General features: G+C 70.7%; 109 protein-coding genes, 1 tRNA gene and 1 riboswitch (1 of these 111 running past the window's edge). Of the genes, 47 read left to right on the top strand and 63 right to left on the bottom strand.

Going from position 1 to position 112,637, the window contains the following annotated elements; translation table 11 throughout:
• Positions 1-27: 27 nt before the first annotated feature.
• A complete protein-coding gene (locus NZH93_RS18085; protein WP_259624285.1) occupies positions 28-2,421 on the bottom strand; it encodes a hypothetical protein in 2,394 nt (797 codons plus the stop codon).
• Positions 2,422-2,530: 109 nt separating this feature from the next.
• On the opposite strand from NZH93_RS18085, the gene budC reads away from it, so the two are divergent.
• Positions 2,531-3,292, top strand: coding sequence for a meso-2,3-butanediol dehydrogenase (gene budC / locus NZH93_RS18090; protein ID WP_259624286.1), 762 nt, complete (start codon positions 2,531-2,533; stop codon positions 3,290-3,292).
• Here budC and NZH93_RS18095 read toward each other — a convergent pair.
• Positions 3,289-3,735, bottom strand: coding sequence for a MarR family winged helix-turn-helix transcriptional regulator (locus tag NZH93_RS18095; RefSeq protein ID WP_259624287.1), 447 nt, complete (start codon positions 3,733-3,735; stop codon positions 3,289-3,291). The genes budC and NZH93_RS18095 overlap by 4 nt on opposite strands.
• A gap of 100 nt (positions 3,736-3,835) precedes the next feature.
• Here NZH93_RS18095 and NZH93_RS18100 point away from each other — a divergent pair, with 100 nt between their 5' ends.
• Positions 3,836-4,819 (top strand): endonuclease/exonuclease/phosphatase family protein, encoded by a 984-nt coding sequence (locus tag NZH93_RS18100; protein WP_259624288.1) that lies wholly within the window; start codon positions 3,836-3,838, stop codon positions 4,817-4,819.
• Here the strand turns inward: NZH93_RS18100 and NZH93_RS18105 are convergent.
• From NZH93_RS18105 to NZH93_RS18115, 3 genes are read right to left on the bottom strand one after another with little or no spacing between them, the layout of a single operon-like run.
• On the bottom strand, positions 4,791-5,591 hold the full coding sequence (locus tag NZH93_RS18105; protein WP_259624289.1) for an SIR2 family NAD-dependent protein deacylase: 801 nt from the start codon (positions 5,589-5,591) through the stop codon (positions 4,791-4,793). The two genes, NZH93_RS18100 and NZH93_RS18105, sit on opposite strands and share 29 nt — an antisense overlap.
• Complete coding sequence (locus tag NZH93_RS18110) at positions 5,584-5,898, bottom strand: antibiotic biosynthesis monooxygenase family protein (RefSeq protein ID WP_259624290.1); 315 nt, start codon at positions 5,896-5,898, stop codon at positions 5,584-5,586. The genes NZH93_RS18105 and NZH93_RS18110 overlap by 8 nt, the downstream gene beginning before the upstream one ends.
• Before the next feature lie 10 nt (positions 5,899-5,908).
• On the bottom strand, positions 5,909-7,387 hold the full coding sequence (locus tag NZH93_RS18115; protein WP_259624291.1) for a M1 family metallopeptidase: 1,479 nt from the start codon (positions 7,385-7,387) through the stop codon (positions 5,909-5,911).
• A 17-nt stretch (positions 7,388-7,404) separates the two neighbouring features.
• Here NZH93_RS18115 and NZH93_RS18120 point away from each other — a divergent pair, with 17 nt between their 5' ends.
• On the top strand, positions 7,405-8,136 hold the full coding sequence (locus NZH93_RS18120; RefSeq protein ID WP_259624292.1) for an alpha/beta fold hydrolase: 732 nt from the start codon (positions 7,405-7,407) through the stop codon (positions 8,134-8,136).
• Here the strand turns inward: NZH93_RS18120 and NZH93_RS18125 are convergent.
• The 5 genes from NZH93_RS18125 to NZH93_RS18145 form a co-directional block, all read right to left on the bottom strand.
• Positions 8,129-8,635 (bottom strand): 2'-5' RNA ligase family protein, encoded by a 507-nt coding sequence (locus NZH93_RS18125; RefSeq protein WP_259624293.1) that lies wholly within the window; start codon positions 8,633-8,635, stop codon positions 8,129-8,131. The genes NZH93_RS18120 and NZH93_RS18125 overlap by 8 nt on opposite strands.
• Positions 8,635-9,507: an HhH-GPD family protein gene (locus NZH93_RS18130; protein WP_259624294.1), complete on the bottom strand. Its 873-nt coding sequence runs from the start codon at positions 9,505-9,507 to the stop codon at positions 8,635-8,637. The genes NZH93_RS18125 and NZH93_RS18130 overlap by 1 nt, the downstream gene beginning before the upstream one ends.
• Positions 9,504-10,094, bottom strand: coding sequence for a DUF998 domain-containing protein (locus NZH93_RS18135; RefSeq protein WP_259624295.1), 591 nt, complete (start codon positions 10,092-10,094; stop codon positions 9,504-9,506). The genes NZH93_RS18130 and NZH93_RS18135 overlap by 4 nt, the downstream gene beginning before the upstream one ends.
• Positions 10,095-10,106: 12 nt before the next feature.
• Complete coding sequence (locus tag NZH93_RS18140) at positions 10,107-10,913, bottom strand: CPBP family intramembrane glutamic endopeptidase (RefSeq protein WP_259624296.1); 807 nt, start codon at positions 10,911-10,913, stop codon at positions 10,107-10,109.
• 102 nt (positions 10,914-11,015) lie between these two features.
• The gene (locus NZH93_RS18145) at positions 11,016-11,912 is read right to left on the bottom strand and encodes an alpha/beta hydrolase (protein WP_259624297.1); all 897 of its coding nucleotides are present in this window, start codon (positions 11,910-11,912) and stop codon (positions 11,016-11,018) included.
• Between the two features lie 77 nt (positions 11,913-11,989).
• Here NZH93_RS18145 and NZH93_RS18150 point away from each other — a divergent pair, with 77 nt between their 5' ends.
• Positions 11,990-12,526: a helix-turn-helix domain-containing protein gene (locus NZH93_RS18150; RefSeq protein WP_259624298.1), complete on the top strand. Its 537-nt coding sequence runs from the start codon at positions 11,990-11,992 to the stop codon at positions 12,524-12,526.
• Positions 12,527-12,934: 408 nt separating this feature from the next.
• Here NZH93_RS18150 and NZH93_RS18155 read toward each other — a convergent pair whose 3' ends face one another.
• The gene (locus NZH93_RS18155; RefSeq protein WP_259624299.1) at positions 12,935-13,426 is read right to left on the bottom strand and encodes a beta-class carbonic anhydrase; all 492 of its coding nucleotides are present in this window, start codon (positions 13,424-13,426) and stop codon (positions 12,935-12,937) included.
• A gap of 147 nt (positions 13,427-13,573) precedes the next feature.
• Here NZH93_RS18155 and NZH93_RS18160 point away from each other — a divergent pair, with 147 nt between their 5' ends.
• Entirely contained in the window at positions 13,574-14,239 is a 666-nt protein-coding gene (locus NZH93_RS18160) for a hypothetical protein (protein ID WP_259624300.1), read from the top strand.
• 15 nt (positions 14,240-14,254) lie between these two features.
• Here the strand turns inward: NZH93_RS18160 and NZH93_RS18165 are convergent, their stop codons facing one another.
• On the bottom strand, positions 14,255-15,358 hold the full coding sequence (locus NZH93_RS18165) for a LacI family DNA-binding transcriptional regulator (RefSeq protein WP_259624301.1): 1,104 nt from the start codon (positions 15,356-15,358) through the stop codon (positions 14,255-14,257).
• A gap of 118 nt (positions 15,359-15,476) precedes the next feature.
• The gene (locus tag NZH93_RS18170; RefSeq protein WP_259624302.1) at positions 15,477-16,526 is read right to left on the bottom strand and encodes a LacI family DNA-binding transcriptional regulator; all 1,050 of its coding nucleotides are present in this window, start codon (positions 16,524-16,526) and stop codon (positions 15,477-15,479) included.
• Between the two features lie 255 nt (positions 16,527-16,781).
• Between NZH93_RS18170 and NZH93_RS18175 the strand changes: the two genes are divergently transcribed.
• The 5 genes from NZH93_RS18175 (at position 16,782) to NZH93_RS18195 (ending at position 22,180) form a co-directional block, all read left to right on the top strand.
• Positions 16,782-18,026: an extracellular solute-binding protein gene (locus tag NZH93_RS18175; RefSeq protein WP_259624303.1), complete on the top strand. Its 1,245-nt coding sequence runs from the start codon at positions 16,782-16,784 to the stop codon at positions 18,024-18,026.
• A gap of 57 nt (positions 18,027-18,083) precedes the next feature.
• Positions 18,084-19,004 (top strand): carbohydrate ABC transporter permease, encoded by a 921-nt coding sequence (locus NZH93_RS18180; protein WP_259624304.1) that lies wholly within the window; start codon positions 18,084-18,086, stop codon positions 19,002-19,004.
• Positions 19,004-19,900, top strand: a complete 897-nt coding sequence (locus NZH93_RS18185; protein ID WP_259624305.1) for a sugar ABC transporter permease — start codon at positions 19,004-19,006, stop codon at positions 19,898-19,900. Before NZH93_RS18180 ends, NZH93_RS18185 begins: the two co-directional genes overlap by 1 nt.
• A gap of 116 nt (positions 19,901-20,016) precedes the next feature.
• Positions 20,017-21,123, top strand: a complete 1,107-nt coding sequence (locus tag NZH93_RS18190) for an ABC transporter ATP-binding protein (protein WP_259624306.1) — start codon at positions 20,017-20,019, stop codon at positions 21,121-21,123.
• A gap of 151 nt (positions 21,124-21,274) precedes the next feature.
• Positions 21,275-22,180 carry a metal ABC transporter solute-binding protein, Zn/Mn family gene (locus NZH93_RS18195; RefSeq protein WP_259624307.1) on the top strand — a complete coding sequence of 302 codons (906 nt, stop codon included), beginning with the start codon at positions 21,275-21,277 and terminating at the stop codon, positions 22,178-22,180.
• Between the two features lie 2 nt (positions 22,181-22,182).
• On the opposite strand, the gene NZH93_RS18200 is transcribed toward NZH93_RS18195, so the two are convergent.
• Positions 22,183-23,073, bottom strand: a complete 891-nt coding sequence (locus NZH93_RS18200; RefSeq protein WP_259624308.1) for an RNA-guided endonuclease InsQ/TnpB family protein — start codon at positions 23,071-23,073, stop codon at positions 22,183-22,185.
• 18 nt (positions 23,074-23,091) lie between these two features.
• Positions 23,092-23,187 carry a helix-turn-helix domain-containing protein gene (locus NZH93_RS51255; protein ID WP_372506676.1) on the bottom strand — a complete coding sequence of 32 codons (96 nt, stop codon included), beginning with the start codon at positions 23,185-23,187 and terminating at the stop codon, positions 23,092-23,094.
• 101 nt (positions 23,188-23,288) lie between these two features.
• On the opposite strand from NZH93_RS51255, the gene NZH93_RS18205 reads away from it, so the two are divergent.
• Complete coding sequence (locus NZH93_RS18205; protein ID WP_259624309.1) at positions 23,289-24,155, top strand: metal ABC transporter ATP-binding protein; 867 nt, start codon at positions 23,289-23,291, stop codon at positions 24,153-24,155.
• Complete coding sequence (locus NZH93_RS18210; protein WP_259624310.1) at positions 24,155-25,018, top strand: metal ABC transporter permease; 864 nt, start codon at positions 24,155-24,157, stop codon at positions 25,016-25,018. The genes NZH93_RS18205 and NZH93_RS18210 overlap by 1 nt, the downstream gene beginning before the upstream one ends.
• A 9-nt stretch (positions 25,019-25,027) precedes the next feature.
• Here NZH93_RS18210 and NZH93_RS18215 read toward each other — a convergent pair whose 3' ends face one another.
• From NZH93_RS18215 to NZH93_RS18260, 10 genes are all read right to left on the bottom strand, one after another.
• Positions 25,028-26,539 (bottom strand): GGDEF domain-containing protein, encoded by a 1,512-nt coding sequence (locus tag NZH93_RS18215; protein ID WP_259624311.1) that lies wholly within the window; start codon positions 26,537-26,539, stop codon positions 25,028-25,030.
• A gap of 237 nt (positions 26,540-26,776) precedes the next feature.
• Positions 26,777-28,012, bottom strand: coding sequence for an MFS transporter (locus NZH93_RS18220; protein WP_259624312.1), 1,236 nt, complete (start codon positions 28,010-28,012; stop codon positions 26,777-26,779).
• Between the two features lie 338 nt (positions 28,013-28,350).
• Entirely contained in the window at positions 28,351-29,787 is a 1,437-nt protein-coding gene (locus tag NZH93_RS18225) for an MBOAT family O-acyltransferase (RefSeq protein ID WP_259624313.1), read from the bottom strand.
• Between the two features lie 355 nt (positions 29,788-30,142).
• Positions 30,143-31,114 carry a 23S rRNA (guanosine(2251)-2'-O)-methyltransferase RlmB gene (gene rlmB / locus NZH93_RS18230; protein WP_259624314.1) on the bottom strand — a complete coding sequence of 324 codons (972 nt, stop codon included), beginning with the start codon at positions 31,112-31,114 and terminating at the stop codon, positions 30,143-30,145.
• 4 nt (positions 31,115-31,118) lie between these two features.
• Positions 31,119-32,513 carry a cysteine--tRNA ligase gene (cysS, locus tag NZH93_RS18235; RefSeq protein WP_259624315.1) on the bottom strand — a complete coding sequence of 465 codons (1,395 nt, stop codon included), beginning with the start codon at positions 32,511-32,513 and terminating at the stop codon, positions 31,119-31,121.
• Positions 32,514-32,559: 46 nt separating this feature from the next.
• Positions 32,560-33,207: an HAD family hydrolase gene (locus tag NZH93_RS18240; RefSeq protein ID WP_259624316.1), complete on the bottom strand. Its 648-nt coding sequence runs from the start codon at positions 33,205-33,207 to the stop codon at positions 32,560-32,562.
• A gap of 64 nt (positions 33,208-33,271) precedes the next feature.
• Entirely contained in the window at positions 33,272-33,661 is a 390-nt protein-coding gene (locus NZH93_RS18245; protein ID WP_372506677.1) for a PPOX class F420-dependent oxidoreductase, read from the bottom strand.
• Positions 33,658-34,122, bottom strand: coding sequence for a 2-C-methyl-D-erythritol 2,4-cyclodiphosphate synthase (gene ispF / locus NZH93_RS18250; protein ID WP_259624317.1), 465 nt, complete (start codon positions 34,120-34,122; stop codon positions 33,658-33,660). The genes NZH93_RS18245 and ispF overlap by 4 nt, the downstream gene beginning before the upstream one ends.
• Positions 34,119-34,811: a 2-C-methyl-D-erythritol 4-phosphate cytidylyltransferase gene (ispD, locus tag NZH93_RS18255; RefSeq protein WP_259624318.1), complete on the bottom strand. Its 693-nt coding sequence runs from the start codon at positions 34,809-34,811 to the stop codon at positions 34,119-34,121. The genes ispF and ispD overlap by 4 nt, the downstream gene beginning before the upstream one ends.
• 28 nt (positions 34,812-34,839) lie before the next feature.
• A complete protein-coding gene (locus NZH93_RS18260; protein ID WP_012782996.1) occupies positions 34,840-35,328 on the bottom strand; it encodes a CarD family transcriptional regulator in 489 nt (162 codons plus the stop codon).
• Between the two features lie 295 nt (positions 35,329-35,623).
• Between NZH93_RS18260 and NZH93_RS18265 the strand changes: the two genes are divergently transcribed.
• Both NZH93_RS18265 and radA read left to right on the top strand, forming a co-directional pair.
• Positions 35,624-36,364 (top strand): copper chaperone PCu(A)C domain-containing protein, encoded by a 741-nt coding sequence (locus NZH93_RS18265; RefSeq protein ID WP_259624319.1) that lies wholly within the window; start codon positions 35,624-35,626, stop codon positions 36,362-36,364.
• 190 nt (positions 36,365-36,554) lie between these two features.
• A complete protein-coding gene (gene radA, locus NZH93_RS18270; RefSeq protein WP_259624320.1) occupies positions 36,555-37,928 on the top strand; it encodes a DNA repair protein RadA in 1,374 nt (457 codons plus the stop codon).
• 6 nt (positions 37,929-37,934) lie between these two features.
• Here the strand turns inward: radA and NZH93_RS18275 are convergent, their stop codons facing one another.
• From NZH93_RS18275 to NZH93_RS18290, 4 genes are all read right to left on the bottom strand, one after another.
• Positions 37,935-38,066: a hypothetical protein gene (locus tag NZH93_RS18275; RefSeq protein WP_259624321.1), complete on the bottom strand. Its 132-nt coding sequence runs from the start codon at positions 38,064-38,066 to the stop codon at positions 37,935-37,937.
• 127 nt (positions 38,067-38,193) lie between these two features.
• Positions 38,194-40,725 (bottom strand): trehalose-phosphatase, encoded by a 2,532-nt coding sequence (otsB, locus tag NZH93_RS18280; protein WP_259624322.1) that lies wholly within the window; start codon positions 40,723-40,725, stop codon positions 38,194-38,196.
• A gap of 51 nt (positions 40,726-40,776) precedes the next feature.
• Positions 40,777-42,213 carry an alpha,alpha-trehalose-phosphate synthase (UDP-forming) gene (locus NZH93_RS18285; protein ID WP_259624323.1) on the bottom strand — a complete coding sequence of 479 codons (1,437 nt, stop codon included), beginning with the start codon at positions 42,211-42,213 and terminating at the stop codon, positions 40,777-40,779.
• A gap of 83 nt (positions 42,214-42,296) precedes the next feature.
• Positions 42,297-43,700: a threonine/serine exporter family protein gene (locus NZH93_RS18290; RefSeq protein ID WP_372506678.1), complete on the bottom strand. Its 1,404-nt coding sequence runs from the start codon at positions 43,698-43,700 to the stop codon at positions 42,297-42,299.
• 306 nt (positions 43,701-44,006) lie between these two features.
• Here NZH93_RS18290 and NZH93_RS18295 point away from each other — a divergent pair.
• The 3 genes from NZH93_RS18295 to mgrA all read left to right on the top strand — a co-directional run bounded on the left by NZH93_RS18295 (position 44,007) and on the right by mgrA (position 46,162).
• Positions 44,007-44,082 (top strand) — tRNA-Thr (locus NZH93_RS18295).
• A gap of 314 nt (positions 44,083-44,396) precedes the next feature.
• Positions 44,397-45,056, top strand: coding sequence for a 5' nucleotidase, NT5C type (locus tag NZH93_RS18300; RefSeq protein ID WP_259624324.1), 660 nt, complete (start codon positions 44,397-44,399; stop codon positions 45,054-45,056).
• Between the two features lie 80 nt (positions 45,057-45,136).
• The gene (gene mgrA / locus NZH93_RS18305; protein WP_259624325.1) at positions 45,137-46,162 is read left to right on the top strand and encodes an L-glyceraldehyde 3-phosphate reductase; all 1,026 of its coding nucleotides are present in this window, start codon (positions 45,137-45,139) and stop codon (positions 46,160-46,162) included.
• Here mgrA and NZH93_RS18310 read toward each other — a convergent pair.
• On the bottom strand, positions 46,148-47,539 hold the full coding sequence (locus NZH93_RS18310) for a sensor histidine kinase (RefSeq protein ID WP_259624326.1): 1,392 nt from the start codon (positions 47,537-47,539) through the stop codon (positions 46,148-46,150). The two genes, mgrA and NZH93_RS18310, sit on opposite strands and share 15 nt — an antisense overlap.
• Positions 47,536-48,234: a response regulator transcription factor gene (locus tag NZH93_RS18315; protein ID WP_259624327.1), complete on the bottom strand. Its 699-nt coding sequence runs from the start codon at positions 48,232-48,234 to the stop codon at positions 47,536-47,538. The genes NZH93_RS18310 and NZH93_RS18315 overlap by 4 nt, the downstream gene beginning before the upstream one ends.
• 148 nt (positions 48,235-48,382) lie before the next feature.
• Between NZH93_RS18315 and NZH93_RS18320 the strand changes: the two genes are divergently transcribed.
• Genes NZH93_RS18320 through NZH93_RS18330 form a run of 3 tightly spaced genes read left to right on the top strand, consistent with a single transcriptional unit; the run spans position 48,383 to position 51,011 of the window.
• Entirely contained in the window at positions 48,383-49,747 is a 1,365-nt protein-coding gene (locus NZH93_RS18320) for a ferredoxin reductase family protein (protein ID WP_259624328.1), read from the top strand.
• 11 nt (positions 49,748-49,758) lie between these two features.
• Positions 49,759-50,256 carry an FMN-binding protein gene (locus NZH93_RS18325; protein ID WP_259624329.1) on the top strand — a complete coding sequence of 166 codons (498 nt, stop codon included), beginning with the start codon at positions 49,759-49,761 and terminating at the stop codon, positions 50,254-50,256.
• 2 nt (positions 50,257-50,258) lie between these two features.
• On the top strand, positions 50,259-51,011 hold the full coding sequence (locus NZH93_RS18330; protein WP_259624330.1) for an FAD:protein FMN transferase: 753 nt from the start codon (positions 50,259-50,261) through the stop codon (positions 51,009-51,011).
• Here NZH93_RS18330 and NZH93_RS18335 read toward each other — a convergent pair.
• The 3 genes from NZH93_RS18335 to NZH93_RS18345 form a co-directional block, all read right to left on the bottom strand.
• Positions 51,004-51,582, bottom strand: coding sequence for a TetR/AcrR family transcriptional regulator (locus NZH93_RS18335; protein ID WP_259624331.1), 579 nt, complete (start codon positions 51,580-51,582; stop codon positions 51,004-51,006). The two genes, NZH93_RS18330 and NZH93_RS18335, sit on opposite strands and share 8 nt — an antisense overlap.
• Positions 51,583-51,638: 56 nt before the next feature.
• Complete coding sequence (locus tag NZH93_RS18340; RefSeq protein ID WP_259624332.1) at positions 51,639-52,244, bottom strand: TetR/AcrR family transcriptional regulator C-terminal domain-containing protein; 606 nt, start codon at positions 52,242-52,244, stop codon at positions 51,639-51,641.
• A 262-nt stretch (positions 52,245-52,506) separates the two neighbouring features.
• Complete coding sequence (locus NZH93_RS18345) at positions 52,507-53,526, bottom strand: ADP-ribosylglycohydrolase family protein (RefSeq protein ID WP_259624333.1); 1,020 nt, start codon at positions 53,524-53,526, stop codon at positions 52,507-52,509.
• A 193-nt stretch (positions 53,527-53,719) separates the two neighbouring features.
• On the opposite strand from NZH93_RS18345, the gene NZH93_RS18350 reads away from it, so the two are divergent.
• Entirely contained in the window at positions 53,720-56,527 is a 2,808-nt protein-coding gene (locus NZH93_RS18350; protein WP_259624334.1) for an AfsR/SARP family transcriptional regulator, read from the top strand.
• A 185-nt stretch (positions 56,528-56,712) separates the two neighbouring features.
• Here the strand turns inward: NZH93_RS18350 and NZH93_RS18355 are convergent, their stop codons facing one another.
• Positions 56,713-57,480 carry an SGNH/GDSL hydrolase family protein gene (locus tag NZH93_RS18355; RefSeq protein WP_259624335.1) on the bottom strand — a complete coding sequence of 256 codons (768 nt, stop codon included), beginning with the start codon at positions 57,478-57,480 and terminating at the stop codon, positions 56,713-56,715.
• Positions 57,481-57,765: 285 nt separating this feature from the next.
• Between NZH93_RS18355 and NZH93_RS18360 the strand changes: the two genes are divergently transcribed.
• Positions 57,766-58,191: a hypothetical protein gene (locus tag NZH93_RS18360; RefSeq protein ID WP_259624336.1), complete on the top strand. Its 426-nt coding sequence runs from the start codon at positions 57,766-57,768 to the stop codon at positions 58,189-58,191.
• A gap of 229 nt (positions 58,192-58,420) precedes the next feature.
• On the opposite strand, the gene NZH93_RS18365 is transcribed toward NZH93_RS18360, so the two are convergent.
• The 6 genes from NZH93_RS18365 to NZH93_RS18390 are packed head-to-tail and all read right to left on the bottom strand — an operon-like array spanning position 58,421 to position 65,238.
• Complete coding sequence (locus tag NZH93_RS18365) at positions 58,421-59,434, bottom strand: N-acetylglucosamine kinase (protein ID WP_259624337.1); 1,014 nt, start codon at positions 59,432-59,434, stop codon at positions 58,421-58,423.
• 31 nt (positions 59,435-59,465) lie between these two features.
• Positions 59,466-60,740: a 6-phospho-beta-glucosidase gene (locus NZH93_RS18370; RefSeq protein ID WP_259624338.1), complete on the bottom strand. Its 1,275-nt coding sequence runs from the start codon at positions 60,738-60,740 to the stop codon at positions 59,466-59,468.
• On the bottom strand, positions 60,737-61,630 hold the full coding sequence (locus NZH93_RS18375; RefSeq protein WP_259624339.1) for a carbohydrate ABC transporter permease: 894 nt from the start codon (positions 61,628-61,630) through the stop codon (positions 60,737-60,739). The genes NZH93_RS18370 and NZH93_RS18375 overlap by 4 nt, the downstream gene beginning before the upstream one ends.
• Positions 61,630-62,628, bottom strand: a complete 999-nt coding sequence (locus NZH93_RS18380) for a carbohydrate ABC transporter permease (protein WP_372506680.1) — start codon at positions 62,626-62,628, stop codon at positions 61,630-61,632. Before NZH93_RS18380 ends, NZH93_RS18375 begins: the two co-directional genes overlap by 1 nt.
• A gap of 10 nt (positions 62,629-62,638) precedes the next feature.
• Complete coding sequence (locus tag NZH93_RS18385; RefSeq protein WP_259624340.1) at positions 62,639-63,979, bottom strand: ABC transporter substrate-binding protein; 1,341 nt, start codon at positions 63,977-63,979, stop codon at positions 62,639-62,641.
• A 17-nt stretch (positions 63,980-63,996) separates the two neighbouring features.
• Positions 63,997-65,238: an ROK family transcriptional regulator gene (locus tag NZH93_RS18390; protein ID WP_259624341.1), complete on the bottom strand. Its 1,242-nt coding sequence runs from the start codon at positions 65,236-65,238 to the stop codon at positions 63,997-63,999.
• A 135-nt stretch (positions 65,239-65,373) separates the two neighbouring features.
• On the opposite strand from NZH93_RS18390, the gene NZH93_RS18395 reads away from it, so the two are divergent.
• On the top strand, positions 65,374-66,012 hold the full coding sequence (locus tag NZH93_RS18395) for a DUF3159 domain-containing protein (protein WP_259624342.1): 639 nt from the start codon (positions 65,374-65,376) through the stop codon (positions 66,010-66,012).
• A gap of 19 nt (positions 66,013-66,031) precedes the next feature.
• On the opposite strand, the gene NZH93_RS18400 is transcribed toward NZH93_RS18395, so the two are convergent.
• Together NZH93_RS18400 and NZH93_RS18405 are read right to left on the bottom strand one after the other, a co-directional pair.
• Positions 66,032-66,973, bottom strand: coding sequence for an N-acetylglucosamine kinase (locus tag NZH93_RS18400; RefSeq protein ID WP_259624343.1), 942 nt, complete (start codon positions 66,971-66,973; stop codon positions 66,032-66,034).
• A 74-nt stretch (positions 66,974-67,047) separates the two neighbouring features.
• On the bottom strand, positions 67,048-70,377 hold the full coding sequence (locus NZH93_RS18405; protein WP_259624344.1) for a S8 family serine peptidase: 3,330 nt from the start codon (positions 70,375-70,377) through the stop codon (positions 67,048-67,050).
• Between the two features lie 219 nt (positions 70,378-70,596).
• Between NZH93_RS18405 and NZH93_RS18410 the strand changes: the two genes are divergently transcribed.
• From NZH93_RS18410 to NZH93_RS18435, 6 genes are all read left to right on the top strand, one after another.
• Positions 70,597-71,448 carry a fumarylacetoacetate hydrolase family protein gene (locus NZH93_RS18410; RefSeq protein WP_259624345.1) on the top strand — a complete coding sequence of 284 codons (852 nt, stop codon included), beginning with the start codon at positions 70,597-70,599 and terminating at the stop codon, positions 71,446-71,448.
• A gap of 2 nt (positions 71,449-71,450) precedes the next feature.
• Positions 71,451-72,758, top strand: a complete 1,308-nt coding sequence (locus NZH93_RS18415; protein WP_259624346.1) for an enolase C-terminal domain-like protein — start codon at positions 71,451-71,453, stop codon at positions 72,756-72,758.
• A gap of 1 nt (position 72,759) precedes the next feature.
• Positions 72,760-73,512: an SDR family NAD(P)-dependent oxidoreductase gene (locus NZH93_RS18420; RefSeq protein ID WP_259624347.1), complete on the top strand. Its 753-nt coding sequence runs from the start codon at positions 72,760-72,762 to the stop codon at positions 73,510-73,512.
• Between the two features lie 10 nt (positions 73,513-73,522).
• On the top strand, positions 73,523-74,482 hold the full coding sequence (locus tag NZH93_RS18425) for an aldo/keto reductase (RefSeq protein WP_259624348.1): 960 nt from the start codon (positions 73,523-73,525) through the stop codon (positions 74,480-74,482).
• Positions 74,482-75,324, top strand: coding sequence for an amidohydrolase family protein (locus NZH93_RS18430; RefSeq protein ID WP_372506706.1), 843 nt, complete (start codon positions 74,482-74,484; stop codon positions 75,322-75,324). Before NZH93_RS18425 ends, NZH93_RS18430 begins: the two co-directional genes overlap by 1 nt.
• A gap of 87 nt (positions 75,325-75,411) precedes the next feature.
• On the top strand, positions 75,412-75,981 hold the full coding sequence (locus NZH93_RS18435; protein WP_259624350.1) for an L-2-amino-thiazoline-4-carboxylic acid hydrolase: 570 nt from the start codon (positions 75,412-75,414) through the stop codon (positions 75,979-75,981).
• Positions 75,982-76,021: 40 nt separating this feature from the next.
• Here the strand turns inward: NZH93_RS18435 and NZH93_RS18440 are convergent, their stop codons facing one another.
• Positions 76,022-76,696: a FadR/GntR family transcriptional regulator gene (locus NZH93_RS18440; protein WP_259624351.1), complete on the bottom strand. Its 675-nt coding sequence runs from the start codon at positions 76,694-76,696 to the stop codon at positions 76,022-76,024.
• Between the two features lie 186 nt (positions 76,697-76,882).
• Between NZH93_RS18440 and nagA the strand changes: the two genes are divergently transcribed.
• On the top strand, positions 76,883-78,085 hold the full coding sequence (nagA, locus tag NZH93_RS18445; protein ID WP_259624352.1) for an N-acetylglucosamine-6-phosphate deacetylase: 1,203 nt from the start codon (positions 76,883-76,885) through the stop codon (positions 78,083-78,085).
• A 292-nt stretch (positions 78,086-78,377) separates the two neighbouring features.
• Here the strand turns inward: nagA and NZH93_RS18450 are convergent, their stop codons facing one another.
• Genes NZH93_RS18450 through NZH93_RS18470 form a run of 5 tightly spaced genes read right to left on the bottom strand, consistent with a single transcriptional unit; the run spans position 78,378 to position 83,976 of the window.
• On the bottom strand, positions 78,378-79,421 hold the full coding sequence (locus tag NZH93_RS18450; protein ID WP_259624353.1) for an SIS domain-containing protein: 1,044 nt from the start codon (positions 79,419-79,421) through the stop codon (positions 78,378-78,380).
• A gap of 13 nt (positions 79,422-79,434) precedes the next feature.
• Complete coding sequence (locus tag NZH93_RS18455) at positions 79,435-80,868, bottom strand: glycoside hydrolase family 3 protein (protein WP_259624354.1); 1,434 nt, start codon at positions 80,866-80,868, stop codon at positions 79,435-79,437.
• A gap of 4 nt (positions 80,869-80,872) precedes the next feature.
• Complete coding sequence (locus tag NZH93_RS18460; protein WP_259624355.1) at positions 80,873-81,694, bottom strand: carbohydrate ABC transporter permease; 822 nt, start codon at positions 81,692-81,694, stop codon at positions 80,873-80,875.
• Complete coding sequence (locus NZH93_RS18465; RefSeq protein ID WP_259624356.1) at positions 81,691-82,680, bottom strand: carbohydrate ABC transporter permease; 990 nt, start codon at positions 82,678-82,680, stop codon at positions 81,691-81,693. Before NZH93_RS18465 ends, NZH93_RS18460 begins: the two co-directional genes overlap by 4 nt.
• Positions 82,681-82,689: 9 nt before the next feature.
• On the bottom strand, positions 82,690-83,976 hold the full coding sequence (locus NZH93_RS18470; protein WP_259624357.1) for a sugar ABC transporter substrate-binding protein: 1,287 nt from the start codon (positions 83,974-83,976) through the stop codon (positions 82,690-82,692).
• A gap of 229 nt (positions 83,977-84,205) precedes the next feature.
• Between NZH93_RS18470 and NZH93_RS18475 the strand changes: the two genes are divergently transcribed.
• From NZH93_RS18475 to NZH93_RS18485, 3 genes are all read left to right on the top strand, one after another.
• Positions 84,206-84,964: a GntR family transcriptional regulator gene (locus NZH93_RS18475; RefSeq protein WP_106185379.1), complete on the top strand. Its 759-nt coding sequence runs from the start codon at positions 84,206-84,208 to the stop codon at positions 84,962-84,964.
• Positions 84,965-85,047: 83 nt separating this feature from the next.
• Complete coding sequence (locus NZH93_RS18480) at positions 85,048-85,179, top strand: hypothetical protein (RefSeq protein ID WP_259624358.1); 132 nt, start codon at positions 85,048-85,050, stop codon at positions 85,177-85,179.
• A 244-nt stretch (positions 85,180-85,423) separates the two neighbouring features.
• A complete protein-coding gene (locus NZH93_RS18485; protein WP_259624359.1) occupies positions 85,424-86,914 on the top strand; it encodes an MFS transporter in 1,491 nt (496 codons plus the stop codon).
• A 183-nt stretch (positions 86,915-87,097) separates the two neighbouring features.
• Here NZH93_RS18485 and NZH93_RS18490 read toward each other — a convergent pair whose 3' ends face one another.
• A complete protein-coding gene (locus NZH93_RS18490) occupies positions 87,098-88,054 on the bottom strand; it encodes a threonine ammonia-lyase (RefSeq protein WP_259624360.1) in 957 nt (318 codons plus the stop codon).
• A 101-nt stretch (positions 88,055-88,155) separates the two neighbouring features.
• Between NZH93_RS18490 and NZH93_RS18495 the strand changes: the two genes are divergently transcribed.
• Together NZH93_RS18495 and NZH93_RS18500 are read left to right on the top strand one after the other, a co-directional pair.
• Positions 88,156-88,926 (top strand): hypothetical protein, encoded by a 771-nt coding sequence (locus NZH93_RS18495; protein ID WP_259624361.1) that lies wholly within the window; start codon positions 88,156-88,158, stop codon positions 88,924-88,926.
• Between the two features lie 441 nt (positions 88,927-89,367).
• Positions 89,368-90,531, top strand: coding sequence for a S1 family peptidase (locus tag NZH93_RS18500; RefSeq protein WP_259624362.1), 1,164 nt, complete (start codon positions 89,368-89,370; stop codon positions 90,529-90,531).
• Between the two features lie 115 nt (positions 90,532-90,646).
• Here NZH93_RS18500 and thiE read toward each other — a convergent pair whose 3' ends face one another.
• On the bottom strand, positions 90,647-91,291 hold the full coding sequence (gene thiE, locus NZH93_RS18505) for a thiamine phosphate synthase (RefSeq protein ID WP_259624363.1): 645 nt from the start codon (positions 91,289-91,291) through the stop codon (positions 90,647-90,649).
• A 44-nt stretch (positions 91,292-91,335) separates the two neighbouring features.
• A riboswitch (TPP riboswitch) is annotated at positions 91,336-91,447 on the top strand.
• On the opposite strand from thiE, the gene thiO reads away from it, so the two are divergent.
• The 4 genes from thiO (at position 91,433) to NZH93_RS18525 (ending at position 93,940) form a co-directional block, all read left to right on the top strand.
• On the top strand, positions 91,433-92,455 hold the full coding sequence (gene thiO, locus NZH93_RS18510; protein WP_372506686.1) for a glycine oxidase ThiO: 1,023 nt from the start codon (positions 91,433-91,435) through the stop codon (positions 92,453-92,455). It overlaps the preceding riboswitch by 15 nt.
• Positions 92,452-92,652 (top strand): sulfur carrier protein ThiS, encoded by a 201-nt coding sequence (thiS, locus tag NZH93_RS18515; RefSeq protein WP_259624365.1) that lies wholly within the window; start codon positions 92,452-92,454, stop codon positions 92,650-92,652. The genes thiO and thiS overlap by 4 nt, the downstream gene beginning before the upstream one ends.
• 1 nt (position 92,653) lies before the next feature.
• Positions 92,654-93,415 carry a thiazole synthase gene (locus NZH93_RS18520; protein ID WP_308214211.1) on the top strand — a complete coding sequence of 254 codons (762 nt, stop codon included), beginning with the start codon at positions 92,654-92,656 and terminating at the stop codon, positions 93,413-93,415.
• An 81-nt stretch (positions 93,416-93,496) separates the two neighbouring features.
• Positions 93,497-93,940 carry a MarR family winged helix-turn-helix transcriptional regulator gene (locus NZH93_RS18525; RefSeq protein ID WP_259624366.1) on the top strand — a complete coding sequence of 148 codons (444 nt, stop codon included), beginning with the start codon at positions 93,497-93,499 and terminating at the stop codon, positions 93,938-93,940.
• On the opposite strand, the gene NZH93_RS18530 is transcribed toward NZH93_RS18525, so the two are convergent.
• Positions 93,937-94,488: a VanZ family protein gene (locus NZH93_RS18530; protein ID WP_259624367.1), complete on the bottom strand. Its 552-nt coding sequence runs from the start codon at positions 94,486-94,488 to the stop codon at positions 93,937-93,939. The genes NZH93_RS18525 and NZH93_RS18530 overlap by 4 nt on opposite strands.
• A gap of 35 nt (positions 94,489-94,523) precedes the next feature.
• The gene (locus tag NZH93_RS18535; RefSeq protein WP_259624368.1) at positions 94,524-94,928 is read right to left on the bottom strand and encodes a DUF1707 SHOCT-like domain-containing protein; all 405 of its coding nucleotides are present in this window, start codon (positions 94,926-94,928) and stop codon (positions 94,524-94,526) included.
• Between the two features lie 51 nt (positions 94,929-94,979).
• Here NZH93_RS18535 and NZH93_RS18540 point away from each other — a divergent pair, with 51 nt between their 5' ends.
• On the top strand, positions 94,980-95,567 hold the full coding sequence (locus tag NZH93_RS18540; protein WP_259624369.1) for a TetR/AcrR family transcriptional regulator: 588 nt from the start codon (positions 94,980-94,982) through the stop codon (positions 95,565-95,567).
• Here NZH93_RS18540 and thiD read toward each other — a convergent pair.
• Both thiD and thiC read right to left on the bottom strand, forming a co-directional pair.
• Positions 95,538-96,353: a bifunctional hydroxymethylpyrimidine kinase/phosphomethylpyrimidine kinase gene (thiD, locus tag NZH93_RS18545; protein WP_259624370.1), complete on the bottom strand. Its 816-nt coding sequence runs from the start codon at positions 96,351-96,353 to the stop codon at positions 95,538-95,540. The genes NZH93_RS18540 and thiD overlap by 30 nt on opposite strands.
• Positions 96,354-96,399: 46 nt before the next feature.
• Positions 96,400-98,055 (bottom strand): phosphomethylpyrimidine synthase ThiC, encoded by a 1,656-nt coding sequence (gene thiC, locus NZH93_RS18550; protein WP_259624371.1) that lies wholly within the window; start codon positions 98,053-98,055, stop codon positions 96,400-96,402.
• Positions 98,056-98,270: 215 nt separating this feature from the next.
• Here thiC and NZH93_RS18555 point away from each other — a divergent pair, with 215 nt between their 5' ends.
• On the top strand, positions 98,271-99,002 hold the full coding sequence (locus NZH93_RS18555; RefSeq protein WP_259624372.1) for a hypothetical protein: 732 nt from the start codon (positions 98,271-98,273) through the stop codon (positions 99,000-99,002).
• Here the strand turns inward: NZH93_RS18555 and NZH93_RS18560 are convergent.
• Both NZH93_RS18560 and NZH93_RS18565 read right to left on the bottom strand, forming a co-directional pair.
• Positions 98,989-99,594 carry a LysE family translocator gene (locus NZH93_RS18560; RefSeq protein ID WP_259624373.1) on the bottom strand — a complete coding sequence of 202 codons (606 nt, stop codon included), beginning with the start codon at positions 99,592-99,594 and terminating at the stop codon, positions 98,989-98,991. The two genes, NZH93_RS18555 and NZH93_RS18560, sit on opposite strands and share 14 nt — an antisense overlap.
• Positions 99,595-100,004: 410 nt before the next feature.
• Positions 100,005-100,589 (bottom strand): peptide deformylase, encoded by a 585-nt coding sequence (locus NZH93_RS18565; protein ID WP_259624374.1) that lies wholly within the window; start codon positions 100,587-100,589, stop codon positions 100,005-100,007.
• A gap of 148 nt (positions 100,590-100,737) precedes the next feature.
• On the opposite strand from NZH93_RS18565, the gene NZH93_RS18570 reads away from it, so the two are divergent.
• Both NZH93_RS18570 and NZH93_RS18575 read left to right on the top strand, forming a co-directional pair.
• On the top strand, positions 100,738-101,049 hold the full coding sequence (locus NZH93_RS18570; protein ID WP_259624375.1) for a DUF3263 domain-containing protein: 312 nt from the start codon (positions 100,738-100,740) through the stop codon (positions 101,047-101,049).
• Positions 101,046-101,678 carry a LytR C-terminal domain-containing protein gene (locus NZH93_RS18575; RefSeq protein ID WP_259624376.1) on the top strand — a complete coding sequence of 211 codons (633 nt, stop codon included), beginning with the start codon at positions 101,046-101,048 and terminating at the stop codon, positions 101,676-101,678. The genes NZH93_RS18570 and NZH93_RS18575 overlap by 4 nt, the downstream gene beginning before the upstream one ends.
• Before the next feature lie 4 nt (positions 101,679-101,682).
• Here the strand turns inward: NZH93_RS18575 and NZH93_RS18580 are convergent, their stop codons facing one another.
• The 4 genes from NZH93_RS18580 to moeA all read right to left on the bottom strand — a co-directional run bounded on the left by NZH93_RS18580 (position 101,683) and on the right by moeA (position 107,323).
• Positions 101,683-103,911, bottom strand: a complete 2,229-nt coding sequence (locus NZH93_RS18580) for an AAA family ATPase (protein WP_259624377.1) — start codon at positions 103,909-103,911, stop codon at positions 101,683-101,685.
• A 207-nt stretch (positions 103,912-104,118) separates the two neighbouring features.
• On the bottom strand, positions 104,119-105,105 hold the full coding sequence (gene pssA, locus NZH93_RS18585; RefSeq protein WP_259624378.1) for a CDP-diacylglycerol--serine O-phosphatidyltransferase: 987 nt from the start codon (positions 105,103-105,105) through the stop codon (positions 104,119-104,121).
• Positions 105,106-105,108: 3 nt separating this feature from the next.
• Complete coding sequence (locus NZH93_RS18590; protein WP_259624379.1) at positions 105,109-105,819, bottom strand: phosphatidylserine decarboxylase; 711 nt, start codon at positions 105,817-105,819, stop codon at positions 105,109-105,111.
• A 295-nt stretch (positions 105,820-106,114) separates the two neighbouring features.
• Positions 106,115-107,323 carry a molybdopterin molybdotransferase MoeA gene (gene moeA, locus NZH93_RS18595; RefSeq protein WP_259624380.1) on the bottom strand — a complete coding sequence of 403 codons (1,209 nt, stop codon included), beginning with the start codon at positions 107,321-107,323 and terminating at the stop codon, positions 106,115-106,117.
• Positions 107,324-107,381: 58 nt separating this feature from the next.
• Here moeA and NZH93_RS18600 point away from each other — a divergent pair, with 58 nt between their 5' ends.
• The 4 genes from NZH93_RS18600 (at position 107,382) to groL (ending at position 111,522) form a co-directional block, all read left to right on the top strand.
• On the top strand, positions 107,382-108,041 hold the full coding sequence (locus tag NZH93_RS18600; RefSeq protein WP_259624598.1) for an AIM24 family protein: 660 nt from the start codon (positions 107,382-107,384) through the stop codon (positions 108,039-108,041).
• A gap of 81 nt (positions 108,042-108,122) precedes the next feature.
• Positions 108,123-108,329: a cold-shock protein gene (locus NZH93_RS18605; protein WP_106185402.1), complete on the top strand. Its 207-nt coding sequence runs from the start codon at positions 108,123-108,125 to the stop codon at positions 108,327-108,329.
• A gap of 30 nt (positions 108,330-108,359) precedes the next feature.
• A complete protein-coding gene (locus NZH93_RS18610) occupies positions 108,360-109,685 on the top strand; it encodes a serine/threonine protein kinase (protein WP_259624381.1) in 1,326 nt (441 codons plus the stop codon).
• Positions 109,686-109,902: 217 nt separating this feature from the next.
• On the top strand, positions 109,903-111,522 hold the full coding sequence (gene groL / locus NZH93_RS18615; RefSeq protein ID WP_259624382.1) for a chaperonin GroEL: 1,620 nt from the start codon (positions 109,903-109,905) through the stop codon (positions 111,520-111,522).
• Between the two features lie 458 nt (positions 111,523-111,980).
• Here the strand turns inward: groL and NZH93_RS18620 are convergent, their stop codons facing one another.
• Both NZH93_RS18620 and NZH93_RS18625 read right to left on the bottom strand, forming a co-directional pair.
• Positions 111,981-112,466, bottom strand: a complete 486-nt coding sequence (locus NZH93_RS18620) for a carboxypeptidase regulatory-like domain-containing protein (RefSeq protein ID WP_259624383.1) — start codon at positions 112,464-112,466, stop codon at positions 111,981-111,983.
• Positions 112,463-112,637, bottom strand: partial view of an RNA polymerase sigma factor gene (locus NZH93_RS18625; protein WP_259624384.1) — the 3' end only. Its footprint extends 431 nt past the window's final position; 175 of the gene's 606 nt are visible here — the last part of the coding sequence; its start codon lies off the right edge, out of view; it ends in the stop codon at positions 112,463-112,465. The genes NZH93_RS18620 and NZH93_RS18625 overlap by 4 nt, the downstream gene beginning before the upstream one ends.

The raw sequence follows: 112,637 nt of genomic DNA on the forward strand, positions 1-112,637 counted from the left end.
AGCCACGGCTGGGGGCGCTTCGTGCGTTCAGGCCTCGGCGACCGTGCCGTCGGGGGTGAGCCCGAACCGCACGAGCCGCTCGCCGTCGGGCAGGCCGCCGCGGTGCGCGAGCCGCACCAGCCACTCCCCGCTGTACCGGTCACCCGCGGCGGTCCGCTCGCGCAGTTCGGCGAACCGCCGCCTCCCGGCGAGGACGTCGGCCAGTTCGATCGCCACCAGGTCGTCCTGCGCCGCGAACCGCCTCAGGACGTCCACCGCCTCGTCGGGCGGGAGCAGGTCGGTGAGCAGGAGTTGGGCGTGCGGGTTCCCGCGCTCGGCCGCTTCGCGCAGCTTGGCGGTGTTGCCCACCTCGGCCAGCCGCTGCGGGATCCACCAGTAGGCCCACGCGGGGACCGTCCCCACGAGTGCCACCGCCTCCTCCCAGCGGGATCGCGCCACCAGGAAGTCCGCGAGCAGGTTTCGGTCGGTGTCGTGGACGGTGAGCAGCCGCAGAGCTCGCTCCTCCTGCCCGAGCGAGACCAGGCCGTCCACCAGCGCCTTGAGCTCCAGCGGGTGCTGGTCCTCGACGAACTGCACGACGGTCTCGACCTGACCCCGCTCGATCAGCAGGGTGACCAGGTCGGCGTCCAGCCGGTGCCTGGACCGGCGGAGTGCGGTGAGCCCCTCCAGCGCGTCGTCGAGCCTGCCGTGCCGGAGGTCGTCGGCGACCAGGTGGGCGACGGCCTCGACGCAGTTCGTGGCCGCGAGTCGACGCAGCCCGGTGATGTTGCCCGCGGCGGCCAACCGGTCGGCGAGCCACCGCGGCACCCAGGTGACGCTGCCCTCCCGCACGATCGCGAGGGCCTCGTCCCACCGGCCCCGGTCGGCCAGCGCGGTGGCGAGCGCGGCGCACGACTCCGGGGCGCGCCGCCCCACGTCCAGCGCCTCGTCCAGCAGATCGAGGTCCACGAGGTGCTCCACCAGCAGCGGACCGACCCGCGCGGGACGCTGTTCCCGCCGGACCAGCGCCTCCAGCAGGGCCCGGTACTCGGTGGTCCGGCCCTCCGCGCCGATCTCCTCCACGGTGTCCAGCAGGCGCTCCCACGGCCCGTGCGGTCCGCGCGACCGGCCGAGCACCAGCAGCACCGCCTCGGTCCTGCCGTGGCGCACCAGCATCGCCAGCAGCCGCGACCAGTGCGGGTCCGCCAGGTCGACGCCCTCGCGCAGCGGGTCGGCGTACCGGTAGAGCAGGCGGTCGTACGCGCTCGTCGCCAGGCGGGCCCGGTCGTCGTGCTCCTCGGCGTGGTCGACCAGCGCCTGCCAGAGCGACGCCGGAGCGGGGGTCGAGCGGCGGGCGGCCCGGCCCTGCTGGTCGACGTAGTCGTGCAGGTCGTAGCCCTCGGCCGGGCCAGGGCCGGGACTCACCCGCTTGGGGATCAGCGCGGTGATGCCGTGCGAGTCACCCCTCGCGGCCCGGTCCAGCCCGCGCCCGAACCAGTCCTCCGGCACGTCTACCTGGTCCTCGGCGGCCAGGTACCCCTCGGCGGCGTCGGCGAGCAGGGCCCCGGTGAGCAGGCCCTGGTAGCCGAGCCTGCGCGCGTCCAGCGCGGCCGACAGGATCGCCGTCGCGTAGCGGTCGTCGGCGCTGTCGGGGTGCCGGTACCGCTCGACGAGCGCGGGTCCGCCCGCGATGGTCTGGATGACCCGGCGGCTGGGACCCGAGGTCGTCACCGCGGTGACCAGGCGCGGGTCGGCCCGCTCGTCGGCCATGAGCGTCGCCACGTCGCGGCCGTCGAAGCGGTCGGCTACCCGGATCCGCACGACCCGGTGCACCAGCAGGCTCCTGGCGTGCTCGTGGCCCGCGGTGAACTCGGACCAGAACTGCGGCCACAGCGTTCCGAGCACCACCACCGGACCCGGCCGCTCCAGCAGGGCGCGCAGGGTGCTGACCGCCTGGACACCGCTCAGGTGGTGCTGGGTCTCGTTCAGCCACAGCACCGTGCCCGCGCGCAGCCGCCCGGCGGTGCTGACCAGGTCGTCGGCCGTGCGCGGGTAGACCAGGGGCCAGTCGCGCAGCACCTCGTGCCGCCGCACGGCCTCGTAGAGCGCACGGGTCTTGCCGGTGGACGACTCGCCGGTCAGCACGACCATGGTGGTGCGGTCGAGGGTCGCCAGGTGTGCGTCCAGCTCGTCGTCGTGGCCGCGCCGCAGGTAGGCGGGCAGCGCGGGGAGCCCGGTGGTGGCGACCGTGATCGCCCGGTGGACGTCCAGGTCGAACGGGTCCCACAGCCCGATGGGCCGGGCGGTGCCGGGACGACCGGGACCCGCGGTGCCGTGGAAGTGCACGCCGCCGGTGACGGTCCCCGCCTGCACGACGTTCGAGGCCTCGCCGGACAGGTCGTTGTGCACGCGGGGCTGCTCGCTGCTTCCGTCCGGAGGCACGGGATCACCCTACGCCGCCGGGGCCTCACGGAGAGGGACGTCGACGAGGAAGTAATATGCATGCGCACGCAGATAGTTTACCGGTGTGGACCGCACGAGGGAGACAGCGATGGGTAGCAGGTTCGACGGCAAGGTTGTCATCGTGACCGGCGGCGGATCGGGGATCGGGGCCGCCGCCGCACGGCGGTTCGCGGCCGAAGGCGCCCGCGTGGTGGTGGCGGGCCGGACCAGCGCGACGCTCGACGCCGTCGCGGGCAGCCCCGGCGACATCGGCACCAGGGTCGTCGACGTGTCGGACGAGGCGGCCGTGACGGAGCTGGTGGAGGACGTGGCGAGCACCTACGGGCGGCTGGACGTGCTGGTCAACAACGCGGGCGCGGCGGCGCTCTCCACCGTCGAGGAGACGACGACGGAGCTGTGGCGGCACATCACGGGCACCAACCTGGACTCGGTGTTCTTCGCCTCGCGGGCCGCGGTGAAGCACCTCCGGGTGACGCGCGGGAACATCGTCAACGTCTCGTCGGTGGCGGGCATCGGCGGCGACTACTCCGCCGTCGCCTACAACGCCGCCAAGGGCGCGGTGTCGAACATGACCCGCGCGATGGCGCTCGACCACGGGCGGGACGGGATCCGGGTGAACGCGGTGTGCCCGAGCCTGACCGTGACCGCGATGACGGAGGCGTTCCGGGCCACCGAGGGCGTGTCCGAGGCGTTCGCCAGGGCGATCCCGATGGGGCGCGCGGCGGAAGCCGAGGAGGTCGGGGACGTGGTCGTGTTCCTGGCCAGCGACGACGCGCGGTTCGTGACGGGCGTCAACCTGCCGGTCGACGGCGGGCTGACGGCGTCGGACGGGCAGCCGGAGCTGTTCTAGTCGCCGACGATCTTCCGCAGCGTCCGCGTGAGCACCTCGTAGTCGGCTTCGTCGACGTGGTCGAGCACGGTGCGGCGGACGTTGTCGACCTGGTGCGGCCAGGCCGCCTCGATCCTGGTCAGGCCCGCGTCGGTGATCGTGAGCCGGTAGCCGCGGGCGTCGTCGGGGTCCTGGTGGCGGGCGACCTCGCCGCGCCGCACGAGGCCGTCGGCCAGCCTGCTGACCCGGCTGGCCGACAGGCCGACGCGGGCCGCCAGCTCGTTGATCCGCAGGCCGTCCGGGCGGGCGTCGCCGAGGCTCGACAGAGCCGTGTACTCGGGTGCGGTGATGTTGGCCTTGGTCTGGAGCTCGACGTCGATCACCCGCGGCAGGACGTTCAGGATCCGGGCGAACGCGCGCCACAGCTCTTCTTCGGGCGGGGTGAGGGCGCGCGGGGTGTCCACGGCCCGCATTTTAGCTGCCTGTGCAGGCACACATGTCGGTTGACCTGCGCGTCCACCCAACCCGGACCGGTGGGCGGAGCGGCTCGGGCAGACTGGTCCCGTGGTCGACACCGAAGTGCGCAGGCGGCGGCGGGTGGGCGGCGGTGCGCTGTCGACGTTCATCGTGCTGCTGACCGTCGTCTTCCTCGGCGCGGCGGGGCTGCGGCTGCTCGGGATCGACGGCACCCGGTACATGGTCGCGGCGACCGCGCTGACGCCGTACACGACCGCGGCCGGTGTGCTGCTGGGCTGCCTCGCGCTGCTGCTGCGGCGCTGGGCGGCGGGCACGGTGGTGCTGCTGGTGGCCGTCGTGCTGGTCGCGGCCGTGGCGCCCAGGGCGTTCCCCGACTCGCGGCCGAACGGGGTGGGCACCGAGGTCCGGCTGATGTCGGTGAACATGCTCTTCGGGCAGGCCGACGCCGTCGACATCGTGACCGCCGTGCGGGAGAACGACGTCGACGTGCTGAGCCTCCAGGAGCTCTCGCCGGAAGCGGTCGTGGCCCTGGACCGGGCCGGGCTCCGGGGTCTGCTGCCGCACCGGGTGTTCCAGGACGAGGCGGACGGGCTGGGGTCCGGGATCGCCTCGCGCCACCCGCTGACCGCCAAGACCCTGACGCCGCCGTCCACGATGCGGCAGCCGGGCGCGGTCGTCGACCTGCCGGGCAGGCAGGACATCGAGGTCGTCGCCGTGCACACGAGCCCGCCGGTCGAGCTCGCCGGACCGGACGCGTGGCAGCGCGAGATGGCCGGGCTGCCGAAGCGGGACCTCAACGGGCCGCCGCGCGTGCTGGCGGGCGACTTCAACGCCACCCTGGACCACGTCACCCTCCGCAGGCTGCTCTCCAACGGCTACGTGGACGCGGCCGACGAGGTAGGCGCCGGGCTGGAGCCGACGTGGCCCGCGGGCCGGTTGTGGCCGCCGCCGGTGACCATCGACCACGTGCTGGTCGACAGCCGCTGCCCGGTCGACACCTACGCCGTGCTGGCCATCGCGGGCACCGACCACCGCGCGGTGGTCACGAAGTTCGTCGTGCCAGCTCTGTGAGCGCCTCGGCGGCCCCCATCGGCAGCGACACCCCGCGCCCGTGCCGCACCTCGGGCTCGCGCGGGTTGATCCGGATCAGCGCCCCGGTGGCCGCGCTGGCCAGCTCGGCCTGACGCCGCACGGTCGGGACGGCGCTGCCCGCGCCGATCTCCACGACCACCAGCGACTTCCCGCGCAGACCGCGCCGCCACGCCGTCAGCTCGTCCAACGCCCGCTGGCTCCGCGTGCCGACCCAGGAGTAGTCGTCGAACATCAGGATGTTCGGCCGCGCCAGCCCACCGCAGTTGCGGCAGCTCGGCAACGGGTCCAGCGCGCGCATGGTCTCGGAGTCGACCACCACGGACACGCCGTCGGCGGGCCAGACGTCGTCCGTGCACGGCTCCACGCACTGGAGGTGGTGGATCGACCCGTGCACCTCGGCGACGTCGATGAACCCGGCCCGCTGGAACTGCCCGTCCACGTTGGACGTGAACACCCGCTGCTCGGCGCCCCACCCGCGCAGCAGGTCGAACCCGACGTGCGGGACGGTGTCGCGGTACAGGTGCATCCGGTGCCCGTAGAAGCCCCAGGCCAGGCCGGGGTCGTCGGCGAAGTGCACCGGGTCGGCCAGTTCCACGAAGCTCAGGCCGAGCCGCTCGTACGGCGGGTACGCCTGCCAGAACCCGCGGTCACCGCGGAAGTCCGGCAGACCGGAGTCGACGCCCATGCCCGCGCCGGCGCAGACGAGGACCGCGTCGGCACGGGCGAGCAGCTCGGCTGCCTGGTCAAGCATCCTTTTTGGGCGTGGAGCCGAGCACGACCTCGAACTCGAGCAGGTCGGCACCGCTGGCCACCGGCTTCGCCCGCTCGCCCGCGTGGGCCTCGCGCGCGCCGCCGTTCTTCCAGTTCTCGAAGTCCTCGTCCGTCTCCCACTTGGTGTAGACGAAGTACCGGTCGTCACCCGCGACGGGCCGGAGGAGTTCGAAGCCGAGGAAACCGGGGGAGGAGTCCACCGTGCCCAGCCGGGCGGCGAACCGCTTCTCCAGCTCGGGGCCCGCGCCCTCGGGAACCTTGATCGCGTTGATCTTCACGACTGCCATGGTTCCCAGCCTATCGGCGCAGCGCGCCCGGCAGCAGGTACTCGTCGGAGGGACGCTGGTCACCCCGGAACCAGGCCGCGAAGAACCCGTCGAGGTCCTGGCCCGCGATCTTCTCCACGTGCTCCTCGAACTGCGGCCACGACGCGTTGCCGTCCTTGTGCTGGGACGTCCAGCCCTTGAGCACCTGGTCGAACGCCGGGTCGCCGATCTGCCTGCGCAACGCGTGCAGCGCCAGGATGCCCTTGTCGTACACGCCGCGGAACTCGTTGCCGCGCCCCATGTCGTAGAGCTTGCGGCTCCAGTAGTTGGTGCTGTCCTTGCGCTTCTCGACCTCGGCGCGGAAGCGGTCGTCGAGGTTCGCGCCCTCCTTGGCCTCGGCCCACAGCCATTGCGAGTAGCTGGCGAAGCACTCGTTCAGGCAGATGTCCGCCCAGTTCTCCAACGACACCGAGTCGCCGAACCACTGGTGCGCGTTCTCGTGCACCACGGTCTCCAGGTCGGCCCACTGCGCGTAGATCGGCCGCGTCTGCGTCTCCAGCGAGAACCCGATGTTGTCGGCCAGGTAGATGCCGCCCGCCTCGTCGAACGGGTACGGCCCGAACTTCTCCGACAGGAACGCCAGGATCTCCGGCAGCCGGTTCTGCTGCGCCCTCTTGCCCTCCGCGCCGGGCGCGTACGCGTTGACCACCTTCGTGCCGTCCACCAACTGCGACCGGTCGAATTGCCACTTGTCGATCGCCACGGTCGCCAGGTACGTCGCCAGCGGCGTGTCCTCGGTCCACTTGAACGTCGTCCAGCCGTTCGCGGTGGACGAGCCGTCCTCACGGCCGTTGGAGACGACCGACCAGCCGTTCGGCACCCGTGCGGAGAGGGAGAACTTCGCCTTGTCCTTGGGGGTGTCGTTCGCCGGGAACCACGAGGTCGCGGAGTGCGGCTCGCCCGCCGCGAACGCCCCGCCGGACGCGGAGATCTGCCACCCGCTCGTGCCCAGCGCCTTATCGTCGAACATCTGCGGCTCACCGGCGTACGTCACGACCGCGGTGAACGGCTGGTTCGCGCGCAGCTCCGAGGCGGGCGTGATCACCAGTTCGTGGTCGCCCTCCTGGGTGAACTTCGCCGCCTGGTCGCCCACCCGCACCTCGCTGACCTTCAGCGCGTGCAGGTCCAGGTTGAACCTGGTGAGGTCGGAGGTGGCCTTCGCGGTGATGGTGGCCTCGCCCTCCAGCAGCTTCGTCGCCGGGTCGTAGCTGATCGCGACGTCGTACCGGTCCACGTCGTACCCCGTGTTGCCGTCCGTCGCGTAGTACGGGTCGCCCGCGCCGTCACCGCCCTGGCCCGCGAGCGCTCCCGCCGAGGACGGAGGCGCTGACGTCGTCGACCCGGCGGACCCACCGGTCTTCTCCGGGATCCTGGCGACCACCACACCGGCGACCACCAGCACGACGGCGACGATCAGCAGGTACGGGCGTGCCTTGGAGCTGATAGCCATGCCGCAATGATGCACGCATGGGCACCATCGAGTTCGGCGGATCGGGTCAAGGCATCCTCCTCCTGCACGGCCTGATGAGCCGCGCCACCACCTGGTGGACGGTCGCGCAGTGGCTCACCCGCTACGGCCGGGTGGTCGCGGTGGACGCCCGCGGTCACGGCCGGAACGCGCGCGGCGGCCCGTGGCGCACCGAGGACTTCGTCGCCGACGCCGCCGAGGCGGTGGTGGAGCTGGGACTCGGGCCCGCCGTCGTGATCGGCCACTCGATGGGCGGCCTGCACGCGCTCGGGCTGGCCGCCACCCACCCGGAACTGGTGCGCTCGATCGTCGTGGAGGACGTCGTGCCGGACAACACCGGCAAGTCCGTCGACGACTGGAAGTGGTACTTCGACGCCTGGCCCGTCCCGTTCCGCTCGCTCGCCCACGTCCGCTCGGTGGTCGACGTGCCGAGGGTGGAGGAGTTCTTCGAGGAGCGCGACGACGGCTACCACCTGTTGGCCCGCCTGGAGGACCTGTACGAGATCGCCGCCGAGTGGGGTGTCCGCGACTACTGGCACTACGTGGACGCGGTCCGCTGCCCGCTGCTGGCGATCGAGGCCGGGAAGGGGGGCATGCGGCCCGGTCAGATGGCCGAGATGGCCCGCAGGGCCGGTGGGCGGCACCTGCTCGTGCCCGAGTCCGGTCACGTCGTCCACGACGAGGCGCCGCACGTGTTCCGCGGCGCCGTGGAGGCGTTCCTGGCTAGGTGAGGTCGTCGACCTCGCCGGTCGCCGTGTCGACCACGCACACCCGCGCCACCTTGGCGCGGATCGGCCGCACCGGGTACAGCGCGGCGAACCCGGCCACCATCTGCTCGTCCGTCACGCCCAGCGCCAGCGTGCAGTGCGGCACCCAGTGGCCCGGCAGGTAGTACGCCGACGGGTTCTTCACCTTGCGCGCCAGCACGTCGTGGATCGCCGAGTGCACGGCCAGCAGTTCGCCGTCCACGACGGCGGCGAGCATCAGGACGTTCTCGCTGGTCGCGAACGACGACAGGTTCTCCAGCGGCAGTCCGGGGAGCCAGAGCCTGCCCAGTTCCTCGCGCAGCGCGGCCCGCGCCTTGGCGGGGATCGACGTCGCCACCGCGTAGGTCAGGTGCGGCGGGAACTTCTCGTCCGTCGGCACGCCGACGGCCCGCAGCCGCCGCCACAGCTCCCGCACGGCCGCGTCCGCCTCGTCGTCGAAGAAGGCGACCACGCCCTGCGCCATCAGCGGTGCTCGCCGGGAAGCGCGAACAGCCCGCCCGCTGTCTGCTCGACCAGCCCGTCCACCAGCAGCGAGTGCAGGCACTTGTCGCGCTGCCCGGCGTCGGACCACACCACGTCGAGCTTCGCCTTCGGCACGGCCTCGCTGGTGCCGCGCAGCACGTCCAGCAGCAGGCCGCGCACCTGTCGATCGGTGCCCGCGAACTTCTGCGCCACCTTCACCGGTCCCGCGTACGCCGGTCGGCCGGCGATCTGCCAGGCGCACTCGCCGAACACCGGGCAGTCCGCGCACTTCGGCGCCCGCGCCGTGCAGATCAACGCCCCGAGCTCCATCAGCGCGGCCGAGTACACCGCCGCGCCCTCCTCCGGCAGCAGCGCGTCGACGTCCGCGAGGTCCCGCGTCGTCGACGGCGGCCCCGCGTCCGCGGCCCCGTGCACCGCCCGCGCGACGACCCGCCGCACGTTGGTGTCGACCACGGGAACCTTCTGCCCGTAAGCGAAAGCCGCCACTGCACGAGCCGTGTACGCGCCGATGCCCGGCAACCCGAGCAGGGTGTCCACATCGGACGGGACCACGTCGTCGTGCTCGGCCTCGATCACCGCTGCGGCCGCGTGCAGCCGCAGCGCCCGCCGCGGGTACCCGAGCTTCCCCCACGCCCGCACGACCTCGCCCTGCGAGGCGGCGGCCATCGCGGACGGCACCGGCCACCGCTCCAGCCACTCGCGCCAGATCGGCTCCACGCGGGCGACGGGCGTCTGCTGCAACATGATCTCGCTGACCAGCACACCCCACGCCGTGCACTCCGGCCGCCGCCATGGCAGGTCGCGGGCGGTTTCGGCGAACCAGTCGAGGACCAACTCCGTATCCAGGCTCATAACGCCGGTGATTCTCCCAGGCGCCGACCGGACGGCTCCCGGCGGTTCACCAGGAGCAGCACGCCGAAGGCGATCTCCCACAGCGTGATCGAGTAGACGCTCCCGCGCTCCCACAGCCCGTGGAACTCGCTCCGACCGATCAGCGGCGCGCACAGCAGCCCCAGCACCGGCAGGACGCCCAGCCACCGGAACCGCCCGTGGGACGCGGCGAACGCGGCGGCGTTGCCACCCACGATCGCCAACACCGCCCCGACGAGGTGCAGACCGGAGCCGGACGAGCTGGGGAACGCGGCGACCAGCACGTTGCCGACGGCGTGGGCGACGGTGAACGCGGCGACCAGGTACCGCCGCGGCCCGCCGACGTGCGCCGCGACCACCAGCCCGACCACCAGGAACCCGAGGCCCTGCAAGACGAACGCGGTGTTCATCACCGCCGCCGACGGCGAACCCGCCGCACCGAGGTCGCTGATGTAGTCGACGGCGTACCGGTACGACGGGGTCGTCCACGCGGCCGCGGCGACCGCTTCGAGCACGAGGTACTGGACCCCGGTCACCAGCGCGACGAGACCCGCCCACCTGGGGTTCATCGCTCCAGCATGTCAGCGACGCCGGGTAGTGGCCCGATGGAGGACGAACACGACGACGACCTGCACCGCCAGGACGAACGCCTGCGTGACGGGCGACTTCACGGTCAGCACCGCGACGGTCGCGTTGACCCCGAAGTGCACCGCGACCGCCGCGACCACCCCAGCCCGCTCGTAGGCGTATCCGGTCAGCAGCGCCATCGGCAGCACGGTGAGCGTGAACATCAGCCCGCTCCAGGTGAACAGCCCCAGCTCGGACTGCACGGTGCCGCTGATGAAGAACAACGGCAGGTGCCACACCGCCCAGACGGCACCCAGCAGCAGCCCGGCCCGGACCCGGCCCATCGTCGCGAGCAGCCTCGGGTAGGCCGTGCCACGCCACCCCGGCTCCTCGGCCAGCGGCCCGCCGATCACCATGCCGATCAGGAACGGCGCGGGCCCGCCGAGGGCCGCGATCAACTTCTGCCCCTCGGTGAGGCTCACCGCCGGACCACCCAGCAGGTCGGCGAGCAGCGCGGCCCCCACCACGCTGCCCGAGGCCAGCACCAGCAGGGGCAGCACCCACAGCATCCGCGCGCCCAACCGGAACCGCACGGTGTGCTCGGGCACGGGCTCGCGCCGACGGCCGCGACGCACCCGCACGACGATCGCCCCGAACACCGGGCCGAACCCGCCGAGCAGGTAGGGAATGGCGGTGGGGGAGCTGGTCGGCGATCCGCCGAGCGCCATCGCGAGGAACCAGAAGGCCCAGGTGGTCACGAACGTGACGGTCCAGAAGACGGCGAGGTCGCTCTTCTGCCGAACGGGGGTAGCGGTGGTCATGACTTCTTCCCTTTCACGGGGAGCAGGGGTTGCGCGGGCGCGCCGAGGAGAGCCGGTGATCAGTCGAACGACGACCGGCTTGGTGCAGTCAGGGGTTTTTCGCTACGCGCCGAGCTTGCGGGCGAGCCAGTCCGTCACCTGCGCGAGCAGGTCGGCGTCGACGGGCCTGCGGAGCTGCGCGGGGTAGGAACGAACGGACGAACGGCCTTGATCGCGGCGCAGCAGGTGGGTCAGGTCCGGGATCCGGTGCACCTCCACCTCACCGGGCACCAGTTCGCGGATCCGGTCGAGGTCGGCCGGGTCCACCTGGACGTCCTTGCCGCCGGTGATCGCCAGTACGGGCACGCGCACGTTCGCCAGGTCCGACCGCGAGTCGTGCACGAGCATCTCCCGCATCCACCGCGCGTTCAGCTTCGTCCCGACGACCCGCACCACATCACCACCGGACGCCTTGATCCGCGCCAACTGCCGATTCCCGATCCCCCGCAGCACGGACCGTACGGGCGCGGGCAACCCACCCGTGACAGTCCTGGCCTGCCACCGCAACGCGTCCTCCCCGGTACGCGCGAACCCGGCCAACAACACCACCGCCGCCACCTCGGGCCGCGAACCGAGCGCCATCGCGTGAACGGCCCCTTCACTGTGCCCAACCACCCCAACGGCCTCAGCCCGAACGTCGTCCCGACCAGCCAACGCCCGCAACGCGGCAACAGCGTCCCGCCGGTTGTCGACGAACCCGGTGGACAGCCAGTCCCCAGCCGTAGCACCAACCCCACGCCGGTCGTACCGCAACACAGCAATCCCCACCGCGGCCAACGCAGCCGCCACAGCAGGCCCGAACCCCATCCGCAACCGCCCGGCGTTGGCATCCCGATCAAGCCGCCCAGACCCGTGCAACAGCAAGACGGCCGGATGCGGCCCAACACCCACGGGCAACGTCAGCGTCCCCGCCAACAGCACCCCGTCATCAGCGGCGATCGCCACATCGACCTCCCGCATGAGCCAACTCCCATCGTTCTCAGTCTTGCGATCATTCTCGTATGTGAGAACGTTATCGTATGTGAGAACATTCGTCCATGGCTACCGCGGATCTCCTCCTGCATCCCGTGCGGATGCGCATCCTGCAAGCGCTGTTCGACGCCGACCCGCTGACGACGGCGCAGTTGCGGGAACGCTTGCCGGACATCGCCCCAGCCACGATGTACCGCCACATCGCCGTACTGGCGGAAGGCGGAGTGCTGGAGGTGGTGGAGGAGAAGAGGGTCCGGGGGACCGTGGAGCGCAGCTACCGCGTGCGCAAGGAGGAGGCCGTCGTAGACCCCGCCGCCAGGGCCACGATGACGCGGGACGACCACAGGAGGTCGTTCACCACGTTCGCGGCATCACTGATGGGCGACTTCGACCGGTACTTCGCACATGGGGACGCCGACCCGAACGTCGACGGGGTCGTCTACCGCCAGGCAGCGGTATGGCTGACGGACGAGGAATTCGCGGAAATGGTACAGGAAATCGAACACGCCGTCGTATCCCGAATGGACCATGACAGGGACGGCCGCACCCGACGGGTAGTAAGCCTGGTCGTCGTACCGGACAACCCCCCGCAAAAAGCGTGATCCAAAAATACCGACCACCTACGAAACCGGACGCCGCCTACGCAACGTGGCCGATTTTACTTGGGGGATTTGCCCCTTAAACTTGCGTCGGACGGCGGCTTCACCTTCCCGCCGTTTTGGTCCGACGAAGGGGCAAATCTAGGGGCCCCAAGTCAAATCGGCCACCCCCACGCTGGATCTCCGGTACGGCACCCAACCACGCTGTGACCTACGGGTATGTCTTCAAGGGGCTCCCCCGCCACCCCGCTCGCGCAATTATTTCAATGTCCCGTTTGCTTTGTCAAGGCGGGAAAGATGCCTTGACAAAGCAAACGGGACACGAAGGGCGCTGGGGATGGGGCCGGCGGGGGAGGTCTGTGCCGGGGTCAGTTACGCGGTCCACTCCCGCGCCGTAGTCATCCAGCCCCGTTAGACGACTTCAGTCAAAACCCCACTACGCACATCATAAACAAACCCCCGCACGTTCTCCTTAAAAGGCAAGAACGCACTATGCCGCAACCGATTCATAGACCCACGCACGCTATCCTTGACCTCCCGAAACGCCTCCACAGCCCAAGTGGGCCGCATTCCGGAGTCAGTCTCCAGCTCGTCCTTGAACCCGTCCTCGGTCACCAGTTCCAACCCGCAGTTCGTGTGGTGCACCAGGAGCACCTCCCTGGTCCCCAGCTTTCGCTGCGACAGCGCCAACGACCGGATCATGTCGTCCGTCACGACGCCGCCCGCGTTGCGCAGCACGTGTGCCTCGCCCTGCTTCAGCCCGAAGATCTCGAAGACCCGGATGCGCGAGTCCATGCAGGTCAGGATCGCTACCTGCATCGAGGGTTTGGGTGTGGAGCGGTCACCTGGCACGACGTTGCCCAGCTCGTCGTTCCGGCGCAGCAACTCGTCGATCGCGGTCACGGCACACCTCCTGTCCTGGTCTGTCCCAGATCTATTGCAACGGTTCCCGCTCCGGGTGCCAAGGGCTTTCGGTGAACGTCACCTTTCACCGCATCGAGTTACGTCCGCGTCCCGCCTGCGGAGGTGTCCCCCGGTTACGGTCGGTTGGTGATCGAGCCCACAGGGCCGCGGCCGGCCTCGGTGTACTGGCGTCGTCGAGCGATAGCGCTCGGCGTGTCCCTCGTCGTCCTGCTGCTCACGATCTGGCTGGTGGCGAGTCTCGTCGGGCGTTCGGACGCGCAGCCGGAACAGCAGGCCGCCGTGTCCACGCCGCCGTCGACCCCGCCGTCCACCGCGGCGCCGAGCAGTTCCGCCACGGCTCCGCCGTCGGTGGCGGCGGTGGCCGCGACGTCGTCGGCACCCACGGCACCGCCGGGGCCGCCCGCGCCTTGCGACGACGCGTCGATCAACGTCGTCGCGGAGGTCGGGAAGGCGAGCTACGAGAGCGGGCAGCAGCCCGAGTTCAAGTTCCACGTGGTGAACGTCGGGCCGCTGCCGTGCACGAAGGACATCGGGCGTTCGACGCGCGAGCTGATCGTGACCAGCGCGGACGGGGCGACGCAGTTGTGGTCGGGGAACCACTGCTTCGCGACCGAGGGCAACGAGGTCCGGGTGATGCAGCCGCGCGAGAACTTCACGTTCGGCCTGAACTGGGCGGGCAGCACCTCGGACGAGGGCTGCCGCACCCACAGCAGGGTCGGGCCTGGTGACTACCTGCTGATCGCGAAGGTCGCGGGCAAGGCCAGCAACCCCGTGGTGTTCAGGTTGAACTGATCACGACTTGACTGATCACGGCCCGAACCAGCGCTCCTCGGCGATCGTCCGGGGAGCCGCCGCGGTCGTACCGGTGATGAGTTCCGTGCTGAGGTTCACCGAGCGGGGGCGGGTGCGCTCGCCGACGTCGAGCAGGAGCTTGCCCGCGGCGCGGCCCTTCTCCAGCACCGGCTGCCGGACCGTGGTGAGGCCCGCGCGCTCGGCCTCCTGGATGCCGTCGAACCCGGTGATCGTCAGGTCCTCCGGTACGCGCAGACCGCGGCGCTTGGCCTCGTTCATCGCGCCGAGAGCCAGTATGTCGGAGGTGCAGATCAGCGCGGTGATGCTCGGGTCGCGGTCGAGGACCTGGGCGGCGGCGGCCTCGCCGGACGCGGTGTTGTGGTCGAACCGCTCGACGACGGGCACCTTCGACCAGTCGACGCCCGCTTCGCTGAACGCCATCGCGAGACCCGCGAGGCGGGCGCGCTGGACGTGGAAGTGGGCGGCGTGCTGGCGGTCGACGGACACGTAGCCGTCGTTGCGGTCGCGCGCCAGGCGCATGCAGACGACGCCGACGCGGCGGTGGCCCATCGCGATCAGGTGCTGCGCGAGCTCGTACATGGCCGACCGGTCGTCGATGCCGACCCGGTCGACGTTGCCGATGTCCGGCTGGTCGCAGACGACCGTCGGCACCGGCCGTTCGAGGACCGCCGCGAGGTGCGGGTCGTCGTCCGGCACGGAGTAGACGACGAAGCCGTCCACGCCCGCGCGGTGCACCGCCGCCACGTCCTCGCGCTCCGGGCTCGCCGGGATCAGCATCAGACCGGTCCCCGCGTCCTCGCACGCCAGCGCGAGGCCCTCCAGGAAGCCGAGAGCCGCCGGGTCGCGGAACGCGTACGAGAGGTTCTCGGTGAGCAGGAGCCCGACCGCGCCCGCTTTCCGGGTTCGCAGTGACCGGGCCACGGGGTCCGGGCCCGGATATCCGAGTCGCCTAGCTGTCTCCAACACCCGTCGACGCAGCTCTGGCGAGAGCTGGTCGGGCCGGTTGTACGCGTTGGACACCGTTGTCCGGGAAACGCCCAGCTCAGCGGCCAAGGAGGCCAGCGTCGCAGGACGTCGCACATGCATCGACCGCGCCATGGAGTGACCGTAACGGTTCAGAACCAATTACAGAAGCAAGTCGGGACGCGCGTCACCAGGTTACTGCGTATGCGCAGGTGGGACCGTCTTGCGTGGAGAGAATTTGGTCCAGACCAATTTAGTGGCGCCGAGGAGGGGCCGTCGACTCCCTCACCACCAGCTTAGGGCGGAAGACCCGCGTGTAATTGCCCGATCCGCGCCTCCGCCTGTCCGGATCGAGCCTGTTCACCAGTTCGTCGACGGCGGCGCCCGCCATCTCCTCGATCGGCTGCGCCAGCGTTGTCAGCGCCGGGGAGCAGTACGACGCCAGCGGGATGTCGTCGAACCCGACGATCGACAGGTCGTCCGGCACCGAAAGCCCACGTAGACGGGCCTCCCGCAGCACGCCGAGCGCCATGTGGTCCGACGAGCAGATCACCGCGGTCGGCCGGACGGTGTCCAGCAGGGCGGCCACGGCCGACGCGCCGCCGTGCGGCGCGAACGGGCCGTGCGCGACGAACTCCGACTCCGCGGGCAGCGAGTGCTCCTCCAGCGCGGCGGCCCAGCCCGCGCGCTTCAGCCGTGACGGCAGCGACCGCGACGGGCCCGACACGAAGCCGATCCGCCGGTGCCCCAGCTCGATCAGGTGCTTGGTCGCCGCGTACCCGGCCAGTTGCTCGTCCACGGTCACGTCCGGCACGTCCAGCGACGGCGTGGCCCCGTTGAGGAACACCATGTGCACGCCGTCGGCCAGCAGTTTGGCGTAGTAGCTCGGTTGCGGCGCCCGGCCGAGCGGCACCTCGACGTTCGTGATCTCCGGCGACACGAACACCATGCCCTCGACGCCCCTGGCCAGCAGCATCCGGACGTACTCCTCCTCGCCCATCGCGGCCGTGCCGGTGCCGCGGGTGTTGCACAGCAGCGACGAGTAGCCGAGCCGGGCCGCGCGCGTCTCCAGGGCCTCGGCGAACGCCGGGAACACCGGGTTCGACAGTTCGGGCACGAGCAGGCCGATCACGCCGGTCCGCTGGAGCGCGCCGAGCCCGCGCGGGGTGTACGGCATCTCGGTGAGCACGGCGAGCACCCGTTGCCTGGTCTCCTCGTTGACGCCCGCCCGGCGGTTCAGCACCCGGCTGACCGTCGAGATGCTCACCCCCGCCGCCCTGGCGATCTCCGACAGACCCGACACGCGTGCCTCCTTCTTCCGGCGCCAAGACTGCTCGCGGTAGCAAGTTCTTGCAACCGAAACACCCGAACGGTCGCGGATTAACACACATGGCGTCGTCCGTTAAGGCACAACTACGGGGAAACCCTTGACCAGCGGGGGTTCGCGGGTATGAAATCCGCGTCAACCTTGATGCAAATCCTTGCAACATCCTCGTCGTCGACTCGTCGGTGAGGCAAGCAGGAGGGAACGACAGCAACGATGCGACGGACAACCCTCGTGACAGCCACGGCCGCCTGTCTCACCGGCGCTCTGGTCCTCACCGCCTGCGGCGGTGGCGGCTCGACGGACGCGGGTTCTGACACCGGCGAGGTCACGTTCTGGGACACCAGCGGTCCCAACGAGAGCCCGGTGTTCACCAAGATCGCGGAGGAGTGCGCGACCAAGGGCGGGTACAAGGTCAAGACCGAGACGGTCGCCTTCGACGCGGCGCTCAACAACTACAAGACCGCCGCCCAGGGCGGTCAGGGCCCGGACGTGTTCCGCGCCGAGGTCGCGTGGGTGCCGCAGCTCGCGAAGAACTCGCTGGTCGTCGACCTCACGGACACGGACCTCGCCAAGGACACCGGCGACTTCCTGGAAACCCCGCTGGGGTCCACCAAGTTTGAGGGCAAGTCCTACGGCGTCCCCCAGGTCACCGACTCGCTCGCCCTGTTCTACAACAAGAAGCTGCTCGCCGCGGCTGGCGTGCAGCCGCCGAAGACGTGGGCTGAGCTGAAGGACGCCGCCGCCAAGCTCGGCGGTGAGAAGTCGTTCTTCCTCAACAACGACGCGTACTACGCGCTGCCGTTCATCTACGGCGCGGGCGGCGACCTCGTGGACGCCGACGCGAAGAAGATCGTGGTCAACTCGGCGGCGAACGTGAAGGCGCTGGAGACCGCGAAGGGCCTGCTCGACGCGAAGGCCGCGTCCACCGCGCTGGACCCGAGCAACTCCTACAACAACATGCAGGCGGGCTTCTCCTCCGGTGAGGTCGCCATGGTCGTCAACGGCCCGTGGTCGGTGGCCGACTACCTCAAGGGCACGGCGTTCACCGACGCCGCGAACCTCGGCATCGCCCCGGTCCCCGGCGACAGCGCGGGCAAGGGCAGCGCTCCCGTCGGCGGCCACGACTACGTCATCCGCCAGGGCACCAAGGCGAAGGCGTCGTCGATCAAGTTCATCCAGTGCATGAGCGGCACGGACGCCCAGGTGCGGGTCGCCAAGGAGCTGGGGCTCCTGCCGACCCGCAAGACCGCGTACGAGAACGCCGACGTGAAGGCCCAGCCCGTCGTGGCCGCCTTCGAGCCCGTTGCCAAGGCCGCCCACGCCCGCCCGTGGATCCCCGAGGGCGGCCAGCTCTTCGACCCGCTGAAGATCGCTTACGCGGACTTCCTCGCGGGCAAGAAGGACGCCAAGACCGCGCTCGACGAGGTCGCCAAGGCGTACAAGGACCAGGTCGTCACCGAGTACTCGATCGGCTGATGGGCCCGCCGCGGGCCCCGGGCCCGCGGCGCCCCCCGGTCAGGGAAGGGGTTTTCGGTGCGCAGGTTCCTGGAACGCCACTGGTACGCCTACGCGATGGTGCTGCCGGTCGTGGTCGTCATCGCCGTGCTGGTGCTGTACCCGCTCGCGCAGGGCGTGTTCTTCACCTTCACCAACATCAACGAGGGCAACATCGCCAACCCGGTCCTCGACCGGGCCGCGACGTTCGTCGGGGTGGGCCTGCGCAACTACCTCAACGTCCTCTCGGGCGACCCCAGCTTCGGCAGCTTCTGGTCGACGCTGGTCCGCACGCTCGTCTGGACGTTCTCCTGCGTCTTCTTCCACTACACGATCGGCCTCGGCCTGGCCCTGCTGCTCAACCGCGAGGTCAAGGGCCGCGCCGTTTACCGGGTGCTGCTGATCCTGCCGTGGGCGGTGCCCGCGTTCATCAGCGCGTTCACCTGGAAGTACATGTTCAACGCGCAGTACGGCATCATCAACCAGGCCCTGCGCGCCATCGGCGTGGACAACCCGCCGGTCTGGCTGGGCCAGAACGACTGGGCCCTGGTCGCGGTCGTCATCGTCAACGTCTGGCTGGGCGTCCCGTTCATGATGGTCGCGCTTCTCGGCGGCCTCCAGGCCATCCCCGGCGACCTCTACGAGGCGGCCGAGGTGGACGGCGCCACGCCGTGGCAGCGCTTCCGCCACATCACCCTGCCGGGCCTGCGCTCGGTCTCCAGCACGGTGGTGCTGCTGGGCATCATCTGGACGTTCAACATGTTCGCGATCATCTACCTGATCACCGGCCCGAACCCCAACACCAGGATCCTGGTCACCTACGCGTTCGAACGCTTCTTCTCGGGCGCGTCGCGCGACTACGCCATCGCCTCCACCTACGGCGTGCTGATCCTCTCGGTGCTGCTCGTGTTCGCGGCCGTCTACCGGCGCGCGCTGCGCAAGCAAGGCGAGGTGTGGTGATGACGCTGGACGCCGGTTCACTCCAGGTGGTCCGCCCGGACCGCGTGGCCCCCAAGCGCAAGGCGAGGTCCAAGGGCGCCAGCGCGGCCCTGCACGCGACCTTGGCGGTGGCGTCGCTGATCGCCGTCTTCCCGGTCTTCTGGGTCCTCGTCACGTCCTTCAAACCGGACGCCCGAGCGGTCGAGACGACCCCGAAGCTGGTCAACGAGTCCTCTTTGGACAACTACACCAGGATCCTGTCCGGCGACAAGGGCAGCTTCCTCACCTGGTTCGCCAACTCGGTGACCATCGCGCTGATGACCACCGTGGTCGCGGTGTTCCTCTCCGCCACGACGGGCTACGCCGCGAGCCGCTTCCGCTTTCCCGGTAAGCGCTCGCTGATGATGTCCTTCCTGGTGGTCCAGATGTTCCCGTTCGCGGTCCTCATCGTCCCGCTCTACAACATCCTGCTGACCCTCGGCCTGCAAGGCCAGCAGTTCGGCCTGGTGCTCGTCTACTGCACCACCGCAGTCCCGTTCTGCACCTACATGCTCAAGGGCTACTTCGACACCGTCCCCGCGGACATCGACGAGGCGGGCAGGGTGGACGGCCTGTCCCCGTTCGGCGTCTTCTGGCGCCTGATCCTCCCGCTGGCGAAACCGGGCCTGGCGGTCACGGCGTTCTACGCCTTCATCACCGCCTGGGGGGAGGTGGCCTTCGCCTCGGCCTTCCTCTCGGCGGCGGACGAGTCCAAGACCCTGGCGGTCGGCCTCCAGGTCTTCGTGCAGCAGAACCGCACCGAGTGGGGCCACCTGGCGGCGGCCTCGATCCTCGTGGCGATCCCGGCCGTCGCGGTGTTCTACCTGGTGCAGAAGTTCCTGGTGGCGGGAGTGGCCTCGGGAGCGGTGAAGGGCTGACCGGCGGTTCGACCCCCCCGGATCGAGACCCTGGAACTAGACCAATCCCCCCATTCCCGTAAGCGCTTGCAATCAATACCTTCGACGCCAACGCTTGCGTAGGAAAGGTGCGTCACATGGCTGAGGTCGCGTACGTCAAAGCTTCGCGGATCTTCTCCGGCAACCCGCCGGTCCGCGCGGTGGACGAGTTGTCCCTGGACGTCGCCGACGGCGAGTTCCTGGTCCTGGTGGGCCCCTCCGGGTCCGGCAAGTCCACCGCGCTGAGGATGCTCGCCGGCCTGGAGGACATCGACGAGGGCGCCATCGAGATCGGCGGCAAGGACGTCACCAACGTCCCGCCGAAGGGCCGCGACATCGCGATGGTGTTCCAGTCCTACGCCCTCTACCCGCACATGACGGTCGCCGAGAACATGGGCTTCGCGCTCAAGCTCCGCGGCGTCAACAAGGCCGAGATCAAGGAGAAGGTGGGCGAGGCGGCCAAGCTGCTCGACCTCACCAAGTACCTCGACCGCAAGCCGAAGGCCCTCTCCGGCGGCCAGCGCCAGCGCGTCGCGATGGGTCGCGCGATCGTCCGCGAGCCCGCCGTGTTCCTGATGGACGAGCCGCTGTCCAACCTGGACGCGAAGCTGCGCGTGGAGACCCGCGCGAACATCGCCGCCCTCCAGCAGCGCCTCGGCACGACCACGATCTACGTGACGCACGACCAGGTCGAGGCCATGACCATGGGTCACCGCGTCGCGGTGCTGAAGGACGGCCTGCTCCAGCAGTGCGACACCCCGCGCGCGCTGTACGACAAGCCCGCCAACGCGTTCGTGGCCGGGTTCATCGGCTCGCCCGCGATGAACCTCAAGACCGTCCCGCTGACCGCCGAGGGCGCGAAGCTCGACGGCATCGTGGTGCCGCTGCCGCGCACCGCGCTGGACGTGGCGTCCGGCGCGAACCTGTCCGAGGTCACCTTCGGCATCCGCCCGGAGGCGCTGGGCATCATCCCGTCGTCGTCCACGGAGGACGGCCTGGCGATGACCGTGGAACTGGTCGAGGAGCTCGGCGCCGACGCGCTCGTGCACGGCGCCGTCCGCATCGGCGACTCGTCCGAGCGCTTCGTGGTCCGCGTCGACGGCCGCACGCCGCCCACGCTCGGCCAGGAGGTCAAGGTCGCTGTGCGTGACGCCAGCGAGATCCACCTGTTCCACCCGGAGAGCGGCGACCGCCTCACCGACTGACCCTCCCGTTGCACCGACGAAGGCCACCCGTTCGAGGACGGGTGGCCTTCGTCGCATGTGGGTCGGTGGACAAGATGGTCGCGTTCCGTTCTAAGATGAACTCGACAACGGTTTCCATCCCCAAAGCTTCACCCCGCCGAGGAGTTCACTGATGACGCTGCGTCACCTTCGCGCGGGCGCGGCAGTCGCCGTCGCCCTGCTCGCCCTCACCGCCTGCGGCGGCGGCGCCGAGACACCCGCGGCAACCGACGGCAAGGTCGCCGTCGTGGCCTCCACCAACGTCTGGGGCAGCGTCGTGCAGGCCGTCGGCGGCGACGCCGTGACGATCCACTCGATCATCGACGACCCGTCGGCCGACCCGCACTCCTACGAGAGCAAGCCCGCCGACGTCGCCGCGCTCGGCAAGGCGAAGCTGGTCGTGTTCAACGGCGGCGGCTACGACGACTTCTTCACCAAGCTGATCGGCGACTCCGGCGCGGACGGCGCCAAGCAGGTCGACGCGTTCGCCCTGTCCGGCAAGGCCGACGGCGTCAACGAGCACGTCTGGTACGACCTCCCGACCGTCAAGAAGGTCGCCGACAAGGTCGCCGAGGAACTCTCCGCCGCCGCGCCCGACCAGAAGGACACCTTCACCGCCAACGCCAAGGCGTTCGACGGCAAGCTGGACGAACTCGGCACGTCGATCACGAAGCTCGGCACCGACCACCCAGGGGCCAAGGTCGTCGTCACCGAACCGGTGCCGCACTACCTCCTCGAAGCCGCGGGCATCACCGACGCCACGCCCGCCGAGTTCAGCGAGGCCATCGAGAACGAGACCGACGTCCCGGTCGCCGCACTGACCGAGACCACCGGCCTCATCACCGGCAAGCAGGTCAACGCGCTGGTCAACAACACCCAGACCGAGAACAGCGTCACCCAGCAACTCGTTTCCGGCGCGGGCACGGCGGGCATCCCCGTCGTCGGGGTGACCGAGACGCTGCCCGCCGGGGTTTCCGGATACCTTGACTGGATGACGAAGCAGGTGGGCGAACTGTCCTCCGCCCTCAGCCGGAATTGACCTCATCCGCCGCTTCGAAGAGCAGGGAGTCCGGACCTCGCGGTCCGGGTTTCCTGCTTCACCGAGCCGTGCCGTCGCCGCTGACGCGGTTCGGGTCTGACCAGCCCTCCACAGGCGTTTCGCCTCTCCGCCAGCCCGGCGGCGAGGATGTTGCGGGCCGCGTTCACGTCCCGGTCGTGGACCGCACCGCACGGGCACGTCCATTCCCGGACGCGCAACGGCAACGACTCGACCTGGACGCCGCAGGCGGAACAGAGCTTGGACGACGGGAACCACCGGTCGACCACCACCACGGTCCGGCCGTACCAGCCGGCCCTGTACTCCAGCATGGTGCGGAACTGGGACCAGGACGCGTCACCGATCGCGCGGGCCAGGTTGTGGTTCTTCATCATGGTGCGAACGCTGAGGTCCTCGATCACGATCGTTTGGTTGTCGCGGACGAGTCGAGTGCTCAGCTTGTGCAGGTGGTCCTGGCGTCGATCGGTTGTTCGAGCGTGGACCCTGGCGACCTTCGAACGGGCTTTCGCGCGGTTGGCGGAACCCTTGACCTTCCTGGCCAAGGCCTGTTGCGCCTTGGCGAGCTTCTTGCGTTCCGCCTGTTCGTGGCGCGGATTTTCGATCTTCTCGCCGGTGGACAGAGCCACCAAGGAGGAGATGCCCGCGTCGATTCCCACCGACTCACCGTCGGGTTGGAGGAACCGCACGGTCGGGTCGTCGACCAGGATGGCCACGTGCCAACGGCCCGCCGCGTCACGCGACACCGTCACCGTGGACGGTTCCGATCCGCCGGGCAGGGGGCGGGACCACACGATGTCCAGGGGATCGGTCTGCTTCGCGAGGGTGAGTCGTCCGTCGCGGTACTTGAACGCGGACGCGCGAGTTCGTTCATCCAACGCCCAGATGTAAACCAGTCAATCGCACCCGAAGGTGCGATTGAGTTGATCAACCTGCTCCGTGGTGGGGTAGAAGCGATACTTGAACGCCCGCTTCACGCCCCCGGTGCCCACGCCTTACATCATACCGTGTTCCAATGCAAGTACACGTCCACAGAAAGGAGCGGGCGCCTCCTCCTCCACTCGAAAGCGGGGGTAACGCGCTCAACACAGCCATGACGACCGCACCGTCGACCACCACCGACGTGACACCGGCAGACCGTCCCGCGCAGCCGCGCGGGGCGGTCTCGCTGCGCGGAGCCGCCCTCGCCTACGGCAGGCGCGTGCTCTGGAACGGCCTGGACCTCGAAGTCCAGCCCGGTGAGTTCCTCGCCGTCCTCGGCCCGAACGGCTCCGGCAAGACCAGCCTCATGCGGGTGCTGCTCGGCCTCCAGCCGCTGTCCGGCGGGAGCGTCGAGGTCGCGGGCAGGCCGCCCGGCCGGGGCAATCGCGAGATCGGGTACATCCCGCAGCAGCGCTCGCTCGACCCGACGCTGACGCTGCGGGGCCGCGACCTGGTCGGTCTCGGCCTGGACGGGCACGCGTGGGGGCTCGGCCTGCGCGGTCGCAAGGACCGCAAGGCGCGTGTGGACGAGGTGCTGGCCGCTGTCGGCGCCACCGACTACGCGGACGCGCCCATCGGTCTGCTCTCCGGCGGTGAGCAGCAGCGGCTGCGCGTCGCGCAGGCGCTGGTCGGTGATCCGCGGGTGCTGCTGTGCGACGAGCCGCTGCTGTCGCTGGACCTCGCGCACCAGCGCGTCGTGAGCGACCTGATCGACACCCGCCGCAAGGCTGCCGACACCGCGGTCCTGTTCGTCACGCACGAGATCAACCCGGTCCTGCCGCTCGTCGACCGCGTCCTGTACCTGGTGGACGGTCGCTTCCGGATCGGTCCGCCGAGCGAGGTCATGACGTCGGAGACGCTGTCGGAGCTGTACGGCACGACGGTCGACGTCGTGCGGGTGCGCGACCAGGTCCTGGTCGTCGGCGCCACCGGCAAGCTCTGCGAGGACCAGCCGCACCACGTCGTGCAGGAGAGCTGATGGACACCTTCTTCGACCTCGCCACGACGTTCGACCTGCTGTCGCTGGACATCGTGCACCGCGCGCTGATCGCCGGGGCCGTGCTCGGCCTGCTCGCGGGCGTGCTGGGGCCGCTCGTCGTGACGCGCAAGATGTCGTTCGCCGTCCACGGCACCAGCGAACTCGCGTTCACCGGCGGCGCGGCGGCGCTGCTGCTCGGCGTCAGCGTCGGCTACGGCGCCGTCGGCGGCGCGGTGCTGGCCGCGCTGCTGCTCGGCCTGCTCAGCCAGAAGGACTCCGAACGGGACTCGGTGATCGGCGCGGTGCTCGCGTTCGGACTGGGCCTCGGCGTGCTGTTCCTGGCCCTCTACGACGGCCGCGCCACGACCAAGTTCGGTCTCCTCGTCGGCCAGCCGTTCGGGGTGGCGGCGGACAACGTGTGGCAGCTCGTCGGCATGGCGGCGCTGGTGCTGGTCGTGCTCGCGTTCCTCTACCGGCCGCTGCTGTTCGCCAGCGTCGACCCCGACGTGGCCGCCGCGCGCGGCGTGCCGGTGCGGGTCCTGACGCCGGTGTTCGCCGTGCTGGTCGGCATCGCCACGGCGCTGAGCGTGCAGATCGTCGGCGCGCTGCTGGTGCTGGCCCTGATGATCACGCCCGCCGCGGCGGCGTGCCGCGTCACGTCGAGCCCCGGTCGGGCGACGCTGCTGTCGGTCGTGTTCGCCGAGGTGGCCGTTCTGGGCGGGATCGTGCTCTCGCTGGCGCCAGGTCTGCCCGTGAGCGCCTTCGTCACCGCGATCTCGTTCGCGATCTACGTCGGCTGCCGGGTCGTCGGGGGCGTCCGCGTCCGCCGGATCGGCAGCCGCCGGGTGGCTGCCGCGGCCTGACCCAGGCCCTCACGCCGAGCGGCTGACCTGCGAGTCGTCGGCCACCACGACCTGGTGGTCGGTGCGTGGCGAGGGCAGCGGCACCGGGAGGCGGGTCGCGGCGGAGCCGATGTCCAGGCCCGCCACCTGCACCTGGTTGCGGCCGTTCTCCTTCGCCACGTACAGCGCGGCGTCGGCGCTGTGCTGGGCGAGCGCCAGGCTGTCGCCGTTGTCCGGCACGACCGCGACGCCGATCGACGCCGAGATCGACCGCACGTCCGGGCCGTCCTCGTCGCCCGGCGGCAGCGCCCGGCCGCGCAGGGTCACGGTGTTGCGGTGTTTGTCCGTGGTGGACACCGTCGCCTCGGCGATGGCCTCGCGGATGCGCTCCGCGATGGACACCCCCTGCGCGAGCCCTGTGTCGGCCAGCACGACGACGAACTCCTCGCCGCCATCACGTCCGGCCACGTCGCCCGGTCGGAGCTTCTCGCGCAGGATGCGGCCCACTTCCGCGAGCACGGCGTTGCCCGCCGGGTGCCCCCAGGTGTCGTTGATCCGCTTGAAGAAGTCGAGGTCGATCGCCAGCACGGTCACGGGCTGACCGTCGTGCCTGGACCGTTCGGCGAGCCGGTTCGCGTACTCGGCGAGGCCGTTGGTGTTGAGCAGGCCCGTCCGGTAGTCGGTGTGGGCGTCCTCGGCGAGCTGCTGGTGCAGTTGTTCCTGCTCGCTCAGCAGCCGTTCCAGGTGGGCCCGCCGTTCTGCGGCGTTGTTCAGCAGGGCGTTGACCAGGATTACCGGGGCGACCAGCAACAGCGGACCGACCCAGTGCGATGTGATCAGCATGCCCAGCATCGCGCCCGCGCCCAAGGTGGTGACCTCGAGCATGTTGTCGGCCTTGGAACCGAGGAACTCGACCAGCCTGGTGTGCGGGGTGACGATCTTCAACGCGACCGCGATCGTGGCGACCTGGGCGAACCAGTTCAGCGCGGCGGCCAGCGCGAGCACCAGCACCAGGCCGAGGTCGGTCGGGATGTTGCCGGTGGCGGCGAGCGAGAAGCCGGAGAGGTGCACCACGGCCCACGCGAGCATGGTGCTGCCCAGGATGCTGGTGGAGCTGAAGACGAACCGGTACGGCCTGCGGCGGGCGATGGGCTGGATGAGGATCCTCATCCAGAGCGTCACGATGACCGCCAGCCCGCCGGGGAGCGCGATGGCCGCGGCGAAGGTCCACACGGACGTGAGGTCGATGTGCGGGCCGGACGACTCGTCGCGGCGCGACTCCTCGGCGCGCCGGACCATCGTCAGGTGGACCGTGATCGCCAGGGTGATCGTGCCGAACCGGAGCCACTCCGTTGACGAGACGGAACCGATCGTGCCGAACAGCGACGTGAGCAACCAGATGGCCGCTCCGGCGACGGCCGCCTCGGCGACCAGGAAGAACGCCAGTGCCGCCGGGCGCAGGCTCCACAGCTCCCAGTTCCGGATTGGTACCCAACGGGTTGCCCTGGGAGGCTTGTCGTCAGTCAAACTGTTCTTCACCACGTTCCACCAACCTCACGACGGTGTCCGCACACCGTGGTGCCGTTGGGGTACCCGCTACTTGCACCAGTCGCTGCTCGACGGCCATGCGAAGGAGGGTTTGCCATGCGCAACCGCGACATGTGAGCTCCCCCTCCCTTCACTTCGGGGCCGAATTCTCACCGTACGCAACCGAATCCTCGCTGGACGCGCACGAAAGGTCCGTCATGATTGACAATCGCGATATGTGATGAGTCCGTTTCAGCTCACCACCACCTTCTGGTCGCCGCGCACCCGCGCTCGGCGCCAGGACACCGCGGCCTGGGCTGCGAGAAGCAGGCCGATGCCTCCCGCGCCCGCGATGGTCGCGGTGATGGAGCCCACAGCGTGGGCGACCACGCCTGCCAGCGCCATGCCACCGCCCTGGCTCGACCGCAGGGCGGCCCTGCCGATGCCGTACGCCCTGCCGCGGTACGCGTCGGGCAGCATCCTCATCCAGGCCGACCGCGCGGGCGTGTGGTACGCGCCCGCCATGCCCGCGATGACGAGGAGCGCGATCGTCCAGGTCAGGTTCGGGTCGAGCGCGAACAGGACCAGGGGTGCCAACGACAGGATAGCGAGCGGTCCGATCAGCCGCTCGCGTTTGGCGGGTTCCCGAACCCAGCGGAACAGCACGGCCACGCCCAGCACGTTCGCCGCGGGCTCGATCGCCAGGATGAGGCCGACGGCCCACACGGCGTCGAGGCTGGCGGCCAGCGGCACGGCCAGACCCTCCGGCACCATGGCGAGACCGGCGAGCAGGCGCATGCCCATGAGGCTGCGCAGCCGCGGCTCCGTGACGAGGAGCGTGAACACGCCCTGGCGGGGCGGTTCGCCCGAGGTGTCGACCCTGCGGTGCCGTCGCGGGTCGGCGGCGGGCCGGTGCTTCACCGACGTGTGGACCAGGATCGCGACGAGGACGAACGTGACGGCGTCGATCGCCAGCGCGACGCTCGGGCTGGCGGCGGTGACGATGAACCCCGCGGCGGCGAGCCCGGCCATCTGCGCCACGTCGACCGAGGTGCCGAACAGCGCGACCCCGTCGTCGTAGCGCTTGTCCGGCAGCACCGACGGCAGGCTCGCCTCCTGGGCGGCGAGGAACGGCGAGGCCGCGAACTGCACGGCCACCAGCAGGGCGATCATCAGCCAGAGCGGCGTGCCCGGCACCGCCATCACCCCGACGATCCCGGCCTGGAGCCAGGCGCAGATGATCATCACGGTGCGGCGGGGGAAGCGGTCGGCGAGCCAGCCGAGCAGCGGGCCCGCGATCAGCGGCGGGAAGAGCGTCAGCGACCACGTGAGCGCGGTCCAGAGGGGGGACCCGGTCCGTTCGAACACCAGGAGTGACAGGGCGACGGCGGCGAGCTGGTCACCCGCGGTGGACACCGTCGAGCCGATCCACAGGCCGCGGAACTCGCGGTCGCTCACGAGCGCGCGCAACGTCCCCTGGGAGGTCACAACCCCTCCAGGTCGTTCGGCCCCGAAGAGCGAGTCACGTTACCCCCACCCGAAGTAACCTATTTCTCCGTTAGACGGTAGAAGCTGCCGGTAGTGCAATCTCTGTCCTACCACAGTGTGTACCTGAACGGAGTAGGTCGGTTACATAAAGTAGTTATGATACGAATTTAGCCCTGGTTATTATTGACAGTTGACCGTCGCCGTGATGTGGTGAAGCCATCCGTGATTACGCTCTGTCGAAGTCCCCATGGCGCGCGTCTGTCGTGTTGCGCCGAGTGGGCCAGTTCGGTACCTGCTTATCGCCCAATGTACCGGGCGGTACCGTTATTCGCCTGACATCAGAACTGGTAGTAGAGGAACGGGCTGAAGGTCCCTCCCGCGACCAGGATTGCCGCGTAGGCCAGGCCAACCGTCATCAGCGAGACGCGGGCGACGGTGGCGATCTTGTCCCTTGAGGACTCCAGATACGGGCCGCTCACCGGGGATGTGGGCAATACGACAATGACCAGCGCGACCACAAGGATCACGAGTCGCTGATTCGTTGTGGCGACGCTCACAGCTTCGGATACGCCGGAGAAATCCGGCAGCAGCAGATGACCCAGCATCACGAACGCGGAGCCGAGGTCGGCCGACCGGAAGAACACCCAGCCGACGACCACGAGCAACATCGTCAATGCCCGCCTGCCGATGCGGGCATTTTTCGACGCGGGTGTGGAATCCCATCCAAAACCGCGTTCTATAACCAGCAGCGCCCCGTGGAACAAACCCCACACGAGGAACGTCCAGTTCGCCCCGTGCCAAAAACCGGTGAGCACGAACACGATCCCGAGGTTCCGGTACGTCTTCGCCACACCGTGCCTGTTGCCGCCCAACGGGATGTACACGTAGTCGCGGAACCACCGGGAAAGCGACATGTGCCAACGCCGCCAGAACTCGGTGACCGTGACGGAGGAGTAGGGGCGGGCGAAGTTCTCCGGGAGGCGGAAGCCGAGCATCCTACCGAGGCCGATGGCCATGTCGGAGTAGCCGGAGAAGTCGAAGTACAACTGCAAGGTGTAGCCGACGGCCCCCAACCAGGCGATGCCGAAGGTCATCTCGTCGGACGGGGTGGCGAAGCAGGCGTCGACCATCGGGGCCAGGGAGTCCGCGATGATCACTTTCTTGCAGAGGCCCAGCGCGAACCTGGGGAAGCCCGCCGCGATGTCGTCCAGGCGGTGGGTGCGGTGCTGGGGGAGCTGGTCGGAGATCTCCCGGAAGCGGACGATCGGGCCCGCCACGAGCTGCGGGAACATCGCGATGTAGGTGATGAAGGAGACGGGGTCCTTCAGCGCCTTGCGCTCGCCGCGGTAGATGTCCACCACGTAGGAGATGTGGTGGAAGGTGTAGAAGGAGATGCCGATGGGGAGGGCCAGGTGGACCACCGGGAAGTCGCCCCCCAAGGCGGTGGCGATGGTCTCCAGTTGTTCGGTGGCGAAGCCCAGGTACTTCCAGACGACCAGGATGCCCAGGTTGAAGGTGATGACGGCCAGGAGGATCTTGCGCCTGGTTCCGGGGGCCTGCTTGGGGTCCTGGTGGGGTTCGAGGCGGGGGCCTGCGAGGTAGTTGACGAGCATGCAGGTGAGGAGGAGGACGGTCGTGCCGCCTGCTCCGCTGGCGTAGAAGAGGAGGCTGGCCACCGCTACCACGCCGTTGCGCCAGGTCCTGGGTGTGGTGAGTAGTGCCGCTAGGAGTAGCGGCATGAAGAACCACAGGAAGAGGGGGCTGGCGAATGACATCGCCGGGAACCCTAGCTGGCTCGGGTGGGTGGGTGTGCACGGTCCTGGGTGAATAGGGGTGCGTGCGGGTTCGCTGGGGGGTCGGGTTGGGTGCCGGGGGTGCGTTGGTGGGGTGGCCGATTTGACTTGGGGCCCCTAGATTTGCCCCTTGGTCGGACGAAAACGGCGGGGAGGTGAAGCCGCCGTCCGACTCGAGTTTAAGGGGCAAATCCCCCAAGTAAAATCGGCCACGGTTGGGTAGGCGGCGTCGCGTTGAGAGGGTCGCGGGCTGTCTAGCAGGGAAAACGTGGAGATGGGGCCGGCCGGGTCCCTGGTGTGGGGCCCGGCCGGTGTGAGTTAGCTCTGTGGGTGGCTGTTAGGCCTTTGCGGCTACGCGGCGGCGGCGGGCTACCTCGGCCAGTACCACGCCTGCTGCTACTGAGGCGTTGAGTGATTCGACGCCTGCTGCCATGGGGATGGAGACCGTTTGGTCGCAGGTTTCGCGTACCAGGCGGGAGAGGCCGCGGCCTTCTGAGCCGACCACTACCACCAAGGGGCCGGTGGCCAGTTCCAGGCCGTCCACGTCCACGTCGCCGTCGGCGTCCAGGCCGACGATCATGAAGCCCTCGTCCGCCCAGTCCCTGAGGGTGCGGGTGAGGTTGGTGGCCATGGCGATGGGGACCTTGGCCGCCGTGCCCGCGCTGGAGCGCCAGGCGACCGCGGTGATGCTCGCCGAGCGGCGTTGGGGGAGGAGTACTCCCTGTGCGCCGAAGGCGGCTGCCGAGCGGACGACCGCGCCCAGGTTGCGGGGGTCGGTCACGCCGTCCAGGGCTACCAGCAGTGGCTGGTCGCGGGTCTGGCGGGTGAATTCGACCAGGTCGTCCGGGTGGGCGTAGCTGAACGGGGGGACCTGGAGGCCCAAGCCCTGGTGGAGGGCGCCGCCGGTGATGCGGTCCAGTTCGCCGCGCGTCACCTCCAGCACGGAGATGCCGCGGTCCGCCGCCAGCGAGACCGACTCGGCCACGCGGTCGTCGGAGTCGATGCCGATGGCCACGTACAGCGCTGTGGCGGGGATGCCCGCGCGCAGGCACTCGACCACCGGGTTGCGGCCCGCCACCGTTTCGGCCTGGCCCTCGTTCTTGCGGCGGGCCCTCGCCTTCTCGGTGTTGGCGGCCTTGGCGGCGTTCGTCGCCCGGCGGTACGCCGGGTGGTTCGGGCGCTCCACCGCCTTCGGGGTCGGGCCGCGACCTTGCAGGCCCTTGGACTTCTGCCCGCCGGAACCGACGACCGCACCCTTCTTCGTACCGGGGTTGCGCATCGCGCCCTTGCGCTTGGAGTTACCAGCCACGAGCTCAGTCGTCCCTCAATGTCCACTGCGAACCGTCGGGGTTGTCCTCGACGGCGATGCCTGCGGCCTTCAAGCGGTCGCGCAACGCGTCCGCCTTGGCGAAGTCCCGATCCTTGCGGGCCCGCAGGCGTTCTTCCAAGACGTGCTCCACCAGCGCGACGAGCGCCTGGCGGGCACCGGTGTCCGTGCTCGTGGACTCGTTCCACTTGGGGGACAACGGGTCCAGGCCGAGCAGGTCGGCCATGCCGCGCACGCAGGCCGCTGCCTCGCGTGCCGCGGCGTCGTCACCCGCGTCGAGCGCGGTGTTGCCCTCGCGGACCTTGTTGTGCAGCGAGCCGGTCGCCTGCGGGGTGCTCAGGTCGTCGTCCATCGCGGCGACGAACTCCGGGCAGAGGTCCTCGCCCAGCGGCACGACGCCCGTGCGCTGCGCGACGCGGCGCAGGAACGCCTCGATGCGGCGGTACGCCGACACCGACTCCTCCAGCGCGCCATCGGAGTACTCGATGGTCGACCGGTAGTGCGGCGTCACGAGGTAGTAGCGCAGTTCCGGCGCGCGCACCCGGTTCAGCATCTCCGGGATCGACACCACGTTGCCGAGCGACTTCGACATCTTCTCGCCGCTCATGGTGACCCAGGCGTTGTGCATCCAGTACCGCGCGAAGCCGTCGCCGACCGCCCGCGACTGCGCCTGCTCGTTCTCGTGGTGCGGGAAGATCAGGTCGATTCCGCCGCCGTGGATGTCGAACTCGCTGCCGAGGTACTCCGTCGCCATCGCCGAGCACTCCAGGTGCCAGCCGGGACGGCCCGCGCCCCACGGCGTCGGCCACGACGGCTCGCCGGGCTTCGCGCCCTTCCACAGCGTGAAGTCGCGCGGGTCGCGCTTGCCGCGCACCTCGCCCTCGCCCTGGAACACCTCGTCCAGCTTCTGCCCGGACAGCGCCCCGTACTCGGGGAACGAGCGCACCGCGAAGTAGACGTCGCCGTCCGCCGCGTACGCGTGCCCCTTGTCGATGAGCCGGTGCATCAGGTCGACCATCTGCGTCACGTGGCCGGTCGCGCGCGGCGAGTACGACGGCGGCAGGCAGCCCAGCGCGTCGTACGCGTCCTCGAAGGCGCGCTCGTGCGTCAGCGCCCACTCCCACCACGGCCTGCCGTGCTCGGCGGCCTTGGCGAGGATCTTGTCGTCGATGTCCGTGACGTTGCGCACCAGCCGCACGTCCGCGCCGTCGCGCGCGAGCCAGCGGCGCAGCACGTCGAAGTTCAGCCCGCTGCGCACGTGGCCGATGTGGGGTACGCCCTGCACGGTCGCCCCACACACGTAGATCGACGCCGTACCGTTGACCAGCGGGTGGAACTCCCGCATGGACCGGGTCGCGGTGTCGTACAGGTGGAGGCTCACATCACGAATGGTACGGGCGAAGGCGTGAGCGGGGTGAATCGACCGCTCAAACGGGGATAATGCCGTGCTTCCGCAGCGAGTCGACCAGCGCGGTAGGCCGTTCGCCCGTCCGCAGCGGCTCCACGATCGCCACCTTGCTCCCCACCGCGGCCGCCCCGCCGTCGGCCTCCTCGCTGTCCCCGACCATCAGCACCTCGGACGGGTCGACCCGCAGCCGCTCGCAGGCCAGCAGGAAGATCTTCGGATCCGGCTTGATCAGCCCCTCCTCGTAGGAGAGCACCACCTCGTCCACCAGGTGGCTCACCCCGAACCGGTCCAGGACGGCCCGGATGTTCCAGCCGGTGTTGCTCACCACGGCCACCCGCAACCCGGCCTCGGACACCGTCCGCAACGCCTCGAAGGTGTCCGGGTAGGTCTGCCAGAACGCGGCGCTCACCAACCGCTCGTAGAACGCCAGCGCGGCGCCCGGCTCGGTCAACCCGGCCGCCTGCAACGCGACCACGTGCACGTCCCGGTGCACGTCCGCGTCGAGGTCCCGCCGCAGCCAGAGCGCCTCGGTCTCCGGGTCCAAGCCCTCGGCCATGCCGACCGGAGCGGTCAACGCCCGCATCAGGTCGCCGTGCTCCTCCAGGGCCTCGTGTTCGAGGCGGAAGAGCGTGCCGGAGAAGTCGAAGAGCACCGCGCGGAGGGCCATGCGCTCAACCTATGTTGGTCTGGACCAGTTAGGGGAGTGATTCTGGCCGCTTCGGCGCGAACGCCTACGCGACGTGGCCGGTGACCTTCGTCGGGGTCAGGCGGAGGACGACCCGGACGTGACCCTCTGGAGCGGGTTCGTGGTCCTGGCCGGTGTACTTCCGGGCCAGCAGGTGGCCGACGACCAAGCCCTCGTCCTCGGTGATGGTGACGGTGCCGCGGATCTCCGCGTACTGCTCCGGATCGGCCAGCGAGAAGACGCTGACGCTCGCCCTGGGGTCGCGGCGGAGGTTCAGCTCCTTGCGGCGGTCGCGGAGCGTCGAGAACAGCAGGTCGTCGCCGTCGCGGGCCACCCAGAGGACGGACGACTGGGGGCTGCCGTCGGGGTTGGTGGTGCAGAGGACGGCGTAGTTCTTGGCGTCCAGGAGGGCTTGGACGGCGGCGTTGAGGATCACGCGACCACCAGCAGCGCGGTCGCGATGGCGGCGATGCCCTCGCCGCGGCCGGTGAGGCCCAGGCCGTCCGTGGTGGTGCCGGAGACGGAGACGGGGCCGCCGACGGCGTCCGAGAGGGTCTGCTCGGCTTCGGAGCGGCGCTTGCCGATCTTCGGGTTGTTGCCGATGACCTGCACGGCGGCGTTGCCGACGCGGAAACCGGCCTCCTCGACCAGCCTGCGGACCTCCTTGAGGAGCGTCACACCGCGCGCGCCGGACCAGCGGGGGTCGCTGGTGCCGAACACGGCACCGAGGTCGCCGAGGCCCGCGGCGGACAGCAGCGCGTCGCACAGGGCGTGCGCGGCGACGTCGCCGTCCGAGTGGCCCTCGCAGCCGTCGACGCCCTCCCACAGCAGCCCGGCGACCCAGCAGTCGCGGCCCGCCTCGACCGGGTGCACGTCGGTGCCGATGCCGACCCTCAAGTGGTTCCTCCGGTGAGCAGCGCCTCGGCGACAGCGAGGTCGAACGGTGTGGTGATCTTCATGGCGTTCGCGTGGCCCTCGACGGTGGTGACGGGCACGCCGAGGCGTTCCACGAGACCGGCGTCGTCGGTGGCCTGGACGCCGGACGCGTGCGCGCGCAGCAGCACGTCGGCGGTGAAGCCCTGGGGGGTCTGGACGATCCGCAGCGCCGCTCGGTCCGGCGTCGCGACGACCGCGCCGTCCGCGTCGACCTGCTTCACGGTGTCCGCCATCGGCAGCACCGGGATGACGGCCGGATGACCTGCTCGAACGGCCTCGACGACCCGCCGGACGACGGCGCCGGGCGTGAACGCGCGGGCGGCGTCGTGGACGAGCACGATCGAGGTGTCGGGGATCTCACGGAGCGCGTACTCCAACGCGAGACGAACGGAGTCGGTGCGCTCGGCACCCCCCGCAAGCACGTGCACCGCCCCGCCGGCCGAAGCCAGCGAGGCGGTCACGGTGCACATTGCGTCCACATCGGACGGTGGGGCGGCGACTACCACGTGTTGCACGCACCCCGCATCGAGCAGGCCGCGCACGGCACGAACCAGAAGCGGAACCCCGTTGACCGGCACGAGCGCCTTGGCCATCCCATAGCCGAGACGCTCACCCCGACCCGCCGCGGGCACGAGCGCGACAACACTCACGTCCGCGGTCCGAGTGGAGTTCGTGCGATCAGGACGCGGTAGCCAGGACCTCGTCGAGGAGCACTTCAGCCTTGTCCTCGTCGGTGCCCTCGGCCAGCGCCAGTTCGCTAACCAGTATCTGCCGAGCCTTCGCCAGCATCCGCTTCTCGCCCGCGGACAAGCCGCGATCCTTCTCGCGCCGCCAGAGATCACGCACCACTTCGGCCACCTTGTTCACGTCGCCGGAGGCGAGCTTCTCAAGATTTGCCTTGTACCGCCGCGACCAGTTGGTCGGCTCCTCGGTGTGGGGAGCACGCAAGACCTCGAAGACCTTGTCGAGACCCTCTTGGCCGACAACGTCGCGCACGCCTACGATCTCGGCGTTGTCAGCGGGCACGCGAACGGTAAGGTCGCCTTGTGCGACCTTGAGGACGAGGTACTTCTTCTCCTCGCCCTTGATCACGCGGGTCTCGATCGCTTCGATGAGAGCGGCACCGTGGTGCGGGTAGACGACGGTCTCTCCGACCTTGAAAACCATGTGTCCTCTGCCCCTTTCGCTACCCCCATCCTAACACGCCGGGCAATCCCCTCACCGGCCTCAGGAGTTGGGTAATGGCTGGTCAGGGCCATGCGGGGGGTTGACAAACCACCTGTTTACGTGCCACACCTATGGTCGGACGCTCTCCGCTCACGTCCCAGGTGCGGCCGAACGCGCCCTCCGGGGCACCACGTTCCGCCTGTCGAACGCCACCCGGTTAGGCTCCTGCACTGGTGGTCGGCCCTGTTCCCGGGGCAGGCCCTATCGCCGGTACACCAGGAAGGATCCTGCAACCGTGGGTCGCGCAGAGCAGAAGTCCCGCCTCGCCGTCGTGGTCGCGCTCGCTACGGGCCTCGGGCTCGCCGCGGCCGGGTGCAGCGCCGGGCAGATCACGCAGACCGACACCCAGGTCGCCACGGTCGACGGCGCCTCGGGCAACATCGGTGCCATCGCGGTGCGCAACGCGCAGTTCGCCTTCCCGGTCTCCGGCCACGAGTACAAGGAGGGTGACGAGGCCGCGGTCGTCGTGACGATCGCGAACAACGCCACCACCGCCGACAAGCTCCTCTCGGTCACCGGCGAACTCGGCGCGGCCGAGCTGAGCGGTGACGTCGACCTGGAGCCGCAGACCTCCGTCGCGTCGCTGTTCGCCGAGCTGGACCGCAGCAGCAGCGCCCCCTCGGTGACCCTGACCTCCGCCCCGTCGGGCAGCTCGTCGGCGCCGTCCTCGTCGGCCTCGTCGTCGTCGACGGCGGGCTCTTCCGTCACCGGCTCCTCGTCGGCGGGGTCGTCGTCCGTCACCGGCAGCAGCTCGCCGACGAGCGGCGTGTCGACCTCCGCTTCCAACCGGCCGACGTCCTCGGCCGCGCCCGCGAAGCCCGGCAAGATCGCCATCGTGGTCAAGCTGACGAAGGAACTCCGCCCCGGCCACACCGCCAAGGTCACCTTCCTGTTCGAGAAGGCTGGGCCGCTCACGCTGGACCTCCCAATCGGCGCCGACCCGAAGCCCCGCCCCGAAGGCAAGTCCGAACACTGAGTTCTTGGTCGCTGCTCCGCAGACTCCGGCTCGGCCGCCTGTAGTCGGCAGTTCGTGCCCCGATTTTTTCGAGTTGGGCAGAGACTTCGTCACCGCCCAACTCGAAAAAATGGTGACCCGACCTACCGACGCGGCCTCGCGGGACTGAGGCCGTCCGCCGTTGTCGGTGCGGTGATCTAACGTCTGCGGCGTGCCAAACAAGGTTCGTGCGACTCGTCCGCAGTACCGGTGCGCGGAGTGCGGGTTCGAGTTCGCCAAGTGGGTCGGCCGGTGCTCTGAGTGCCAGGCCTGGGGGAGCGTCGAGGAGCGCGGGTCGGCCACGCCGCTCGCGCGGATCGTGGCGGGTGCGCCGACGTCGAAGGCGCGGCCGATCGGCGAGGTCGACATCGAGTCCGCGCGGGCCACGAAGACCGGTGTGGACGAGCTGGACCGGGTCCTCGGCGGCGGCATCGTGCCCGGTGCCGTCGTGCTCATGGCGGGCGAGCCGGGTGTCGGCAAGTCGACGCTGCTGCTGGAGGTCGCCTACCAGTGGTCGTCGAAGGTGGGCCGGAGCCTCTACCTGACCGGTGAGGAGTCCGCGGGCCAGGTGCGGTTGCGGGCCGAGCGGACCGGCAACCTGCACGAGGAGATGTACCTCGCGGCCGAGAGCGACCTGTCGGCGGTGCTCGGGCAGGTCGACGAGGTCAAGCCGAGCCTGCTGATCATCGACTCGGTGCAGACCATGTCGTCGATGAACGTCGACGGCGTGGCGGGTGGCGTCAGCCAGGTGCGGACGGTGGCGGCCGGCCTGATCGCGCTGGCCAAGGAGCGCAACCTGCCGGTCGTGCTGGTCGGCCACGTCACCAAGGACGGTTCGGTGGCCGGGCCGAGGGTGTTGGAGCACCTGGTCGACGTGGTCCTCCAGTTCGAGGGCGACCGGCACTCCACGCTGCGGCTCCTGCGCGGCATCAAGAACCGCTACGGCGCGGCCGACGAGGTCGGCTGCTTCGAGCTGCGCGACGACGGCATCATCGGCGTCCCCGACCCGTCCGGGCTGTTCCTGAGCCGCCGCGACCAGGCCGTCGAGGGCACCGCCGTGACGGTGATCGTGGAGGGCAAGCGGCCCATGCTCGGCGAGGTGCAGGCGCTCGTCGCGAAGACGAACCTGCCCGCGCCCCGCCGCGCGGTCAGCGGCCTGGACTCGGCGCGGATCGCGATGGCGCTGGCCGTGCTGGAGAAGCGCGGCAAGGTCAACCTGTTCCAGAAGGACGTGTTCACCGCGACCGTCGGCGGCATGAAGCTCACCGAACCCGCGGCCGACCTGGCCGTGGTGCTCGCCGTGGCGTCGGCGGAACGCGAGATCGCCCTGCCCGCCGACCTCGTGGTGCTGGGCGAGGTCGGCCTGGCGGGCGAGATCCGCCGCGTCAACGGCGTCGGCAAGCGGCTCGCGGAAGCGCTGCGCCTGGGCTTCACGAAGGCCCTGGTCCCCCCGGACGCGGGCCCGCTGCCGGAGGGGGTGCGCGCGCTGGTGGCGCACGACCTGTTCACGGCGCTGGACGTCCTGGGGCTGAACAAGGGGAAGTGAAGGCGCCTACCGGCTGCTGGTCGCGTCCGGACGGCCCTTCGGGGTCGTGGAGCGGCCGGTGGAGCGGCCCGTTGCGGAGCGGGAGGAGCGGCGGGCGCGGGTGGGGCGGAGCTGGTGGCCGTGGCGGTCTTCGTTCATCGCTGGTCCTCGCTTGCTCTCCGGCTTGGCTGGGGCACCTCCAACACGGACGTGGGTCGGGAACGGTTCAACGGAAACGCCGAAGGCCCCCGCGGCGTCGCCGTGAGGGCCTTCGGGACCGGGTGTTCTACTGCGCGGACAGCAACTGGGCGCAGCGGATCAGGCCCAGGTGGCTGTACGCCTGCGGGTGGTTGCCCAGCGAGCGCTCGGCGACCGGGTCGTACTCCTCGGGCAGCAGGCCCGTGGGGCCCGCGGCGTCGACCATCTGCGCGAACAGCTCCTCGGCCTCCGTGCGCCTGCCGGTGAGCAGGTAGGCCTCGATCATCCAGGCCGCGCACAGGTGGAAGCCGCCCTCGTCGCCGGGCAGGCCGTCGTCGCGGCGGTAGCGGTAGACGGTCGAACCGCTGCGCAGCTCGGCCTCGATCGCCGTCACCGTCGACTGGAAGCGCTCGTCCGCCGGGTCGATCAGACCCGACAGCCCCACGTGCAACGACGCCGCGTCCAGGTCGTAGTCGTCGTACGCTGTGGTGAACGACTGGGCCTCGTCCTTCCACCCGTTCTTCAGCACGTCGGTGGAGATGGTGTCCCTCAGCACGGGCCACGACGGGTCGACGGTACGGCCGTAGGTCTCCGCCAGCTTGACCGCGCGGTCGATCGTGACCCAGCACATGACCTTCGAGTACACGTGGTGGCGCGGCGCGTGCCGCTCCTCCCAGATGCCGTGGTCCGGCTCGTGCCAGCGCCTCGCGACGGCTTCGGCCATGGCCTGCACCATCAGCCAGTCCTGGTCGGTCACCGAGCCGCGGGCCTCCGCCAGCGCCACGACGAGGTCGACCACGGGGCCGAAGACGTCGAGCTGGACCTGCTGGTTCGCGAGGTTGCCCACGCGGACCGGGCGGGAACCGGCGTAGCCGGGGAGGGTGTCGATCACGGCTTCCGCGCCGAGCATGGTGCCCTGCAACGTGTACAGCGGGTGCAGCCGCTCCGGGCCGGGCAGCGTGGCGAGGACGCCGTGCACCCAGCCGAGGAACGCCTCGGCCTCCGCCGTGGAACCCACCGACACCAGCGCCTGCGCGGTCAGCGCCGCGTCGCGCAGCCAGCAGTAGCGGTAGTCCCAGTTGCGGATGCCGCCCAGCTCCTCGGGCAGCGACGTCGTCGCGGCGGCCATGATCGCGCCGGTGTCGGCGTGCACGAGGCCTTTCAACGTCAGCGCCGAGCGGGACACCAGCTCGGTCTGCAACGGCGGGAGCTTGAGCGTCGCCGCCCAGTCCGACCAGTAGGCGCCCGCGCGTTCACGGCGGTCCGCCTCGCTGAGCGTGGCGTCGGACAGGTCGTCCGTGCCGCAGCGCAGCTCCAGCAGCACCGGTGCGCCCTCGCGCGGCCGGACGACCGCGCGAGCGGTCTCCTGGAGGCCGTCCGAGGTGATCTCCCAGTCGACGCCGGGGGACCGCAGCACCATCGGGTCGGACGTGCCGACCACGCGCAGGCCGTCGCGCTCGCGCAGCAGCCGCACGGGCACCTGGCCGAACTCCGGCCGCGGCGCGAACGTGATCACCGCGTTGGTGGAGCCGCTGATCCGCCGGACCAGGTCCGTGCGGTGCGAGGCGCTGAAGTGGTCCAGGTAGTCCGACACGAGCAGCCGGGACCACCGGGTCTCCACGATCATGGTTCCGGGCACGTAGCGCTGGCCAAGCGGCAGCGAGCCGTGCTCGGGCTTGATCGAGAAGTGGCCCGCCTCCGGGCCGCCGAGCAGGTCCGCGAAGACCGCGGCCGAGTCCGGCTCCGGGTGGCACAGCCAGTTGATCCGCGCGTCGGGCGTGACCAGCGCGACGGACCGCTCGTTGGCGAGCATCGTCAGCCGCTCGATCGGCACGGCCTGGTCGCCGTGCAGCCAGTTCCGCCGCTCCTCCAGGAGGAACGCCAGCACCGTGGCGACGTCGGTCGTGTCGTCGATCGTGTACTCGGCCAGTGACTCGCCCTCGCCGACCTTGATGCCGACGTCCGGCCCGGACAGCCGGGCGAACGCCTTCTCGTCGGTCACGTCGTCGCCGACGAACACCGCGGCGGTCGCGCTGACCCGGTGGCGCAGCACGTCGAGCGCGTGGCCCTTGTCGGTCTGCACGACGGCCAGCTCGACGACGGCCTTGCCCTCGGTGACGTGGACGCCGTCCCAGGTGCACGGGCCGGAGCGGACCGCGTCGAGCACGGACTGGCCGACGGAGGCCTCGGCGCGGCGGACGTGCACGGCGATGCTGGCGGGCTTGACCTCCAGGCCCACGCCCTCGTTGCCCGCCACCAACTGCTCCAGCTCGGCTTCGAGCCTGCGGTGCAGCGCCTTGGCGTCGGCGTCGAGCGCGTGCACGAAGCCGACGTCGAACTCGGAGCCGTGCGATCCGACCAGGTGCACCTCGGACGGGAGTCGCGAGAGCGTCGCGAGGTCCCGCAGGGCGCGGCCGGAGATGACTGTCGTGGTGGTCTCGTGGAGCCCGGCCAGTGAGCGCAGCGCGCCCACCGACTCGGGCAGCGGGCGGGCCTGTTCGGGGTCGGCGACGATCGGTGCAAGTGTCCCGTCGTAGTCGCACGCCACGAGCAGTCGTGGGGTGCGAGCCAACTGCACGATCGCTCGGCGCAGGTCCGCGGGGAGGGCCTCGGCGGTCAACGCCCCTCCTCAGTCTTATTCGATGGGACAGGTCATGGTGTCTGAAATGATTCAGATCGCCGTCTGCGTGCCGAGCGCTTCGAGGAACGACCGCGCCCAACGGTCGACGTCATGGGTCAGAACTTGGCGTCGCAGGGCGCGCATCCTACGGCGGCCTTCGGCGGGGTCGATGGTGAGGGCGGACTCCAGCGCGTTCTTCACCCCGTCCAGGTCGTGCGGGTTCACCAGGTACGCGCTGGTGAGTTCGGCGGCTGCTCCGGCGAACTCGCTGAGCACCAGTGAACCACCGAGGTCGTACCTCGTGGCCACGTACTCCTTGCAGACCAGGTTCATGCCGTCGCGTACAGGGGTCACCACCATGACGTCCGCGGCGCTCATGAACGCGGCCAGCTCCTCGCGGTCGACCGACTGGTGCAGGTAGTGCACGACCGGCCGCCCGACCCTGGCGAACTCCCCGTTGATCCGGCCGACGATCTGCTCGATGTCGCCCCTCATCTGCTTGTAGTGCTCGACGCGCTCGCGGCTCGGGGTGGCGAGCTGCACCATCGCCACGTCCTCCGGGTCGATCCGGCCGTTCTCCAGCAGCTCGTGCAGCGCGCGCAGCCGGACGTCGATGCCCTTGGTGTAGTCGAGGCGGTCCACGCCCAGCAAAATCTTCTTCGGGTTCCCGAGGTCGGACCGGATCTGCTTGGCCCGCGCCTGTACGTCCTTCTTGCGCGCCAACGCGTCCAGCCCGGCCGAGTCGATCGAGATGGGGAACGCGCCCACGCGCACCGTGCGGTCGCCGACCTGCACGACACCGGGCCGGGTGCGCACGCCGACCGCGCCGCGGCTGGGCTCCAGGCCGACGAGGCGGCGGGCCAGCCAGAGGAAGTTCTGCGCGCCGCCGGGGCGGTGGAACCCGACCAGGTCCGCGCCCAGCAGCCCGCGGATGATCTCCGTCCGCCACGGGAGCTGCATGAACAGCTCTACCGGCGGGAACGGGATGTGCAGGAAGAAGCCGATCTTCAGGTCGGGGCGCTGCTCGCGCAGCATCGCCGGGACGAGCTGGAGCTGGTAGTCCTGCACCCACACCGTCGCGCCCTGCGCGGCGACCTTCGCGGTCGCGTCGGCGAAACGCTGGTTGACCCGCGTGTAGGCGTTCCACCAGTGCCGGTGGAACGCCGGGGGCGCCACGACGTCGTGGTAGAGCGGCCAGAGCGTGCCGTTGGAGAAGCCCTCGTAGTAGTCCTGCACCTCGTCGGCGCTCAGCCGCACCGGGTGCAGTTGCAGGCCCGCCTCCTCGAACGCCTCGACCTCGGCGTCGGCGACGCCCGGCCAGCCGATCCACGCCCCGCTGTGCGTGCGCAGGAACGGCTCCAGGGCGCTGACCAGCCCGCCTGGGCTGTGCTTCCACCGCTGGGTGCCGTCCGGAAGCCGTTCAAGGTCGACCGGGAGGCGGTTCGCCACAACCAGGAAATCCGCCCCGTTCTCGCCAATGCCGCTCACCGGAAAAGCGCCTCCTGTGCTCGATTCGCCCAGCCTGAGGGTAGAGGGCCGGTACCTCGGGGAATGCCCTCGCGTAGCACCTGTCACACCGAGTTCACCCGAGTCGACGAAGTGCGCGTCGTCACGAACCTCCGTTCGAGTCGGCTCAGCCCGCTGCGCACCGGCCGGGCGAGGTGCTCGCCGAGGACGACGCCGCCCGCGAGCGCCAGCGCGATGCCGGTCGCCAGCACGAGCGTCGACAGGCCTTCGGAGTCGCCTTCGGCCGTGAGCTGGTAGAGCCCGCGGTAGATGGTCCAGCCGGGCAGCAGGGGCGTTATCCCCGCCACCGACACGACCAGCGTCGGGATCCGCAGCCGCCGCGACAGGACCGCGCCGCCGAACCCGACGAGCGTCGCCGCGACGGCCGAACTGGTGATCGCGTTGGTCCCGGTCACCGCGAGCAGCCCGTACGACGTCGTGCCCACCGCGCCCGCGACGGCCGCGACCAGCAGCGCCCTCGGCTGGGCGTAGCTCGCCATCGCGAAGCAGAACGACGTCGCCGCGCCCGCCGCGAACTGCACCGGCACGTCGGTGATCAGGGCGGGCAGCGGTTCGGCCAGCGATGTCCGGACACCGAACTGGACGCCCGCCCGCAGCGCCAGCGCGACCCCGGAGATGAGGCCCGCGGTCAGCAGGACGATCTCCATCGTCCGGCCCGCCGCGGTCACGTTGTATCCGCTGATCGCGTCCTGCACCGTGCTGACCAGCGACAGGCCCGACAGCAGCACGACGATGCCCACCGCCACCAGCATCGACGGCCGCACGGTCGGCAGCAGGTCCGTCGCGTACATCGCCAGCGCCACGACCGTCGCCAGCCCGCCGCCGACGACCTGCTGGAAGAAGAACGGCAGGTTCCGCCGGTTCAGCAGCCGCCCGACCCGGTCGATCACCGCGGTCACGACCGCCGCCAGCACCGCCAGCACCAGCCCGCCGCCCACGAGCACCGCGACCGCAGCCGCCATCCCCGCCCACGCCGTCGTGGCGACCCAGCGCGGGTACGGGTGCGGCGCGGTGGTGATCCGGTCAAGCTCGGCGTACGCGTCGCGGGCCGTCACCGTGCCCGCCTTCATCCGGCCGATGAGGTGCTCCAGCTCCGCGAGCCGGGTGAAGTCCAGGCTCCGCGACCGCACCACCCGCAGTGTGGTGATGGGCGCCGCCTCCGTGCCCCGGTGGCAGCACACCGTGATCGCGGTGAACGTCACATCCACCTCGGTGTGGGGAAGGCCATACGCGCCGGTCACGTCGATGATCGTGGCCGTGACGTCCGCCGCCCCGACCCCGCTCGCCAACTGCGCCTCACCGACCCGCAGCGCCAGGTCCAGCACCAGGTGCACCGTCGCCTCGTCCAGAGGCTCGGGGCCGAACACCGCGCTGAGCGGTTCGTGCTGGTCAGCGCCAGTTTTCCTGGTGCGGCGCAGCCAACCGGCGCGTCCACGACCGAAGCCCACCCGGAGCCACCTCCTCTGGTTCGTCCCGTGGCAAATCGGGTCGCCACGCCCGACCGTTGCACACTTCGGTCTGTGTTGTCGGACACCCCTGAACGGGTTACCCAGGCAGGGGGATCCGGTCACGCAGAGTTGATCATGGAGTGGTGGTGGTCAGGGGGTCTGTGCAGGGGTTTCACGTTCTGCGGGAGACGTCCGAACGTGGCCGGTGACTCCATTCGGAGCAGTCGACGCGCACCTGGTCCACGACGTTCGCCGCAGGTAGCAGCCCCTGCGGGCGCTTAGGATGTCCCAGGCTCTTTTGGCCGCGCCGGTGTAGCTCAATTGGCAGAGCACTCGCCTTGTAAGCGAAAGGTTAGGGGTTCAAGTCCCCTCACCGGCTCCACTCCCGGTCAGCGCTGTGCGCGGGCCGGGACGCGGACCGATGATCCGATCGGGTTCCGCGCTCGCGGGTCCGCGGTCGACCGCACGCGGGAGCGGTTGACCGCATGCGGTGTTTGCCGGAAGTGGTCGAACACCTGTTCACGTTGCTCTGCGCGTCGTGGGCATGGCCCTGCGCCGTGCGGGCGAAGAACTCGATTTCAGGTAACTCCTGACGGAGTTTGCGCGACCCACTAACCACCTGAACATGACACGTCGTGTCGAATAGTGTTACGCGCTACTCATTGGCATGACGTGCCTCCCCAAGAGGAGGCTGAAATGGTAAAAGATTTCGTATTTGGTGTCGATCTCGACGGAGTTTGCGCGGATTTCTATGGCAAGATGCGCGCGGTGATGGCGGAATGGCGTGGCGTCGACGTGGAGACGCTCACGCCGCACGTGTCCTACGGACTGCCCGAGTGGGGACTCCTGCCGAACGAGTACGGCAGGCTGCACAGGTTTGCCGTCACGCAGCGCGACCTGTTCCTGTCCGTCGACCCGGTACCAGGTGCCGCCCAAGCGATTCGCCGTCTCGGCACCGAGGGTGTTCGCATTCGGATCATCACGCACCGACTGTTCATCCGGTACTTCCACAAAATAGCCGTGGCGCAGACAGTGGACTGGCTGGACAGGCACGGAATCCCGTACTGGGACCTCTGCTTCATGCGGGACAAGGCATTGGTCGACGCTGATGTCTACGTAGAGGACTCGCCGGAGAACATCGAGCGCCTCCAGGAGGCGGGAAAAGTGGTCGTGGCGTTCACCAACTCGACGAACGTGCACATGCATCCGGGTCCGGTGCTGCGGGCGGACAACTGGACGTCGGTAGAGGAGATCGTCCGCGATCGCTACTACGGCTGGCTGCGCAAGGCGAACAAGAAATTGCCGGAGGCGCCTGGCCACGAGCCACCCTGGCCGAACTGCCGGCACGTCTCGTGAGGTAGCAGCTCGTCCACACCAGTTGCCTCCCCGTCCGGGCCGGGCTGCTCGTCCCTGGTGGACATGACATCGTGAGCCCTATGGCCTACCTCCCGGAAGAGTCGCGCTACGACCGGATGTCCTACCGCAGGTCGGGGCGCAGTGGATTGAAGTTGCCCGCCATCTCGTTGGGCCTCTGGCACAACTTCGGTGACGACCGGCCGTACGAGTCCGGGCGGGCGATCGTGCGGCGGGCGTTCGACCTCGGTATCACGCACTTCGACCTGGCGAACAACTACGGCCCGCCGTACGGGTCTGCCGAGGCGAACTTCGGGCGGTTGCTGGTCGACGACCTGCGGCCGTACCGGGACGAGCTGGTGGTCTCGACCAAGGCGGGCTACGACATGTGGCCGGGGCCGTACGGTGACTTCGGGTCGCGGAAGTACCTGCTGGCGTCGTTGGACCAGTCGCTGGGGCGGATGGGGCTGGACTACGTCGACATCTTCTACTCGCACCGGTTCGACCCGGAGACGCCGCTGGAGGAGACCGTCGGCGCGCTGGTGAGCGCCGTCCAGCAGGGCAAGGCGCTGTACGTCGGCGTCTCGTCCTACTCGGCGACGAAGACCCGCGAAGCCGCCGAACTGCTCCGCCAGGCCGGGGTGCCGCTGCTGATCCACCAGCCGTCGTACTCGATGCTGAACCGCTGGATCGAGCCGGACCTGCTGGACGCGCTGGAGGAGATCGGCGCGGGCTGCATCGCGTTCTCGCCGCTCGGCCAGGGGATGCTGACCGACAAGTACCTCGGCGGGGTGCCGGAGGGGTCGCGGGCGACGCAGGGCAAGTCGCTGTCGACGGACCTGCTGTCCGACGAGAACCTGGCCCGTGTGCGGGCGCTCAACGAGATCGCTTCTGGCCGCGGGCAGTCGTTGGCGCAGCTCGCGCTGACGTGGACGCTGCGGGACCCGCGGGTCACGTCGGCGCTGATCGGCGCCAGCTCGGTGGGGCAGCTCGAGGACAACGTCGCCGCGCTGGACGCGCCGCCGCTGACCGACGACGAGATCGCGGCGATCGACGAGCACGCCGTCGAGTCCGGGATCGACCTCTGGGCGCCGTCACACGCCGTCTAGGCGGATGGTGAACGCGGTGCGGCCGGGCTCGCCCGCCAGCTCCAGGGTGCCGCCGTGCGCGGCGACCAGGGAGTGCGCGACGGCGAGTCCGAGGCCGCTGCCGCCGCGGTTGCGGGCGCGGGAGTCGTCGACGCGGTAGAAGCGGTCAAAGATGCGGGACCGGTCGGCCTCGGGGATGCCGGGGCCGGAGTCCGCGACGACGACGCCGGTCCGGAACACGGTCACCGACACGGGCGTGCCGGGCGGGGTGTGCACGGCGGCGTTGGTGAGCAGGTTGTCGAGCACCTGCCGCAGCCGCATCGGATCGGCCCGCAGCCGGACCTCGCCCGTGCCGAAGTCCGTGGTCAGCGGGTGGTCCGGGTAGGCGGCGGCGAACGCGCTCGCGGCGTCCGACGCCAGCTCGGCGAGGTCCACGTCCTGGAGCCGCAGCGGTGCCTCGACCTCGGCGGAGTCCAGCCGCGCGAGCAGCAGCAGGTCGTCCAGCAGCAGGCTCATCCTGGCGGCCTCGCCGCGCATCCGCTCCAGGTGCGCCTCGCGCTCCGCGGGCTCGTTGGCCGCGGCGTAGCGGAACAGGTCGGCGTAACCGCGCAACGACGTCAGCGGGGTGCGCAGCTCGTGCGAGGCGTCCGCGACGAACCGGCGCAGCCGCTGCTCGGCCGCCGTGCGGGCCGCCAACGACGAGTCGATGTGGTCGAGCATCGTGTTGAACGCCGTCCGCAGCTCCTCGACCTCGACACCGCCGCCCTCCCCGGAAGCGCGCACCGGCAGCCGCCCGGAGTCGGTCAGGTCGCGCGTCGAGATGGTGTGCGCGGTGTCCGCCATGTCGCTCAACGGCCGCAGCCCGCGCCGCAGCACCCCGCGCCCGACCAGCACGAACGCGACCAGCGCCGCCAGGAACACCACGATCTCCAGGCTGATCAGCTCCCGCAGGATGCTGTCGCGGTCGCCGGTCGGGGCCGCGCTGACCAGCACCACGCCGTCGATGACGCCGCACGCCCGCACCCGGTACGTGCCCTCGCCGTCGAGGTGGACGGTCCGGTAGACGTCGCCGCCCCTGGCCTCCTTGGCGACCTCGGTGAGGTCCTCCACGTCACGGGGCCGCTCGCCGCTCTTGGGCTCGGCCCGGTCGTCCTCGACGGTGAAGACGATCGAGTACCAGCCCTGCGGCACCTTCTTCACGGTGCCGAGGTTCTTGACCGACTCGGTCTCCGCGAGCTGGGTGATCCGCATCTGTTCGTCGAGCTTGCCGTCCAGGTAGCTCCGCATGCTGGTCGCCATGACCGTGCCGACGGCCGCGAACACGACCAGCGCCAGCGCTCCGAGGCCCAGCACCAGCCGCGTGCCGAGGCTGAGCTTCCGCAGCCGCGGCCTCGTCACGGAGACGCCTGCCGCAGCACGTAGCCGACGCCGCGGACGGTGTGGATCAGCGGCTCCTCGCCGTCGTCGAGCTTGCGCCGCAGGTGCGACACGACCAACTCCACCACGTTGGAGCGCCCGCCGAAGTCGTACTCCCACACGTGGTCGAGGATCTGCGCCTTGGTCAGCACGGCCGGGGAGCGGCGCATCAGGTAGCGCAGCAGCTCGTACTCGGTGGGTGTGAGCGTGACGGTCCGGGAGCCCCGCCGGACCTCGCGGGTGTCCTCGTCCAGCGCGAGGTCGCCGACCTTCAGCACCGACCGCTGCCACGCCGGGCCGGTGCTGCGGCGCAGGACGGCGCGGAGCCTCGCCATCAGCTCCTCGACGGAGAACGGCTTCACCAGGTAGTCGTCGCCGCCCCTGGTGAGACCGGCCACCCGGTCGGCCGTGCCGTCGCGCGCCGTGAGGAACACCACGGGCACCATCGTGCCGGACTCGCGCAGCCGGTCCAGGACGGAGAACCCGTCGATGTCCGGCAGCATCAGGTCGAGCACCACGATGTCGGGGTGGAAGTCGATCGCTTCCTTGACGGCGGCCTGGCCCGTACCAGCGGTTACGGCCTGCCAGCCCTCGTAGCGGGCCACCGTGGCGACCAGGTCTGCGATGTGCGGCTCGTCGTCGACGACGAGCAATCGAACCGAATCGGCCTTGTCCACGTGCACATGGTGCGGCACCGCTCCTCCGGGGGCGAGACGATCGGGACCCTCCACGCCGATCAACAGCTAGTCGACAGCATCTCCTCAGTCGACGCTTAGCTGGGCCAACCAAGCTGCGAGGAGACAACGGCCAAGAGGAGTTCGCCCCGTGACCACCGTTCAGACACCGCCAGGCGTGGCGCAGGTCCAGGCAACGGGCACCAGTCCCAAGACCGTCGCCAGGACCGGCCTGTACGCGCTGATGGGCGCCAACGTCGTCGCCGTGACCTACTTCTTCGCCCAGAGCGGCTTCGGCACGAACGCCCTGCTGCTGCTCGGTCGCGTCACCGGCCTGTACGCCGCGCTGACGATGGCGTTCCAGTTCGTCCTGATCGCCCGGCTGCCGTGGTTCGACCGCAGGCTGGGGATGGACCGGCTGACGACGTGGCACCGCTGGACCGGCTTCACGCTGCTGTGGACGCTGCTCGCGCACGCCGTCTTCATCACCCTCGGGCTGGCGCAGCAGTCGGAGCTGTCGCCGGTCGACCAGTTCGTCGACCTGGCGACCACGGTCGAGGGTGTGCTGCGGGCGATCGTCGCGCTGGTGCTGATCATCGTGATCGGTGGCGCGTCCGCCAGGTTCGCCCGGCGCCGGATGGCCTACGAGACCTGGCACTTCATCCACTTCTACGCCTACGTGGCCGTGGTGCTGGCGTTCACCCACCAGGTCGCCGTCGGGTCGACGTTCGTCTCGTCGCCCGCCGCGACCGCCTACTGGTGGGGCCTGTGGGCGTTCGCGCTCGGCTCGGTGGTGCTCGGCCGGTTCGTCCTGCCGCTGTGGCGCAACCTGCGCCACCAGCTCCGGGTCGCCGCCGTCGTGCCGGAGGCGCACAACGTGGTGTCGATCTACATCACGGGCAAGGACCTGGACAAGATCCCGGCGAAGGCGGGCCAGTTCTTCCTGTGGCGCTTCCTGACCCCCGACCGTTGGTACAAGGCCAACCCGTTCTCGCTGTCCGCCGCGCCGGACGGCCGGTCGCTGCGGCTCACGGCGAAGGCGCTCGGCGAGGGCAGCGCGAGCCTGCGCGGCATCCGGGTCGGCACCCGCGTGTTCGCCGAGGGCCCGTACGGCGCGTTCACGTCGATGCACCGCACGAGGCCGAACACCGTGCTGGTCGCGGGTGGCGTCGGCATCACGCCGATCCGGGCGCTGCTGGAGGAGATCCGCGGCCACGTGGTCGTGCTGTACCGGGTCAGCAACCCGAACGACGCCGTGCTGATGAACGAGATGCGCAGCCTGGCCCACGCCCGCGGCGCGGTCCTGCACCTGCTGACCGGGCCGTCCAGCGCGCCGACGCCCCGCGGTCCGATGCTCGGCCCGCAGAGCCTGGTCGGGATGATCCCGGACATCCGCGACCGCGACGTGTTCGTCTGCGGCCCGCCCGCGATGACCCGCGCGGTGCTGGACAGCCTCCGGGAACTCGAGGTGCCCAAGCAGCAGGTGCACGCCGAACGCTTCAGCATGGCCGGTTGAGAGAGGACGACATGAAGATCCACAGGGCGATCCCCGTCGCCGTGCTGTCCGTGGCCGGGCTCGTGCCGCTCTGGCAGTACGAGGCGCACACCGCGACCACCACCGAGGCCGCCGCCGAGGTCGGCATCGTGCCCGAGGCGCAGACCCGGGCCACGTCCGAGCCGCCCACGTCGAGCAAACCCGCCGACTCGGGCTACGGCACCGGGGCGCCACCCACGACCACGACCAAGCCGCCCGCCACGGCCGCCGCGAAGACGGTCAACGGCAAGCTGGTCAAGACCGTCCACGGCGACGTCCAGGTGCAGGTCACGTTCACCGGCGCCAAGATCACCGCGGTCAAGATGCTCAAGCAGCCCAACACCGGCCCGACGAAGTCGGCCGTGCCGACACTGGTCCAGGAGACCCTCCAGGCCGGGACCGCGGACGTCGACAGCGTGTCGGGCGCGACCCAGACCAGCGAGGCCTACGTCCAGTCGTTGCAGTCCGCCATCGACGCCAAGGGGAACTAGCCGTGCTCACCGGTCTGCGCAGGGTCGAGCACATCATGGGGTTCCCCATCTCGGTGGACCTGCGCGACGGCGACGAGCGGTCGCACGACGCGGTGGAGGGGGCGTTCGCCTGGCTGCGCGAGGTGGACGCCCGCTTCAGCCCGTTCCGCGAGGACAGCGAGGTCGCCCGCCTCAGCCGGGCGGAGCTGGAGCCCGAGGAGCTCAGCGACGAGCTCACCCAGGTGATCGACCTGTGCGACTTCTACGAGGAGAGCACCGGCGGCGCGTTCAAGTCGTGGCTGCCGGGGCGCGGGTTCGACCCGTGCGCCATCGTCAAGGGCTGGGCCGTGCAGGGCGCGGCCGAGATGCTGCACGACGCGGGCGCGCGCCGGTTCTGCGTGAACGCGGGCGGCGACGTGGTCACGTTCGGCGAGTCCGAGCCGGGCGTGCCGTGGCGGGTCGGCGTGCGGCACCCGGAACGCGCGGACCAGCTCTGCGTGGTGCTCGAACTGCGCGACGGCGCCGTGGCCACGTCCGCGTCCTACGAGCGCGGCGACCACATCATCGACGGCCGCACCGGCGAACCGGCCCGCGGCCTGATCAGCATCACCGTCGTCGCGGCGGACCTGACGACGGCCGACGCGGCGGCCACGGCCGCGTACGCGATGGGCGTCGAGGGCATCACCTGGGCGGCGGCCCAACCCGGCTGCGAGGTGTTCGCGGTCGACTCGGAGCGCCGGGTGTTCCGCTCGCCGGGGCTGCCGGTGGCTAGCTAGCCGTCCGGTACCGCATGCCGTCGAGCAGCAGGTCGAGCATCCGGCCCGCCTGCTCGCGGCGTTCCGGCGCGCCCGCGGCGAGCGCGACGCCGCTCAGGCTCAGCAGCACGTCGTCGGTGCTCACGTCCGTCCGGGTCACGCCCGCGCCGCCGGTCGCCGCGAGCAGCGTGCCGAGCGCGTCCAACAGGCGCTGCCTGCTGTGCGCGAACGGGTCGCCGCCCGAGGAGACCACCGCGTGCAGCGCGTCCTTCATGCCCATCTTCGTCGTCACGTAGTCGAGGAAGCGGTCCATCCACGTCCGCAGCGCCTCCTCGGCGCCGACCGAATCGACGAGGTCCGCCGCCGCGTCGCAGACCGCGTCCAGTTGCGTCCGGTACGCCGCTTCGATGAGCGCCTCCCTGGTCGGGAAGTGCCGGTAGAGCGTGCCCATCCCGACGCCCGCGTCCTTGGCGATCATGTCGACGGTCGCGTCCAGGCCCTGCTCCACGAACAGGCGGGACGCGGACGCCAGCAGCCTGTCCCGGTTGCGCCGGGCGTCCGCGCGCAGCGGCTTCGGATCGGTTCCCGGCACCGTGCCACCTCCTCTGCCGCTCGCGCGGAGTTCGCTCCGCTTCAGCCTACCGGCCGCTAGCTCGCGAAACGGGACAGCCGGAGCCCGGACAGCAGCAGGTGCAGGCCGTGCTCGAACCGCTCGTCGGGGTCGGAGCCCAGTTCGGCCCTCGCCCGCGCGGTCAGCGGGAAGCGGTCGTCCGACTCCGGTGTGGACTGATCGGTCCGCTCGGCCTGCTCCTCGATGGTGAAGCCCTGGACGTAGGAGTAGACGGACGTGATGCCGCGCGCCGCGTCCCGGACGGTGAACCCGGCGTCGCACAGGGTGCGCAGGGCGAGTTCCATGGGACGGCCGAGCGCGGCGTGGCTCAGGTAGGTGCCGGACAGGACGCGGGCGCCGTCGCGGTAGCGGAGCATCGTCGACCGGAGCCCGCGCGCGATCTCGGCGGTCCACTCCACCCAGGACTCGCCGCGCCGCGGGGTCTCCAAACCGGACAGCGCGTCGGCGAAGATCGTCGCCGCCATGCCGTCGAGCAGTTCCCGCTTGTTCTTCACGTGCCAGTACAGCGCGGGCGCCTGGACGTCGAGCTCCGCGGCGATCCGGCGCAGGGTCAGGCCGTCCAGGCCGACCTCGTTGAGCTGGTCTAGCGCGGTCCTCACGACGACCGTCCGGTCCAGGCGCATCGGGACACCATAAGCGCGCCAACGGGAATCGGCCGGGAGGAGGTGTCGGAGCGTCGACCGGGGGTGACGGTGCGCACAGGGCTCTGCTATCTTGCTGTGCAAGGGAGTTCTGCTCCCGCTCCACGGATGTTGATCAAGAGCAAGTCGGGTTTCGCGCTCGGGGTGAGACCCGAACTGCTGTGGACCAACCCGTGGATGAACGGCCCCGCGCACTCGTCTTCGGGAGCTTGTGCGCAGGGGCCGTTCGCCTTTTCCGCTGTGGTCAGACGTACCGCGACTCGTCGAACTCCTCGCCGGACGCGGACCTCCCGAGGTCGCGGCCGAGCTCGGTCAGCTCGTCGACGAGTTCCAGTCCGACGAGCCAATCCCTTGGCAGCGCGGCGGTTCCGTGCAGCGCGCCGAGGATGTTGCCGGTGAGCGCCGCCGTCGCGTCACTGCCGCCCGAGTGGTTCGCCGCCGCGCGGAGCGCGTCCACGAACTCGGACTTGCGCGGGTACACGAGGACGGTGTGGACGGCTATCGCCAACGCCTCCGGCCCGGTCCACCCGCTGCCCAGCCGGTCGACGCGCACCGAGTCCAACCCGAGTTCGCGGTGCTCCTCGGCGAACACGACGGCGCGGTTCAACGCGTTCGCCGTGTACGGGTCGTCGCGCAGCACCCGGCCGATCACCTGGTCCACCGCCTCGCGCACCGGTCTGCCGCGCACCGCGAGCAGGTGCACCAGCAGCGCCAGCGCCCCACCGGACACCCAGCCGCCCGTGCCGCCGTGCGTGAGCGCGGCGAACCGGCAGCCGAGGTCGTAGGCGATGGCCGCGCTCGGCGCGAACCCGGCGGGCGCGGTGCGCGTGACGCCGTTGCAGCCCGACGACTCGTTGTGCGGCGCCTCCGGCGTCGGCGGCACGTCCGCCGCCAGCGCGCGCAGGCACGTGAGGCCCGGCGACCGGCTGGAGTACAGCCGCTCGTTGGCCAGCAGGCCCGTGGCGCCCGGCTCGGGCGCGGCGATCTGCTGCGTGATCAGCCACCGCCGGTAGCTGTGCCAGACCGTCTCGATCGGCTCCCAGCCGCCCGTCTTGCGGCCGTGCACGTAGGCCCGCAGGTATCCGTCCGCGGTGAACAGGGTGAGCTGCGTGTCGTCCGTGATCAGCGCGGGCCGAGGAGGCGCCACCACCCCACCGGGACCGTGGTCGCGCTGGATGTCGGCCCAGCCCAGGTACTGCACCGGTGCGCCCAACGCGTCGCCGAGCGCCCCTCCGAGCAGGCACGCGGCTCCACGGTCGACCACCGCCAAAGGGTCGCGCGGCACATGCCCTCCTGCTCTGCCGGTCGTGAGCCCAGAACCCTAGTCGTCCCGTCCACGTCCGGTCAGGGGAGTCGTGCGTTACCGAACCAAGTTGATGTGGCAGGTATCTGACAGAGGGGTTGCCACACCTGAACCAGTGACTGGTCGAACACCGGAGGCGGGGGTGGAGGTGGGCATGGCGGACGGGGGGAGCGACGCCCGGAGCGGTACCGGACTGGAGTTCGGGGTGCTCGGGCCGCTCCAGGTGCTCGCCGACGGCCGTGCGCTGGTGCTCGGGCGGAAGGGGATGCGCGGGCTGCTCGCCATGCTGGTGCTGGAGGCGAACCGGGTCGTGCCGATCGACGAGATCGTCGACCGGATCTGGACGGACGACCCGCCGGCCACCGCCCGCACCATCGTCCACGGGTACGTGTCGAAGCTCCGCAAGCTGCTGGAGGAGGCCGACCCGACCGGGTCCGCGGCCATCCTGACCAGCCCGCCCGGCTACCAGTTGTCGGTCGACCCGTGGCGGCTCGACCTGCACCGGGCCCGTCAGCTCATCTCCTCCGCGCGCGGCAAGCCCGCGCCGACGAGGGCCGGGCTGCTGCGCGAGGCGCTCGGGCTGTGGCGCGGTCAGGTGCTGGCCGACGTGCCGGGCAACCCGATCACCACCGACCTGGACGAGCTGCGGCTGTCGGCCGTCGAGGAGCGCATCGACGCCGAGCTGGAGCTCGGCCGCCACCTCGAACTCGTCGGCGAACTGCGGCAGCTCGTCACCGAGCACCCGTTCCGCGAACGGCTCGTCGCGCACTCGATGCGCGCCCTCTACCGGTCCGGCCAGCGCGCCGACGCCCTGGAGGCCTACCAGCGGTTCCACCGGCGCGCCGTGGAGGAGCTGGGCATCGACCCCGGCCCCGACCTGCGGCAGCTCCACGAGCAGGTGCTGCGCGACGACCCGGTGCTCAGCGACCCCGGAGGCACCGACCGCCGGGTCGTGGAACCGCGGCCGGGTGTCGTCGTACCGCAGCAGCTACCCGCCGCGGCGAGCGGGTTCATCGGCCGCGGCGCCGAACTGGGCTGGCTGGACCGGCTGTGCGAGCAGCGCGACCTGTCCGCGACCACGATCGCCGTGATCGACGGCGCGGCGGGCATCGGCAAGACCGAGCTGGCCGTGACCTGGGGCCACCGCAACGCCGAGCTGTTCCCCGGCGGGTCGCTGTTCGCGCCGATGCACGGCTTCGACGGCGACCGCAGGCCGGTCGAGCCCGCCGAGGTGCTGGCCCGGTTCCTGCACGCGCTGGGCGTGCCGTCCGACGCCGTGCCGAACGACCTGCCGGACCGCGTCGGCCTCTACCGCTCGCTGCTGGCCCGCCGCCGCGTGCTGGTCGTGCTGGACGACGCCTGGAGCCCGGACCACGTCCGGCTGCTGCTGCCGCCCGGCGCGGGCTCCGTGGTGCTGGTCACCTGCCGCCGCAGGCTCGAAGGCCTCGTGGTGAGCAACAGCGCGCGGATGCTCACGGTGGGGGCGCTCAGCGCCGCCGAGTCGATCAGGCTGGTGGACGAGGTCGTCGGCGAACCCGTGTCGGAACGGGACCCGGTGGCGGCGCGCAAGCTGGTCGAGCTGTGCGGGTACCTGCCGCTGGCGCTGCGCATCGCGGCGGCCCGGCTGGCGATGAGTCCGGAGTGGACGGTCGAGGAGCTGGTCGCCGAGCTGTCCGACGACGACAACCGGCTGAGCGTGCTCGACCTGCCGGACGCGGGTGTCGGCGTCCGGCGCGCGCTGGAGGTCTCCTACCGCGCGCTGTCCCCGGAACTGGCGAGCTCGTTACGGGCGGCCGGCTTGGTGCCCGGCCGGTGGGTGAGCCCGCACGCCGTCGCCGCGGTCACCGGCGTCGACGTCGCCACCGCGGGTTCCCGGCTGTCCGACCTGGCGGACGCGCACCTGCTGGAACAGCCGTGGAGCGGCGGGTTCGTGCTGCACGACCTGGTCCGGCTGTTCGTCCGCGAGGTCGCGGGCGACCCGGAGGCCGCCCTGCGCGCGTTGATGCGGCACTACCTGGCGGCGTGCGACCAGGCCCGCAGGCTCATCCGGCCGAGCAAGGACGGCCTGGCGTTCACCGACGCCACGACCTCCGACGGACCTTCCTCGTCGGCGGGCGCGCTGGCCTGGTTCGACCGCGAGTGGCCCAACATCGTGGCGCTGGTGCACGCCGGGTCGGAAGCCGGTCTGCACCAGCAGGTCTGGCAGCTCGTGCGACTCGTCCACACCTACTGCTTCGCCAGGACCGTCGTGCGCGAGTGGGTCGCGCTCGTCGGGTTCGGGCTGGCGTCCGCGCGGGTCAGCGGCGACGAACTCGGCGAGATGCTGCTGCTGCACGCCGTCAACGCCACCAGCGCCCGGCTGGGGATGCTGGCGTCGTCGTTACCCGAAGCCCGGCGCGCGCACCGGATCGCCGTCGCCCTCGGCGACCCCCGCTACCAGGTGCTGACGCTGGGCCAGCTCGCCAACGCGCTCGCCGCCGTCGGCGACCACGAGGAGGCCCTGCTGCACCACTGGGCGTCCATCGACCTCGCCAAGCGCGAGGACGACGCGCTCGGCCAGGCCGCCGGGCTGAACAACGTCGCGCAGGTCGAGCAGGCCCTCGGCCGCCGGGAGATCGCCGCCGCCCACCAGTTCCAGGCGATGGAGATCTACCACCGCTCGGGCGACGAGCGCGCCTACGTGCTGGCGGTGAACAACCTCGCCGAGCTGTACGCCGAGCTGGGACGGCTCCGCGAAGCGGAGGAGTACGCCAGGCAGGGCGTCGAGCTGGCCCATTCGGGCGCGATGCCGTTCGAGGAGGCGTTCGGGCGGCAGGTGCTCGGCGCGGTGCTCGCCCGCCGCGCCGAACGGGTCGCCGCGCAGGCGGAGCTGACCGAGTCGCTGCGCCTGTTCGAGCAGGTCGGCTCACCCCGCGCGGTGCTGGTCAGAACCGCGCTGGAGGTCTTGAGCACCGAGGTTTAGCGGCTGTTTAGCCCCGTGGGCGCGGGGTCTGGCAATTTGGTCTTGGGCGCTGATCAAGCACTGGCTGCTCAGCGTCCGGGTGGCACTTGAGGGGGGAACTCAAGGGGGGAGCCACCCAAACCGGTCGGCCGGCATTCGGGGGAGAGTGCCGGCCGACCGGCCTTTTCACGGGGAGCTGGGAATCGCTAGTCCGCGCTCACGGGGAGCAGCTCGGGGCGTTTCGGGGCGAGGCCGTCGCCGGTGGATTCGCCCCTGACGAGCCTGCCGACGAACGGCATGACGTGTTCACGGGCCCACCTCAGGTCGCGGCGGCGCTGCGTCATCCAATCGGACTCCTCCGAAGGGGGCCACGGGGTGTCCCACGCCTCTTCGGTCTGGTAGCCGAGGACTTCGGCGGTCCGCAGCGCCACGCGGTGGTGGCCCTCCGGCGAGAGGTGGAGGCGGTCCTCGCTCCAGGCCCTCGGGTCGTGCAGGACGGACATCGCCCACAGGTCCACGACGTGGCAGTGGTAGCGGTCGGCGACGGACCACAGGTGCGTGTTGTAGATGGCGATCTTGCCGCGCAGCGAGCGCAGCAGCGGCGTGGTCTTGGTGTCGAAGCCGGTGAAGACGATGACCTCGCTGCCCGCGGCGCGGAGGTCGGCGACGGCGATCTCGTAGATCTCGGCCAGCGCGTCCGGGTCGGTGCCGGGGGTGAGGATGTCGTTGCCACCCGCGCAGAACGCGACCAGGTTCGGCTTCAACGCCGCGGCCAGCGGGAGCTGCTCCTCGACGATCTCGTGCAGGGTCTTGCCGCGGATGGCGAGGTTGGCGTAGCGGAAACCGCTGTGGTGGGGGGAGATCAGCGCGGCGAAGCGGTCCGCCCACCCCAGGAAGTGGCCGTCGGGGCCGGGGTCGTCCATGCCCTCGGTGAAGCTGTCCCCGATTGCGACGAAGCTGTTCAAGTCCTGCACCTGCGATCCCCTCCCTCTGCGCGACCGGCCCCGATCCCCTCCGAGGTCGCGCGAACAGCGTGCCTCCGGCTCGTACGACCGCGCCACTGAGGTGGGAGCACCGTAGTCGGCGGTCGCCACCGAGGTAAACCCGATTGGCCGGGAATGGATTCCCGTGTGCGACCTTGGTTATGCGGTCGTGTCTTTCACTCACTCTTTCGAGGGAGGGATGCGCTTGTTGGGCGGTTTATCGCAATTCGCACCCTAGGATTTGCCGTTCCGCAGCCGATCGCGCCTGGAGAGGCCTTGCCTGTTCGTTTCCCCCTGCCCGTCATCTCCGTAGGGGCACTCGCCGTGCTGATGGGCCTCGCGCTGGGCATCGGGCTCGGCAGCGCCCCGGACCACCCTCAGGGCGAGAGCGGCGACACGGGCCCGACCCGCGGCGGCGAACCGGAACCGCGCCAGAGCGGCGGCGACCTGCCCCCGATGGACTTCGAGGGGCGGGTGCAGTCGACGTCCCCGCGCCCGTCGAAGGCGTCCACGACGACCGCGCCGTCGGCGTCGGCCGAGACGTCGGTCGCCCAGTCGTCCGAGCCGCGGCGCACCGAGGAGGTGCCAAGCGCGGTCGGGGTCACGCCGACGCCCGCGCTGCCGACGCTGCCGTCGGTCCCGGAGGTCTCGGCCAGTTCGCTCGTCGAGATGCCGTCGACCTCGGTGTCCGCCGGCACGTGAAGGCCCGGTGCGGGGGAGCGCCGCCGCCGATCATCTCCCCCGCACCGGGGTCCGGTACCGGCGCCCGAGCGCCGGAAGTCTGGTGGGGCCCGGTGCGGAGCGGCGCCGCCGCCGATCAACCGCCCCGCACCGGGGTTCGAGGCCGACGCGGGGGAGCGCCGCCGCCGATCAACTCCCCCGCGTCGGTGTACTGGGGGCCGGGGCACCGTCGTGCGCGCCCCGGCCGGGGTCAGCCGCTGGCCGCCACGTCGAGTTCCGGTTCCGCCGCCAGGTCCGCGTACGCCGAGCGCAGCCGCAGCTCGGCGGCCGGGCTCGTGCCGATGGCGTCGAGGCCCAGCAGCGCGGCACCGACGACCGGAGGCAGGTCCACCACGCGGATCCGGGCCATCGGGGCCGAGGTGGACAGGCGGTCGCGCACGGCGCCGACGACGACGTCACCGGTGCCGGTGAGCACGCCGCCGCCGAGCACGACGTCCACCCGCTCCTCCAGCAGGTCGAGCCGTCGCAGCGACACGTCGGCGAGCACGGTGATCTCCTCGACCAGCCGGTCCACGACCTCCAGCGCCACCCGGTCGCCGGAGGCGGCCACGTCGAACAGCACCCGGCACAGCGCGTGCTCGTCCGCTTCCGCCTCGCCGAAGTGGATGCGCTCCACGGCCTCCGCGATGGTCGCCGTGCCGAAGTGCGCGATCACGGCGGGCAGCAGCGCGGTGGGCTTCCCGCGGCCGTCCTCCGCCCGCACGGCGAGCCACAGCGCCTCGCTGCCGATGTGGCCGCCACCACCCCAGTCACCGGAGATCCGGCCCAGCGCCGGGAAGCGGTGCGTGCGGCCGTCCTTGGCGACGGCGACGCAGTTGATGCCCGCGCCGCACACCACCGCGACCCCGATGCCGTCGGTCGTTCCCGCCCTCAGCAGCGCGAACGTGTCGTTGCCGACGACCGTCGTCCCCGACCAGCCGTGCCGTTCGATCTCCGCCTTCAGCTCGTGCTCCTCGCGGGGCAGGTCCGCCCCCGCGAGGTAGGCGGCGGTGTGCCTCGCCACCCGCTCGTCCGGGGACAGCCCAGCCTGCCGGGCCGCCTCGCGGACGAGCCCGTCGAACACCTCCAGGCTGCGTCGCAGGCCGACGTTCTGCGGAGAGGCACCGGGCCCGCGCACCCGCGCGAGCACCTGCCCGTCCGCGTCGACCAGCAACACGGCGGTCTTGCTGTTCCCGCCGTCAATGGCGAGCACCCGGTCGGTCATGCTTGCTGGCTCCTCGTGGGCCGGTGGCTGATCAAGGACGGGAGTTCTTCGCCCACGGCAGGAAGTCCTCGTTCTGCGCGATCAGGTCGTCGGCCAGTCGTTCGGCGGTGGCGTACTGCCCGATCAGCGGGTGGGCGAGCAGCGCGTTCGCCACCCGGTCCCTCCCGCCGTGTACGGCGGCTTCCAGCGCCAGGTACTCGTACCCCGTCACGTTCGCGATCAACCCGGAGAACAGCGGTTCCACCGGCGGCACCGGCAACGGCACCGCGCCGTCGGAGGTGACCGTGGCGGGCACCTCGATCACGGCGTCGTCCGGCAGAAACGGCAGCGTGCCGTCGTTGCGCACGTTCACCACGTGCCGCTCGGCACCCGTGCCACCGGTGAGGGAGTGCACGAGCTGCACCGCCGCCTCCGAGTAGAACGCGCCGCCGCGCTGGGCGAGCTGCTCCGGCTTGGTCACCACCGCGGGGTCCGCGTAGACGTCCATCAGCTCCTTCTCCACCGCCGCGACGGTTTCCGCCCGCGGCACCTCCACCTTCTGCCTCTCGACGACCTCGTCGTGGTGGTAGAAGTAGTTGAGGTAGTAGGACGGGACGGCGTTGAGCCGCCGCATCAGCGGGAGCGGCAGCCGCATGTGCTCGGCCAGGTCCTCCCCGTGCTCGCCCAGCAGTTCAGGCAGCCGGTCGACGCCGCCGACCGTCACGCCGCGCACCCACGTCAGGTGGTTGAGGCCCACGTGGTCCAGCGCCACGGCGTCCGCTTCGACGCCCAGTTGGGCCGCGGCCCAGCGCTGGAAGCCGATGGCCACGTTGCACAGCCCGACGGCCTTGTGCCCCGCCTGCTGGAGCGCGCGCGTCACGATGCCGACCGGGTTGGTGAAGTTCACGATCCACGTGTCCGGCCCGGCCACGGCCCGCACCCGGTCCGCGATGTCCAGCACCACCGGCACGGTCCGCAACGCCTTCGCGAGACCACCGGCACCGGTCGTCTCCTGTCCAACGCACCCGCAGGCCAGCGGGAACGTCTCATCGGTCCGCCGAGCCGCCTGACCACCGACCCGCAACTGGAGCAGCACCGCCGCGGCCCCGTCGACACCCTCCTCCAGGTCCGCGGTGGTGGTGATCCTGGCCGGGTGATCCGCGTGCGCCAGCAGCCGCTGGGCGAACGGGCCGATGACCGACAACCGGTGCGCGTCCGGGTCGACGAGGACGATCTCGTCCACGTCGAGGCTGGTACGACGACCGGCGATGCCGTCGATCAGCTCCGGCGTGTAGGTCGAACCGCCGCCTACAACGGTGAGCTTCATCCTTTGACTCCTGTGAAGGTAATGCCCCGCACGAACGACTTCTGGGCGAAGAGGAACAGGATCAGGACCGGGACCAGCACGAGCACGGTGGCGGCCATGGTGAGGTTCCACTGGGTGGTGCGGTGCATGCCGCGGAACGACGCGAGTGCGATGGACAGCGGCCAGCTATCCTGGCGTTCGCCGACGTACAGCAGCGGGCCGAAGTAGTCGTTCCACGTGTAGAGGAACGTGAACAGCGACGCGGCGGCGATGCCCGGTCTGGTCATGGGCAGCAGGACGCGGTAGAGGATCTGGAACTCGTTGCAGCCGTCGATCCTGGCCGCGTCGAGGTAGTCCTCCGGGATGGTCAGGAAGAACTGGCGCAGCAGGAAGATGCTGAACGCGTCGCCGACCAGGTACGGGACGATCAGCGGCCACAGCGTGCCGGTCAGGCCCACGCCCGCCCACATGCTGTACAGCGGGACTGCGACGACCTGCGGCGGCAGCATCATGGCGGCGATCAGGACCATGAACGCGGCGCTGCTGCCGCGGAACCTGAAGCGCGCCATGGCGTACGCCGCCGGGATGCTGGAGAGCAGCATGCCGACGGTCGCGAAGCCCGAGTACAGCAGGGAGTTGCCGAGGTACGTCCACATCGGGGCCTGTTCGAACACCGACGCGAAGTTGTCGAAGTGCCACTCGGTCGGCCACATGTTCGCCGTCAGCGCCTGCTGGTCGGACATCACCGACGTGAGGAACACGAACAGCAGCGGCACGGTGAAGATCACGCCCATGACGAGCGCGACGCTGTGCACCGCGATCCAGTTGAGGACCTGGACCTTGTTCCTGCGCCGCTTGGGGGTCTGCTTCGCCGACAGGACCTTCGGGGGTTCGCTGAGCAGAGCGGTCATCAGCTCTTCGCCTCCTCGGAGTTCGCGGCGCGGAGCTGGCGGATCAGGATCGCGGTGAAGGCGAAGGACACGACGAACAGCACCACGGCCATCGCCGACGCGTAACCCATGTGGTATGCCCGGAAACCCTGCTGGTAGAGCCAGATCGGGAACGTCAGCGTCGAGTTGTTGGGGTAGCCCATGATCTGGCTGTTGCCGACCAGGCTGGCCGACCCCGACGCCACCGACCCGGCGACGACCGCCTGGGTGAAGTACTGGAGGGCGAAGATCACCGAGTTCACCACGCCGAACAGCAGCACGGGCGCGATGGTCGGGAGCGTGATCTTCCGGAACTGCATCCACGGGCCGGCGCCGTCGAGCTGCGCGGCCTCGTAGAGGTCCTTGGGGACGTCCAGGATCGCGGCCAGGATGATGATCATGATCTCGCCGGAGCCCCACAGGGTGAGCAGCGTCAGCGCGGGCTTCGACAGGGCCGGGTCGTTGAACCACAGCGGACCGTCGATGCCGAACCAGCCGAGCACGGTGTTCACCGGACCGGTGCCGGGGTTGAACACGAAGACGAATGTCAGCGTGGCCGCGACCGGCGGGATCAGCGAAGGCAGGTAGCAGAGCGTGCGGAGCAGGCTGTTGCCCGTGGTGACGCGCGCCAGGATCGAGGCGACACCGAGTCCGAACGCGACCCGCAGGACCGTGATGACCACGACCAGCCACAGCGTGTTCGCCGCGGCCGTCTTGACCACCGGGTCGCCGGTGAACAGGTACACGAAGTTGCGGAGGCCGACGAAGTCGGCGGTGTCGAGCCCGTTGTAGTTGGTCAGCGAGAAGTAGACCGTCGCCAACAACGGGTAGACGAAGAAGACCGCGACGCCGATCGCCCACGGCGCCAGGAAGAGGATCACCCACTTGCGGTTGCGGCCGCGGACCCGAGCCCGCCCCCTGGTGGGGGCGGGACGGGTGGTCGCGGGCTCCGCTGTCCGACCAGCCAGGGTCGTGGTCACGGTGCCCGCCCTACTTGCCGAGTGCCTTGGCGTCGTCGATCTGCTTGTCCAGCGTGGTCAGGCCGCCGCCGAGGTCGGTGTTGGAGCCGGACTGCCAGGCCTCGCCGAAGTCGGACACGATCTTGAGGTACTGGTCGCCGATGGTGCTGGCGGGGTTGGACGTCAGGTTCTTGTTCTGGAAGGCGTCCAGGAACGGCTTGAACGTGTCGCCCAGCTTCAGGTCGGGGCTGCTCAGCGAGGTCTTGGTGCTGGGCACGTTGTGCAGGCCGTTCGCCAGGCCGACCAGCGCGTCGGTGTCGGACGTCAGGTACTTGATCAGGTCCCACGCCGCGCCGGGGTTCTTGGCGCCCTTGGGGATGCCGATGATCGTGCCGGTGGTGTAGCCGCCGCCGTAGTTCTCCGGTTTCGACGTCGGGAGCGCCGTCGTCCCGTAGTTCAGCGCGGGCGTCTGGTCGGCGAGGAACGCCGTGCGGTACTCGCCGTCGATCGCCATGGCGACCTTGCCCGCGTGGAAACCGTTGTCGGCGCTGTACTCCTGGCCGAGACCGGCGGTGAACTTCTGGAGGTTGTCCCAGCCGTAGAAGTCGATGAGCTCCTTCTGCCAGGTGAACATGTCCTTCCAGCCCTGGTCCTGGCCGAGGATGGACTTGCCGTCCTTGTCGATCCACTTGGCGCCGAACATCGTCGCCACGATCTGCGGCTTGAACGCGTAGAAGCCCATCTGGGGCAGGAAGCCCGCGACCTCGATGGAGCCGTCGGCGGCCTTGACGGTCGTCTTCTTGGCGAAGTCGAGCAGTTCGGCCGTGGTCTTCGGCGGGCTGGTCAGGCCTGCCTTCGCGAGCAGGTCCTTGTTGTAGTACAGGCCGTAGACGTCGGCCAGCATCGGCAGCGCGACCCGCTTGCCGTCGTACTCGGTGTAGTCGCGCACCGCCTGGGGGATGTCGTCCAGGTTGTACTTGTCCCGCTCGATGTACGGCTTCAGGTCCTGCCACGCGCCGCTGGACGCGAACTGGCCGATGTTGTCCGTGGTGAACGAGATCGCCACGTCCGGCGGGTTGCCGCTGCGGATCGCCTGGGTGATCTTGTCGTCGTCCTGGCTGCCCTGGTTGTCGATCGTCACGTTCGGGTGCTTGGCGTGGTACTTGTCCAGCGCGTCCTTGACGAGACCCAGTTCGCGGTCGGCGAAGGCGCTCCAGACCTGGATGGTCACGGCCTGGTCGGAACTCGGGGCTTCGGCGGGGCCCGAGGCCGCGCCGCCGCCCGCGGTGCACGCGGCGGCCATGACGCCCGCCGTGGCGACGACGAGTGCTGACCGGAGGCGAAGCCGCGAACGGCCTGGCTTGGTGCGCATTGGCCCTCCTGGGAGATTCAACGGTGGGTGGGGTGGGCGAAACCGACGGCCGCGTTGCCGTGGCGCGGGCCTCGGAAGGGTTCGGTCGTGGCGGCGGGTAGGCCGAACACCTGTTCCCTGGCAACGGAAAGAGCCGTGTGCAGTGCGCCGGAGCGCACCGGCTTCCCGGTGACCAGGGCGAGTTGGACGGGGGTGCGGGGCACCACCAGTTGGCGGATCTCCGCCGAGACGAGGTCGACGAGCGTCGTGCCGCCCGCCTGGGCCACGTCGCCGGAGAGGAGGATGAGTTCGGGGTCGAGGACGCTGATCACGCCCGCGACGCCGGTGGCGATGCGGCGGGCGAGGTCGATCAGGAACTCGCGGCCCGCGGGTCCCGAGCTGAGCGCCTTGCGGACGGCGCCCTCACCGGTGCGGGCAGCCAGGCCGTGCGCGCGGGCCAGTCGGACCAGCGCGCCGTTGTCCATGAGTTCACCGAAGGTGCCGCCGGTGCGGTCCGTCCCGGTCTCCGCGTTGGCGCGGTCGGGGATCTGGAGGCCGTCGATCTCGCCCGCGCCGCCCGTGGCGCCGCGCAGCAGGACGCCGTTGACGACCACCGCCGCGCCCACCGCGTCGGCGGGCCAGATGAGGACGAAGTCGCGGACCTCGGTGGCCCGGCCCGCGATCATCTCCTCCACGGCGACCAGGTTGACGTCGTTCTCGACCGTCACGGTGGTGCCCAGGAGTTCGTGCAGTTCGGCGAGCAGGTCGAACCCGCCCCAGCCCGGCATGTGCGGGGCGTAGGCGAGCTTGCCCGTGGCGGGGTCCACCGCGCCGGGGCTGCCCACCACGACGTGGTGGAGCGCGTCCGGGGTGAGGCCCGCCTGGCCCGCGGCCTTGCTGACGGCGCTGTGGAACGCTTCCAGGACCTCGGCCTTGCCCGCCTTCGGCATCGGCGCGCTGTGCTCGGTGAGCAGCGCGCCGGAGATGTCGGCGATGGCCACGTCGACGTTGTCCGGGGTGAGGTCCACGGCCGCGACGTGCGCGAGTGCGCCGTTGACCGACCAGAGCTGGGCCCTCGGCCCCCGGCCGCCGCCGCGCAAACCGTTGCGCAGGACGGTGTCCGACTCCTCCAGCCTGGTGAGGAGCTGAGCGGTCGCGGGTTTGGATAGGCCGATCAGACCTTCCAGTTCGGCTCTCGTGAGAGGACCGTTGCGGAGCAGCGCCTCGATGGCGGCGCGGTCGTTGATCTCGCGCAGCAGCCGTGGGCTTCCGGCTCGCATCGGATCTCCTGTCTGTTAACTTTCCAGACTATTTCGGGCAACCGTAGTTACGGGGGTCACAATCGTCAACACTCTTGCCGAACGCTGATGCGGGTCCGTTACCTGGGTAAGGTTTGCCTAAGGCAAGCTTGAGGCATGACCGAGACCCGTCAGGAGTCCCTGGCCGAGCTGCTGGGTGGTCGCGGTGGGGCGATCGACGCCTCGCTGCCGCCCGTCGCCTTCGTCGTCGGCTGGCTGGCCGCCGGGCAGTCCGTGGTCGTCGGGGCCTGGGCCGCCGTGCTGTGCGGCGTGCTGGTGGGGGTCGTCCGGCTGGCTCGGGGCGAACGTCCCCGCGCCGCCGTCGTGAGCGTCCTGATGGTGGTGGTCGCCGCGCTGGTGGCGCTGTACACCGGGCGCGCGGAGGACTTCTTCCTCGTCCAGCTCCTGTCCAACGTGGCCAGTGCCCTGCTGTGGGCCGCGAGCATCGTGGTGCGGTGGCCGCTGCTCGGGGTCGTCGTCGGGATCGTGGTGGGGCAGAAGACCAGGTGGCGCAAGGACCCGGCGCTGGTGCGGGCCTACGGGATCGCGAGCTGGGCCTGGGTCGGGCAGTACGTGCTCCGCGTCCTCGTCTTCGGGTCGCTGTGGCTGACCGGGCAGGTGGTGGCGCTCGGCGTCGCCCGTGCCGCGCTGACCTGGCCGTTGCAGGCGGTGTGCCTGGCCGCGTCGTGGTGGCTGCTGCGCCGCGCGCTGCCCGAGGGCCATCCGGGCCTGCGGCACCCGCAGGTCGCCGAGTGACCCGAACGGCCTGACCGGCTCAGGCGGGCCTGGGGGCGGTGGGACCGAGCAGGTCCACGGCTGCCAGCCAGGCCGCGCCCGCCGCGCCTTCCGTCGCCAACCGCACGGGCGCCTTCGCCCTCGCGCTGAGCATCGCCCGCAGGCGGTCGCCCACCGGGCTCGACGGGCCGACCAGGCTGCCCACCAGGACGATCGGCGTGGTCTCCTCGGGGTCCCTGGCGGCCATCGCCGTGTCCGCCAGGTAGGTCGCCGCCGCTTCCACGATCTCCTGCGCGTGCGGGTCCCGGTCCGCCGCCATGGCGCTGACCAGGGGCGCGTACCTCGCCAGGCCGATCGGCGGGGCGCTGTTCACCACGGTGATCAGCCTCGACCACATGCGGTGGCGCTCGGTGGTCTCCACCAGCGACATCCCCAGCACGGCCTCCGCCAGCGCCGACAGCGGGTCTGCTGTCTCCAACTGGGCCAGCGTGTCCCGCACGGCCGACCGGCCCATCCAGAACGCCGAGCCCTCGTCGCCCAGCAGCCAGCCGTAACCGCCGCTGGTCCTGGTCATCCGGTGGTCGACGATCTTCGCCGCGATCGACCCCGTGCCCGCGACCACCACCGTGCCGTCCGGGGACGCCGAGCCCGCGGCGAACGCCGCCTCGCTGTCCGTCACCACGCGCATCGGGCACCGCAGGCCCGCTCCCGTCCACGCCTCCTCGAAGAGGGTGGCCACCGCCGGGTCCGTCAGCTTGCTGGAGCCCGCCATGCCGAGGACTCCCGATTGGACCTTCCGGACGTCCAGGCCGTCCAGCGCGGCGCGCAGCGCGTCGCGGATCTGGGCCGCCGCCCTGGCGGGCGGGTGGGAGTTGGGGTTCGCGCCGCCCGCCACGCCCGCTCCCAGCCTGGTCCCGTCAAGGTCCAGCACGACCGCCCTGGTAGAGGTGCCGCCGGCGTCCAGTCCCACCACGAAGCCCATTCGACCGAGTATGGCCGGAACGGGACGGGCCCGGCACACCCAACCGGGTACGCCGGACCCGCGATCCGGAGTGGTCAGTCGCGGTCGGTGACCTTCACGAGGTTGGCGCGCCGACCGGTCGCGTTGTGGTGCTGGAGGACCAGCAGCGAGCCCGCGCCGTCGGCGGCCAGCGCCGCTGGGTCGCGGTTGACCACCAGCTCGGTGCCCGGCGCGGCCAGGTAGGTCAGGGCGGCGTCGCCACCGCCCTGGAACCAGAGCCCCGGCTTGAGCGGGTCGAAGGACATCGGGGTGCCGATCTGGTCGATGACCCCGTCCTCGTTGCCCGGCGCGGTGTAGATGCCGTCCGTCGCCACCGTGTAGGTGATGCGGTGCGACGCGCCCGCCGGGTCGATGCCCAGCGCGGTCAGCGCCACCGGGAGGACCACCACGTCGGTGTCCATGACGTTGGTGTCGACGTCGCCGTACTGGCCGTTGACCGGCTGCTCGTCCACGACGGTGCCGTCCGCCGACCTCGTCCTGGCGAGCCAGTGGTCCGCCTTCACGCTCCCGTTGGCGTCCTTGGGCTTCGCGACCACGGTGGTGAAGTCGGCCTGGCCGTCGCCGGTGGTGTCGATGGAGATCTCCGGCGTGTTGGTGCTGCCGAGGGTGACCCAGTTCGCCCACGTGGCGACGCCGAACGCGAGCAGCGCTTCGGCGGACCCGCCCTGCGCTTTCACCAGCGGAGCGGTGGAGGTCGCGCCCACGTAGCGGAGGTCGCCGCCCTTGGCCGTGGTGTTGGCCGCGCAGTCCGACTTCCTGACGTCGTCGCAGGCGGGCAGCTCGTCGCTGGTGCCCTGGAGCTCGAAGGCGCTGAGCAGCGAGCGGTAGGCGAGGTCGCCCTCGCCCTGGTCGACGCCGCGCCCGTCGACGGTCAGGACCCCGCGGTCACCGGTGAACTCCGCCGCGCTCGTGGTCAGGTCCGCCACCGGCTTGGGGGCCGCGTAGACCGGGACCCGCAAGGCGGTGGGGTTCCCGCCGGGCTTGACGACCAGCCTGCCGGACGCCTCGGCGAGGAACTGCCGCGCGTGGTCCGCCTGCTGCTTCACGACGGTCGGGTCGGCGGACTTGCGGAGCCGCGAAGGGTCGTCGACGCGCAGGGTGACCCGGAAGTCGGCCGTGCCGTGCGGCTGGAGGACGACCACGGGTGTCGACACGTCGAAGTCGACACCGGGGACGGACGTGACCGGCTGGTAGGAGATGGACGCGGTGCGGGGCCTGCCGCTCTTGTTGACGACCCGCACCGTCTTCGCCAGGGAGACCGGGCCCCCCACCTCGACCGGGCCGAAGGACACGCCGACCGAGCCGGGGTCGTCCTCCACCATGGCCAGCACCTCGGTGCCGACCGCGGCGCGGGCGTCGACCCGGCCCGCGCCGACCCGCATCGGGGCCTCGGTGGTGCCGGTCGTGTTGTCGTCGCCGGACGTCACGTCGGCGCCCGCGGTGTTCACGACCGCGGCCTTGACCTCCTCCGGGGACCAGTCCGGGTGGGTTTCGCGGACCAGCGCGGCGATGCCCGCGACGTGCGGGGACGACATCGAGGTGCCGCCCTTGCTCGCGGCGTCCGTGCCGGTGCCGACGTCCGCCGACAGGATGGTGTCGCCGGGGGCCGCGACGTCCGGCTTGGCGGCGGTGGCGCCGCGGGCGCCCCTGGACGAGGTCGGGGTGATGGTGTCCGCGAGCTTCGGCGTGGTGGTGGGCACGTTCTTGCGGAGCGCGCCGGTCATGCGCACCTTGAGGGACCCGTTCTCCAGCGCGGGCCTCACCTGGTCCGTCGCGGTGCTGGTGAGCTGGAAGACCGGGATGGCGGCGTTGCCCGCGATGCTCGCGGTGAAGTTGTCGCGGGTGGAGGACAGGACGGCGCCCGCCGCGCCCGCGGCCTCCGCGTTGTCGGTGCGCACGGCCGATCCGCACTCGCGGGTCGACTCGTCGTCGTCCCACTCCAGCCAGGCGAACTTCCCCGCCACGCGCGCCTTGTCGGCGTCGGAGAACGGCTCGCAGCCGTCCAGGTTCTCCGGGTCGGCGGGCGGGACGGCCTCCGCGGTCAGGTCCAGCGCGTCGTAGCCGGTGAAGTTCAGGCTGTACTGGCCCGCCCGCGTGGCGCCGTCCACCTCCAGGCCGTCGAGCACCGCGAACGCGTCCCTGGTGTTGGCCACCGCCAGCGCCTCCGGCGTGTTGGCCGGGGAACCGCCCACGTCGTAGAAGTCGCCGCCGTTGCCCGCCGAGGCGACGACGAGCACGCCCGCGGCGGTGATCTTGCGGACGAACAGGGAGTCCGGGTCGTCCTGGCCCGAGTAGTCGCCGCCGAGGGACAGGTTCACGACGTCGAGGTGGTCGGAGAAGTCGCCGTCGCCGTTCGGGTCCAGCGTCCAGTCGAGCGCCTGCGCGGTGAGGTTGGTGCTGCCCTCGCAGCCGAAGATCTTCACCGCGTAGAGCGACGCCTTCGGGGCCGTGCCGGGGCCGATCTTCATCTTGGCCAGCGCGTCGGCGTCGAGCGCCGAGTAGTCGCCGGTGAACGTCGAGCCGTCGGCGTTCTCGCCGTAGCCCGCCGCCGTGCCCGCGACGTGGGTGCCGTGGCCCGCGCAGTCGAGCGGGTTGTCGTCCGGCTTCGGCGTGGACTTCTCGGGGTAGCGGGCGTCGTAGTCGTCGCCGGAGAAGTCCTTGCCGCCCACCACCTTGGCGGTCGGGAAGACGGACGGGGCCGCCGTCGTGCTGTCGACGGCGTCGTAGGCGGCGACGGTGCCGGGGCCGCCGAAGTCGGCGTGCGTGAAGTCGATCCCGGTGTCGACGACGCCGACGCGCATCCCGTCACCGAGGCGGCCGGTCTGCTGCCACACCTTCAGCGCGTTGGTGAGCTGGACCGAACTGGCGTTGTGGACGAACTTGGGCACGCTCAGGCGGACGGCCCTGACCTCGGGCATGGAGGCCAGCTCGCGGAGTTCGGCGGCGTCGGCCGTGACGACCACGCCGGGGACGGCGTTGGAGGTCTTGCCGACCTCCCTGGTCGCCGAGTCCTTGTCGCGCAGCGCGCGGAGGACCTTGTCGGCCTTGGCGTCGCTGCGCCGCCTGGTCTCCTTCGCCGCGGTGGTGGCCAGGTCGGTGCCCTCGCCCCTGGACCGCGCCGCGGTGTACGCCTCGACCGCGGGCGGCCCGGTCAGCTCGACGAACGCGGTCACGGTGCCGGTGGCCCGCGTGAGCGACTCGCCGACCCGCCCGACGATCGGCCCGCCCCCGACGGCGGGCACGGGGGTGGCGAGTGGGAGGTCCGGGACGGCGGACGCGGCGCCCGTGGCGTTCAGGAGGGCCGCGACCAGCAGCGCCGAGGCCGCGAGCACCCCGCTGGACCGGGGGGTCCGGTGGTTGTTCATGTACTTCCTTCGTCAGGCGGCGGTGCCAGCTCAAGGGCATCGTTGGGCCTTCAGCCGCACGGTGTTCCCCCCAACGGCGGAGTGATGGACCATCAGACCGGCGGTATGGGCAGTTCTGGAAGACCATTCATCGGACGACTTCCCGTCACGGCTCTAGACGGGAGCGGTCCCCGCCAGCTATACATCCGATGTATTGCGTCACGACGAGGAGGAACAGCCGTGCAGTTCTTGCGTCTCGGAGAACCGGGCTCCGAACGGCCCGCGGTCCGCCACGACGGCAGCACGTACGACCTCGCGCCGCTGACCGCGGACGTCGACGGCGGGTTCCTCGCCGCCGACGGCGTCGGTGCCACGAGGGCCGCGCTGGCGGCGGGCGACCTGCCCGCGCTGGACGAGGCCGACCTGCGCGTCGGGCCGCCGATCGCGCCTCCCGGCAAGGTGATCTGCATCGGCCTCAACTACCGCGACCACGCGGAGGAGACCGGCGCCGAGATCCCCGCCGAACCCGTCGTGTTCCTCAAGACGGCCGACACGATCGTGGGCCCGTACGACCAGGTGCTGATCCCCCGGAAGTCGGTCAAGACCGACTGGGAGGTCGAACTGGGCATCGTGATCGGCAGGACCGCGAGGTACGTGGAGTCCGACGCCGAGGCGCTGGCCTGCGTCGCCGGGTACGTGCTCTCGCACGACGTGTCCGAGCGGGAGTTCCAGATCGAGCGCGGCGGCACCTGGGACAAGGGCAAGAACTGCGAGACTTTCAACCCGCTCGGCCCCTTCCTCGTCCCCGCCGACGAGATCGCCGACCCCCAGCGGCTGGAGCTGCGGCTGTGGGTGAACGGCGAGCTGAAGCAGGACTCCTCCACCAAGAACATGATCTTCCCGGTGGCCGAGGTCGTGCGCTACCTGAGCCAGTTCATGGTCCTCCGACCGGGTGACCTCATCAACACCGGCACGCCCGCGGGCGTGGCGCTGGGGCAGCCGGAGCCGAAGCCGTACCTGCGGGAGGGCGACGTGGTCGAGTTGGAGGTCGAGGGGCTCGGCAGGCAGAAGCAAACGTTCGGGCAGGCCTGAGCATGGCGGCGATCGTCGGGCTCGACGTGCTCGACATCCGGTTCCCGACCTCGCGCGAGCTGGACGGCTCGGACGCGATGAACCCGGACCCGGACTACTCGGCCGCCTACGTGGTGCTGCGCACCGACGAGGGCCCGGACGGCTACGGCCTGGCGTTCACGATCGGGCGCGGCAACGACGTGCAGGCCGCCGCGATCCGCGCGCTGGCCCCGCACGTCGTCGGCAAGCCCGTCCCCGAGGACGCCGCCGCGCTCGGCGCGCTGTCCGCGGAGCTGGTCGGCGACTCGCAGCTCCGCTGGCTCGGCCCGGAGAAGGGCGTCGTGCACATGGCGGTCGGGGCGGTGGTCAACGCCGCGTGGGACCTCGCGTCCCGCCGGGCCGGACAACCGCTGTGGCGGTTCCTCTCCGCCATGACGCCCGAGGAGGTCGTCGGGCTGGTCGACTTCCGGTACCTGTCCGACGCGCTCACGCCCGCCGAGGCGCTGGAGCTGCTCCGCGCAGGTCAGGAGGGCCGGGACGAGCGGATCGCGCTGCTGGAGCGCGACGGCTACCCGGCCTACACGACCTCACCCGGCTGGCTCGGGTACTCCGACGACAAGCTGTCCGGACTGGCCAGGCAGGCCGTCGCCGACGGCTTCACGATGATCAAGCTCAAGGTCGGCGGCGACCTGGACGACGACGTGCGGCGGATGAAGCTCGCCCGCGAGGTCGTCGGCGCGGACGTCCGCATCGCGGTCGACGCCAACCAGCGCTGGGACGTCGGCACGGCCGTCGACTGGATGCGCGAACTGGCGCCGTACGGCCCGTACTGGATCGAGGAGCCGACCTCGCCGGACGACGTCCTCGGCCACCAGGCCATCGCGCGGGCCGTCGCGCCGATCAAGGTCGCGACCGGCGAGCACGTGCAGAACCGGGTGGTGTTCAAGCAACTGCTCCAGGCGGGAGCGCTCGACGTGCTCCAGCTCGACGCGTGCCGGGTCGCGGGCGTCAACGAGAACGTCGCGATCCTGCTGCTGGCCAAGAAGTTCGGCGTCCCGGTGTGCCCGCACGCCGGCGGCGTCGGGCTCTGCGAGCTGGTCAGGCACCTGTCGATGTTCGACTTCGCGGTGGTGTCCGGGACGATGGACGACCGGGTGATCGAGTGGGTCGACCACCTGCACGACCACTTCCTGGACCCGGCCGTGGTGCGTGACGGGCGGTACCTCGCGCCGACGCGGCCGGGGTTCTCCGCACGGCTCAAGGACGAGACGCTGGCCGACTTCCGCTACCCGGACGGTCCGGTGTGGACGGCACTGGGAACGGAGGCGTGAGATGACCGACTTCACCGACCTGGTCGCCGTGGTGACCGGTGGCGCGTCCGGGATCGGCCTGGCGACCGCGAAGCTGCTCGCCTCGCGCGGCGCGCGGGTGGCCTGCCTGGACCTCAAGCCGGAGGGCGTCGAGGCCCCGCTGGTCGGCGTCGGCGCGGACGTGTCCGACGACGAGAGCGTGCGGGCCGCCATCGCCGCCGTCGTCGAGCGGTTCGGCCGGATCGACGTCGTGGTCAACAACGCGGGCATCGGCGCGCAGGGCGACGTGACCGCGAACCCCGACGACGAGTGGCACAGGGTGCTCGACGTGAACGTGCTCGGCATGGTCCGGGTGTCGCGGGCGGCGCTGCCGCACCTGCGCGAGTCGCCGTCCGCGGCGATCGTGAACACCTGCTCGATCGCGGCCTGGGCCGGGCTGCCGCAGCGCGCGCTGTACTCCGCCAGCAAGGGCGCGGTGCACGCGTTGACGCTGGCCATGGCCGCCGACCACGTCCGCGAGGGCATCCGGGTCAACGCGGTCGCCCCCGGCACGGCCGACACCCCGTGGGTCGGGCGGCTGCTCGACTCGGCACCGGACCCCGCCGCCGAGCGCGCCGCGCTGGAGGCCCGCCAGCCGCACGGGCGGCTGGTGTCGGCGGACGAGGTGGCGGGCGCCGTGGCGTACCTGGCGTCGCCGCTGTCGGGGTCGACGGCGGGCACCGTCCTCGCCGTCGATGGCGGCATGCACGGACTGCGCCTGCGTCCCACGACCTGAGGGGTTCGTCGTGAAGGTTTCGTTGACACGCCTGGGGTTCGGCGCCGCGCCGATCGGCAACCTGTACGGCGAGGTCTCCGACGAGGAGGCGCACGCGGCCGTGGACGCCGCGTGGGACAGCGGGGTCAGGTACTTCGACACGGCGCCGCACTACGGGCTCGGGCTGTCCGAACGGCGGCTCGGCTCGGCGCTCGGCGGCAGGCCGCGGTCGGGGTACGTGCTCTCGACGAAGGTCGGGCGGGTGCTGGAGCCGTTCGACGGCGGCGGTGACGACCTGGCCAACGGGTTCGCCGTGCCCGCTTCCTCGCGGCGGGTGTGGGACTTCAGCGCGGACGGCGTCCGGCGGTCGCTGGAGTCCTCTTTGGAGCGACTCGGCACGGACCACGTCGACGTCGTGTACCTGCACGACCCGGACGAGCACTGGGAAGTGGCCGCGCGCCAAGGGATCCCGGCCCTGGTGGACCTGCGGGAGCAGGGGGTCGTCGGCGCGATCGGGGTCGGGATGAACCAGTGGGAGATGCCCGCCAGGTTCGTCCGCGAGACCGATGTGGACGTGGTGATGCTGGCGGGCCGGTACACGCTGCTGGAGCAGGCCGCGCTGCCGGAGTTCCTGCCGCTGTGCCTGGAGCGCGGGGTGTCCGTGGTGGCCGCCGGGGTGTTCAACTCCGGGCTGCTGTCCCGGCCAGAGGTGCCCGACGACGCGAAGTACGACTACGCCGACGCGCCCGCCGAGGTGGTGGACCGGGCCCGGCGGATCGCGGCGGTGTGCGGGGAGCACGGGGTGGCGCTGCCGCGGGTGGCGATCCAGTTCGCACTCGGGCACCCGGCCGTCGTGAGCGTGGTCATCGGGTCGCGGACGGGGGAGCAGATGCGGTCCAACGCGGCGGACTTCGCCGACCCCGTTCCGGCCGCGCTGTGGAGTTCGTTGCGGGACAGGGGTTTGCTGGACGCGGAGGTGCCGGTGCCGTGATCGTCGACGCTCATCACCACCTGTGGGACCTGGACGTCCGCGACCAGGACTGGATCACCGACCCGCCGATGGGCGTGCTGCGGCGGAGCTTCCGCGCGGCCGACCTGGAGGCGGTGGCGAAGGCGTCCGGCGTCGTGCGGACGGTGCTGGTGCAGACCGTCACCGTGCCGGAGGAGACGCCGGAGCTGCTCGTCGTCGCCGAGGAGTCCGAGCTGGTCGGCGCGGTCGTCGGGTGGGCGGACCTGACGGCGCCGGACGTCGCGGACGTGCTGGCCGGGCTCGCGGAAGGGCACGGCGGGTCGTGGCTGCGGGGCATCCGGCACCAGGTGCAGGGCGAGCCGGACCCGGAGTGGTTGTGCCGCAAGGACGTCTGGCGCGGGTTGACCGCCGTCGGCCGGGCCGGGCTGGTGTACGAGCTGCTGACGCTGCCGGGCCAGCTCCCCGCCGCGCGGCGGACCGTCGCCGCGCTGCCGAACGTGCGGTTCGTGGTGGACCACTGCTCGAAGCCGCCGATCGCGTCCGGCGACCTGGCGGAGTGGGCCGAGCTGATCAGGTCGCTGGCGGCGCACGACAACGTGACGTGCAAGGTGTCCGGGCTGGTGACGGAGGCCGACTGGGCGCGGTGGACGGTCGACGACCTGCGGCCGTGCTTCGAGGTCGTGCTGGACGCGTTCGGGCCGGAACGGCTGGTGTTCGGGTCGGACTGGCCGGTGTGCCTGCTGGCCGCGGAGTACGCGGACGTGGTCACGGCGGCGCGCGAGCTGACCGGCGAGCTGTCGGAGGCCGAGCGGCGAAAGGTCTTCGCGGACACGGCCGTCGAGGTCTACAGTCTGGCGGTGTAAGGACAACACTGGTCAGCGCCAGGTTGGTGGTGGAGCGTGCTGGCCGTCCCGCGCGTGCGCGGGTACGGACGCAGAAGGACACCACCGATGGACGATGTGATCATTTCGCTGTTCCGCGAACGGTTGAGCCGCGAGTTCCCGGACGTGCTCGCCGAGGTCGACGAGTTGCTGGCGCGGGTCTCCGGTGAGGAGAGCCCGCACTTCGCGCTGACCGCGACCGTCGTGGCCGGGTACCAGGCACTGCTCGCCCGGATACCCCGCGACCAGGCGCTCGACGTCGTGGGGAAGGCGTTCCACGAACCCGTGCGCGGGTTCGTCCACGACGGGACGCGGGCGATGCTCGACGCCGCGGCCGATCCGTTCACCGCGCTGGTGGACGTGTCGAAGGAGCGGGAACGGGACTACTTCGGCGTGGACTTCACGTTCGTGAGGTCGGCGGACGACGAGCAGCGGTACCACCTGGACGTGCACCGGTGCTACTACGTGGACCTGTTGGCGCGCAACGGTGTTCCCGAGCTGGGGCCCGTGTTCTGCGAGTTCGACGCGGCGTGGATCGGGGCGGTGGACGTGGAGCGGCACGGGTTCCGCTTCGACCGGCCCACGACGATCGCGCGGGGCGGGGCCACCTGCCCGTTCCACTTCACCCGGACCGGCTGACGCAGGGGTCGTGGGGCGTCGGGTTCCCGGCGTCCCACGGCTAGGCCAGGTCGGACAGCCACTGCTCCACACCCGCGACGTGCACGGTGGTCCACGAGCGGGCGAGTTCGGTTTCCCGCAGCGCCAGGGCGTCGACGATCGCGCGGTGCTCGGCGATGGTGCGCTCGGCCGCGCCCGCCTGCGCTATGCCGCGCCAGATCCGCACGCGGACGGTCGGGCCCGCGAGGGTGTCCAGGAGTTGAGCCAGGTAGGCGTTGCCGGAGCCGCGGGCGATGGCCCGGTGGAACTCCAGGTCGTGCTCGACCAGTTCCTCGACGGTCCTGGCGTTCTCGCCCGCGTCGCACATCGCTCGGAGGACGGCGATCTCCTCCGGCGTGATCCGCTGGGCGGCCAGCGCGGACGCCGCCGGTTCGAGGATTCGGCGCACCTGGAGGACTTCCAGCACCGAGTCCTCGCCGCGGTGCAGGTCGAGGACGAAGGACAGGGCTCCGAGGAGGTCGTCCGCGCGGAGGCTGGACACGTACGTGCCGTCGCCCTGCCGGACGTCGAGCACTCGGACGAGTGACAGCGCCTTGACGGCCTCGCGCAGGGAATTCCGGGACAGTCCCAGGCGTTCGGCCAGGTCAGCCTCGCGCGGGAGGCGGTCGCCGGGCTTCAGCTCCCCGCTCACGATCATCTCTTTGACACGCAGGATCGCGTCGTCCGTGACTGCCACGGCACCCTCGACTCGGTAGTAGACCTCGGATGTCTGGTGTCCAGTATGAGCCACTCGTGTGGGTTCCGCGTGCATCCGTGATGGCGATCTTTCACGTGGTGGTGGTGTAATTGGTTATCTTCCTACCGGACGTGACTAAATCGCTGTTTTGCCGCCATAATGGTCTGGACCATTTGAGGAGGGACCTTGGACACGGTTGTCGCAGCCCCGCGAGCACTACTCGGTCGCACCATCACCGGTCCCGCCTACGTGCGAATCCGGGCAGGGCGCATCGTCGAAGTCGTCGCCGGTGAGCCGCCCGCGGGCGCCGAAGTGCTGGCCGACGGACTGCTCACGCCCGGACTGGTGGACATCCAGATCAACGGGGCGGTCGGAGTCGACTTCGCCGAAGTGGACGCCGCGGGCATGAGGGTGGTCGCCGAAGCGTTGCCGCAGACCGGGGTCACCCGGTTCCTGCCGACGTTGATCACGGCGCCAGTGCCCGTCGGCCTCCGGCAGGCCCGTGCGGTGCTGGCCGCTTCCGCCGCGTTGCCGGAGGGGGTGGGGGCGCGGCCGTTGGGGGTGCACTTCGAGGGACCGTTCCTGTCGCCGTTGCGGCCTGGGGTGCATGATCCGGCGTTGATGGTCGAGCCGGGGGCGGCGGAGATCGACGCGCTGCTGGCCGATGAGGTGTTGCGGCGGGCGTTGCGGATGGTGACGTTGGCGCCGGAGCAGCCTGGGGGGATGGAGGCCGTTCGGCGGTTGGCCGAGGCTGGGGTGCTGGTGGCCGTCGGGCACAGCGACGCGACCGGGGTGCAGACGCGTGAGGCGGCTGATGCCGGGGCTCGGATGGTGACGCACCTGTTCAACGCGCAGCGGCCTTTGGGGCATCGGGAGCCTGGGGTGCCAGGGGTTGCGCTGGTGGATGAGCGGTTCACGTTGGGGTTGATCGCGGATCTGGCTCATGTGGGGCCGGATGTTTGTCGGTTGGTGTTCAACGCCGCTGGGCATCGGGTGGCGTTGGTGACCGACGCGGTGGCTGCTGCTGGGATGCCGCCAGGGCGTTATCAGTTGGGTGGGGCTGATGTTTTGTTGACCGAGGATGGGGTGCCTCGGTCGCCTGAGGGGACCATTGCCGGGTCGGCTTTGACGTTGGATCGGGCTGTGCGGAATATTGTGTCTGTTGGGGTGGATGTGGCTGATGCGCTTGCGTCGGCGACTATTGTGCCTGCTGAGGCTATTGGGGAGTCGGGGCTTGGGCGGTTGGCGCCTGGGGCTGTGGCGGATTTGGTGTGGTGGGACGAGGGGTTGAGTCCTCGGAAGGTTTGGGTTGATGGGCGGGTTGTGTTCGATGCGGATGCTGGTGGGGTTGTGGGTGCTGTAGTGGGGTATGCGACTGCTGGGCAGTGATGGGGTGGGTTTGTGGGGGGTCGGGTTGGGTTGGTGGGGCGGCCGATTTGACTTGGGGCCCCTAGATTTGCCCCTTCGTCGGACAATAAAGGGCAGAGGGTGAAGCTGCCGTCCGACGCAAGTTTAAGGGGCAAATCCCCCAAGTAAAATCGGCCTCGCTTGGGTGGGGGTGTGCGGTTTGGTGGGGGTTGGGTTTTGGGTAGGGATAAGGGCGTAGGGAAAGAAAGTGAAAAAAGAGGGCTCCCGTGGTGGGGGCCCTCTTTTTCTTTGGTGCTGTTTGGTGCTGTGTGTGTTAGCGGGTGCGGGTTACCTTTTTTAGGCCCCTGGGGCTGTCTGGGTCGCCGCCCCTTGCCAAGGCCAGGCCGTGGGCCAGGTTTTGGATTGGCAGGATTTCCAGGATTGGGGCTACTTCTTCCGCTGTTTCCGGTACTGGGATGCGTAGGGCTGCGGAGACCTTGTCTGCTGCTGAGCCGACTGCCAGTACGTCTGCGCCGCGGCCGTGTACTACGTCCAGTACCTCGTGCAGGGCGTCGCCGCCCTTGCCGGTGCTGGTTACCGCCAGTACCGCTGTTTCGCCGTCGACTGCTGCTACTGGGCCGTGCAGCAGGTCTGCGCCCGAGTAGGCCCTTGCGCCCAGGTAGCTGGTTTCCGCGAGTTTCAGTGCTGCTTCCAGTGCTGTTGGCAGGGAGAAGCCGCGGCCGGTGGTGAGTACGCGGTCCACGAAGCGGTAGCGGCGTACGGCTTCCGTTACCGCGTCGGTCGAGGTGTCCAGAGTGGACTGGGCCAGGTCGCCCAGGTTTGCGGCGTGTTCGCCGTTGCCGCCTCGGATGGAGTCGAAGAGCAGGTACAGGGCCAGGAGGGTGGCGGAGTAGGTCTTGGTTGCCGCTACGGCGTGTTCGACGCCCGCGCCTACGTCTACCGAGAGTTCGGCGGCGGCGTTGAGGGGGGAGTCGCTGGTGTTGGTGACGGCCACCGTGAGGGCGCCCTGGGTGCGGGCGGCCTGGGTGACCTCCAGGAGGTCCGGGGAGCCGCCGCTTTGGCTGACCGAGACCAGGAGGACGTCGCGGAGGTCTGGTTTGCCGCCGTACAGGGTGGTCGTGGACGGGGAGACGAGGCCCGCGGGGAGTTGGAGGAGGACCTCGGTGAGGTACTTGGCGTAGAGGGCCGCGTGGTCGCTGGAGCCGCGGGCCGCGAAGAGGACGAACCTGGGTTTGCGCTGCTGGACCACCTCGGCGACCTTCGCGATCTCGGCGCGCCGCTCGATGAGGCCGGAGAAGATCGCCGGTTGTTGCGCGATCTCCGCTGCCATGTGCTGGCCGGGCTGCTGCTCGGTCATCCCATACCCCTGTCTAGGTGGTCGCGAGGCGGCTTGAGGCGATGCGCTCTGCCGCGGCACGCAGGCACACCCGTGAACCGCCGTGGGTGTTCACGCGGGCGACTGTGCCCAGGTCGGGCCCTGGCACACCGGTTTCGACGTGCACTAGGTCCAGACCAATTTTAGCCATGTCGGTGACCAGATCGCGAGCCCAGGCGTGGCGATGTGCCTCTCGTGTCACCACGATCACGGTGCGGCCGTCGGCCGCCTCGGCGATCTCCTCCGCGCTCGCCGACGCCGTGGCCAGCACTTCCGTGTCGTCCAGCAGGTCGGTGAGGTGGGGGCCGAGTCCCCAGGGGACCTGGCCGACGGCTTCGGAGGGTGCCACGACCAGGTCGACCACGAGCACTGGACCGGTAATGACCAGCTCGCCGGTGACCTCGACGGCCCTCCTGGCGGCCCGGAGGCCGATCTCGGTGTCGTGGCCGGAGACCTTGGCCGGTGGGGCGCCGAGGGCCGCCGTGCGGGTGGCGGCCTCCTCCAGGCGTTCGCGGGAGAGGGTGCCGGCCTCGACGGCGGCGACGATGCTGTTGATGAGCCACTGGAGGCCGTCGTCGTCCAGGGGCTCGCCGCCGAGGCAGAGGGCGTCGACGCCCGCCACCAGCGCTCGGACTGAGCCCTGGGCGAGGTCGCCGCCGACGGCCTTCATGTCCAGGCCATCGGTGATGACGGCGCCGGTGAAGCCCAGCTCGTCGCGGAGGACGGCGATGGCCTTCGGGTTCAGGGTGGCGGGGGCCTCGCCCCACTCGGGGATGACCAGGTGGCCGGTCATGATCGAGCGGACGCCCGCGGCGATGGCGGCGCGGAACGGGACCAGCTCCACCTCGTCGAGCTCGGCGACCGTGCGCGGCAGCACCGGCAGTTCGCGGTGGCTGTCCGCCGTGGAGGCGCCGTGGCCGGGGAAGTGCTTGGCGCACGCCGCCACGCCGTAGACCTGCTGGCCCTCCACGAACGCCGCCACGTGCCCGCCCGAGACGACCGGGTCCGAGCCGAAGGCCCGGACGCCGATGATCGGGTCGTCCAGGGTGAGCACGAGGTCCGCCGAGGGGGCCAGGTTGACGGTGACGCCGCAGGCCGCCAGGCGGGCGCCGATGCTGGCGGCCACCTGCCTGGTCAGGTCCACGTCGCCGGTGGCACCCAGCGCGTGGTTGCCGGGGACCTCCGAGCCCCTGCCCGCGTCGAGGCGGGTGACGTCGCCGCCCTCCTCGTCGATGCCGATGACCACGTCGCCGCGCGCGGCGCGGAGCTGCGCGTTCAACGCGGTCACCTGGTCGTCGTCCACGACGTTGCGGCCGAACAGCACGACGCCGCCCAGCCCGTCGGTCACGCGCTTGAGCAACCAGTCGGGAGCTTCGGTCCCGTGGAAACCCGGTAGCAGTACGGCGGCCGCGAGCCGGTGCAGCGACATGCAGCTATCCCTTCACAGCACCGGCTGTGACACCGGTGACCATCTTCCGCTGGACGATGAGGAAGAACACGAGCACGGGAACGGTGAACAGGGCGGACGCGGCCATCGCGCCACCCCAGTCGGTGCCGAACGCGGACTGGAAGCCGCTCAGCCACACGGGCAGGGTCTCCTTGTCCTCGGCGCGCACCATGACCTTGGCGAACAGGAACTCGTTCCACGCGGTGATGAACGCGAACACCGACGTGGCGACCAGACCGGGGCCGAGCAGCGGCAGCGTGACGCGCCGGAACGCGCCCCAGCGGCCGCAGCCGTCGACCATGGCGGCCTCTTCGAGCTCGATCGGGATGCCGTTCACGAAACCGCGCAGCGTCCACGCGCAGAACGGCAGCGTCACCGCGAAGTAGATGAGGACCAGCGACGACAACTGCTCGTAGAGGCCGAGGTCGCGCATCATCAGGAACATCGGGATCAGCAGCGCCTCGAACGGCGCCATCTGGGCGACCAGCATGAGCATCACGAAGCCCTTGCGGCCGCGGAAGCGCATGCGGGACAGCGCGAGCGCGGCCAGCAGGCCGATCACCAGCGCCGCCACGACGGCGGACAGCGAGACGAGCAGGCTGTTGCCCAGCGACTGGAGGAAACCCGGCTTGGTCCACGCGGTGACGAAGTTGCTGTTCGTCACCGACGACGGGATCAGGTCGAAGTCGCTGGAGAGCAGGTCCTTCTTCGGCTTGAGGGCCGTCGTGACCATCCAGTAGGTGGGGAAGGCGAAGAACGCCGCGATGAGCACCGCGACGACGTTCGCCGACACCTTCTTCGCGTTCACAGCTTGCCCTCCTGGGTCTGGAGCAGCTTCCGCAGGTAGGACACCGTCAGCAGGGTCAGGATGACGACCATGAGCACGCTCACCGCCGCGGCCACGCCGAAGTGGCTCTGCGAGATGCCCTCCAGGTACTGCAAGACCGGCAGCGTCGTGGAACCGCCGCTCGGCCCGCCCTCCTTGAACACCCAGATCTGGGTGAAGACCTTGAAGTCCCACAGCAGCGACAGGAACGTCACCATCATCAGCAGGGGCTTCAGCTCGGGCCACGTGACCGCTCGGAACGTCTGCCACGCCGTCGCGCCGTCGATGCCCGCGGCCTCGTAGAGGTCGGCCGGAACACCGATGACACCGGCGTAGAGGGAGAAGGCGAGGAAGGGGATCGCCTGCCAGACGATGAGCAGCCCGATCACCGAGAGCGTCGCGGTGCCCGTGGAGAACCACGAGTACCCGGCGAAGTCGAAGCCGAGCTTCACCAGGATCTTGTTCAGGATCCCGTACTGCTGGTCGAAGATCCACTGGTAGACCGTGGTCGACGCGATGATCGGCATCGCCCAGGCCAGCAGCATGCAGATCTGGAGGAGGATGCGGATCGGCGTGCTGAGCTGGCGCATCAGCAGCGCGATGGCGAGACCCACGACCACGGAGGTCGCCACGACGGCGGCCGTGAAGACCACCGTGCGGATGGTGATCTCCCAGAAGCGGGGGTCGGAGAGGACCTTGGTGTAGTTGTCCAGGCCGACCCAGACGATCTGGCCGCGGACGAGCTCACCCAGGTCGAGCTTGCGGAAACTGGTCACCACCACCGAGACGACCGGGAAACCGATCAGCCACAGGATGCCGATCACGGCGGGGGCCAGCAGCAGGTACGGCAGCAGCCGGTCGAAGGCGCTACCCCGGCGGCGCCTCGCGCCGCCCGCAACGGCACGCCGCGGTGCCGGCGAGGAATTCCTCACCGGCACCGCGGCGTCGGTCGTTTCAACGGCCGTCATCGCTGATCGTCAGCCGCCGAGCAACGCGTTGAGCGCCGTGTTGGCGTCGGCGGTCGCCGCGTCCAGGCTCTTCGCACCGGTGAGGTACGCGGTGAGCATGTCCTTCAGCGGGTTCTGACCGGCCTCGACAGCGGCCCACTTCGGCGTGGCCGGGGTGACCTTGCCGTTGGCGGAGGAGGCGGCGAGCGCCTTGCCGACCGGGTTGGACGCCAGCGAGGCGGTGTCCTTCGAGGTGCCGGGCACGGTGCCCGCGGCGCCGAGCTGGTCCTGGTACTTCTTGGTGCTGAGCAGCTTCAGGTAGCTCTTGGCCAGGTCGACGTTCTTGCTGCCCGCCGGGATGGCCAGGTTCGAGCCGCCGAGGAACACGGGAGCGGCCTTGCCCGCCGTCTTGGACGGGACGGGGAACGCGGAGGTCTTCTTCTCCAGGTCCGGGTTGGCCTTGACGGCGCCGCCCAGCTCCCACGGCAGACCGATCATCATCGCCACGTTGCCCGTGCCGAAGACCTCCATCTGCTGCGGCTTGGCCTCGTCGGTGTCCTTCGGGGCCTTCGTCGCGGAGGCGTCGACGAGCTTCTTGTAGAAGTCCACGCCCGCCTTGGCCTGGGGGGTGTCCAGCGAGCCGACGAACTTGTCGCCGTCCTTCTTGGCGACGTCACCGCCCTGGTCCCAGATGAACGACAGGAGCGTGTACCAGGACTGGCCCGGCAGGTAGAGCGCCTGGAAGTCCGGGTTGGACGCGTTGGCGGTCTTCAGCTTCTCGATCGCGGCCAGCCACTCGTCGTTCGACGTGGGCGGCGCGGTGATGCCGGCGGCCTCGAACAGGTCGGTCCGGTAGATGACCGTGCGGTTCGACGCGTAGAACGGCAGGCCGTACTGCTTGTCCTCCCACGTGAGGGAGTCCTTGAGGCCGCCGAGCCACTCGCCGCCGTTGAGGTTGGAGGCGTCACCGGTCAGGTCGAGCAGCGTGCCCTCGGACGCGAACTTCGGCGTCTGGGTGTTGCCGAGCTCGATGACGTCCGGCGGGGTGTTGCTGGTCAGCGCGGTGGTCAGCTTCTCCTGGATGCCGCCCCACTTCTGGACCTCGTACTTGACCGTGACGTCCTTGTTCGAGTCCTGGAACTCCTTGTGCAAGGCGTCGGTCAGCGTGGTCGGCGCGGAGCCGTCCATCAGCCAGACCGTCAGGGTCTTCGGGCCGCTCGACTCAGCGGCCGTCGTACCCGACGGGCTCGTGCCACATCCGGCCACGGTTACCGCCAGTGCGGCGGCACCAACGGCAAGTCCTCTCCAGCCCTTCACGTTTGCGCCCTTTCAGAAGCCCGGCCAAACGTCGACCGGGACCAGCCAAGTGGTGTAGACCAATGCGGCCTAGAGTGTGCCGCGCCACAGCCCCTGTCAAGGACGTTGCCGAGACGTTGCAAAGTCATCCGACGAATTTCCTATGGCTTGTCGGGGGTTCGAACGCACGATCCGGCGCGGACAAGGCATCCTGTGGGTGGAGCCGCGATGCAGTACGAGGAGGAAGGCCATGCTGGAGACGACGCCTGGAGCAGGCGTGGACGCCAGGTCTCGTGCGCAACGCGAGCCGAAGTACTGGGGACTCAAGCGGCACCTGCTGGACCTGTTGCGCGCGCTGCCGCCGGGTTCCCCCATCCCGACCGAGCGGTCGTTGGCCGCTGACTTCGACGTTTCGCGCACGACGGTGCGCCAAGCGCTTGCGGAGCTGACCGTCGAAGGACGGCTGCTCAGGGTGCAGGGCAAGGGGACCTTCGCGGCGGAGCCGAAGGTCGCGCAGCGCTTGCAGTTGTCTTCGTACACAGAGGACATGCGGGCGCAGGGCAGGAAGCCGTCGTCGCGCCTGATCGAGGCGTCCGAGCTGCCCGCCGAGGCGGAGCTGGCCAGGTTCCTCGGCGTGCGGGCGGGCGCGAAGGTGCTCAGGCTGCACCGGTTGCGGCTGGCCGACGACGAGCCGATGGCCATCGAGACGACCCACCTCGCGCTCGGCCGGTTCCGCGGTCTGCGCCGGTACCTCGCCCCTGGAACCTCGCTCTACCAGGTGCTTCGCGAGCGGTTCGGCGTCGAGATGGGCCACGCCGAGGAGACGATCGAGACCGCTCTCGCCAGCCCCGAGGAGGCCGAACTCCTCGGCGCGGACATCGGCCTGCCGATGCTGCTGCTGTCGCGGCACTCGTTCGACACCGAGGGCAACCCCGTGGAGTGGGTGCGAAGCGTGTACCGGGGGGACCGGTACAAGTTCGTGGCCACTCTCAACCGGCCCGCGGGCTGATTTCCGGATTGTCGGCGGAAGCCGTCCCGCTGGTGAGCGGGGCGGCTTTCCCTTGTGTCGGGGGGCCATTCGGTGGAATGGTCATGACCAGTGTCGGCCCAGGTCAGATCGATCCGGTGGAAGTGGTCCACGACCATTCGGGCAAAGTGATGGAAATTCGCCTATCCGGTTTGACGATGGACCGCGAAACCGCCGGATCGTCTCGGCGCCGGTGAATTCCACGGCCTTCCCGGTCGCGCGGCTCCGTTCTCCCGTGGTCCTCGCCGCCGGTTTCGGCTCGTCCGGCACACCTGGTCCTACCACGTCCCACCGGCGGCTTCGGGCCTGGACGAACTGGCGGGCAGTCCTCCGAGGCGTCTCAAAGGGTGAAAACCCGGCCGCCGACCCATAGGGTTTTCGAATACCGGAACGCTCGTGCCGGCGGAGCCGGTGCCGCCGAACGGGGCCACAATGGCGCCCGTGGTGACCACCGAAGTGATCGACTGGGGCACTCCCAGGGCCAAGGCCGTGCTGGCGACGACCATCGTCGGCTCCGGCATGGCGATGCTGGACAGCACCATCGTCAACGTCGCCCTGCCGAAGATCGGCGAGGAGCTGGACGCGTCGGTCGCCGGTCTCCAGTGGATCCTCAACGGCTACCTGCTGTCGCTCGCGGCGCTCATCCTGGTCGCCGGGTCGCTCGGCGACCGGTACGGCCGCAGGCGGATGTTCACCTTCGGCGTCCTGTGGTTCGGCGCCGCCTCGCTGCTGTGCGGCCTCGCGCCGACGACGGAGCTGCTGGTCGCCGCCCGGATCCTCCAGGGCGTCGGCGGCGCGCTGCTCACCCCCGGCTCGCTGGCGATCCTCCAGTCGACGTTCGCCCGCCAGGACCGGTCGCGGGCCATCGGCGCGTGGTCGGGGCTGGGCGGCATCGCGGCGGCCATCGGCCCGCTCGCGGGCGGCCTGCTCGTGCAGGCCGGGTCGTGGCGGCTGGCGTTCCTGATCAACGTGCCCATCGCGCTGGTGTGCGTGTGGATGGCCCGCCGGTTCGTGCCGGAGTCCCGCGACGAGACGCTGACCGGCCACCCGAACATCCTCGGCTCCGCTGTCGGCGCACTCGGCCTCGCGGGTGTCACCGCCGCGCTCGTGGAGGCACCGGACCGCGGGATCGGCGACCCGCTGGTGCTCGGCGCGGGTGTCGTCGGGATCGCGGGCCTGATCGCGTTCGGCCTGCTCCAAGCCCGCGGCCACACGCCGCTCGTGCCGCCGCAGCTCTTCGCGAACCGGACGTTCGCGCTGGCCAACGCCCTGACGTTCCTGATGTACGCCGCGCTCGGCGGCGTGATGGTGCTGATGATCCTCCAGCTCCAGGTGTCGCTGGGCTACAGCCCGACCGCCGCCGGGCTGGCAGGCCTGCCGCTCACAATCATCATGCTGGCGCTCTCCGCCCGCTCCGGCAGGCTCGCGCAGCGCTTCGGCCCGCGCGCCCAGCTCGTGGTGGGTCCGCTCCTGGTCGCCGCGGGCATGCTGCTGCTCCGCAACGCCGAACCCGGTGCCGACTACGTGACCGGCGTCCTGCCCGGCATCGCGGTCTTCGGCCTCGGCCTGGCCACCGTCGTCGCCCCGGTCACCGCCACCGTCCTCGCCGCGGCCCCGGACCGCTACGCGGGTGTCGCCTCCGGCGTGAACAACGCCGTCGCCCGCACCGGCAGCCTCGTCGCCGTGGCCACCCTGCCCGCCGTGTCCGGCCTCACCGGCACCGGCTACACCGATCCCACCGCCATGACCGCGAGCTGGCAGAAAGCCCTGCTCATCTGCGCCGCGGCCGCGGCGATCGGCGGCCTGCTCGCCCTCGGCACGGACAACACCACGATGCGCGACACCCCGCCCCAACCCGACCCGGACCAGCCGCGACCGGGCGACTGCCACTCCTGCGGCGTCGACGCCCCACCCACCCACGTCCGAGCCTGACGCCCGTTTTCTGTCGGTGCCCACCGGTAGCGTTCTGCTTCGGGGGGCCCTGCACGAAAGGGGACCCCTGGAAGCCGTGCAGGGCCCGCACCGACCAACGCTGACGACCGTTTTTGTCGGTCCCTGTTGCTAGCGTTCAGTTCGGGGGGTCCTGCACGACGGGGGACCCCGACCAGGGCGTGCCTAGACCGCCAGCAGTTCCGCCAGCAGCGCCGGGTCGAGGTTGCCGCCCGAGATGACGGCGACGGTCTTGCCGAGTGGCAGTTCGTCGCGCCGGTTCAGGTACGCGGCGACGACCACGGCGCCGCTCGGCTCGACGACCAGCCGCGACTGCCGGGCCAGCAGCGTCACGGCGGCGCGGATCTCGTCCTCGCTGACGGTGACGATCCCGTCGACGAGTTCGCGCATGTGCGCGAACGTCAGCTCGGACGGTTCCGCGCGCAGCCCGTCGGCGATGGTCCTGGCCCGCATCGCGGGCGGCCAAGAGGCTGACCGGCGGCCCGCGCGGAGGCTGTCGGCGGCGTCGGCCGCGAGCGCGGGCTCCACGCCGATGACGCGCGCGTCCGGGCAGAGGGACTTGATCGCGACGGCGACGCCGGAGATCAGGCCGCCGCCGCTGACGGGCACCAGCACCGTCTCGACCGACGGCAGGTCCTCGGCGATCTCCAGGCCGATGGTGCCCTGCCCGGCGATGACGTCGACGTGGTCGAACGGCGGGATGAGCGTCGATCCGCGCTGGTGGGCGAGGTAGCGGGCGCGGGATTCGCGCTCGGTCATCGGCACCACGTGGACCTCGGCGCCGTGCGACCGCGTGGCGTCGATCTTGACCTGCGGCGTGTTGTCGGGCACCACGATCGCGGCGGGCACGCCGAACAGCTTCGCGGCGAGCGCGACGGCCTGGGCGTGGTTGCCGCTGGAGTACGCGACGACACCGAGCGCTCGGACGTCTGCCGGGAGCTTCGCCAGCGCGTGGTACGCGCCGCGGATCTTGAACGCGCCGACGGGCTGGAGGTTCTCCGGTTTGAGCCACAGCGGTCGGTCGGGATCTGCCCACGCGCACGGGAGCAGCGGGGTTCGCAGCACGGCGGGGCCCACCAGCTCGGCCGCCGCCCGGATGTCGGAAATCGTGACCAGGCGCACCAGGAGATGATGCGTGGTCGTCCTCACCTCCGACCAACCGGCTCGGCCCCCGACCCGTCCAGTAGTAGGACGAGCAGGAAACCGCCTAGCAGTTGAGGATCATGAGCGAGGAGAACGAGAAGAAGACCGGCCTGGACCTCAAGCCCGCGCAGATCGCCGCGGGAGCGCTGGCCGCGGTGACCGCGGCCTTCCTCGGATCGCAGTTGAACGTCGCTGGCACGATCGCGGGCGCCGCCGTCGCGAGCGTCGTCAGCACGATCGGCAGCGCGCTGTACCAGAGCTCGATCGAACGAACCCGCGCGTCGGTGCGGCGGGTCGGCAGCAAGGCGTGGGTGGTCAAACCCGTCCAGGGTGAGACGGCCTCGGCGAGTGAGTCCGAACCCGCCGCCGAGACCGCCGCCGAGACCGCCGCCGAGACCGCCGCCGAGACCGCCGCCGAGACCGCCGCCGAGACCGAAGTGGACACCGAGGACAAAGCACCGGAAACCCGGCGCTGGCCGAGGATCGCGGCGGGCGCGGTGCTGGTGTTCGTGCTGGGGATGCTGGCCGTCACGGGCGTCGAGTGGGTGCGCGGAGCGCCGCTCTCCGGCGGCACGGCGGGCACCAGCCTCGGCGCGGTCGTCGGCGAGTCGACCGAACGCCGGGACGCGCCGCCCGCCCCCTCGGTGACGTCCACTCCGGACGCGCCGACGAGCACCACGACGCCGTCCGGCACGCCGTCGAGCGCGCCCACGACGACGGCGGGCTCGACCCCGTCGAGCGCCACGACGCAGTCCTCGACGCCCCCGCCGTCGACCACCGGGCAGTCGAGTTCGGACACCACCGGGCAGCCCACCCCGACGCCCTCGACAGGGCTGGGAACGACCGGGTAAACCGCCATCTCGACCAATTGGCAATGATCACGATCCAGTGATCGTTTCATTACTTTGAGTAAGAGTTAACAGTCAAGGGCTACGCACCGGAGTTGATCGGTCGTGAGCTGTGACACACTTCGCCCTCAGATGGCCTCGACCGTCATAGGTCACAGGCCTATAACGTCGCTCGATCGGGTGAATACCGGTCAGTAGACGACCGGAAGGAGGGCTGTGCGAACCGTGGAGATCCCACGCGAACGCGTCACTCCGAGGCTTTCCGAGGTCGATTCTCGACCCTCATCCGAACGGGCTCTGCACCGAGGACGGGACGGAAGAAGTAGGAGGAGGGTGGGGCGACCCCTGCCGCCGCCCCACCACCCGTCCCCCTAAAGGCCCCCGTGAGCGGTCCCTGCAACCAGCTCACGGGTTCCCTGCACCCGAAGATGAGGGAGACGTCTAATGATCCGCACGAGTGCGGCCCGCCTCACCGGAGTTGCCCTGCTGGCAGCCGGCGCGGCGATTGCTCTCAGCGTACCGGCCATCGCCGGCCCCGCTGCGGTGAACACGGCAAGTCCCGCCGACACGGAGAGCTACTCGCCGGAGTTGCTCCAAGCGGTCCAGCGGGACCTCGGCCTGAACGCCGACCAGGCGCGCACCCGACTGGCCAACGACGCCAACTCGGGACAGCTCGAGACCAAGGTGAAGGACGCGCTCGGCGACCAGTTCGCCGGCGCCTGGATCGACTCGGTCTCGGGCAAGCTCACCGTCGGCACGACCAGTGCCGCCAAGTCCGACGCCGCCCGTGCGCTGGGCGCCGACGTCCGGGTCGTCCGGTTCTCGCAGCAGCAGCTCGCGGGCACCAAGGCGGTCCTGGACTCCCTGGCGGCGCCCCAGTCGATCACGAGCTGGCGCGTCGACGACGCCTCGAACACGGTCGTCGTCGAGGTCAACCGCGACAAGCGGGACGCGGCGGCCGAGGCCTTCCTGGCCACGGCTCGCGGCATCAGCCCCGCGGTCACCGTCGCGGAGACCGCGGACGCGCCCACGCCGCTCTACGACACCCGCGGCGGTGACGCGTACTACATCGGCGGCGGTCGCTGCTCGGTCGGCTTCGCGGTGAGCGGTGGTTTCGTCACCGCGGGTCACTGCGGCAGCCCCGGCAACGCCACCACCGGCTTCAACCGGGTCGCCCAGGGCACGTTCCGCGGCTCGTCGTTCCCCGGCAACGACTACGCCTGGGTCGCGACGAACAGCAACTGGACCTCCCGCCCGTGGGTGAACCGCTACAACGGCTCCAACGTCACCGTGACGGGCTCCACGTCCGCCGCGGTCGGCGCGTCGATCTGCCGGTCGGGTTCCACGACCGGCTGGCGCTGCGGGACGGTGCAGCAGAAGAACGCGACCGTGAACTACCCGCAGGGCACGGTGTCGGGCCTGACCAGGACCAACGCCTGCGCGGAGCCCGGTGACTCCGGCGGCTCGTGGGTCGCGGGCACCAACTTCAGCCAGGCTCAGGGCGTGACCTCCGGTGGTTCGGGCAACTGCTCGTCCGGCGGCACGACCTACTTCCAGCCGGTCGGCGAGATCCTGTCGGCGTACGGCTTGAGCCTCACCAGGGGCTGATGAGGATTCCGACGGCGGGCTGACCCCCTGCCTGTTCGCCGTCGACCCCGCGAGACGCCCTCCGCTCCGGCACCCCTGCGCCGGGACGGGGGGCGTTTCCGCGTCCGGGGTCCGCTCAGCCGAGCCGGGAGCGCAGCGCGCGGGCGGCGGCCTCCGGGTCCTCGGCCTCCGTGATCGCCCGCACGACGACGATCCGGGTGGCGCCCGCGTCGAGCACCTCGGGCAGGTTCGCCAGGTCGATCCCGCCGATCGCGAACCACGGCCGCTCCGAGGACGTGGCCCGCACGAGGTCCAGCCCCGGCGCCGGACGGCCGGGCTTCGTCGGCGTCGGCCAGCACGGCCCGGTGCAGAAGTAGTCGACGCCGGGTTCGACGGCCGCCGCGGTCATCTGCTCGACGTCGTGCGTCGACCTCCCGATCGCCACGCCGTCGCCGAGCAGCGCCCGCGCCGCGGGGACCGGCAGGTCGTCCTGCCCGAGGTGCAGCACGTCGGCGTCGACCGCCGCCGCCACGTCCGCCCGGTCGTTGACCGACAGCAGGGCGCCGTGCCGCGCGCACGCCTCGGCCAGCACCTCCAGCGCGGCGATCTCCTGCTTGGCCTCCATGCCCTTGTCGCGGAGCTGGACGACGTCCACGCCGCCCGCGAGCGCGGCGTCGACGAAGTCGGCGAGGTCGCCGCGGCCGGTGCGCGCGTCGGTGCAGAGGTAGAGCTTCGCGGCCGCGAGCCGTCGCCTGATCTGAGGTCCATCGAGTCCTGGCACGGTCGGGACGGTAACCGCGGCGACGATTCGTGCGCTACGGTGAAGGTGGTCCGCACGGGAGCCTGGGATGTACCGGGCTGAGAGGGAGCGTGGTTCGCTCCGACCGTCGAACCTGATCCGGGTCATGCCGGCGCAGGGAGCGTGAGTGCCTTGGTATCACGAGTGGCCGTCCTGGGTGGCGGTGTCATCGGCCTGTCCGTCGCCTGGCGGGTGGCCTCCAGCGGTTGTGCCGTCACGGTTTTCGACGACGAGTGCCGCACGGCGGGCTCGTGGGTCGCGGGCGGCATGCTGGCGCCGGTCACGGAGTCGTGGCCCGGCGAGGAGGAGCTGCTCGAACTGGGGTCCCGCTCGCTGGCGCTGTGGCCCGAGTTCGCGCGGGAACTCGGTGACGTGGGCCTGCGCACGGACGGAACCCTCGCCGTGGCACTGGATTCCGCGGACGTCGGCGTGCTGGACGTGCTCGCCGAGCACCTGCGGGGCCTTGGCCGGGAGACCGACCGGTTGACCGGTCGCGAGCTGCGCGCGCTGGAACCGGGGCTGGGGCCGAGGGTGCGCGGCGGCCTGTCCGTCCCCGGTGACCTGGCGCTGGACAACCGGGCGCTGTTGTCGGCGCTGCGCAAGGCCTGCGCCGCCGCGGGCGTCGCGTTCGAACCGCGCCGCGCCACCCCGTCCACTGTGGACGCGGACGTGGTGGTGATCGCCGCGGGCGCGTGGAGCGGCGACCTGCACCCCGCGCTGAAACCGGTGATCCGCCCGGTGAAGGGCGAGATCCTCCGGCTCGCGCCCCGGCGCGGGTCGCTGCCGCCGCCGACCAGGACCGTGCGCGCGCACGTCGAGGGACGACCGGTCTACCTGGTGCCCAAGGAGGACGGGCTCGTCGTGGGCGCGACCCAGTACGAAGCCGGGTTCGACCCGGCGGTCACCGTCGGCGGGGTGCGCGACCTGCTGCGCGACGCGGAGGTCGTGCTGCCGGGCATCGCCGAGTACGAGCTGGTCGAGTCCGCGGCGGGGTTCCGCGCGGGCAGCCCCGACAACGCGCCGGTGATCGGCTGGCTGGAACCCGGTGTGCTGGCGGCGACCGGCCACCACCGCAACGGACTGCTGCTGGCGCCGATCACCGCCGAGATGGTGCTGGAGCTGCTGCGTGGAGGAGGACCTCGGTGAAGGCTCGGGTCAACGGTGAGCTGCGCGACCTGCCGGACGGCGCGACCGTCGCGGCGGTGCTGGACCTGCTCGGCGCCCCGGTGCGGGGGGTGGCGGTGGCCGTGGACGGCGAGGTCGTCCCGCGCGCCGCGTGGCCGTCGACGACCGTGCCCGACGGCGGCACGGTCGAAGTGCTCACCGCCGTCCAGGGAGGTTGACGTGGACGACCCGTTGATCGTCGCGGGCCGGGAGTTCGGCTCCCGGCTCGTCATGGGGACCGGGGGCGCGGCGAACCTGTCCGTCCTGGAGCGCGCGCTCATCGCGTCGGGCACCGAGCTGACCACCGTCGCGATGCGCCGGATGGACGCGGGCGGCGGCACCGGCGTGCTGGAGCTGTTGCGGCGCTTGGGGATCGAGACGCTGCCCAACACCGCGGGCTGCCGGGCGGCCGCCGAGGCGGTGCTCACGGCCCGGCTCGCGCGGGAGGCGCTGGAGACGAACTGGGTGAAGCTCGAGGTGGTGGCGGACGAGAAGACCCTGCTGCCGGACCCGTTCGAGCTGCTGGCCGCCGCGGAGACGTTGGTGGACGACGGTTTCGTGGTCCTGCCGTACACCAACGACGACCCGGTGCTGGCCCAGAGGCTGGAGGACGTCGGCTGCGCCACGGTCATGCCGCTCGGCTCGCCGATCGGGACCGGCCTCGGCATCCGGAACCCGCACAACATCGAGCTGATCGTGTCCCGCGCGACCGTGCCGGTGATCCTGGACGCGGGCGTGGGCACCGCGTCGGACGCGGCGCTGGCGATGGAGCTGGGCTGTTCCGCTGTGCTCTTGGCCACGGCCGTGACACGGGCCCGCGACCCGGAGCTGATGGCGGCGGCGATGCGCGCGGCGGTGGAAGGCGGCAGGCTGGCCCGGTTGGCGGGTCGGATCCCGCAGCGGTTCTGGGCGCAGGCGTCCAGCCCGGCCGTCGACGGGTGATCGCCGGTCGGGGTTGGTGACCGGGAGCGGCATGATGGATGCTGAACCCTTCCCGCCACGCCGCCCCGAGGAGGACATGCCGTGACGGCCCCGAAGGCCGATGAGGTCGAAGACGCCACCGCGCGCCTCTTCCTCACCATCGGCAGGTTGTCCAGGCTGCTGCGCCGCACCGGATCGCCGGGACTCGGTCCCGGCGCGGTGTCCGCGCTCGCCACGCTGGCCCGCTGCGGCCCGATGAGGCTCGGCGACCTGGCGCAGAAGGAGGGCGTCGCCCCGCCCACGCTGTCGCGGATCGTCGCGGCGCTGGTGGAGGCCGGGTACGTGCGGCGCGAGCCGGACCCGCAGGACGGGCGGGCCTGGCTGGCGACCCCGACGCCCGAGGGCGAGGAGATGGTGTCCGGCGTCCGGTCGGCCAGGATGACGGAGCTGCGCCGCCGGATGGAGATGCTGTCGCCGGAGCACCAGTCCGCCCTGATCGCCGCGCTGGGCGCGCTGGAGGAGATCGTGGCCGAGGAGAACCGCTAGCCGGTCGAGGACTCGCGCTCCGCGACGGGAGCGGGCCCCCGGTCGAGGAGCACCCGGTTCACCAGCCACGCCAGTGCCACGGCGCACGCCGCGCCGACCACGTTGTTGTAGAAGTCCTGCGCCTCGCACGAGCCCACGCTGGTGACGGTCTGGAAGAGCTCCACGAAGCCGCTGACCGCGGCGCTCGCCAGCAGCACCGGCACAGGCCGCCGGGTCGCGAGGGTGCCGAAGAACGCGAACGGCGTGAGCATCAGGAAGTTCAGCCTGGCCAGCGAGTCGGCGAGGGAGAAGTCGTTGAGCACGCAGGGGAAGTAGATCGGGTCGAACAGCGAGTACCGCACCAGTTCCGGCCGCGCGAGCGTGACCGCGAGCGCCATGGCCAGCCCGCAGCCCGCCAGCACGGCGGGCAGCTTCCGCCAGCCGCGCCACTTCGCCACGGCCAGTGCCACCAGCCCCGCTGTGGAGCACCCGAGCACCAGTGCCAGGACGACCAGGGGCTGGTTGAGGATGACCTCGGCCAAGTAGGCGTCCCGCGAGTACAGGTGCATGCCGACAAGACGCGCGAGGGGCGCTTGCGGTTGGCTCAGCGCCTGTCGGCCCAGATCATCTCGGCGATCAGGATCAGCCCCCAGATGACCAGCGGGGCCAGCGGCCAGAACAGCTTCAGCTCACCCTGGGTGAAGGACGTGACGCCCCACACGCCGGTCATGACGACCGCGCCACCCGCCCAGTAGCCCCACTCGGTGCGGAACTCCTGGCGCTTGGCCGCCTTCTCGGCGACGGTGTGGTCCACGACCGGAGCGGGCAGGTCGGCGGTGACGGACGCGAGGTCGCCCAGCGTGGTGGCGGCCAGCGCACGCCGGGTGCGCTCCTCGTACTCGGCGAGGTCCAGCCTGCCCTCGGACAGGGCGGTGGCCAGGTGTTCCGCCGCTCGCGCCCGGTCGGCGTCGGACGCTCGGGTGGACGGTGTGGAGCTCTGCTCGGACATGGTTACCCCCGGATGGTTAAGATACGAGTGTATCCCAATCGAGGAGTGCCGGTGCCGAAGATCGTCGACCGGGCCGAGCAGCGCCGCGAGATCGGCGCCGCGCTGCTGCGCGTCGTCGTCCGCGACGGCATGGAGCAGGTCAGCGTCCGGACCGTCGCCGCGGAAGCGGGCCGGTCCGCGGGCGCCGTGCAGAAGTACTTCGCCACCAAGGCCGACCTGCTCCGGTGCGCCCTCGACCTGGCGACCGAGCGGATGGAGCAGCGGTTCACCGCCGTCGACCCGGCAGGCCCGACCCCGGACGTGCTGCGCCGCTACCTCGTCGTCGCGCTCCCGCTCGACGAGGCGCGGCGCGCGGAGGCGCTGGTGCGGTTCGCGTTCGTGGAGAAGAGCGTGCGCGACGACGAGTACGCGCAGGTCCTGCGGGACGGGGACCAGCAGGTCCGGAAGGTCCTCGCGCACATGCTGGAGCGGTCGGACGAGGTCCGGCACGACGTCGACCCCGGAGTGCTGGCCGACGCCGTGCTGGCCCTCGCGGACGGCATCACCGCCCGCATGCTCTACACCCGCGGCGAGGACGAGGCGCTGCTCCTGGCCGTGGACGTGGCGCTGTCAAGCCTGCTCCAGCCTCCACAGCGGTGACACCGGGCCGACGCCCGCGCCCAGCGGGTACGACGCGGCCACCGAGCGGACCACGAAGTCCTTGCCGAACCGGACGGCCGTCGGCACGTCCTCGCCGCGCGCCAGCCGTGAGCTGATCGACGAGGCCAGGGTGTCACCGCTGCCGTGCGTGTGCTTGGTGTCGTAGCGGGGGCCGGGCAGTTCGAGGAAGTCCTCGCCGTCGAACAGCAGGTCGAGGCACTCCGGGTCGGACCACATGTGCCCGCCCTTGACCAGCACCCACCGCGGCCCCAGGTCGAACAGGGCCTTGGCGGCGTCGCGCTGCCGCGGCCGGTCCAGCACGTCGATGCCGGTCAGCAGCCGCACCTCGTCGAGGTTCGGCGTCACCAGCGTCGCGCGCGGGAACAGCAGCGTCCGCACCGCCTCCAGCGCCTGGTCGGTCAGGAGCTGGTCGCCGTGCATCGACGCGGCCACCGGGTCCACGACGAACGGGATCGCACCCGACCGTCCGATGTGGACCTGGTCGCACGCGTCGGCGACCGCCTCGATGATCCCGGCGCTCGCCAGCATCCCGGTCTTGGCCGCGCCGACGCCGATGTCGGTCACCACCGCGACGATCTGCGCGGCCACCACCTCCGGCGGGATCTCGACGAAGCCCGTGACGCCGAGCGAGTTCTGCACGGTGATCGCGGTGACCGCGGTCGTGCCGTGCACACCGCAGGCGAACAGCGTCCGGAGGTCGGCTTGCAGGCCCGCACCACCGCCGGAGTCGGACCCGGCGATGGTGAGGACCCGTGGAGGAGTCACTCCACCTGATGTTGCCTCCGCTGAGGCGCTCACGTCGGCGTGCACGTCAGGAAGTCTCCACGACCGGCAGGTAGACCTTGTTCCCGTGGTCGCCGAACTCGGCGGACTTCTCGTCCATGCCCGCCTCGATCGCCTCCACAGTGGACAGGCCGTGCTCCTCGGCGTACTTCCGCACGTCCTGGGTGATCTTCATCGAGCAGAACTTCGGCCCGCACATGGAGCAGAAGTGCGCCGTCTTCGCCGGGGCCGCGGGCAGCGTCTCGTCGTGGAACGAGCGGGCCGTGTCCGGGTCGAGCGACAGGTTGAACTGGTCCTCCCAGCGGAACTCGAACCGCGCCTTCGACAGGGCGTCGTCCCAGTCCTGCACACCCGGATGGCCCTTGGCCAGGTCGGCCGAGTGCGCCGCGATCTTGTACGTGATCACGCCGGTCTTCACGTCGTCCCGGTTCGGCAGGCCCAGGTGCTCCTTCGGCGTGACGTAGCAGAGCATCGCCGTGCCCAGCCAGCCGATCTGCGCCGCGCCGATGGCCGACGTGATGTGGTCGTACGCGGGCGCGATGTCCGTGGCCAGCGGTCCGAGGGTGTAGAACGGCGCCTCGCCGCACCACTCCTCCTCCAGCCGCACGTTCTCCGCGATCTTGTGCATCGGCACGTGGCCGGGGCCCTCGATCATCACCTGCACGTCGTGCGCGCGGGCGACGTGCGTCAGCTCGCCCAGCGTGCGCAGCTCGGCGAACTGGGCCTCGTCGTTGGCGTCGGCGATGGAGCCGGGCCGCAGGCCGTCACCCAGGGAGAACGTGATGTCGTACGCGCGCAGGATCTCGCACAGCTCCTCGAAGTGCGTGTAGAGGAAGCTCTCCTTGTGGTGGGCCAGGCACCACGCGGCCATGATCGACCCGCCGCGCGACACGATGCCCGTCACGCGCTTCGCCGTCATCGGCACGTACCGCAGCAGCACGCCCGCGTGGACCGTCATGTAGTCCACGCCCTGCTCGGCCTGCTCGACCACGGTGTCGCGGTACAGCTCCCAGGTGAGCTTCGCCGGATCGCTGTCGACCTTCTCCAGCGCCTGGTAGATGGGCACGGTACCGACCGGCACCGGCGAGTTGCGCATGATCCACTCGCGGGTCTCGTGGATCCGCTTGCCGGTCGACAGGTCCATGATCGTGTCGCCGCCCCAGCGGGTGGCCCACACCATCTTGTCGACCTCGTCCTCGATGGACGACGACACGGCGGAGTTGCCGATGTTCGCGTTGATCTTCACGAGGAACTTCTTGCCGATGATCATCGGCTCGGCCTCGGGGTGGTTCCGGTTGAGCGGGATGACGGCCCGCCCGATCGCCACCTCGGACCGGACGAACTCGGGGTCCACGTTCTCGCGGACCGCGATGTACCTCATCTCCGGCGTGACGATCCCGGCCTTGGCGTACGCGAGCTGGGTGACCGCGCCGTTCACCGGCTCGCGCGCGGAGAGCCAGTCCGCCCGGAGCTTCGGAAGTCCACTGTGGACGTCGATGGTCGCGTTGGAGTCGGTATACGGACCAGAAGTGTCGTACAGGTCGACGTGCTCGCCGTTCGTCAGTTCCACCCTGCGGAAAGGGACCCGCACACCCTCGCCCGCGTCGCGGTAGACCTTGCGGGAGCCCGAGATCGGGCCGGTGGTGACTGACGGTCGGACAGAGCGGTCGTCAAGTGCCGTCACGACATTTCCTCCCTACGCCGGCATTACCCGGTCAGGTTCGAGCGGTCGGTGGCACCGCGCCCTTCGGCACAACCACCCTCTCAGCCCGCTTCCGGCGCGAGCTCCCGCGTTTTTTGAGTTGTCGACCTGACCATAGCCAGGCTTCGGCACGGCCGGCTACAACTGATCGGCCACAGCCGGCGCGCCAGCGCGTTTTTACGCGTACCTTTCTCCGCGTGGCCGATCACCAGCCGTTCCCACCCGGCGCGCGGCGCGGTGAACGACCCGCGGCCGTTTCGGCGTGCCCGTCGTGCGGTGACCTGGCTGGGCGCGGATACCCCGAGTGCCGGTTCTGCGTGGAGCTGGTCGACCAGGTGTGGCTGCCGGACTGGCAGGCGCTGCTGGCCGCCGAGCAGTTGAGCGAAGGCGGTGCGGGCGAGCGCGAGCTGGCCGAACTGGTCCTGGAGGACGAGGTCGGGCGGTACTCGTGGACGTGCACCGACTGGGCGATGACCTTGGTGAGGTGCTCGGCCTGCGACTCCGAGCCCGCCACCGGACCGCTGGACTGCCTGCGGTGCACGATGGCCGAGGCCGCCCGGTGGTCGTGGGACCACACGTCGTCCGGGCGCATCACCCCCTCCGAGCACGCGCTGCGGGTGGCCCGCGCCGTGCTGCGGGCCCCGCACCGGAGCCGGGACGTGGTCGCCGCGACGTGGCGGCTGCTCATCCCGTTCCTGCTGGTGGGAGAGGTGACGACGGTCGGGCAGGTGCAGCGGCTGCGCGCGCAGGTCCTCGCCGGGCAGTACGAGGACCTGGCCGCCTGCGCGACCCACGTGCGGCTGGTGGGGCTGCCGGAGATCTTCTGGCGGCGCGACGAGGACGCGAAGGGTGACCACCAGGTCCGGCTGGACCACCCCCGCGCGCCGCGCGCCGCCCCCGTCGAGGAGCAGATCCCTACCGAGGCGTGAGGACCAGTTTCACGCCCAGGGCGACGAGCACGCCGCCGGAGATCGTTTCCAGGGATCGGCGGACCCTGCTCCTGGCTAGCCAGGAGCGGATGTGGTGCAGGACGGAGACCACGACCAGGTACCAGAGGGTGTCGACCAGGACCCAGACCAGGGCGAACAGGAGCAGCACGCCCTTGCCCGCCTCGTCGGCCGGGATGAACTGGGGGAGGAACGAGATCGCGAAGACGCCCAGTTTGGGGTTGGCGAGGTTGACGATCAGTCCTGAGCGGAAGGCCTTGTTGGTCGGTTCTTCCAAGGGGGTTTGGGTGTTCTTGTGGGCGGAGAGAAGGGTTTTTACGCCCAGGTAGAGGAGGAAGAGGGCGCCGATGATGCGGAGGGTGTGGAAGGCGACCTCGGAGGCCGTTAGGAGTACGGAGAGGCCTAGGGCCGCGGCTATGGCCCAGCAGGCTACGGCTACCTCCATGCCTGCGACCGTGGCCAGGGCGCTGCGCCTGCCGCGGATCGACTGTCGGAGGACCAGGGCGGTGCCTGGGCCTGGGGACAGTGCGATCAGGAACGACGCCGCGATGAGGGCGGCCAGGTTGTCCAGCATGTGTCCATGGTGGCGTGGGGTGGCAAGTCGATTTCGTGGGTCGTGGGTCGTGGGTCGTGGGTCGTGGGTCGTGGGTGCGGGTGCGGGTGCGGGTGGGGTGTGGGTCGGGTGGGTGGGGTCGGGGTGGAGTGCCCCCGCTGCGCAAGTGTTTCAACGCTCGACCGTGGTTTGTCAAGGCGGGAAAGATGCCTTGACAAACCACGGTCGAGCGTGAAGGCGCTGGGGATCGGGGGCCGGGTGGGGAGTGCGCTCCACCCTCGGTTTGGTGGTGGGTTCGGCAGTGCGGTGGTTGGGGAGAGCGAAAAGCCTAAAGACAAAGATGAAAGGCAAAGTCAAGATGAAGGTCAAAGGCTTGGAGGCAAAGCGCAAGGTTGGGCCGGTGGTGGTGGGGCCTGGTGGGGGTTTTGGGGCTAGTCCTCTTCGTCGTCGGCGAAGGGGTCTGCTGAGGTGGCTGGGTCCCAGCTCAGGTTTGGGACGCCCCACTTGTTGGCGCGGATCATGCGTTTTGCCTCGCGCTTGTACCTGCCCACCAGGCGGTCCAGGTACAGGTAGCCGTCCAGGTGGTCTGTTTCGTGCTGTAGGCACCTGGCGAAGAAGCCGGTGCCCTCCACCTCGATCGGGTTGCCCTCGCCGTCCTGGCCGGTGACCTTGGCCCAGTCGGCGCGGCCGGTCGGGTAGGACTCGCCCGGTGCGGAGAGGCAGCCCTCGTAGTCGTCGTCCGGGCCCGGCATGCCTTCGGGGAGGGCGCTCGTTTCCAGGGTCGGGTTCACCACGACGCCGCGGTGGCGGACGCCCTGGTCGTCCGGGCAGTCGTAGACGAAGAGGCGCTGGGCGATGCCGATCTGGTTGGCCGCCAATCCCACGCCGTGCGCCGCCGCCATCGTCTCGAACATGTCGTCGATGAGCGTGCGCAGTTCGTCGTCGAAGACCTCGACCGGCTTCGTCGGGTTGTGCAGTACCGGGTCACCGGCGATCCGGATGTGGTGAACAGCCATGTCGACGAGCTTATCGGCGTGTCAGTTCGGACGCGCCGACTGTTGAAGCGACCGCGATCACGATCACGTGATGTAATTGACCCTTGGTAATCACACGGGATGGCCGCCCGCATCCGCAGGCACCCCGGCCCGTGAGGCGAGGAGCCAGATGGACGCCGCAGGGGCACTGGCGCGGGCTGGGGAGCCGGACGACGGGTTGAACGGTCGGGAGCGCGAAATCCTCGCCTTCGAACGCCAGTGGTGGAAGTACGCGGGAGCCAAGGAGCAGGCCGTCAAGGAGCTGTTCGACATGTCGGCCACCCGGTACTACCAGTTGCTCAACGGCCTGATCGACAAGGAGGAGGCCCTCGCGGCCGACCCGATGCTCGTGAAACGTCTTCGCAGACTTCGTACGGTCCGGCAGCGCGCACGTTCGGCGCGCCGCTTCGGTTTCGAGCCGAATGGTGTCGAGCACCGATGAGTTCTCCTGATTCCCCCAGCACTTCGCACCCGGCCCGCGCCGCGGGGTTCGCGCTGCTCGGTGTGGCGTTGGTCGCGCTGGTGATCGGCGTCTTCACGCTGTTCACCGGAAGTGACGGCGACCAGACCGCGACGGGCTCCTCGTCGAGCCAGCCGCCGCCCGCGAGCGGGACCTCGTCGGAGTCGGTCGCGCCGCCCGCTTCGACGGAACCGCCCGCCGCGACCACGTCCGCGCCGACCACGACGACGGAGACCGCGCCGCCCGCGAGCAGCGCGGCCGCGCCGACCGGTGCCACGACGCCGCCGCCGGACGGCCAGCCGACCGTCGCGAAGCCGCCGGTGCGGGTCTACAACAACAGCACCATCTCCGGGCTCGCGGCGAGGGTCGCGGAAGACGTCGAGCGGTCCGGGTGGACCGTTGCCGGCACCGGCAACTACTCGCAGGGCCAGATCCCGACGACGACCGTCTACTACCGACCCGGCACGGACGAGGAGGAGTCGGCGAAAGCCCTCGCCGCCGTCATGCAGGCGCGGGTGGAAGCCCGGTTCGACGGGATCCAGGACGCGCACGACGGGATCATCGTGATCGTCACCAACGACTACAAGGGCGCGCTGTCCAACAAGAAGTAGCCCCTCACTGCTCGCGCGACTCGGCGTAGGCGGCCAGCGTGGCCAACTGCGCCGGGTCGAGTGACGGTCGAACGGCCTTGCGGGCGGCGGCCAGGTGGTCCGCCGTCACGACGGCCGCGTCCAGCGACTCGCGCATCGCCGTCAACGCCGCTTCGCGGATCAGCGCCGCGCAGTCCGCCGCCGAGTAGCCGTCCAGCGACCCCGCCACCTCGTCCAGGTCGACGTCGTCGGCCAGCGGGGTGTTGCGGGAGGTCGCGCGCAGGATCGCGCCGCGCGCCTCGGCGTCCGGCGGCGGCACGTAGACCAGGCGCTCCAGCCTGCCCGGCCGCAGCAGCGCGGGGTCGACCAGTTCCGGCCGGTTCGTCGCGCCCAGCACGATGACGTCGCGCAGCGGCTCCACGCCGTCCAGTTCGGTCAGCAGCGCGGCCACGACGCGGTCGGCCACACCGGAGTCCGACGACTGGCCGCGGCGGGGCGCCAGCGCGTCCACCTCGTCCAGGAACACCATGGCGGGCGCGGCCTCGGCGGCGCGCCGGAACAGCTCCCGCACGGCCCGTTCGGACTCGCCGACGAACTTGTCCATCAGCTCGGCGCCCTTGACCGACAGCACGTTGAGCTGCCCGCTGCCCGCGAGCGCGCGGATCAGGAACGTCTTGCCGCAGCCGGGAGGCCCGTAGAGCAGCAGGCCGCGCGGCGGTGCGACACCGAGGCGGGCGAAGGAATCGGGGTACTGCAACGGCCACAGCGCCGCCTCGGTCAGCGCCTGCTTGACCTCGGTCATGTCGCCGACGTCGTCCAGCGTCAGGCCGCCGGTCTGCAACGTGTCCGAAGTGGACATCGAGACCGGGCGGACGGTGTCCAGCGCGCCGACCAGGTCCTGTTGCGCCACACGGGGTTCGTCGTGGTCGCGCTGCCGCAGCGCCGAGCGCACGGCGGCGTCGCGGCGCAGCGCGACGAGGTCCGCGACGACGAAACCCGGTGTGCGGTCGGCGATCACGCCGAGGTCCACGTCGGACTCCATCGGCACGTCCCGCATCAGCATCCGCAGCAGCTCGGTGCGGCAGCGGCCGTCCGGCAGCGCCAGGGTCAGCTCGCGGTCCACCAGCTCCGGCACGCGCAGGCGGGGGTCGACGGACTCGGGGTGCGCGGTCGTGACGACCAGCGCCAACCCCTTGGTGCGCACGGCCGAGCGCAGGACGTCGAGCACGACCGTGGCGACCGGGGGCGGGGACGACGCGGGCAGCAGCGCGTCCACGTCGGTCAGGAGCAGCACGGTGGGGCGGTCCTCCGCCGTCGCGGCGGCCACGGCGTCGGCGAGCCGCTGCGCGGTCGCGTTCGACTCCAGCACCGCGATGCTCGGCGCGGCCAGCTCCACGACCCTGGCGTCCACGCTGTGCGCGACGGACCGCACCAGCGTGGCCTTCCCGACGCCCTCCGGGCCGCTGACCAGCGCGGCCAGCCGGTGTGACGCGCCGAGCCTGGCCAGCAGGTCCGGCCGGAGGAACGCCAGCTCCAGCCACTCGGCGAGCCGCTTCGCGGCGTCCCGCTGACCGACCAGGTCGGTGATCGGCGGTACGAAGTGGACCTCGGCGGGCGGCGGTGCGTAGGTCGACGACACCGCGCGGCCGGTCACGGCGACCTGCACCAGCGTGCCCTCGGCGACCGGCGGGGCGTCACCGGTCCGCGCGCCGTCGCGCCAGCCGACCACGCTGGACGGCTGCACCGCCACGGGGCCGGACGGGTCGGTCGCGGTGATCGTGAGCAGCTCGTTCGTCCACGTCATGCCGATCGCGTTCGACAGCTTGCTGCGCGTCGAGCCGACGTCGGTGCCGGGCGGCGGCGCCAGGTCCTGCGGCAGCAGCGACACGGCGTCGCCGACGGTCAGCACCTTGCCGGTCAGCGCGAGGCGCAGCGTCTCCGGCGTCAGCGACGTCGTGGCGAGCCGGGAACCGGACACCGTCACCGACCGCGCGCCCGCCACGTCCACGGGCGCCACGACGATCTCGGAGCCCTCGACGACCCCGAGGTTCGACAGCGTCACGTCGTCCACCAGCACCACACCGGGTGGCCCGTCGCCCGCGGCGGCCAGCGCCGCGCTCACGCGGGCGCCGGTCAGCTTCACCGCGTCCCACGCGCGCAGGCCGAGTGCGTCCAGCACCTCCTGGTGCAGCCGGACGACACCGCGTCGGGTGTCCAGTGCGGACGGGGTCAGCCGGGCGGTCAGCGTGATCACGCCCGCAGCCTAGTGCCGCGAACCGCGCGGCGCGGGCACTCGGGCCGACGGGCGGGCCCGTCGCACGGCCCGGTGATGTGCCCGTGGTCACCCGCCGGGAACGCCGGAGGTCGCGCGCGGTGCGGGCCGGGCGTTCGGACCGGGAACGCGGAAGCGCGGGCCCCTCCGAGGTGGGGGGACCCGCGCGTCCGGGTGTTCGAGCTGGGACTAGTCCTGGCTGCCGTTCTTCGGCGGCTGGTCGCGGCGCAGGCCCAGCTTGCGCCAGTTCCGGCGCCGGGACCCGGCCTCCACCGCGTACCTGGTCGGGTCGACGCCGTTGCGGCGGGGGAGTCTGGCCACCCGGAGCGCCGCGCCCGCCACCCGGCCGCGCAGCGGCTGGTGCAGACCGAGGCGGCGGTTGGCGACGCCGTGCGCCCGCCGGATCGCCCTGCGGTCCGCGGCGGGCACGTCCCACGCCTCGGGGTGCTTGGCCAGCCACAGCGAGCGGCGCACCGAGTACGGCAGGTGGCCGAGGTAGAGCACCATCGCCGAGATCAGGGCCACCAGCGGGTACGTGATGATCGCGGCACCGAGTAGGGCCACCAGCACGAGCATCGGCGCCACCGCGCGCGGCGGGACCTTGACCGACTTGACCGACAGCGTGGGGATGCGGCTGACGAGCAGCAGCGCCACGCCGATCGTCCACACCGCCACCACGTAGGGGTTCTCCCACCAGCCGGAGCGGGTGGGGCCGCCGAACTGCTCCTCCACGATCAGCGGCAGCAACAGCAGCAGGCCGCCCGCGGGCGCGGGCACGCCGACGAAGAACTCCTTGGCGTACGGCGGTTGTTCGACGTCCAGCAGGGTGTTGAAGCGCGCCAGCCTGAGCACCATGCACACCGCGAAGATCAGCGCGACGACCCAGCCGCCCCGGTCGCCCTCGAAGCGCCAGATGTAGATCACCAGCGCGGGGGCGACGCCGAACGAGATGGCGTCGGCCAGCGAGTCCAGCTCGGCGCCCATCTTGCTGGTGGCGTCCAGCAGCCGGGCGATCCGGCCGTCGAGGCCGTCGAGCAGCGCCGCGGCGGCGATGGCGCCGATCGCCGCACCCCACATGCCGACGATGGCGAACTGCACCGCCGACAGGCCCGCGCTCATCGCGAGCACCGTGATGGCGTTGGGGAGCAGCCGGATGCCCGGCGTGCTGGGTGCCAAGGATCAGTCCTCCGGGAGCTCGGCGAGCACGGTCTCGCCGCCGATGGTGCGCATGCCCGCCTCGACCAGCGGACGGCTGCCGCGCGGCACGTAGAGGTCGACCCGCGAGCCGAACCTGATCAGGCCGTACGTCTGGCCCGCGTCGACCTTCTCGCCCTCGACGACCTGGCACACGATGCGGCGGGCCACCAGGCCCGCGATCTGCACGACGACCAGGTCGTGGCCGCCGAGCGTGCGCAGCAGCACGGTGTTGCGCTCGTTGACCTCGCTGGCCTTGTCCAGGTCCGCGGAGAGGAACTTGCCCGCGTGGTAGGAGACCTGGCGGACCACGCCCGCCGCGGGGACGCGCTGGACGTGCACGTCGAAGACGGACAGGAACACGCTGATCCGGATCATCGGCTCGGTGCCGAGGCCCAGCTCGGCGGGCGGGGCCACCTCGACGACGTGCGACACGGTGCCGTCCGCGGGAGCGACCGCGATGTTCGGCCGGGTCGGCAGGACCCGCTTTGGCTCGCGGAAGAACCAGGCGACCCAGGCCGTGACGAGGAACCCGAGCACGCCCGCGCGCTTGGAGAACCGCCTCAGCAGCAGGCTGGTCACCCCCGCTCCCGCGACGAACGGGCGGCCTGCGGGGTGCATGGGGGGCACGATGCCCCGTGCGAGTTCGATGAAGTGGGAAACGCCACCACTGTGCTGATCGCGGTCGGAGTTCATTTCGTGGGGAATCCGTTGCTCTTCCGTGGTCGGACGGTGCTTGGGCCGGCCACACGCTACGCCAAGCGCCCATAACGGTCGTCCGGCCGGCCCGCGCGTCCCCCGACTGAACGCGCGGACCGGCTGGACGGCCTGCTGGAGGGTGACTGCTGCGGTTGGCGTGCCAGTGAGGCCGCACGGTCACGTTCCCGCACTGTAATCCGGGTCACACGTCGTGATCAACGCCAGCGGGTGAGCGTTCGGTCACAAAGGGCGTCGGCCGGACGGGCCGTGACACGAACGGGTCGGCGGGAGGTCAGTCCAGGTAGCGGATCGTCACCAGATCACCCGCGGCCAGCTCGGTGGTGGCCTCCGGTACCTCGATCAGGCAGTTGGCGATGGCCAGCGCGGACAGCAGGTGCGAGCCCGGTCCGCCGACCGGCGTGACGACCTCGCCGGACTCGGCGTCGTACGCCCCCCGCCGGAACTGGGTGCGCCCCGCCGGGGAGGTGATGGACGTGCTGATGCGGGCGCGGGCCGACCGCCGCTCGACCACCGCGAAACCCATCGACGCCAGCAGCGCGGGCCGCACGAACACCTCGAACGACACCTGCGCGCTCACCGGGTTGCCGGGCAGCGTCGCGACCGCGACCCCCTGGTAGCGGCCCGCGCCCTGCGGCCCGCCCGGCTGCATCGCGACCTTCAGGAACTCCACGCCGCGACCGGTGAAGGCGTCCTTGACCACCTCGTACGCCCCGGCGCTCACCCCGCCCGACGTCAGCACCAGGTCGACGTCGGCCAGGTGCGGCTCGATGGCCGCGTGGAACGCCTCCACGTCGTCCGGCACGAACCGCAGCAGCTCGGCCTCGCCACCCGCCTCGCGCACCCCGGCCGCCAGCATCAGGCCGTTCGACTCGTAGATCTGCCCCGGCAGCAGCGGCTCGCCCGGCCCGACCAGTTCGGAGCCGGTCGACAGCACCAGCACCCGAGGCCGCCTGCGCACCGGCAGCTCGCCGAAGCCCAGCGCGCCCGCCAGCGCGAGCTGCGCCGGACCGAGCACCCGGCCCGCCCGGAGCACCGTGGCGCCGAGGGCGACGTCGTCCGCCGCGCGGCGGACGTTCGTGCCCGCCGGGACCGAGAAGCGCAGCTCCACCAGGTCCGTGCCGCCGTCGGTGTGCTCGACCTGGACCACCGCGTCGGACCCGGCGGGCAGCGGCGCGCCGGTCATGATCCGGTGCGCGGTGCCCGCCTCCAGCGGCGCGACGTCCGTCTTCCCCGCCGGGATGTCCTGCGCGACCGGCAGCACCACCGGCACGGCCACGACGTCCGCCGCGCGCACCGCGTACCCGTCCATCGCGGAGTTGTCGAACGGCGGCAGCGGGATCGGGGCGACCAGGTCCTCCGCCAGCACCAGCCCGAGGCACTCGGCGATGGGCGTCGCGCGGACCGGCATCAGCCCGACCAGCCCGGACACGGTGGCCTGGTGCTCGGCGACGCTCGTGAGTGGTTTCGGCACGACGACCATCCTGCCGGGCCCGTGTCAGACTGCTGCCACCGACACCGCTGTGAACAGGGGGAGAACGTTGCAGGTCCGCACGCGTCACACGCCCAACTTCGGGGTAGCGCGGCTGGTTCTGGCCCCCGGCGAGCCCGTGCTGGTCGAGCGGTCCGCGCTCGTCGCCAGCAGCTACGGCGTCGTCTACGAGCCGAAGCCGGGCGCGCCGCTCAAGCTCCAGGGCAAGGGTGTCGCCGCGGCCGGGTGCACAGCCGGACCCGAGGGCGGCTGGGTCGACGTCGCCCCGCCCCTGCCGGGCGACCTGCACGTGCTGGAGCTGGACGGCATCACCGGCTGGTGCGTCGCCAAGACGAGCTGGCTCGCGTCGGCGGGCGCCGTCGCGATGGACCCGGTCGCCCCGCCGCTGCGCGCGCTCCAGGGCGGCGACGGCGGTTTCCTCACCTACGTCATCGGCCACGGCCCGGTCGTGCTCACCTGCTACGGCACGCTCGACATCGTCGTGCTCGCGCCCGGCGAGCTGGTCAGCATCGCGGGCGGCCACGTCGTCGGCTTCGGCGAGTCGGTGCAGTGCAGGCTCCGGGCGCTGTCCCCGGACGGCGCGCAGTCCATGCGCACCGGCGAGGGCCTGGCGTTCGACTTCGCGGGCCCCGGCGTCGTGCTCACCCAGACCCGCAGCCCGCAGCACCTCGGCACCTGGCTCAACGGGGCGATCGGCTCACGTCCATGACTCCGTAAGGAGGTACACGCCGACAGCTTGTTCTTCTAGCGTTGCGGTTTGCCTCGCGTTTTTTGCGCTTAGGAGGACGTCTTGGCGATCGGCACGGTCAAGTGGTTCAACTCGGAAAAGGGCTACGGCTTCATCGCGACAGACGGAGGCCCGGACGTGTTCGTGCACTACTCCGCCATCCAGATGGAGGGGTTCCGCACGCTCGCCGAGGGCGACCGGGTCGAATTCACGATCGAAGCTGGCAGGGACGGTCGCAGTCAGGCGTCGGAAGTGCGCCGCGCGTCGTGACCGCCTCGTGCGGAGGTTAGGCTGCCCCGCGTGTCGGAGGACCTGAGCGGGCGACGGCTAGGCCATTACCGGATCGACGGCGTGCTCGGTCGGGGCGGTATGTCCGTGACCTACCGGGCGACGGACGTCAGACTCGGTCGCAAGGTGGCGCTGAAGGTCATCGGCGAGCACCTGACGGCCGACGCCGAGTTCCGCGAGCGGTTCGTCGACGAGGCGCGCAACACCTCGGCGATCGACCACGCGAACATCGTGCCGCTCTACGACTTCGACGAGGTCGACGGGCTGCTGTACATCGCGATGCGGCTGGTCGACGGCTCCGACCTGGCCAGCCACATCAAGGACGGGCCGCTCTCGTCCGCGCGCACGTTGACGCTGCTCGGCCAGGTGGCCGAAGCGCTCGACATGCTGCACGGCAAGGGCCTCGTGCACCTGGACGTGAAGCCGGCGAACGTGCTGGTCACGACCAAGGAGGCCGTGCGGGAGCACGTGTACCTCGCGGACTTCGGCCTGACCAGGCGCGGCGCCACCGGGCACCGCACCAGGACGGGCGACTTCCTCGGGTCGCCGACGTACGCGGCGCCGGAGCACCTGCGCGGCGAGCCGGTCGACGGCCGCACCGACGCGTACGCGCTGGCCTGCATGCTCTACGCGTGCCTGAGCGGCAGGCCGCCGTTCCAGGGCGGCGTGCAGGACGTCATCCAGGGCCACCTCGCCCAGGAGATCCCGCCGCTGACCTCGCTGGTGGTGCTGCCACCGGCGATCGACGACGTGCTGCGCAAGGGCACCGCGAAGGACCCGAACCAGCGGTTCGCGAACTGCCAGGAGCTGATCAACGCGGCGCGCGGCGCGCTGGCGCAGGTGCAGCGGCCCGGCAACCCGCCGGAGCGCCGCACTGGCGCGGTGGGCCAGGCGGGCGGCTCGCAGCCGCCGTCCGGCTCGATCCCGGTGCAGCAGCCGGTGGTGGGGCCGAACTCCGGGGGAGTGCCGGTCCAGCAGTACCAGCAGCCCCAGCCGCAGCAGGTCCGGCCGCCCGCGTACCAGCAGCAGCCGCCGTTCCAGCAGCAGCACCCGAACACCCAGGACCCGGTCCGGCTGCGCCCGCCGATCCCGGTGGGCGCGAGCGCGTTCGGCAGCACGGGGGGCAACGCCCGGCCGACGTGGTTCGCCCCGGTGATCGTCGGCGTGATCGCGATCACCCTCGTGGTGATCCTGGTGATCCTGCTCTCGCCGAGCGACGAGCCGCCGAGCGACTCGCCGGGGACGACGTCGACCAAGCAGTCCATCCAGGTCGGGGAGACCCCGTCCGGCAGCCGTCGTCCGCTGCCCACCAGCGTGCCCGTGAAGCCCACCTCCTGACCTGCGCTTCTTGCACTCGACCCTGTCGAGTGCTAAACACGAACTGGCACTCGGACCACCCGAGTGCCAGCACGCGGGCTAGGACGGTGAGGCTCGCCCCGGTTCTCCGGGGCAGGTCGTCCGTCGCGGGCACCATCCTGGCCAAGCACCGTGTTCCGCTGTGGGCGCACGCCCGCAGTGGCCCCATATCCTTTAAAAGGCGGAGGAACACACCGCAATGGCCAAGATGATCGCGTTCGACGAGGAAGCCCGACGCGGCCTCGAGCGGGGCATGAACATCCTCGCGGATGCCGTCAAGGTGACGCTCGGCCCGAAGGGTCGCAACGTCGTTCTCGAGAAGAAGTGGGGCGCCCCCACGATCACGAACGACGGCGTCTCGATCGCCAAGGAAATCGAGCTCGAGGACCCCTGGGAGAAGATCGGGGCCGAGCTCGTCAAGGAAGTCGCCAAGAAGACCGACGACGTCGCGGGCGACGGCACCACCACCGCCACCGTGCTCGCCCAGGCGCTCGTCCGCGAGGGCCTGCGCAACGTGGCCGCCGGTGCGAACCCGCTCGGCCTGAAGCGCGGCATCGAGAAGGCCGTCGAGGCCATCACCGAGCAGCTCCTGAAGACCGCCACCACGATCGAGACCAAGGAGCAGATCGCCGCCACGGCGTCCATCTCCGCGGGTGACTCGACGATCGGTGAGCTCATCGCCGAGGCGATGGACAAGGTCGGCAAGGAAGGCGTCATCACGGTCGAGGAGAGCAACGCGCTCGGCCTCGAGCTCGAGCTGACCGAGGGCATGCGCTTCGACAAGGGCTACTCCTCGGCCTACTTCGTCACCGACCCGGAGCGCCAGGAAGCCGTCCTCGAGGACGCGTACATCCTGCTCTACGGCTCGAAGATCTCCTCGGTGAAGGACCTGCTCCCGCTGCTGGAGAAGGTCATGCAGGGCGGCAAGCCGCTCCTCATCATCTCGGAGGACGTCGAGGGCGAGGCGCTGGCGACCCTGGTCGTCAACAAGATCCGCGGCACCTTCAAGTCCGTCGCCGTCAAGGCTCCGGGCTTCGGCGACCGCCGCAAGGCGATCCTCCAGGACATCGCCACCCTCACCGGTGGCCAGGTCATCACCGAGGACGTCGGCCTCAAGCTCGACACCGCCGACATCTCGCTGCTGGGCCGCGCCCGCAAGGTCGTCGTGACCAAGGACGAGACGACCATCGTCGAGGGTTCGGGTGACGCCGAGCAGATCCAGGGCCGCGTCAACCAGATCCGCGCCGAGATCGAGAAGTCGGACTCGGACTACGACCGCGAGAAGCTCCAGGAGCGCCTCGCGAAGCTGGCCGGTGGCGTCGCCGTCATCAAGGCCGGTGCCGCGACCGAGGTCGAGCTCAAGGAGCGCAAGCACCGCATCGAGGACGCGGTGCGCAACGCCAAGGCCGCCGTCGAAGAGGGCATCGTCGCCGGTGGTGGCGTCGCCCTCCTCCAGGCCGCCGAGGCCGTCTTCAAGAACCTCCAGCTCACCGGCGACGAGGCCACTGGCGCCAACATCGTCAAGGTGGCCGTCGAGGCTCCGCTGAAGCAGATCGCCGTGAACGCCGGCCTCGAGGGCGGTGTCGTCGTGGAGAAGGTCAAGGGCCTGCCGATCGGCCACGGCCTCAACGCCGCGACCGGTGTCTACGAGGACCTGCTCGCCGCGGGCGTGCCGGACCCGACCAAGGTGACGCGTTCCGCTCTCCAGAACGCCGCCTCGATCGCGGCCCTGTTCCTCACCACCGAGGCCGTCGTGGCCGACAAGCCGGAGAAGAACGCGGCCCCGGCCGCGCCCGACGCCGGCGGCATGGACTTCTGATCCGGTCCTAGCCACACCAGTTCCACCTCGAAGGCCCCGAACCGGGTTCCGGTTCGGGGCCTTCGTACGTCGGCAGGACCCGAAGCGCAGGAACGGCGGGCGCGGACCCTGGAACGAGGTCGTCGCGCGAGTCGGCCCTCATCAGCGGCAGGCCTCGGGCGGCCTGCGTGAGGGCGCGGCGCGGGAGCTGGTCTTGGACGGCGGCACGGCGGGCCGCGTCGGCGTTGTCGGAACCGACGGGCGGCCAGCTGCGCCACGTCGGCCGGGCGGCTCGTCGACATCGCCCGGCAACCCCGCTCGCGCGGGGCCGTGGCGGACTCGACACCAGCACGGGACGTCGCGGCGGTGACGTCCGTGTCGTGGTGGAGGAGCGCTCGTTCATCGCGGCACACGGCCCCCCTGGACCGAACGGGTCGCGTTCGGGTGGTCCAGCACCGGTGCGCGGAGCGGGGCGGCGGCTACAACATGATCGTCGGGGTCACCACGGTGCGGCCCCGTTCACCTCGGGCGTTGACCAGGTGCACCACGATCTGCGTGGTCCCGGTCGGCACGTCGGGCAGCACGAAGCGGCCTCCGTCGTCGGCCCTCGTGGTGGTCGACTCGTGCTCGGCCACCCTGACCTCCACCGTGTGCTCCCCGGCGGGCACCAGCCAGCCGTCGATCCGGTGCCTGGCCCCGGTGGACGTGAAGTTGACCATCAGCGTCAGGTTGTCCACCGTGAACGTGATGGTCCCCGGCTGGCCCCCGCGGACTCCCGTGAGCGATCCCGCCCGCTCCCACCTGGCGACCTCGACGTCGAGGTCCTCCAGGGCGATGGCGAACTGGACGCGTTCCACGAGGTCCGCCGGGGGCGGGTCGAGCTCGTACACCAGTCGGGTCAGCTCCGAGAGGACGGCGGTGTCCTCGAAGCCCCTTGGGTCATCGCGCGGGTCGATGTCGTTCACCGCGATCCTCCTTCCGCGTCGAGATGTGTGCGCAGCGTCGTCAGGCACCGGCCCCTCGTGGGACCGATGCTGCCGCGTGGAATGGCGAGCGCCTCGGCGACCGTGCGGTACTCGGCCCGTCCCGCGAGGACGGTGAGCCGCAGCAGTTCCTGGCACCTTTGCGACAAACGC

The organism is Umezawaea endophytica, assembly GCF_025061645.1.
Taxonomy (GTDB): Bacteria; Actinomycetota; Actinomycetes; order Mycobacteriales; family Pseudonocardiaceae; genus Umezawaea; species Umezawaea endophytica.

Excerpts from the sequence above, each read along its gene's own strand:
- NZH93_RS18455 (WP_259624354.1), bottom strand. The coding sequence starts at position 80,868 with ATGTCGCTGCACCGGCTCGCGGCCGCCGTACTGCTACCGGGTTTCCAC.
- NZH93_RS18370 (WP_259624338.1), bottom strand. The coding sequence starts at position 60,740 with ATGAAGCTCACCGTTGTAGGCGGCGGTTCGACCTACACGCCGGAGCTG.
- NZH93_RS18420 (WP_259624347.1), top strand. The coding sequence starts at position 72,760 with ATGACCGACTTCACCGACCTGGTCGCCGTGGTGACCGGTGGCGCGTCC.
- NZH93_RS18150 (WP_259624298.1), top strand. The coding sequence starts at position 11,990 with ATGGCTACCGCGGATCTCCTCCTGCATCCCGTGCGGATGCGCATCCTG.
- NZH93_RS18195 (WP_259624307.1), top strand. The coding sequence starts at position 21,275 with ATGACGCTGCGTCACCTTCGCGCGGGCGCGGCAGTCGCCGTCGCCCTG.
- NZH93_RS18365 (WP_259624337.1), bottom strand. The coding sequence starts at position 59,434 with ATGACCGACCGGGTGCTCGCCATTGACGGCGGGAACAGCAAGACCGCC.
- mgrA (WP_259624325.1), top strand. The coding sequence starts at position 45,137 with ATGGCCTACCTCCCGGAAGAGTCGCGCTACGACCGGATGTCCTACCGC.
- NZH93_RS18105 (WP_259624289.1), bottom strand. The coding sequence starts at position 5,591 with ATGCTTGACCAGGCAGCCGAGCTGCTCGCCCGTGCCGACGCGGTCCTC.
- NZH93_RS18210 (WP_259624310.1), top strand. The coding sequence starts at position 24,155 with ATGGACACCTTCTTCGACCTCGCCACGACGTTCGACCTGCTGTCGCTG.
- budC (WP_259624286.1), top strand. The coding sequence starts at position 2,531 with ATGGGTAGCAGGTTCGACGGCAAGGTTGTCATCGTGACCGGCGGCGGA.
- NZH93_RS18565 (WP_259624374.1), bottom strand. The coding sequence starts at position 100,589 with ATGGCTGTTCACCACATCCGGATCGCCGGTGACCCGGTACTGCACAAC.
- NZH93_RS18530 (WP_259624367.1), bottom strand. The coding sequence starts at position 94,488 with ATGCACCTGTACTCGCGGGACGCCTACTTGGCCGAGGTCATCCTCAAC.
- NZH93_RS18400 (WP_259624343.1), bottom strand. The coding sequence starts at position 66,973 with ATGGGCTTCGTGGTGGGACTGGACGCCGGCGGCACCTCTACCAGGGCG.
- NZH93_RS18110 (WP_259624290.1), bottom strand. The coding sequence starts at position 5,898 with ATGGCAGTCGTGAAGATCAACGCGATCAAGGTTCCCGAGGGCGCGGGC.
- NZH93_RS18405 (WP_259624344.1), bottom strand. The coding sequence starts at position 70,377 with ATGAACAACCACCGGACCCCCCGGTCCAGCGGGGTGCTCGCGGCCTCG.
- NZH93_RS18570 (WP_259624375.1), top strand. The coding sequence starts at position 100,738 with ATGGACGCCGCAGGGGCACTGGCGCGGGCTGGGGAGCCGGACGACGGG.
- NZH93_RS18205 (WP_259624309.1), top strand. The coding sequence starts at position 23,289 with ATGACGACCGCACCGTCGACCACCACCGACGTGACACCGGCAGACCGT.
- NZH93_RS18385 (WP_259624340.1), bottom strand. The coding sequence starts at position 63,979 with ATGCGCACCAAGCCAGGCCGTTCGCGGCTTCGCCTCCGGTCAGCACTC.
- NZH93_RS18495 (WP_259624361.1), top strand. The coding sequence starts at position 88,156 with ATGAGCGAGGAGAACGAGAAGAAGACCGGCCTGGACCTCAAGCCCGCG.
- NZH93_RS18480 (WP_259624358.1), top strand. The coding sequence starts at position 85,048 with ATGACCAGTGTCGGCCCAGGTCAGATCGATCCGGTGGAAGTGGTCCAC.
- NZH93_RS18115 (WP_259624291.1), bottom strand. The coding sequence starts at position 7,387 with ATGGCTATCAGCTCCAAGGCACGCCCGTACCTGCTGATCGTCGCCGTC.
- NZH93_RS18535 (WP_259624368.1), bottom strand. The coding sequence starts at position 94,928 with ATGTCCGAGCAGAGCTCCACACCGTCCACCCGAGCGTCCGACGCCGAC.
- NZH93_RS18450 (WP_259624353.1), bottom strand. The coding sequence starts at position 79,421 with ATGACCGAGCAGCAGCCCGGCCAGCACATGGCAGCGGAGATCGCGCAA.
- NZH93_RS18165 (WP_259624301.1), bottom strand. The coding sequence starts at position 15,358 with ATGGCGCGGTCGATGCATGTGCGACGTCCTGCGACGCTGGCCTCCTTG.
- NZH93_RS18560 (WP_259624373.1), bottom strand. The coding sequence starts at position 99,594 with ATGCTGGACAACCTGGCCGCCCTCATCGCGGCGTCGTTCCTGATCGCA.
- NZH93_RS18190 (WP_259624306.1), top strand. The coding sequence starts at position 20,017 with ATGGCTGAGGTCGCGTACGTCAAAGCTTCGCGGATCTTCTCCGGCAAC.
- NZH93_RS18260 (WP_012782996.1), bottom strand. The coding sequence starts at position 35,328 with ATGGTTTTCAAGGTCGGAGAGACCGTCGTCTACCCGCACCACGGTGCC.
- NZH93_RS18140 (WP_259624296.1), bottom strand. The coding sequence starts at position 10,913 with ATGACCACCGCTACCCCCGTTCGGCAGAAGAGCGACCTCGCCGTCTTC.
- NZH93_RS18120 (WP_259624292.1), top strand. The coding sequence starts at position 7,405 with ATGGGCACCATCGAGTTCGGCGGATCGGGTCAAGGCATCCTCCTCCTG.
- NZH93_RS18395 (WP_259624342.1), top strand. The coding sequence starts at position 65,374 with ATGACCGAGACCCGTCAGGAGTCCCTGGCCGAGCTGCTGGGTGGTCGC.
- NZH93_RS18475 (WP_106185379.1), top strand. The coding sequence starts at position 84,206 with ATGCTGGAGACGACGCCTGGAGCAGGCGTGGACGCCAGGTCTCGTGCG.
- NZH93_RS18390 (WP_259624341.1), bottom strand. The coding sequence starts at position 65,238 with ATGCGAGCCGGAAGCCCACGGCTGCTGCGCGAGATCAACGACCGCGCC.
- NZH93_RS18145 (WP_259624297.1), bottom strand. The coding sequence starts at position 11,912 with ATGCGGGAGGTCGATGTGGCGATCGCCGCTGATGACGGGGTGCTGTTG.
- NZH93_RS18350 (WP_259624334.1), top strand. The coding sequence starts at position 53,720 with ATGGCGGACGGGGGGAGCGACGCCCGGAGCGGTACCGGACTGGAGTTC.
- groL (WP_259624382.1), top strand. The coding sequence starts at position 109,903 with ATGGCCAAGATGATCGCGTTCGACGAGGAAGCCCGACGCGGCCTCGAG.
- NZH93_RS18575 (WP_259624376.1), top strand. The coding sequence starts at position 101,046 with ATGAGTTCTCCTGATTCCCCCAGCACTTCGCACCCGGCCCGCGCCGCG.
- NZH93_RS18465 (WP_259624356.1), bottom strand. The coding sequence starts at position 82,680 with ATGACGGCCGTTGAAACGACCGACGCCGCGGTGCCGGTGAGGAATTCC.
- NZH93_RS18275 (WP_259624321.1), bottom strand. The coding sequence starts at position 38,066 with ATGAACGAAGACCGCCACGGCCACCAGCTCCGCCCCACCCGCGCCCGC.
- NZH93_RS18415 (WP_259624346.1), top strand. The coding sequence starts at position 71,451 with ATGGCGGCGATCGTCGGGCTCGACGTGCTCGACATCCGGTTCCCGACC.
- NZH93_RS18340 (WP_259624332.1), bottom strand. The coding sequence starts at position 52,244 with ATGCGCCTGGACCGGACGGTCGTCGTGAGGACCGCGCTAGACCAGCTC.
- NZH93_RS18130 (WP_259624294.1), bottom strand. The coding sequence starts at position 9,507 with ATGAGCCTGGATACGGAGTTGGTCCTCGACTGGTTCGCCGAAACCGCC.
- NZH93_RS18500 (WP_259624362.1), top strand. The coding sequence starts at position 89,368 with ATGATCCGCACGAGTGCGGCCCGCCTCACCGGAGTTGCCCTGCTGGCA.
- NZH93_RS18185 (WP_259624305.1), top strand. The coding sequence starts at position 19,004 with ATGACGCTGGACGCCGGTTCACTCCAGGTGGTCCGCCCGGACCGCGTG.
- moeA (WP_259624380.1), bottom strand. The coding sequence starts at position 107,323 with ATGGTCGTCGTGCCGAAACCACTCACGAGCGTCGCCGAGCACCAGGCC.
- NZH93_RS18300 (WP_259624324.1), top strand. The coding sequence starts at position 44,397 with ATGGTAAAAGATTTCGTATTTGGTGTCGATCTCGACGGAGTTTGCGCG.
- NZH93_RS18590 (WP_259624379.1), bottom strand. The coding sequence starts at position 105,819 with ATGAACTCCGACCGCGATCAGCACAGTGGTGGCGTTTCCCACTTCATC.
- NZH93_RS18325 (WP_259624329.1), top strand. The coding sequence starts at position 49,759 with ATGAAGATCCACAGGGCGATCCCCGTCGCCGTGCTGTCCGTGGCCGGG.
- NZH93_RS18135 (WP_259624295.1), bottom strand. The coding sequence starts at position 10,094 with ATGAACCCCAGGTGGGCGGGTCTCGTCGCGCTGGTGACCGGGGTCCAG.
- NZH93_RS18125 (WP_259624293.1), bottom strand. The coding sequence starts at position 8,635 with ATGGCGCAGGGCGTGGTCGCCTTCTTCGACGACGAGGCGGACGCGGCC.
- NZH93_RS18240 (WP_259624316.1), bottom strand. The coding sequence starts at position 33,207 with ATGGCCCTCCGCGCGGTGCTCTTCGACTTCTCCGGCACGCTCTTCCGC.
- NZH93_RS18375 (WP_259624339.1), bottom strand. The coding sequence starts at position 61,630 with ATGACCGCTCTGCTCAGCGAACCCCCGAAGGTCCTGTCGGCGAAGCAG.
- NZH93_RS18225 (WP_259624313.1), bottom strand. The coding sequence starts at position 29,787 with ATGTCATTCGCCAGCCCCCTCTTCCTGTGGTTCTTCATGCCGCTACTC.
- NZH93_RS18435 (WP_259624350.1), top strand. The coding sequence starts at position 75,412 with ATGGACGATGTGATCATTTCGCTGTTCCGCGAACGGTTGAGCCGCGAG.